This is a genomic window from Mycobacterium sp. 852013-51886_SCH5428379 (assembly GCF_001665575.1).
In the GTDB taxonomy this organism is placed as follows: domain Bacteria; phylum Actinomycetota; class Actinomycetes; order Mycobacteriales; family Mycobacteriaceae; genus Mycobacterium.
Genome location: NZ_LZSU01000018.1, coordinates 56074 through 160661, shown reverse-complemented (window position 1 = coordinate 160661; position 104588 = coordinate 56074). Strand labels below are relative to the sequence as shown.

119 protein-coding genes and 1 pseudogene (1 of these 120 running past the window's edge) are annotated in these 104588 nt (G+C 69.1%); 85 read left to right on the top strand and 35 right to left on the bottom strand.

The annotated features are described in order from the left end of the window. Positions 1 to 130: 130 nt before the first annotated feature. Positions 131 to 2125, bottom strand: a complete 1995-nt coding sequence (locus A5757_RS07435; protein WP_066830849.1) for a prolyl oligopeptidase family protein — start codon at positions 2123 to 2125, stop codon at positions 131 to 133. Positions 2126 to 2149: 24 nt separating this feature from the next. Continuing rightward, positions 2150 to 3964: an NAD(P)/FAD-dependent oxidoreductase gene (locus tag A5757_RS07430; RefSeq protein ID WP_066830848.1), complete on the bottom strand. Its 1815-nt coding sequence runs from the start codon at positions 3962 to 3964 to the stop codon at positions 2150 to 2152. Between the two features lie 112 nt (positions 3965 to 4076). Here A5757_RS07430 and A5757_RS07425 point away from each other — a divergent pair, with 112 nt between their 5' ends. The 9 genes from A5757_RS07425 to A5757_RS07385 are packed head-to-tail and all read left to right on the top strand — an operon-like array spanning position 4077 to position 11836. After that, positions 4077 to 5129, top strand: a complete 1053-nt coding sequence (locus A5757_RS07425; protein ID WP_066830847.1) for a 2,3-butanediol dehydrogenase — start codon at positions 4077 to 4079, stop codon at positions 5127 to 5129. Continuing rightward, complete coding sequence (locus A5757_RS07420; RefSeq protein ID WP_066830846.1) at positions 5129 to 5926, top strand: acetoin reductase; 798 nt, start codon at positions 5129 to 5131, stop codon at positions 5924 to 5926. Before A5757_RS07425 ends, A5757_RS07420 begins: the two co-directional genes overlap by 1 nt. 43 nt (positions 5927 to 5969) lie before the next feature. After that, positions 5970 to 7286 (top strand): GAF domain-containing protein, encoded by a 1317-nt coding sequence (locus A5757_RS07415; protein ID WP_066830844.1) that lies wholly within the window; start codon positions 5970 to 5972, stop codon positions 7284 to 7286. Further along, positions 7283 to 8806 carry an aldehyde dehydrogenase gene (gene adh / locus A5757_RS07410; RefSeq protein WP_066830842.1) on the top strand — a complete coding sequence of 508 codons (1524 nt, stop codon included), beginning with the start codon at positions 7283 to 7285 and terminating at the stop codon, positions 8804 to 8806. Before A5757_RS07415 ends, adh begins: the two co-directional genes overlap by 4 nt. Further along, a complete protein-coding gene (locus A5757_RS07405; RefSeq protein ID WP_066830840.1) occupies positions 8807 to 9298 on the top strand; it encodes a DUF779 domain-containing protein in 492 nt (163 codons plus the stop codon). It abuts the gene before it with no gap. Positions 9299 to 9327: 29 nt separating this feature from the next. After that, on the top strand, positions 9328 to 9606 hold the full coding sequence (locus A5757_RS07400; RefSeq protein WP_066830838.1) for a putative holin: 279 nt from the start codon (positions 9328 to 9330) through the stop codon (positions 9604 to 9606). Continuing rightward, entirely contained in the window at positions 9599 to 10144 is a 546-nt protein-coding gene (locus A5757_RS07395) for a hypothetical protein (protein WP_066830836.1), read from the top strand. Before A5757_RS07400 ends, A5757_RS07395 begins: the two co-directional genes overlap by 8 nt. A gap of 31 nt (positions 10145 to 10175) precedes the next feature. Beyond that, the gene (gene lpdA, locus A5757_RS07390) at positions 10176 to 11570 is read left to right on the top strand and encodes a dihydrolipoyl dehydrogenase (RefSeq protein ID WP_066830879.1); all 1395 of its coding nucleotides are present in this window, start codon (positions 10176 to 10178) and stop codon (positions 11568 to 11570) included. Next, positions 11567 to 11836, top strand: coding sequence for a hypothetical protein (locus A5757_RS07385; RefSeq protein ID WP_066830834.1), 270 nt, complete (start codon positions 11567 to 11569; stop codon positions 11834 to 11836). Before lpdA ends, A5757_RS07385 begins: the two co-directional genes overlap by 4 nt. 51 nt (positions 11837 to 11887) lie before the next feature. Here the strand turns inward: A5757_RS07385 and A5757_RS07380 are convergent, their stop codons facing one another. After that, the gene (locus A5757_RS07380; RefSeq protein ID WP_066830832.1) at positions 11888 to 12439 is read right to left on the bottom strand and encodes a carboxymuconolactone decarboxylase family protein; all 552 of its coding nucleotides are present in this window, start codon (positions 12437 to 12439) and stop codon (positions 11888 to 11890) included. Positions 12440 to 12465: 26 nt separating this feature from the next. After that, a complete protein-coding gene (gene ramB / locus A5757_RS07375; protein WP_066830830.1) occupies positions 12466 to 13902 on the bottom strand; it encodes an acetate metabolism transcriptional regulator RamB in 1437 nt (478 codons plus the stop codon). A gap of 175 nt (positions 13903 to 14077) precedes the next feature. Here ramB and A5757_RS07370 point away from each other — a divergent pair, with 175 nt between their 5' ends. The 3 genes from A5757_RS07370 (at position 14078) to A5757_RS07360 (ending at position 17353) form a co-directional block, all read left to right on the top strand. Next, positions 14078 to 14854: an acyl-[acyl-carrier-protein] thioesterase gene (locus tag A5757_RS07370; protein ID WP_197497289.1), complete on the top strand. Its 777-nt coding sequence runs from the start codon at positions 14078 to 14080 to the stop codon at positions 14852 to 14854. Between the two features lie 272 nt (positions 14855 to 15126). Next, positions 15127 to 16413 (top strand): isocitrate lyase, encoded by a 1287-nt coding sequence (gene aceA / locus A5757_RS07365; RefSeq protein WP_066830826.1) that lies wholly within the window; start codon positions 15127 to 15129, stop codon positions 16411 to 16413. Positions 16414 to 16492: 79 nt separating this feature from the next. Continuing rightward, positions 16493 to 17353 (top strand): 3-hydroxybutyryl-CoA dehydrogenase, encoded by an 861-nt coding sequence (locus tag A5757_RS07360; protein WP_066830824.1) that lies wholly within the window; start codon positions 16493 to 16495, stop codon positions 17351 to 17353. Here A5757_RS07360 and A5757_RS07355 read toward each other — a convergent pair. The 3 genes from A5757_RS07355 to A5757_RS07345 all read right to left on the bottom strand — a co-directional run bounded on the left by A5757_RS07355 (position 17256) and on the right by A5757_RS07345 (position 19870). Beyond that, positions 17256 to 18164 (bottom strand): endonuclease domain-containing protein, encoded by a 909-nt coding sequence (locus tag A5757_RS07355; RefSeq protein WP_066830822.1) that lies wholly within the window; start codon positions 18162 to 18164, stop codon positions 17256 to 17258. The genes A5757_RS07360 and A5757_RS07355 overlap by 98 nt on opposite strands. 98 nt (positions 18165 to 18262) lie before the next feature. Further along, positions 18263 to 19126, bottom strand: a complete 864-nt coding sequence (locus A5757_RS07350) for a polyphosphate kinase 2 family protein (RefSeq protein ID WP_066830820.1) — start codon at positions 19124 to 19126, stop codon at positions 18263 to 18265. 9 nt (positions 19127 to 19135) lie between these two features. Then, complete coding sequence (locus A5757_RS07345) at positions 19136 to 19870, bottom strand: TetR/AcrR family transcriptional regulator (protein WP_281498553.1); 735 nt, start codon at positions 19868 to 19870, stop codon at positions 19136 to 19138. A gap of 64 nt (positions 19871 to 19934) precedes the next feature. On the opposite strand from A5757_RS07345, the gene A5757_RS07340 reads away from it, so the two are divergent. The 6 genes from A5757_RS07340 (at position 19935) to deoC (ending at position 23894) form a co-directional block, all read left to right on the top strand. Continuing rightward, entirely contained in the window at positions 19935 to 21263 is a 1329-nt protein-coding gene (locus A5757_RS07340) for a DUF445 domain-containing protein (RefSeq protein ID WP_066830877.1), read from the top strand. Between the two features lie 91 nt (positions 21264 to 21354). Then, positions 21355 to 21843, top strand: coding sequence for a helix-turn-helix domain-containing protein (locus A5757_RS07335; RefSeq protein ID WP_066830816.1), 489 nt, complete (start codon positions 21355 to 21357; stop codon positions 21841 to 21843). Continuing rightward, positions 21836 to 22474 carry a heparin-binding hemagglutinin gene (locus A5757_RS07330; protein WP_066830814.1) on the top strand — a complete coding sequence of 213 codons (639 nt, stop codon included), beginning with the start codon at positions 21836 to 21838 and terminating at the stop codon, positions 22472 to 22474. Before A5757_RS07335 ends, A5757_RS07330 begins: the two co-directional genes overlap by 8 nt. Positions 22475 to 22511: 37 nt before the next feature. Next, positions 22512 to 22796, top strand: a complete 285-nt coding sequence (locus tag A5757_RS07325; protein WP_066830812.1) for a DUF2516 family protein — start codon at positions 22512 to 22514, stop codon at positions 22794 to 22796. 46 nt (positions 22797 to 22842) lie between these two features. Then, positions 22843 to 23202, top strand: a complete 360-nt coding sequence (locus A5757_RS07320; RefSeq protein WP_281498597.1) for a DUF2599 domain-containing protein — start codon at positions 22843 to 22845, stop codon at positions 23200 to 23202. Beyond that, complete coding sequence (gene deoC / locus A5757_RS07315) at positions 23202 to 23894, top strand: deoxyribose-phosphate aldolase (RefSeq protein ID WP_066830807.1); 693 nt, start codon at positions 23202 to 23204, stop codon at positions 23892 to 23894. Before A5757_RS07320 ends, deoC begins: the two co-directional genes overlap by 1 nt. Positions 23895 to 23908: 14 nt before the next feature. Here deoC and A5757_RS07310 read toward each other — a convergent pair whose 3' ends face one another. Together A5757_RS07310 and A5757_RS07305 are read right to left on the bottom strand one after the other, a co-directional pair. Beyond that, a complete protein-coding gene (locus tag A5757_RS07310) occupies positions 23909 to 24808 on the bottom strand; it encodes a DUF2993 domain-containing protein (RefSeq protein WP_066830806.1) in 900 nt (299 codons plus the stop codon). Then, the gene (locus A5757_RS07305; protein WP_066830804.1) at positions 24805 to 25620 is read right to left on the bottom strand and encodes a carbon-nitrogen hydrolase family protein; all 816 of its coding nucleotides are present in this window, start codon (positions 25618 to 25620) and stop codon (positions 24805 to 24807) included. Before A5757_RS07305 ends, A5757_RS07310 begins: the two co-directional genes overlap by 4 nt. Positions 25621 to 25733: 113 nt before the next feature. Here A5757_RS07305 and A5757_RS07300 point away from each other — a divergent pair. Further along, positions 25734 to 26955 (top strand): annotated as a pseudogene (locus A5757_RS07300) (sodium:solute symporter). Here A5757_RS07300 and A5757_RS07295 read toward each other — a convergent pair. From A5757_RS07295 to A5757_RS07285, 3 genes are read right to left on the bottom strand one after another with little or no spacing between them, the layout of a single operon-like run. After that, positions 26930 to 27715: a methylase gene (locus A5757_RS07295; RefSeq protein ID WP_066830802.1), complete on the bottom strand. Its 786-nt coding sequence runs from the start codon at positions 27713 to 27715 to the stop codon at positions 26930 to 26932. The pseudogene A5757_RS07300 and the gene A5757_RS07295 sit on opposite strands and share 26 nt — an antisense overlap. Positions 27716 to 27717: 2 nt before the next feature. Continuing rightward, complete coding sequence (locus tag A5757_RS07290; RefSeq protein WP_231983909.1) at positions 27718 to 28233, bottom strand: DUF2505 domain-containing protein; 516 nt, start codon at positions 28231 to 28233, stop codon at positions 27718 to 27720. Then, positions 28230 to 28733 carry a DUF2505 domain-containing protein gene (locus A5757_RS07285; RefSeq protein ID WP_066830798.1) on the bottom strand — a complete coding sequence of 168 codons (504 nt, stop codon included), beginning with the start codon at positions 28731 to 28733 and terminating at the stop codon, positions 28230 to 28232. The genes A5757_RS07290 and A5757_RS07285 overlap by 4 nt, the downstream gene beginning before the upstream one ends. 62 nt (positions 28734 to 28795) lie before the next feature. On the opposite strand from A5757_RS07285, the gene A5757_RS07280 reads away from it, so the two are divergent. Together A5757_RS07280 and A5757_RS07275 are read left to right on the top strand one after the other, a co-directional pair. Next, the gene (locus tag A5757_RS07280) at positions 28796 to 29890 is read left to right on the top strand and encodes a UDP-N-acetylmuramate dehydrogenase (RefSeq protein WP_066830796.1); all 1095 of its coding nucleotides are present in this window, start codon (positions 28796 to 28798) and stop codon (positions 29888 to 29890) included. A 58-nt stretch (positions 29891 to 29948) separates the two neighbouring features. Then, positions 29949 to 31247: an Ig-like domain-containing protein gene (locus A5757_RS07275; RefSeq protein ID WP_066830794.1), complete on the top strand. Its 1299-nt coding sequence runs from the start codon at positions 29949 to 29951 to the stop codon at positions 31245 to 31247. A 5-nt stretch (positions 31248 to 31252) separates the two neighbouring features. On the opposite strand, the gene A5757_RS07270 is transcribed toward A5757_RS07275, so the two are convergent. Together A5757_RS07270 and A5757_RS07265 are read right to left on the bottom strand one after the other, a co-directional pair. Beyond that, complete coding sequence (locus A5757_RS07270; RefSeq protein WP_066830792.1) at positions 31253 to 31501, bottom strand: hypothetical protein; 249 nt, start codon at positions 31499 to 31501, stop codon at positions 31253 to 31255. 88 nt (positions 31502 to 31589) lie between these two features. Further along, the gene (locus tag A5757_RS07265) at positions 31590 to 32348 is read right to left on the bottom strand and encodes an SDR family oxidoreductase (protein ID WP_066830790.1); all 759 of its coding nucleotides are present in this window, start codon (positions 32346 to 32348) and stop codon (positions 31590 to 31592) included. A gap of 260 nt (positions 32349 to 32608) precedes the next feature. Between A5757_RS07265 and A5757_RS07260 the strand changes: the two genes are divergently transcribed. The 6 genes from A5757_RS07260 to regX all read left to right on the top strand — a co-directional run bounded on the left by A5757_RS07260 (position 32609) and on the right by regX (position 38537). Continuing rightward, complete coding sequence (locus A5757_RS07260) at positions 32609 to 33856, top strand: ROK family protein (RefSeq protein ID WP_197497288.1); 1248 nt, start codon at positions 32609 to 32611, stop codon at positions 33854 to 33856. Next, a complete protein-coding gene (gene mshA / locus A5757_RS07255) occupies positions 33792 to 35186 on the top strand; it encodes a D-inositol-3-phosphate glycosyltransferase (protein WP_369815920.1) in 1395 nt (464 codons plus the stop codon). Before A5757_RS07260 ends, mshA begins: the two co-directional genes overlap by 65 nt. After that, a complete protein-coding gene (locus tag A5757_RS07250) occupies positions 35183 to 35725 on the top strand; it encodes a YbjN domain-containing protein (protein ID WP_066830783.1) in 543 nt (180 codons plus the stop codon). Before mshA ends, A5757_RS07250 begins: the two co-directional genes overlap by 4 nt. Before the next feature lie 41 nt (positions 35726 to 35766). Next, a complete protein-coding gene (locus tag A5757_RS07245; RefSeq protein ID WP_066830780.1) occupies positions 35767 to 36513 on the top strand; it encodes a phosphoglyceromutase in 747 nt (248 codons plus the stop codon). Positions 36514 to 36645: 132 nt separating this feature from the next. Then, on the top strand, positions 36646 to 37854 hold the full coding sequence (locus A5757_RS07240) for a cell wall metabolism sensor histidine kinase WalK (protein ID WP_066830778.1): 1209 nt from the start codon (positions 36646 to 36648) through the stop codon (positions 37852 to 37854). Then, positions 37851 to 38537 carry a two-component sensory transduction protein RegX gene (gene regX, locus A5757_RS07235; RefSeq protein WP_066830776.1) on the top strand — a complete coding sequence of 229 codons (687 nt, stop codon included), beginning with the start codon at positions 37851 to 37853 and terminating at the stop codon, positions 38535 to 38537. Before A5757_RS07240 ends, regX begins: the two co-directional genes overlap by 4 nt. Positions 38538 to 38539: 2 nt before the next feature. Here the strand turns inward: regX and A5757_RS07230 are convergent, their stop codons facing one another. Together A5757_RS07230 and A5757_RS07225 are read right to left on the bottom strand one after the other, a co-directional pair. Next, positions 38540 to 38827 carry a YciI family protein gene (locus A5757_RS07230; RefSeq protein ID WP_066830875.1) on the bottom strand — a complete coding sequence of 96 codons (288 nt, stop codon included), beginning with the start codon at positions 38825 to 38827 and terminating at the stop codon, positions 38540 to 38542. A 23-nt stretch (positions 38828 to 38850) separates the two neighbouring features. Continuing rightward, positions 38851 to 39627 (bottom strand): hypothetical protein, encoded by a 777-nt coding sequence (locus A5757_RS07225; RefSeq protein ID WP_066830873.1) that lies wholly within the window; start codon positions 39625 to 39627, stop codon positions 38851 to 38853. 95 nt (positions 39628 to 39722) lie between these two features. Here A5757_RS07225 and A5757_RS07220 point away from each other — a divergent pair, with 95 nt between their 5' ends. From A5757_RS07220 to A5757_RS07185, 9 genes are all read left to right on the top strand, one after another. Beyond that, a complete protein-coding gene (locus tag A5757_RS07220; protein WP_066830775.1) occupies positions 39723 to 40754 on the top strand; it encodes a Ppx/GppA phosphatase family protein in 1032 nt (343 codons plus the stop codon). Further along, complete coding sequence (locus A5757_RS07215; RefSeq protein WP_066830773.1) at positions 40751 to 41989, top strand: hypothetical protein; 1239 nt, start codon at positions 40751 to 40753, stop codon at positions 41987 to 41989. The genes A5757_RS07220 and A5757_RS07215 overlap by 4 nt, the downstream gene beginning before the upstream one ends. A 7-nt stretch (positions 41990 to 41996) precedes the next feature. Continuing rightward, positions 41997 to 42842, top strand: coding sequence for a sugar phosphate isomerase/epimerase (locus tag A5757_RS07210; protein ID WP_066830771.1), 846 nt, complete (start codon positions 41997 to 41999; stop codon positions 42840 to 42842). A gap of 30 nt (positions 42843 to 42872) precedes the next feature. Further along, positions 42873 to 43697 (top strand): thioesterase family protein, encoded by an 825-nt coding sequence (locus A5757_RS07205; RefSeq protein WP_066830768.1) that lies wholly within the window; start codon positions 42873 to 42875, stop codon positions 43695 to 43697. Between the two features lie 25 nt (positions 43698 to 43722). Beyond that, positions 43723 to 44613 carry a pyrroline-5-carboxylate reductase gene (gene proC, locus A5757_RS07200; protein ID WP_156618223.1) on the top strand — a complete coding sequence of 297 codons (891 nt, stop codon included), beginning with the start codon at positions 43723 to 43725 and terminating at the stop codon, positions 44611 to 44613. Between the two features lie 137 nt (positions 44614 to 44750). Beyond that, complete coding sequence (locus A5757_RS07195; RefSeq protein WP_066830872.1) at positions 44751 to 45005, top strand: cell division/environmental response transcriptional regulator; 255 nt, start codon at positions 44751 to 44753, stop codon at positions 45003 to 45005. A gap of 149 nt (positions 45006 to 45154) precedes the next feature. Then, the gene (locus A5757_RS22695; RefSeq protein WP_003402602.1) at positions 45155 to 45256 is read left to right on the top strand and encodes a 30S ribosomal protein bS22; all 102 of its coding nucleotides are present in this window, start codon (positions 45155 to 45157) and stop codon (positions 45254 to 45256) included. 51 nt (positions 45257 to 45307) lie between these two features. Beyond that, positions 45308 to 46375, top strand: a complete 1068-nt coding sequence (locus A5757_RS07190) for an SDR family oxidoreductase (protein WP_066830762.1) — start codon at positions 45308 to 45310, stop codon at positions 46373 to 46375. A 31-nt stretch (positions 46376 to 46406) separates the two neighbouring features. After that, positions 46407 to 47471, top strand: a complete 1065-nt coding sequence (locus A5757_RS07185) for a lysophospholipid acyltransferase family protein (RefSeq protein ID WP_066830755.1) — start codon at positions 46407 to 46409, stop codon at positions 47469 to 47471. 9 nt (positions 47472 to 47480) lie between these two features. Here A5757_RS07185 and A5757_RS07180 read toward each other — a convergent pair whose 3' ends face one another. After that, the gene (locus A5757_RS07180; protein WP_066830753.1) at positions 47481 to 48014 is read right to left on the bottom strand and encodes a MaoC family dehydratase N-terminal domain-containing protein; all 534 of its coding nucleotides are present in this window, start codon (positions 48012 to 48014) and stop codon (positions 47481 to 47483) included. A gap of 22 nt (positions 48015 to 48036) precedes the next feature. Beyond that, positions 48037 to 48918 carry an HAD family phosphatase gene (locus tag A5757_RS07175; protein ID WP_066830752.1) on the bottom strand — a complete coding sequence of 294 codons (882 nt, stop codon included), beginning with the start codon at positions 48916 to 48918 and terminating at the stop codon, positions 48037 to 48039. Positions 48919 to 49013: 95 nt separating this feature from the next. Between A5757_RS07175 and A5757_RS07170 the strand changes: the two genes are divergently transcribed. From A5757_RS07170 to A5757_RS07075, 20 genes are all read left to right on the top strand, one after another. Beyond that, positions 49014 to 49256 (top strand): glutaredoxin family protein, encoded by a 243-nt coding sequence (locus tag A5757_RS07170; protein WP_066830870.1) that lies wholly within the window; start codon positions 49014 to 49016, stop codon positions 49254 to 49256. A gap of 97 nt (positions 49257 to 49353) precedes the next feature. After that, a complete protein-coding gene (locus tag A5757_RS07165) occupies positions 49354 to 50724 on the top strand; it encodes a glutamyl-tRNA reductase (protein WP_066830748.1) in 1371 nt (456 codons plus the stop codon). Between the two features lie 57 nt (positions 50725 to 50781). Beyond that, positions 50782 to 51705, top strand: coding sequence for a hydroxymethylbilane synthase (hemC, locus tag A5757_RS07160; protein ID WP_197497286.1), 924 nt, complete (start codon positions 50782 to 50784; stop codon positions 51703 to 51705). A 23-nt stretch (positions 51706 to 51728) separates the two neighbouring features. Further along, on the top strand, positions 51729 to 53384 hold the full coding sequence (locus tag A5757_RS07155; RefSeq protein WP_066830747.1) for a bifunctional uroporphyrinogen-III C-methyltransferase/uroporphyrinogen-III synthase: 1656 nt from the start codon (positions 51729 to 51731) through the stop codon (positions 53382 to 53384). A gap of 16 nt (positions 53385 to 53400) precedes the next feature. Then, positions 53401 to 54372 (top strand): porphobilinogen synthase, encoded by a 972-nt coding sequence (gene hemB / locus A5757_RS07150; RefSeq protein ID WP_082929358.1) that lies wholly within the window; start codon positions 53401 to 53403, stop codon positions 54370 to 54372. Continuing rightward, positions 54369 to 54803 (top strand): hypothetical protein, encoded by a 435-nt coding sequence (locus A5757_RS07145; RefSeq protein WP_066830743.1) that lies wholly within the window; start codon positions 54369 to 54371, stop codon positions 54801 to 54803. Before hemB ends, A5757_RS07145 begins: the two co-directional genes overlap by 4 nt. A gap of 20 nt (positions 54804 to 54823) precedes the next feature. Beyond that, a complete protein-coding gene (locus A5757_RS07140; protein WP_066830740.1) occupies positions 54824 to 55270 on the top strand; it encodes a hypothetical protein in 447 nt (148 codons plus the stop codon). After that, on the top strand, positions 55267 to 55734 hold the full coding sequence (locus A5757_RS07135) for a DUF3093 domain-containing protein (protein ID WP_066830737.1): 468 nt from the start codon (positions 55267 to 55269) through the stop codon (positions 55732 to 55734). The genes A5757_RS07140 and A5757_RS07135 overlap by 4 nt, the downstream gene beginning before the upstream one ends. Beyond that, the gene (locus A5757_RS07130) at positions 55731 to 55961 is read left to right on the top strand and encodes a hypothetical protein (protein ID WP_066830734.1); all 231 of its coding nucleotides are present in this window, start codon (positions 55731 to 55733) and stop codon (positions 55959 to 55961) included. The genes A5757_RS07135 and A5757_RS07130 overlap by 4 nt, the downstream gene beginning before the upstream one ends. 61 nt (positions 55962 to 56022) lie before the next feature. Further along, on the top strand, positions 56023 to 56919 hold the full coding sequence (locus tag A5757_RS07125; protein ID WP_066830729.1) for an oxygenase MpaB family protein: 897 nt from the start codon (positions 56023 to 56025) through the stop codon (positions 56917 to 56919). Then, on the top strand, positions 56906 to 57508 hold the full coding sequence (locus A5757_RS07120) for a TetR/AcrR family transcriptional regulator (protein ID WP_066830727.1): 603 nt from the start codon (positions 56906 to 56908) through the stop codon (positions 57506 to 57508). Before A5757_RS07125 ends, A5757_RS07120 begins: the two co-directional genes overlap by 14 nt. A gap of 46 nt (positions 57509 to 57554) precedes the next feature. Beyond that, positions 57555 to 57878, top strand: a complete 324-nt coding sequence (locus A5757_RS07115) for a hypothetical protein (RefSeq protein ID WP_066830724.1) — start codon at positions 57555 to 57557, stop codon at positions 57876 to 57878. A 50-nt stretch (positions 57879 to 57928) separates the two neighbouring features. Continuing rightward, positions 57929 to 58381 carry a pyridoxamine 5'-phosphate oxidase family protein gene (locus A5757_RS07110; RefSeq protein WP_369815919.1) on the top strand — a complete coding sequence of 151 codons (453 nt, stop codon included), beginning with the start codon at positions 57929 to 57931 and terminating at the stop codon, positions 58379 to 58381. A gap of 51 nt (positions 58382 to 58432) precedes the next feature. Continuing rightward, on the top strand, positions 58433 to 59749 hold the full coding sequence (hemL, locus tag A5757_RS07105; RefSeq protein ID WP_066830718.1) for a glutamate-1-semialdehyde 2,1-aminomutase: 1317 nt from the start codon (positions 58433 to 58435) through the stop codon (positions 59747 to 59749). Beyond that, positions 59746 to 60354, top strand: coding sequence for a histidine phosphatase family protein (locus A5757_RS07100; RefSeq protein WP_066830715.1), 609 nt, complete (start codon positions 59746 to 59748; stop codon positions 60352 to 60354). Before hemL ends, A5757_RS07100 begins: the two co-directional genes overlap by 4 nt. Beyond that, positions 60351 to 60968 (top strand): TlpA disulfide reductase family protein, encoded by a 618-nt coding sequence (locus tag A5757_RS07095; RefSeq protein WP_066830712.1) that lies wholly within the window; start codon positions 60351 to 60353, stop codon positions 60966 to 60968. Before A5757_RS07100 ends, A5757_RS07095 begins: the two co-directional genes overlap by 4 nt. Next, positions 60965 to 61798, top strand: a complete 834-nt coding sequence (locus tag A5757_RS07090) for a cytochrome c biogenesis CcdA family protein (protein ID WP_066830709.1) — start codon at positions 60965 to 60967, stop codon at positions 61796 to 61798. The genes A5757_RS07095 and A5757_RS07090 overlap by 4 nt, the downstream gene beginning before the upstream one ends. Further along, positions 61798 to 63417: a cytochrome c biogenesis protein ResB gene (locus A5757_RS07085; protein ID WP_066830708.1), complete on the top strand. Its 1620-nt coding sequence runs from the start codon at positions 61798 to 61800 to the stop codon at positions 63415 to 63417. The genes A5757_RS07090 and A5757_RS07085 overlap by 1 nt, the downstream gene beginning before the upstream one ends. Next, entirely contained in the window at positions 63414 to 64421 is a 1008-nt protein-coding gene (gene ccsB, locus A5757_RS07080; protein WP_066830706.1) for a c-type cytochrome biogenesis protein CcsB, read from the top strand. Before A5757_RS07085 ends, ccsB begins: the two co-directional genes overlap by 4 nt. After that, positions 64421 to 65488 (top strand): MinD/ParA family protein, encoded by a 1068-nt coding sequence (locus A5757_RS07075; RefSeq protein WP_066830702.1) that lies wholly within the window; start codon positions 64421 to 64423, stop codon positions 65486 to 65488. The genes ccsB and A5757_RS07075 overlap by 1 nt, the downstream gene beginning before the upstream one ends. An 8-nt stretch (positions 65489 to 65496) precedes the next feature. On the opposite strand, the gene A5757_RS23405 is transcribed toward A5757_RS07075, so the two are convergent. Beyond that, complete coding sequence (locus tag A5757_RS23405; protein WP_197497283.1) at positions 65497 to 65661, bottom strand: hypothetical protein; 165 nt, start codon at positions 65659 to 65661, stop codon at positions 65497 to 65499. 47 nt (positions 65662 to 65708) lie between these two features. Here A5757_RS23405 and A5757_RS07070 point away from each other — a divergent pair, with 47 nt between their 5' ends. Further along, positions 65709 to 66029: a DUF4229 domain-containing protein gene (locus A5757_RS07070; RefSeq protein ID WP_156618221.1), complete on the top strand. Its 321-nt coding sequence runs from the start codon at positions 65709 to 65711 to the stop codon at positions 66027 to 66029. Positions 66030 to 66035: 6 nt separating this feature from the next. After that, a complete protein-coding gene (locus A5757_RS07065; RefSeq protein ID WP_066830697.1) occupies positions 66036 to 67073 on the top strand; it encodes an aminotransferase class V-fold PLP-dependent enzyme in 1038 nt (345 codons plus the stop codon). 3 nt (positions 67074 to 67076) lie between these two features. On the opposite strand, the gene A5757_RS07060 is transcribed toward A5757_RS07065, so the two are convergent. After that, positions 67077 to 67949 (bottom strand): 1,4-dihydroxy-2-naphthoate polyprenyltransferase, encoded by an 873-nt coding sequence (locus tag A5757_RS07060; RefSeq protein ID WP_066830694.1) that lies wholly within the window; start codon positions 67947 to 67949, stop codon positions 67077 to 67079. 65 nt (positions 67950 to 68014) lie between these two features. Here A5757_RS07060 and A5757_RS07055 point away from each other — a divergent pair, with 65 nt between their 5' ends. The 4 genes from A5757_RS07055 (at position 68015) to A5757_RS07040 (ending at position 72380) form a co-directional block, all read left to right on the top strand. Beyond that, on the top strand, positions 68015 to 68791 hold the full coding sequence (locus A5757_RS07055; protein ID WP_066830866.1) for an S-methyl-5'-thioadenosine phosphorylase: 777 nt from the start codon (positions 68015 to 68017) through the stop codon (positions 68789 to 68791). Continuing rightward, positions 68788 to 69819 (top strand): NAD(P)-dependent oxidoreductase, encoded by a 1032-nt coding sequence (locus tag A5757_RS07050; protein ID WP_066830691.1) that lies wholly within the window; start codon positions 68788 to 68790, stop codon positions 69817 to 69819. Before A5757_RS07055 ends, A5757_RS07050 begins: the two co-directional genes overlap by 4 nt. Positions 69820 to 69880: 61 nt before the next feature. Then, on the top strand, positions 69881 to 71275 hold the full coding sequence (locus A5757_RS07045) for a cytochrome P450 (protein ID WP_066830861.1): 1395 nt from the start codon (positions 69881 to 69883) through the stop codon (positions 71273 to 71275). Next, positions 71256 to 72380 carry a nitronate monooxygenase family protein gene (locus A5757_RS07040; protein ID WP_066830688.1) on the top strand — a complete coding sequence of 375 codons (1125 nt, stop codon included), beginning with the start codon at positions 71256 to 71258 and terminating at the stop codon, positions 72378 to 72380. Before A5757_RS07045 ends, A5757_RS07040 begins: the two co-directional genes overlap by 20 nt. 72 nt (positions 72381 to 72452) lie before the next feature. Here the strand turns inward: A5757_RS07040 and A5757_RS07035 are convergent, their stop codons facing one another. Continuing rightward, on the bottom strand, positions 72453 to 73481 hold the full coding sequence (locus A5757_RS07035; RefSeq protein ID WP_066830686.1) for a cell wall metabolism sensor histidine kinase WalK: 1029 nt from the start codon (positions 73479 to 73481) through the stop codon (positions 72453 to 72455). Beyond that, entirely contained in the window at positions 73468 to 74184 is a 717-nt protein-coding gene (locus A5757_RS07030; protein WP_066830684.1) for a response regulator transcription factor, read from the bottom strand. Before A5757_RS07030 ends, A5757_RS07035 begins: the two co-directional genes overlap by 14 nt. Before the next feature lie 100 nt (positions 74185 to 74284). Here A5757_RS07030 and A5757_RS07025 point away from each other — a divergent pair, with 100 nt between their 5' ends. Genes A5757_RS07025 through A5757_RS07015 form a run of 3 tightly spaced genes read left to right on the top strand, consistent with a single transcriptional unit; the run spans position 74285 to position 76245 of the window. Further along, complete coding sequence (locus A5757_RS07025; protein WP_066830682.1) at positions 74285 to 74941, top strand: glycosyltransferase family 2 protein; 657 nt, start codon at positions 74285 to 74287, stop codon at positions 74939 to 74941. Continuing rightward, entirely contained in the window at positions 74938 to 75609 is a 672-nt protein-coding gene (locus A5757_RS07020) for a DUF2064 domain-containing protein (protein WP_066830679.1), read from the top strand. The genes A5757_RS07025 and A5757_RS07020 overlap by 4 nt, the downstream gene beginning before the upstream one ends. A 6-nt stretch (positions 75610 to 75615) precedes the next feature. Then, positions 75616 to 76245, top strand: coding sequence for a methyltransferase domain-containing protein (locus tag A5757_RS07015; RefSeq protein ID WP_066830676.1), 630 nt, complete (start codon positions 75616 to 75618; stop codon positions 76243 to 76245). Here A5757_RS07015 and A5757_RS07010 read toward each other — a convergent pair. From A5757_RS07010 to A5757_RS06985, 6 genes are read right to left on the bottom strand one after another with little or no spacing between them, the layout of a single operon-like run. Further along, positions 76226 to 76711: a hypothetical protein gene (locus A5757_RS07010; protein WP_066830674.1), complete on the bottom strand. Its 486-nt coding sequence runs from the start codon at positions 76709 to 76711 to the stop codon at positions 76226 to 76228. The genes A5757_RS07015 and A5757_RS07010 overlap by 20 nt on opposite strands. Next, on the bottom strand, positions 76708 to 77964 hold the full coding sequence (locus A5757_RS07005) for a molybdopterin-dependent oxidoreductase (RefSeq protein ID WP_066830672.1): 1257 nt from the start codon (positions 77962 to 77964) through the stop codon (positions 76708 to 76710). Before A5757_RS07005 ends, A5757_RS07010 begins: the two co-directional genes overlap by 4 nt. Positions 77965 to 77968: 4 nt before the next feature. After that, the gene (locus A5757_RS07000) at positions 77969 to 79324 is read right to left on the bottom strand and encodes a hypothetical protein (protein ID WP_066830670.1); all 1356 of its coding nucleotides are present in this window, start codon (positions 79322 to 79324) and stop codon (positions 77969 to 77971) included. A 56-nt stretch (positions 79325 to 79380) separates the two neighbouring features. Further along, on the bottom strand, positions 79381 to 79995 hold the full coding sequence (locus A5757_RS06995; RefSeq protein ID WP_066830668.1) for an MSMEG_1061 family FMN-dependent PPOX-type flavoprotein: 615 nt from the start codon (positions 79993 to 79995) through the stop codon (positions 79381 to 79383). A 20-nt stretch (positions 79996 to 80015) separates the two neighbouring features. After that, on the bottom strand, positions 80016 to 81137 hold the full coding sequence (menE, locus tag A5757_RS06990; RefSeq protein ID WP_231983908.1) for an o-succinylbenzoate--CoA ligase: 1122 nt from the start codon (positions 81135 to 81137) through the stop codon (positions 80016 to 80018). Positions 81138 to 81151: 14 nt separating this feature from the next. Continuing rightward, the gene (locus A5757_RS06985) at positions 81152 to 81454 is read right to left on the bottom strand and encodes a DUF3349 domain-containing protein (RefSeq protein WP_066830665.1); all 303 of its coding nucleotides are present in this window, start codon (positions 81452 to 81454) and stop codon (positions 81152 to 81154) included. 260 nt (positions 81455 to 81714) lie between these two features. Here A5757_RS06985 and A5757_RS06980 point away from each other — a divergent pair, with 260 nt between their 5' ends. The 3 genes from A5757_RS06980 to A5757_RS06970 are packed head-to-tail and all read left to right on the top strand — an operon-like array spanning position 81715 to position 83587. Further along, positions 81715 to 82965, top strand: coding sequence for an inorganic phosphate transporter (locus A5757_RS06980; RefSeq protein WP_066830663.1), 1251 nt, complete (start codon positions 81715 to 81717; stop codon positions 82963 to 82965). A 27-nt stretch (positions 82966 to 82992) separates the two neighbouring features. Further along, positions 82993 to 83274, top strand: coding sequence for a hypothetical protein (locus A5757_RS06975; protein WP_066830661.1), 282 nt, complete (start codon positions 82993 to 82995; stop codon positions 83272 to 83274). A gap of 10 nt (positions 83275 to 83284) precedes the next feature. Next, positions 83285 to 83587, top strand: a complete 303-nt coding sequence (locus A5757_RS06970; RefSeq protein WP_066830659.1) for a DUF3349 domain-containing protein — start codon at positions 83285 to 83287, stop codon at positions 83585 to 83587. On the opposite strand, the gene A5757_RS06965 is transcribed toward A5757_RS06970, so the two are convergent. Genes A5757_RS06965 through A5757_RS06955 form a run of 3 tightly spaced genes read right to left on the bottom strand, consistent with a single transcriptional unit; the run spans position 83584 to position 85461 of the window. Beyond that, positions 83584 to 83955 carry a VOC family protein gene (locus tag A5757_RS06965; RefSeq protein WP_066830657.1) on the bottom strand — a complete coding sequence of 124 codons (372 nt, stop codon included), beginning with the start codon at positions 83953 to 83955 and terminating at the stop codon, positions 83584 to 83586. The genes A5757_RS06970 and A5757_RS06965 overlap by 4 nt on opposite strands. 20 nt (positions 83956 to 83975) lie before the next feature. Then, positions 83976 to 84851 (bottom strand): SDR family oxidoreductase, encoded by an 876-nt coding sequence (locus A5757_RS06960; RefSeq protein ID WP_066830655.1) that lies wholly within the window; start codon positions 84849 to 84851, stop codon positions 83976 to 83978. Positions 84852 to 84867: 16 nt separating this feature from the next. After that, positions 84868 to 85461, bottom strand: coding sequence for a TetR/AcrR family transcriptional regulator (locus tag A5757_RS06955; protein ID WP_066830653.1), 594 nt, complete (start codon positions 85459 to 85461; stop codon positions 84868 to 84870). 81 nt (positions 85462 to 85542) lie between these two features. Here A5757_RS06955 and A5757_RS06950 point away from each other — a divergent pair, with 81 nt between their 5' ends. Continuing rightward, entirely contained in the window at positions 85543 to 86388 is an 846-nt protein-coding gene (locus A5757_RS06950) for an SDR family oxidoreductase (protein WP_066830859.1), read from the top strand. On the opposite strand, the gene A5757_RS06945 is transcribed toward A5757_RS06950, so the two are convergent. The 3 genes from A5757_RS06945 to A5757_RS06935 are packed head-to-tail and all read right to left on the bottom strand — an operon-like array spanning position 86385 to position 88496. Next, positions 86385 to 87329, bottom strand: coding sequence for a 1,4-dihydroxy-2-naphthoyl-CoA synthase (locus tag A5757_RS06945; protein ID WP_066830650.1), 945 nt, complete (start codon positions 87327 to 87329; stop codon positions 86385 to 86387). The two genes, A5757_RS06950 and A5757_RS06945, sit on opposite strands and share 4 nt — an antisense overlap. 11 nt (positions 87330 to 87340) lie before the next feature. Next, positions 87341 to 87799 (bottom strand): nitroreductase family deazaflavin-dependent oxidoreductase, encoded by a 459-nt coding sequence (locus A5757_RS06940; protein ID WP_066830647.1) that lies wholly within the window; start codon positions 87797 to 87799, stop codon positions 87341 to 87343. Between the two features lie 13 nt (positions 87800 to 87812). Then, a complete protein-coding gene (locus A5757_RS06935) occupies positions 87813 to 88496 on the bottom strand; it encodes an HAD family hydrolase (protein WP_066830644.1) in 684 nt (227 codons plus the stop codon). Between the two features lie 72 nt (positions 88497 to 88568). Here A5757_RS06935 and A5757_RS06930 point away from each other — a divergent pair, with 72 nt between their 5' ends. Genes A5757_RS06930 through A5757_RS06915 form a run of 4 tightly spaced genes read left to right on the top strand, consistent with a single transcriptional unit; the run spans position 88569 to position 91631 of the window. Continuing rightward, positions 88569 to 89294, top strand: a complete 726-nt coding sequence (locus A5757_RS06930) for a glycosyltransferase family 2 protein (RefSeq protein WP_066830639.1) — start codon at positions 88569 to 88571, stop codon at positions 89292 to 89294. Beyond that, the gene (locus A5757_RS06925; protein WP_066830637.1) at positions 89291 to 90235 is read left to right on the top strand and encodes an acyl-CoA dehydrogenase; all 945 of its coding nucleotides are present in this window, start codon (positions 89291 to 89293) and stop codon (positions 90233 to 90235) included. The genes A5757_RS06930 and A5757_RS06925 overlap by 4 nt, the downstream gene beginning before the upstream one ends. 5 nt (positions 90236 to 90240) lie before the next feature. Then, positions 90241 to 91008: a PIG-L deacetylase family protein gene (locus tag A5757_RS06920; RefSeq protein WP_066830857.1), complete on the top strand. Its 768-nt coding sequence runs from the start codon at positions 90241 to 90243 to the stop codon at positions 91006 to 91008. After that, positions 91005 to 91631, top strand: coding sequence for an SAM-dependent methyltransferase (locus tag A5757_RS06915; protein WP_066830635.1), 627 nt, complete (start codon positions 91005 to 91007; stop codon positions 91629 to 91631). Before A5757_RS06920 ends, A5757_RS06915 begins: the two co-directional genes overlap by 4 nt. Before the next feature lie 16 nt (positions 91632 to 91647). On the opposite strand, the gene fadD8 is transcribed toward A5757_RS06915, so the two are convergent. Beyond that, positions 91648 to 93279, bottom strand: a complete 1632-nt coding sequence (gene fadD8, locus A5757_RS06910) for a fatty-acid--CoA ligase FadD8 (RefSeq protein ID WP_066830633.1) — start codon at positions 93277 to 93279, stop codon at positions 91648 to 91650. Positions 93280 to 93345: 66 nt separating this feature from the next. Between fadD8 and A5757_RS06905 the strand changes: the two genes are divergently transcribed. From A5757_RS06905 to A5757_RS06850, 12 genes are all read left to right on the top strand, one after another. Beyond that, entirely contained in the window at positions 93346 to 93594 is a 249-nt protein-coding gene (locus tag A5757_RS06905) for a DUF3253 domain-containing protein (RefSeq protein WP_066830630.1), read from the top strand. A gap of 269 nt (positions 93595 to 93863) precedes the next feature. Beyond that, positions 93864 to 94724 (top strand): ABC transporter permease, encoded by an 861-nt coding sequence (locus A5757_RS06900; protein WP_066830855.1) that lies wholly within the window; start codon positions 93864 to 93866, stop codon positions 94722 to 94724. Between the two features lie 95 nt (positions 94725 to 94819). Further along, the gene (locus tag A5757_RS06895) at positions 94820 to 95587 is read left to right on the top strand and encodes an ABC transporter permease (protein WP_231983913.1); all 768 of its coding nucleotides are present in this window, start codon (positions 94820 to 94822) and stop codon (positions 95585 to 95587) included. Between the two features lies 1 nt (position 95588). Then, positions 95589 to 97190, top strand: coding sequence for an MlaD family protein (locus A5757_RS06890; protein ID WP_066830627.1), 1602 nt, complete (start codon positions 95589 to 95591; stop codon positions 97188 to 97190). Continuing rightward, positions 97187 to 98242 carry an MCE family protein gene (locus A5757_RS06885; protein ID WP_066830625.1) on the top strand — a complete coding sequence of 352 codons (1056 nt, stop codon included), beginning with the start codon at positions 97187 to 97189 and terminating at the stop codon, positions 98240 to 98242. Before A5757_RS06890 ends, A5757_RS06885 begins: the two co-directional genes overlap by 4 nt. A gap of 7 nt (positions 98243 to 98249) precedes the next feature. Further along, complete coding sequence (locus tag A5757_RS06880; RefSeq protein ID WP_066830623.1) at positions 98250 to 99293, top strand: MCE family protein; 1044 nt, start codon at positions 98250 to 98252, stop codon at positions 99291 to 99293. Continuing rightward, on the top strand, positions 99290 to 100405 hold the full coding sequence (locus tag A5757_RS06875) for an MCE family protein (RefSeq protein ID WP_066830620.1): 1116 nt from the start codon (positions 99290 to 99292) through the stop codon (positions 100403 to 100405). Before A5757_RS06880 ends, A5757_RS06875 begins: the two co-directional genes overlap by 4 nt. Before the next feature lie 11 nt (positions 100406 to 100416). Next, a complete protein-coding gene (locus A5757_RS06870; RefSeq protein WP_066830617.1) occupies positions 100417 to 101778 on the top strand; it encodes an MlaD family protein in 1362 nt (453 codons plus the stop codon). Beyond that, positions 101778 to 103028 (top strand): MlaD family protein, encoded by a 1251-nt coding sequence (locus A5757_RS06865; protein ID WP_066830614.1) that lies wholly within the window; start codon positions 101778 to 101780, stop codon positions 103026 to 103028. The genes A5757_RS06870 and A5757_RS06865 overlap by 1 nt, the downstream gene beginning before the upstream one ends. 43 nt (positions 103029 to 103071) lie before the next feature. Continuing rightward, complete coding sequence (locus A5757_RS06860; protein ID WP_369815918.1) at positions 103072 to 103701, top strand: DUF3329 domain-containing protein; 630 nt, start codon at positions 103072 to 103074, stop codon at positions 103699 to 103701. 13 nt (positions 103702 to 103714) lie between these two features. Continuing rightward, positions 103715 to 104497 carry a mannan-binding family protein gene (locus A5757_RS06855; protein WP_066830606.1) on the top strand — a complete coding sequence of 261 codons (783 nt, stop codon included), beginning with the start codon at positions 103715 to 103717 and terminating at the stop codon, positions 104495 to 104497. Between the two features lie 2 nt (positions 104498 to 104499). Then, positions 104500 to 104588: the beginning of a hypothetical protein gene (locus A5757_RS06850; RefSeq protein ID WP_066830602.1), read on the top strand. It continues 505 nt past the right edge of the window; the window shows 89 of its 594 coding nt (coding positions 1-89); it begins with the start codon at positions 104500 to 104502; its stop codon lies off the right edge, out of view.

Below are 104588 nucleotides of genomic sequence, written 5' to 3'. Positions count from 1 at the left end.
GCGGGCGGACTGGTCGATGACAGCGATCAGCGCGGCGTCGTCTCGCCCCGCGAACACCGTATCGAACATAGTTTCGAGTGTAGTCGAAACCGCTGACACGCCAACGAGTTATCCACAACCCCTGGGGAGTTCAGCGACCCAGCTTCCGCCAGAGGAACTCGTAGATCAGCGCCGCGCGGAACGCCGCCTGCGAATTGTCCGCCGCGCCACCGTGGCCACCCTCGATGTTCTCGTAATACTGCACCGGCTGTCCGGCGTCCTCGAGCGCTGCCGTCATCTTCCGCGCATGGCCGGGATGCACCCGGTCGTCACGCGTCGAGGTGGTGATCAGAACCGGGGGATAGCGGCGGTCGGAAGCCGTCGAGATGTTTTGATAGGGAGAGTATTTCGAGATGAACTCCCAGTCGTCCGGCTCGTCCGGGTTGCCGTATTCGGCCACCCACGACGCCCCGGCCAGCAGCAGGTGGAACCGCCGCATGTCGAGCAGAGGCACGCTGCACACCAGCGCTCCGAACCGCTCCGGATACTGCGTGAGCATGACGCCCATCAGCAGACCGCCGTTGCTGCCGCCCTGCGCACCCAGCTGCTCGACCGTCGTGATTCCGCGTTCCACGAGATCTGCGGCCACCGCGGCGAAGTCCTCGCCGACGAGGTGACGGCCCTCCCGCATCGCCTGGGTGTGCCACGTCGGTCCGTACTCGCCGCCGCCACGGATGTTCGCCAGCACGTACGTTCCGCCGCGCGACAGCCACAACCGACCCAGCACGCCGTCGTAGCCCGGTGTCCGCGACACCTCGAATCCGCCATATCCGCCCAGCAGCGTCGGCCCGGGCGTCTGCTGATGACGGTGCCCCACCACGAAGTAGGGGATCCTGGTGCCGTCGGCCGACGTCGCGAAGTGCTGATCGACCGTCAGATCAGCGGCATCGAAGAACGACGGCGCCCGCTTGATCTCGGTCAACGTACCGCCGGCGGAGCCGTGTAGCAGTCGTGACGGCGTGTCGAATCCGCTTGAGTCCAGGAAGATCTCGTCACCGAGATCATCGGCAGCGACGATCACGGTGTTGGTGTTCTCCGGCAGTCCGGGAACCGGTTGGGCCGTCCACTCCCCGGGCGTGTACACCTCGACGCGGCTCGCGACGTCCGCGAGCGTGACGACGACGAGCCGGTCACGGGTCCATGCGTAGTGGTGCAGGCAGGTGTGCGCATCGGGCTCGAACACCGTCACCATATCCGCTGCGCCGGAGAGGAATTTGTCGTAATTGGCAGCCAGAAGCGAACCTGCCCGGTGGGCGCCCCAGTCGGTGCGCAACTCGATCAGCAACCACTCCCGGTGCACCGACACCGTGGCGTCGGTCGGTGCCTCGATGCGCAGGAGCTCACCGCCGCGCAGTTCGTAGACCTCGTCGTTGAAGAAGTCGATCGCGCGACTCACCATGGTCCGCGAGAATCCTGGTGTGCGATCGACCGACGCGGCGACGATGACGTCGGTTGCGTTGCCGGAGAACACCGTCTCGGCCTCGACGAGTGGCGTACCGCGCCGCCACCGCTTGACCAGTCGCGGATACCCGGATTCGGTCAGCGAGCCCTCGCCGAAGTCGGTGCCCAGAAGTACGGTGTCGGCGTCCTCCCAGTCGATCTGGGTCTTCGCTTCGGGCAGTTCGAAGCCTCCGTCGACGAATTCGCCTGTCAGCATGTCGAATTCGCGGACAATCGCGGCATCCGCGCCACCGCGCGACAGACTGACCAGTGCCCGCGTGTGCTCCGGCTCCAGCACCCCCGCACCCGCCCACACCCAGTTCTCGTCGTCGGCGCGGGCGAGGGCGTCGACATCGATCACGACCTCCCAGTCCGGCTCCTCGGTCCGGTAGCTGTCCAGGGTGGTGCGCCGCCACAGCCCGCGCGGGTTGGCCGCATCGCGCCAGAAGTTGTACAGGTACTCACCGCGGCGCCGGACATACGGGATCCGCGCGTCGGTGTCGAGTACCTCGAGCGCCTCGGTGCGCAGTTGCTCGAAGCGGTCCCCACCGAGGTCGGCCAAGGTCGGGTCGTTGTGCTGTCGCACCCAGTCCAGGGCGTCGTCGCCGGTTACGTCCTCGAGCCACAGGTATGCGTCGTCAGCCACCTACCCATTGTCGCCTGCGTGAGCTCAGCTCAGGTGATGCACCTCCTGCATCCCGTACACCGGCGTCGGCAACCCCTCGAACCGCGCCTTGAGCTGCAGCGCCAGATACAGCGAGTAGTGCCGCGACTGATGCAGGTTCCCGCCGTGGAACCAGAGGTTCTCCTGACGCGTGGGCTTCCACATGTTCCGCTGTTCGCCCTCCCACGGGCCCGGATCCTTGGTGGTCGCCGAACCCAGACCCCACACCTTGCCGACCTTGTCGGCCACCTCCTGGCCGATCAGATCGGCGGCCCAGCCGTTCATCGAGCCGTAGCCCGTCGCGTAGACCACGACATCGGCGGGCAGAACCGTGCCGTCGGCCAGCACCACCGAATCCTCCGTCAGATGCGACACCTGACCCTGCCTGAGCTTGATCGTCCCGTCGGCCACCAGATCGCAGGCCCCGACGTCGATGTAGTAGCCCGAACCGCGGCGCAGGTACTTCATGAACAACCCGGAATCGTCATCCCCCCAATCCAATTCGAAACCAGCAGCGGCCAGCCGGTCGTAGAAGTCGCGGTCCCGCTCGCGGATCGCGTCGTAGATCGGCTTCTGGAACTCGTGCATGATCCGGTACGGCAGGGAGGCGAACGTCAGATCCGCCTTCTCCGTCGTCATCCCCGCGGCCAGCGCCCGCTCTGAATAGAGGTCGCCGAGACCGAGGTCCATCAGCGAATCCGATTTGACGATGTGCGTCGAGGACCGCTGCACCATCGTCGTGTCGACGCCGTTCTCGACGAGCGCCTTGCAGATGTCGTGCGCGGAGTTGTTCGACCCGATCACTACCGCGCGCTTGCCGAGGTAGCGGTCCGGTCCGGGGTGTGCGCTGGAGTGGTGCTGTTCGCCGCGGAACACGTCCTCGCCCGGCAGGACCGGCACGTTCGGCTTCCCCGACATTCCCGTGGCCAGGATCAACTGCGTCGGACGCAGCGTCAGCCGCTCGCCGTCCCGGTCGACCTCGACGGTCCACGTGTGGGTGCCGGAGTCGAAGGAGGCCGACAGGCACGTCGTCTTCGACCAGTACGGCACTTCCATCACCCGGGTGTAGAACTCCAGCCAGTCGCCGATCTTGTCCTTCGGCGCGAACACCGGCCAGTTCGACGGGAACGGCAGATACGGCAGGTGGTCGTACCAGACCGGATCGTGCAGGCACAGCGACTTGTAGCGGTTGCGCCACTGATCTCCCGGCCGCTCGTGGCGGTCGACGACGATGGCCGGCACCCCGAGTTGCCGCAGCCGGGCGCCCAGCGCGATGCCACCCTGGCCGCCGCCGATGACGAGCGCGTAGGGCTGGACAGTCCGCCCCAGCGCCGCCTCCTCGTCGGCTCGTTTCTCCGCCCACGACCGGGGGTCCGGATCCGAGCCGTGCACCGCGCCGAGCACCCGCGACGGGCCCTTGCGCTCCTCATGGCCCTTGATCTCCTGCAGGGTGGTCAGCAGAGTCCACGCCTGGTCCCCGCGTAGTCGCAGATGCCCCACGCCGCGGCCGACCGCCGTCTCGAACTCGATGAACGCGCTGGTCACGTTGCCGTCGAGCACCGGGGCCTCCCGGGTGCGGAACCGCGCGGGCGCGGTCTCGGCCAGCCGTGCGGACAGCATGTCGGCGATGCCGTCGCGGCCCTCGAGCGTCTTCAGATTCCAGGTGAAGGCCACCAGGTCCCGCCAGAAACTGTCGGTCGCGAACTTAGCCACCACGCGCTCGATGTCGCGCACCGCCAGCGCGGCCTCGAAGTCGGCGAGCCAGGCGTCGACGCGCTGCTGCGGCGTCAGATCGGTGGTGGGTTCCAGAGTCTGTGTCATGTGAGCCAGCCCACACGCCGGTGCGATGCCCGCACAAGGGTTGCACGCCGTTGCACGTGCAACGCCATGCAACTCTTTCGGGGTGTGGCCGCGGTCACATAGAACTGGGGCCATGAAAGCCGCCGTCTACCACGGACCCAACAAGCTCGAGATCGCCGACGTCCCCGAACCCGACACGCGTCCGGGCACCGTCAAGGTGCAGGTGGGTTTCAACGGGATCTGCGGGACCGATCTACACGAGTACTACGCCGGCCCGATCTTCATCCCCACCGAACCGCACCCGCTGACCGGGCGCGAACTGCCGCTGGTCATGGGCCACGAATTCTCCGGCGTCATCACCGAGGTGGGCGCCGGCGTCTCCGGCTGGAGCGAGGGCGACCGGGTCGCGGTCGAACCGCTCTACACATGTGGACACTGCACGCCATGTCAGGCGGGCAATTACAACATCTGCGCTCAGATCGGCTTCCACGGGTTGATGTCCGACGGCGGCATGGCCGAGTGCACCGTGGTGCCGACACCGATGCTGCACCGCCTGCCCGACAACGTGAGTCTCGAGCTCGGGGCGCTGGTCGAGCCGATGTCGGTGGCCTATCACGCCGCCACCCTCGGGGACGTGCGGGCAGGGGACACCGCCGTCGTGTTCGGCGCCGGACCTATCGGCATCGGACTCTGGTTCGCGCTGCGCGGCAAGGGCGTCGAGGACGTCTTCGTGGTCGAACCGTCGGCCACCAGGCGCGCGTCGATCGAAGCACTCGGCGCGCACACCCTCGATTCCGGCGGCGTGGACGTGCCCGGCTTCATCGCCGAACACACGCGCGGACGCGGCGCCGACGCCGTCTTCGACGCCGCGGGGGTGACGCCCGCTGTGGAGACCGCCCTGTCCTGCGTCGGTGCGCGAAACCCCATGGTGAGTGTCGCGATCTACGAGAAGCCGCTGACCACCCCGCTGCTGAACCTCGTGATGAACGAGTCCCGCATCCAGGGCTCGCTGTGCTACACGGCGGCCGACTTCGAAGCTGTCATTGCGCTGATGGCCCGGGGCGCGTACGACACCACCGGATGGGTCAGCGCCATCGCCATCGACGACGTCGTCGACGAAGGATTCGAAGCCCTGCACGCCGGCGAGAAGATGAAGGTCCTCGTCGACCCGACGAAGGAGCACTGATGGCAACGCAGATTCCCGCGCCGCTCGCGGGCAAGGTCGCTCTGGTCACCGGCGCCGGACGCGGCATCGGCCGCGGCATCGCCGTCGAATTGGCCCGTCAGGGCGCGGACGTGGCGCTGGTTGACGTCTCCGAAGGCGGCCTGAGCCGGGTGGCCGACGAGCTCGCCGAGTCCGGCGCCAAGACAACGACATTCGTTGCCGACGTCAGTGACCGGGACGCGGTGTTCGCCGCCGTCGACCATGCGGCGTCCGCGCTCGGCGGGTTCGACGTCATGGTCAACAACGCCGGCATAGCGATGGTCGGGCCGATCGCCGAGGTGACGCCCGACGACCTCGCGCGACTCTGGGCCATCAACGTCGACGGCGTCCTGTGGGGTATCCAGGCGGCGGTGGCGAAGTTCAAGGCGCTGGGCCGGAGCGGCAAGGTGATCAACGCGTCGTCCATCGCGGGACACGAGGGGTTCGCGATGCTCGGTCCCTACAGCGCCACCAAGTTCGCGGTGCGCGCGCTGACCCAGGCCGCCGCCAAGGAGCACGCCGCCGACGGCATCACCGTCAACGCGTACTGCCCCGGCGTGGTGGGCACCGACATGTGGGTGGAGATCGATCGGCGCTTTGCCGAACTGACCGGTGCCGCCGAGGGCGAGACGTTCGAGAAGTTCTCCGCGACCATCGCGCTCGGCAGGCCGGAGACGCCCGAGGACGTGGCCGGATTCGTCGCCTACCTCGCCGGACCCGGTGCCGACTACATGACCGGGCAGGCCGGGCTCATCGACGGCGGCATGGTCTACCGGTGACCGCGTTGGCGCGCCGCTGTGACGGGGAGCACAATCGGCTGTGATGCCCCGCCCGCCCGTCCCTGAACCCGCTGTCGCAGCGGGGGAGGATCCGCGTCAGTACGCCCGCCTCATGTCGGCGGTCTACGACGCCACCATGGCCGGTGACCGGGCGCCCGCCCGCCCTCGCCGCATCATCGAGGAGTCCTGGCGCAGGCTGATGGCCCGCGGCATCGAGCCGGACACGCTGCCCGACCCGGAGGTCGAGGGCGCGACGCTGGAGGAGTTGCGCCAGTCGTCGGGTCTGATGTCCGTGCTCGACGACCTCGCCCGCGGCCTGGAATCGCTGATCGTCGAGGGCGACAACATCCTCGTGGTCGCCGACGCGCGGGGCCGGGTGCTGTGGCGCGCCGGCTCGCGTGCGGTGCTGAGCTCGGCGGACCGGTTGGGCTTCGTCGAGGGCGCGCACTGGGGTGAGAACGCGGTGGGCACCAATGCAATCGGCACCGCGCTGATGTCCAACGCGGCGGTGCAGGTGTTCTCCGCAGAGCACTTCGCGCGCAGCCACCACGCGTGGACGTGCGCGGGCGCGCCCATCAAGGATCCCCGCACCGGGCACGTGATCGGCGTCGTCGATGTCTCCGGTCCCGCCGCCACGGTGCATCCCACGACGGTCGCGCTGGTCGACGCCGTCGCCCGTCTGGCCGAATCGCATCTGCGCGAACAGCACAACCGCACGTTGAACAGCTTGTGCATGGTTGCCGCACCGATCCTCGCCCGCATCGGCAGCCCCGCGCTCGCGGTCGACCCTGACGGCTGGGTCGCCGCGGTCGACTCACTGCCACCGCACCACCGCATCGCGCTACCCCGCGACGTCACCCCCGGCCGGCTGCTCGTCCCGGCACTGGGACCGTGCGACGTCGACCCGTTGCCCGGGGGCTGGCTGGTCCGGTTGGCCGACGACCCGGAGACGGCGGCGGCAGGGACGCAGGCCGCGCTGGATCTGAGCAATCCCGACACCCCGACGCTGAAGATGATCGGCCCGGCCGGCGGCTGGCGTCACGACCTCAGCCTGCGGCACGCGGAAATCCTTCTCGCCCTGTCGATCCGGCCGAGCGGACGCACCGCGCCCGAGCTGGCAGGCGACCTTTACGGCGACGCGTCGCGGGTGGTGACGGTGCGAGCCGAGGTGTCGCGGATGCGGAAGCAGTTCGTGGGTCTGCTCGCCGCCCAGCCGTACCGGATCGCGAACTCCGTACGCCTCGACGTGCGCTACCCCGCCGATAGGATGCGACTCCTACCGGCATCCACCGCTCCGGTCGTCCGCGCCGCGCGCATCGACCCACCGGATCATCCACCCCATCAAGGAGGAAACGCATGACCCTGTACGCACGCCCCGGTGCCGCCGACGCACTGATGACCTTCGAGTCCCGCTACAGCAATTTCATCGGGGGAGAATGGGTTCCGCCGGCCGGCGGGGAGTACTTCGAGAATCCGACGCCCGTCACCGGACAGGCGTTCTGTGAGATCCCGCGCTCCACCGAGGCCGACATCGACAAAGCACTCGACGCCGCCCACGGCGCGGCCACCGCCTGGGGGAAGACGCCCGCCGGTGAGCGCGCCGGGATCCTGCTCAAGATCGCCGACCGCATCGAGCAGAACCTCGAGTCGCTGGCACTGGCCGAGTCCTGGGACAACGGCAAACCCATCCGCGAGACGCTCAACGCCGACATCCCGCTGGCCGTCGATCACTTCCGCTACTTCGCGGGTGCCCTTCGCGCGCAAGAGGGTTCACTGAGCCAGATCGACGACGACACCGTCGCCTACCACTTCCACGAACCGCTCGGGGTCGTCGGCCAGATCATCCCGTGGAACTTCCCGATCCTGATGGCCACCTGGAAGCTGGCACCCGCGCTGGCCGCGGGCAACGCCGTGGTCCTCAAACCGGCCGAGCAGACTCCGGCGTCGATCCTCTACCTGATGAACCTGATCGGGGATCTGCTGCCCGCCGGAGTCCTCAACGTGGTCAACGGATTCGGCGTCGAAGCCGGTAAGCCGCTGGCGTCGAGCAACCGGATCGCCAAGATCGCGTTCACCGGGGAGACCACCACGGGCCGGCTCATCATGCAGTACGCGTCGCAGAACCTGATCCCGGTGACGCTCGAGCTCGGCGGCAAGAGCCCGAACATCTTCTTCTCCGACGTGATGGCCGCCAACGACGACTACCAGGACAAGGCGCTCGAGGGCTTCACCATGTTCGCCCTGAACCAGGGTGAGGTGTGCACGTGCCCGTCGCGCAGCCTGGTGCAGGCCGATATCTACGACGAGTTCCTGGAACTCGCGGCCATCCGCACCAAGGCTGTGCGCCAGGGCGATCCGCTGGACACCGAGACGATGATCGGTTCGCAGGCGTCGAATGATCAGCTCGAGAAGGTGCTGTCCTACATCGAGATCGGCAAGGACGAGGGTGCGCGGGTGGTCACCGGCGGTGAGCGCGCCGAACTCGGTGGCGACCTCAACGGCGGGTTCTACGTCCAGCCCACGATCTTCGAGGGCCACAACAAGATGCGGATCTTCCAGGAGGAGATCTTCGGCCCGGTCGTGGCCGTCGGGAAGTTCAGCGACTACGACGACGCCATCGCCCAGGCCAACGACACCCTCTACGGTCTGGGCGCCGGGGTGTGGTCCCGCGACGGCAACACCGCATACCGGGCCGGGCGCGACATCAAAGCCGGCCGGGTGTGGACGAACTGCTATCACATGTACCCCGCACACGCGGCGTTCGGCGGCTACAAGCAGTCCGGCATCGGGCGCGAGACGCACAAGATGATGCTCGACCACTACCAGCAGACCAAGAACCTGCTGGTGAGCTACGGCGACAAGGCGCAGGGCTTCTTCTAGATGACACTGCACCGGGCGCTCGTCACGCGGGCCGCGGCGGACCTGCTGGAGAAGCTGCAGGCCCGCCACGGCGCGCTGATGTTCCACCAGTCCGGCGGGTGCTGTGACGGGTCGTCGCCGATGTGTTACCCCGACGGCGACTTCATCGTCGGGGACCGCGACGTGTTGCTCGCGGTCCTCGACGTCGGCGCTGACGGCGTGCCGGTGTGGATCTCCGGACCGCAGTTCGACACCTGGAAGCACACCCAATTGGTGATCGACGTGGTGCCCGGCCGTGGCGGCGGGTTCAGCCTCGAGGCGCCGGAGGGAATGCGGTTCCTGTCCCGTGGCCGCGCCTTCACCGACGCCGAGAACGCGGCGCTGACCGCGGATCCGCCGGTCACCGGCGCCCAGTACGCCGAGGGTCGGCGCCCGGCGGGACGCGCCGACGTGGTGGCCGAGGCAATCGATGCCTGTCCGATACCTGGGCGCGCCGCGCGCGTGCAGGGTTAGCGGCGCATCCCGGCGTTATCGTCGGGAGCGTGATACCGCTTCCGCGCACCTGGGTACTGGCCGGCGCCATGCTGGTCGGCGCCGCGGTCGGGTTGCTCGCCGCGGTCACGGCCACCATGCTCATCACCGCAAGCGTCCGTCCGGATGCGGTGATCGCACTGGTGGTGGGCGTGCCCGGTGCTCTCGGCCTGTTGTTGATCCTGGTCTCCGGACGTCGCTGGATGACGGCGCTGGGGGCGTTCGTCCTGGCCATCGGACCGGGGTGGCTGGGAACGCTGGCCCTGATCGAGGTGGTCCGCGGTGGCTGATGGATCGAACGGCCGCGCCGAGACATCGACTTCCGGTGAGCCCACCTCGCCGTACCTGCCGACGTTCGACACCGGCGCCTTCAGCGCGCCCATGCCCGCCGCTGCGCCTGCCGCCCCACCGTCCTCGACCCTGACCCTCGAGCCGGAGCCGTTCGTCTATCCGGTGTTCGACCCCGAGACCGGGTCGTCGAAGGCGATCCCCCCGGTGCCGCCGCTCGCCGTGCCGAGCACCTACCAGTTTCTCAAGCGGTGGGTGTTCGCGCTGATCGTCGCCGCGGTCTGGGTGATCGCTGTCCCGATCGGGGCCGGGCTCTACCACCTGTGGGTGGCCGACACGAATCTCGACAAGACCTGGTCGGTGTTCGGCGTGCTGGTCTACCTGGTGGTCTGCACCGTCGCCGGCCTGCTCGTGGCGATGGTGCAGAACCGACCGCGACTCGCCGCGCTGGCCGTGGCGCTGATGTCGGCGCCGCTGGCGTCGATGGTTGGCGCGGCCGTGCTGTACGGCGCCTACGTTTTCGGTTGGATCGCACGCTGAGTCGGTCGCCAGGACCACTAGGGTGGAGTACGTGACCCACTATGACGTCGTCGTTCTCGGCGCGGGCCCCGGCGGGTACGTCGCTGCCATCCGCGCCGCCCAACTCGGTCTGAACACCGCAGTCGTCGAACCCAAATATTGGGGCGGCGTGTGCCTCAACGTCGGGTGCATCCCGAGTAAGGCGCTGCTGCGCAACGCCGAACTGGCGCACATCTTCACCAAGGAGGCCAAGACCTTCGGCATCAGCGGTGAGGCGACGTTCGACTACGGCGCGGCGTTCGACCGCAGCCGCAAGGTCGCCGACGGCCGCGTCACCGGTGTGCACTTCCTGATGAAGAAGAACAAGATCACCGAGATCCACGGTTACGGCAAGTTCTCCGACGACCACACGCTCGAGGTCGACCTGAACGAGGGCGATACCGAGACCGTCACGTTCGACAACGTCATCATCGCCACCGGGGCGCACACCAAGCTGGTGCCCGGGACGAAACTGTCGAAGAACGTCATCACCTACGAAGAGCAGATCATGCAGCGCGAGCTGCCCTCCTCGATCATCATCGCCGGCGCGGGCGCGATCGGTATGGAGTTCGCGTACGTCATGAAGAACTACGGCGTCGACGTCACCATCGTGGAGTTCCTGCCCCGCGCGCTGCCCAACGAGGACGCCGAGGTCTCGAAGGAGATCGAGAAGCAGTACAAGAAGCTGGGCGTCAAGATCCTCACCGGCACCAAGGTCGAGTCGATCGAAGATGACGGCGAATCGGTGACCGTCACCGTCAGCAAGGACGGCAAATCCCAGGAGCTCAAGGCCGACAAGGTGCTGCAGGCGATCGGGTTCGTGCCCAACGTCGACGGCTACGACCTCAAGAAGACCGGGGTGGAGCTGACCGACCGCGGCGGTATCGCGATCGACGACTACATGCGCACCAACGTCAAGGGCGTCTACGCGATCGGCGACGTCACCGGCAAGCTGCAGCTGGCCCACGTCGCCGAGGCGATGGGTGTGGTGGCCGCCGAGACCATCGCCGGCGCCGAGACGCTGCCGCTGGGCGATTACCGCATGATGCCGCGCGCGACGTTCTGTCAGCCGCAGGTCGCCAGCTTCGGGCTCACCGAGGAGCAGGCGCGCGACGAGGGTTACGACGTGGTGGTCGCGAAATTCCCGTTCACCGCGAACGCCAAGGCGCACGGGATGGGGGATCCCAGCGGCTTCGTCAAGCTCATCGCCGACAAGAAGTACGGTGAGCTGATCGGTGGGCACCTGATCGGGCACGACGTCTCCGAGCTGCTGCCGGAGCTGACGCTGGCTCAGAAGTGGGATCTGACCGCGAGCGAACTCGCCCGCAACGTGCACACCCACCCGACCATGTCGGAAGCGCTGCAGGAGTGCTTCCACGGTCTGGTCGGCCACATGATCAACTTTTGAGAAACGAGATCGTCGCCGGTGTCGGCGGACTGGTGGTCGGCCACATCCTGTGGCTGATCGCCATCACACTGGCCACAAACGCGTCCGACGTCAGCACCTGGGTGCTGGTGGTGGCGGCCGTGTCGCTGGTGCTCGCCGCCGGGGCCGGATGGCTCGGGTGGCGGCTGTACCAGCGCAAGTCGCGCCCGGCGGCCGCGTTCCTGTGGGGGCTGCCGGTGTCGCCGGTACTGCTCTCCCTCGTGGTCCTGTGCGTGACGTACCTATGACCCCGGGTCGCTTCGCTCCTGCCCGCCGGATCCTCTGACCCCGGGTCGCCGCTAGTCGGGGAAGTCGAGCGGCACCTGCAGCGTGGTGATGGTAGCGGCCAGCCCGTCGTACTGGCTTGCCAGCATGCAGAACTCGATCAGTTGCTGCTTGGTCAGGTGACGCGCCAACGCCGACCACGTCTCCGGTGACACCCCGCGCGTCACGACGAATTCGTCGGTCGCGGTGATGAGCGTCCGCTGCCGGTCGGTCAGGCCCTCGGCGTCGGGGCCGGCGAAGATCTTCTCCTGCGTCTCGGCGTCCAGACCGCGGCTGCGGGCCAGCCGACGGTGCTGCTGAAGCTCGTATTCGCAGCCGCGGAGATGGCCGACCCGCAGGATCACCGTCTCCGCGTCCTGGCGGGAGAGTTTGCCCATCGGGCCGAGGAGCACCCCGCTGTAGGGCAGCCACGCCAGGAACAGCAGCCGATGCTGAGCCAGCACATCGAAGAGGTGAAACCGCGGCGCCCGGATTGCACGGGCGCCCGCCCTGGCCGCGATCCAGCCGATCGGACCGAGTTCACGCAGGCTGCGGGTGGGCGGGATACGTGCCTGGGAGGGGCTCACGTATTCGAGTCTGGCACACACCCGCGTCAGGGCTTTTTGACCAGGTAGGGCGAGACCGTCGACCGGTGCTCGTCGAGATCCAACGCCCGGCCGAGCGCCGGAAACGCGCGCTGCGGGCAGTTGTCGCGCTCGCACACCCGGCAGCCGGCGCCGATCGGGGTGGCTCGAATATCGGGGTCGCCGGTCAAGTCGAGCCCTTCGGAGTAGACCAGCCGGTGCGCGTGGCGCAGTTCGCAACCGAGGCCGATCGCGAATGTCTTTCCGGGTTGTCCGTAACGCGAGGCCCGCCGTTCCACCGTCCGTGCCACCCACAGGTAGTTTCGGCCGTCGGGCATCTGGGCGATCTGGACAGAGATCTTCGCGGGGTTGGCGAACGTCTCGTAAACGTTCCACAGCGGGCAGGTGCCGCCGCTGGACGAGAAGTGAAAACCCGTGGCGGACTGGCGTTTCGACATGTTGCCCGCGCGGTCCACCCGGACGAACGAGAACGGCACCCCGCGCATCGACGGCCGCTGCAGCGTCGACAACCGGTGGCCGATGGTCTCGTAGCTGACCGAGTAGAACGCCGACAGGCGTTCGACGTCGTAGCGGAAGTTCTCGGCCATGTCGTGGAACTGCCGGTAGGGCAGCACCGTGGCGGCGGCGAAGTAGTTGGCCAGGCCGAGACGGGCCAGTGTGCGGGATTCCTCGCTGGTGAACATGCCCTCGTCGACCATCTTGTCGATGAGGTCGCCGAATTCGAGATACGCCAGCTCCGTGGCCATCTTGAAGATCTGCTGACCGGCCGACAGATGGCTGCTGATCTCGAGGGTCTTGGTGTCGGGCAGATAGCGGTGCAGCACGGTGTCGCCAAGGTCGATGCGCCGCACGATGTGCACACCGTGCACGGTGGTCAGCCGGTTGGACAGCTCGCCGGCCAGATCGCCGCGGTGCATCCGCATCCGGACGGTGAGATCCTCGGCGGCGCTGTCGAGTTCGTGCAGATAGTTCTGCCGCTGATAGAAGTAGTCGCGCACCTCCTCGTGCGGCATCGTGATCGAACCGCTTCCGCTGGCTCCCATCCCGACACCGCTGTAGCGGTCCTCGGTGGCGGCGGCGAGCTGCATGGTGGTCAGCCGGTAGCGCCGGTGCAGGTTGACCATCGCCCGCGCCAGCGTCGGGTGGGCCGCGACCACCTCGGCGACCTCGGACGGTTCCACGTCGACGGCGAGATCGCGGTCCATCACGACCTCGCGCAGCTCGGCGATCAGGCGGGTGTCGTCCTGGGAGGCGAAGAAGGTGGCATCCACCCCGAAAACCTCGGTGATGCGCAGCAGCACCGCCACCGTCAGCGGCCGGACGTCGTGCTCGATCTGGTTGAGGTAACTGGGGGAGATGTCGAGCATCTGTGCCAGCGCGGCCTGACTGTATCCGCGCTCTCCACGCAGCTGCCGGACGCGCGCGCCGACGAACGTTTTCGCCACGGTGAACCAGGCTACCGGCGGACTAGCACCGCTGCGAAGAATCTGCTTCGCAGACTTGGCAGCGCAGCTGCTGTGGCAGGATCGGGGCCGCCTGGCAAAGTCACGCGAGGCGGTTCGAGGAGGTTCTCAAGTGAGTGGTGCGACGTCGACAGGGACGACGGGTCTGGCCAAGGTCATGATGCCCGTCCCGGATCCGCATCCCGACGTGTTCGACACCGGCTGGCCGTTGCGGGTCGCCGACGTCGACCGCACGGGGCGGCTGAAATTCGACGCAGCCACCCGGCACATCCAGGACATCGGATCCGATCATCTGCGGGAGCTCGGCTTCGAGGAGACGCATCCGCTGTGGATCGTGCGCCGCACGATGATCGACCTGATCCGCCCGATCGAGTTCCAGGACATGTTGCGGTTGCGCCGCTGGTGCTCGGGGACGTCGAACCGGTGGTGCGAGATGCGGGTGCGCATCGATGGACGCAAGGGCGGGCTGATGGAATCTGAGGCGTTTTGGATCAACATCAACCGTGAGACCCAGGGCCCGGCCCGCATCGCCGACGACTTCATCGCCGGCCTGCAGCGCACGACCGACGTCAATCGGTTGCGCTGGAAGGCCTACCTGACCGCCGGCAGCCGGGACGACGCCCAGGAGATTCGCGAGTATCCGGTGCGGGTGAGCGACATCGACATCTTCGACCACATGAACAACTCGGTGTACTGGTCGGTGGTCGAGGACTACCTGCATCACCACCCCGAGATGCTCGCGGGGCCACTTCGGGTGACCATCGAACACGACCTTCCGGTGGCTCTCGGCGACAAGCTCGAGATCATCAGCCACGTCCACCCGCCGGGTTCGACCGACACGTTCGGCCCGGATCTCGTCGACAAGACTGTTACAACGCTCACATATGTGGTCGGCGAGGAGACCAAAGCGGTCGCCTGTCTCTTCTCCCTGTGAGCTTCCCAGGTTTAACAGTACGGGCGTACTGACCTGCGGAAACTCGTTACCGATGGGTAACTACTGAACCGGTAAAGCTCTCGGTGATCTTCGCAACCTTCGCAAGTTACTGCGAATGGTTGGCGAAAATTGGCAACATAAACGGGTGGACCTGCGGTTATGCCATGAGGCATCCTCGTTGTAGCGAACCAGTGCAACGTTGAGGTGTTAACAAACCGGGCAGTCGGTCCGGTAACACCGCGGCGATGTCCAGAAAACCGAAGGAGCAGTCAATGTCGACCGTTGGCCAGCCGAAGACACCCGAAGAGATCCAGAAGGACTGGGACACCAACCCCCGGTGGAAGGGCATCACCCGCGAGTACTCCGCCGAGGACGTCGTCGCCCTGCAGGGCACCGTCGTCGAGGAGAACACCCTCGCCCGCCGCGGTGCCGAGGTGCTCTGGAACCAGTTGCACGACCTCGAGTACGTCAACGCCCTGGGCGCGCTGACCGGCAACATGGCCGTCCAGCAGGTCCGCGCGGGTCTCAAGGCCATCTACCTGTCCGGGTGGCAGGTTGCCGGCGACGCCAACCTGTCCGGCCACACCTACCCCGACCAGAGCCTGTACCCGGCCAACTCGGTGCCGCAGGTCGTCCGCCGTATCAACAACGCGCTGATGCGTGCAGACCAGATCGCCAAGGTCGAGGGCGACACCTCGGTCGAGAACTGGCTCGCCCCGATCGTCGCCGACGGTGAGGCCGGCTTCGGTGGCGCGCTGAACGTCTACGAACTGCAGAAGGCGATGATCGCCGCCGGCGTCGCCGGTTCGCACTGGGAGGACCAGCTGGCCTCGGAGAAGAAGTGCGGCCACCTCGGTGGCAAGGTGCTGATCCCGACCCAGCAGCACATCCGCACCCTGACCTCCGCCCGCCTCGCGGCCGACGTCGCCGACGTGCCGACCCTGGTGATCGCCCGCACCGACGCCGAGGCCGCCACCCTGATCACCTCCGACGTCGACGAGCGCGATCAGCCGTTCATCACCGGTGAGCGGACCAGGGAAGGGTTCTACCGGGTCAAGAACGGCCTCGAGCCGTGCATCGCCCGCGCCAAGGCCTACGCGCCGTACTCCGACCTGATCTGGATGGAGACCGGCACGCCGGACCTGGAGCTGGCCCGCAAGTTCGCCGAGGGCGTCAAGGCCGAGTTCCCGGATCAGATGCTGAGCTACAACTGCTCGCCGTCGTTCAACTGGCGCAAGCACCTGGACGACGCGACGATCGCGAAGTTCCAGAAGGAGCTCGGCGCCATGGGCTTCAAGTTCCAGTTCATCACGCTGGCCGGCTTCCACGCGCTCAACTACTCGATGTTCGATCTGGCCTACGGCTACGCCCGCAACCAGATGACCGCCTACGTCGAACTGCAGGAGCGCGAGTTCGCCGCCGAGGAGCGCGGTTACACCGCCACGAAGCACCAGCGCGAGGTCGGCGCCGGCTACTTCGACCGGATCGCCACCACCGTCGACCCGAACAGCTCGACCACCGCGCTGACCGGTTCGACCGAGAGCAGCCAGTTCCACTAAACCCGTTCGCCGAGCGCACGGTCGCCGCACGTTCCGACGTGTCGGTGACCGTGCGTTCGTTGTCTGTTAGGAAGTATCAGTGAGCGATTCCATTGAACGAGTTGGCGTGATCGGTGCCGGTCAGATGGGCGCCGGTATCGCCGAGGTGTCCGCCCGCGCAGGCGTCGACGTGCTGGTCTTCGAGACGACCGACGCGCTCGTCACCGCGGGCCGCAACCGCATCACCAAATCGCTGGAGCGCGGTGTGAGTGCGGGCAAGGTGACCGATCGGGAGAAGTCGGCGGCGCTGGGGAAGCTGCAGTTCACCACGTCGCTGGCGGATATGGCCGACCGGCAGCTGGTCATCGAGGCGATCATCGAGGACGTTGCGGTCAAAGCGAAGGTGTTCGCCGAACTCGACTCGGTCATCAACGACCCCGACGCGGTGCTGGCGTCGAACACCTCGAGCATCCCGATCATGAAACTCGGTGCGGCAACACAGAATCCGGGACGGGTGCTGGGGCTGCACTTCTTCAACCCGGTGCCGGTGCTCCCGCTGGTCGAGCTCGTCAGCACGCTGGTGACGTCGGATTCGGCGATCGCGCGCACGGAGCGGTTCGCCAGCGACGTGCTCGGCAAGCAGGTGGTGCGCTGCAGCGACCGGTCCGGTTTTGTGGTCAACGCGCTGCTGGTGCCGTACCTGCTGTCGGCGATCCGGATGGTCGAGGCGGGCTTCGCCACGATCGAGGACGTCGACAAGGCCGTCGTGGCCGGGTTGTCGCATCCGATGGGACCGCTGCGGCTGTCCGACCTCATCGGGCTCGACACCATGAAGCTGATCGCCGACGCGATGTTCGACGAGCTCAAGGATTCGCACTACGCCCCGCCGCCGCTGCTGCTGCGCATGGTCGAAGCGGGTCAGCTGGGCAAGAAGTCGGGCCAGGGCTTCTACAAGTACTGACCACCTCGTCGGTGTCGTAGCGCAGCTGCCGCGCGCTGACTCTGACGATGCGCCATCCTTTCTCGGCGAGGAATTCGAGCCGCTCGATGTCCCTGGCGTAGTCATCCGGATTCGTGAAGTGCTGCTCGCCGTCGTATTCGACGCCGACCATCGCGTCGGGCCAGCCCATGTCGATACGGCGGACGACGCGCCCCCAGGCGTTGGTGACGGGGATCTGCGTGACGGGTCTCGGCAAACCGCCCCGGATCAGGACCAGGCGCAGCCGCGTCTCCTGGGGCGATTCCGCTCCGGGGTCGACGAGGTCGAGTGTGGTGCGCAGCCGCCGGATGCCGCGGGCGCCGGGGTAGCGCGCGGCGACCCTCCATACGTCGTCGACGGTGCATCGCGTCGCGTTGCAGAGTGCGTCGAGACGGATCACGGCAGTGTCACCGCGAAGCCGGCGGCCCAGGTCGAATGCGGTGCGGGCCGCAGTGGTGCAGTGCATCCGGCCCGTGCGGCGGACCTCATCGCCGGCGATCGCGCCGCAGTGGATGAGAATGCCGGGAGGCGCAGGCTTTCGGGCCCGCGCGATCTCGGCGGGCGCGTCCGCGGGCATCCAGCGGGTGCCCAACAGCGCCGCGGCGGAGTGGCCGACCAGCATCGCCCGTCGGCCCGACCACAACCATGCGGCTTCGGCGCGGGTCAGCGCGTCGAGTGCCATACCGGCAGGCGCGTAGACGTTGTGGTGGACCTTCACGAACCTGGTGCGCAGCATCTGCCTCGTCACGGCCCCGGACGCCAGTGCCTCACTGCCGACGATGAGCTTCCCCATGTCTTGTTAGGCGCACCGGGGGGCCGATCGGTTCCCGAGACTACGGAATATGACGTAAATCAGCCGAAATCCATCAGAAAGCGTAGTCTCGGCGCGACTTACGCCGAGGCCAACCGCTTCTTCTCCACCTCGACGTCGAAAGTCGCGGGCGGCCAGGACAACTCGAGACCCTTCAGCGCTTCGATGAGCAGCTCGATCACCGCGAGCCGGCTGTACCACTTCTTGTTGCAGGGCACGATGTGCCACGGCGCATGGTCGGTCGACGTGCGGTCGAGCATGACCTGGTAGGCCTCCTGATACTTCGGCCACACCAGCCGCTCGTCGACGTCGGCGGGGTTGTACTTCCAGTACTTGTCCGGTCGGTCGAGGCGTTCGGCGAGTCGCTTGCGCTGCTCGTCGAGCGAGACGAACATCGCGACCTTCACCAGAGTCGTTCCCTCGTCGACGAGTTCGCGCTCGAAGGCGTTGATCTCGTCGTAGCGCGGCTCCCACACATCCGGCGGCACCAGATTGTGCACCCGCACGATCAACACGTCCTCGTAGTGCGACCGGTCGAAGACGCCGATGTGCCCGGCCGGCGGCAGCGCCTTGCGGATGCGCCACAGGTAGTGGTGCGACAGTTCCTCCGGCGTCGGCTTACCGAAGCTCGTGTACCGGACACCCTGCGGATTGGCCGCACCCACAACATGTTTGACGATCCCACCCTTGCCGGCGGTGTCCATGCCCTGCAGCACCAGCAGCACCGAACGGCGGTCACCGGCGGTCTGACTGTTGGCGTAGAGCATCTCCTGCAGCCCCGCGAGGCGCTTGCCGCGTTCGGCCAGCAGTGCGGGCGCGTCGACCTTGGTGCCGCGGAATCCCGGTGTCGCCTCCGCGTCGATGTCGGCGACGCGATCACCGGGCCGGAACGCCAGATGACTACTCGGTCGATGGGTCCACAGGTCGGGCAGGTCGTCGGTCACGCGGTCCAGTCAAGCAGTTCGGGGCGGCAGAATCGGGGACGGATGAGCCATCGAGCGGAACTTGTCCAGCTCGCCGCCCACCTCGACGATGCCGCAGAGCGCACTCCAGGACAGCATCGTCAAATAATCGATCAGCTCGTCGGCGCTCATCCGCGGGTTCGACATCCACGAGTGCGTGGCCAGTTGGACGCCGCCGACGATGTGATATGCCCACGGTTCGACGCCCTTGGTGTCCATTCCGGCCTCGTTCATGCGGCGGCGCAGCATCACTGCGAGCATCCGGGCGATGATCCGCTCGGAGTCCGCGACGGCCTTGCTCTTGCTTGCGGAGTTGTTGGCCATCACGAACTGGTAGGGCTCCGGCTCGTTGGCGACGGTCTCGACGTAGACCTTGATGATTTCGCGGGTCAGGTCGAACCCGTCGAGGTTGGACATCAGCGCGGCGGCCATGTTCGGGATCAGCGTGGTCTGCGCGAAGCGCATCATCACCGCGGTGGTCAGGTCGTTCTTGTCGACGAAGTAGCGGTAGAGAACCGTCTTGGAGACGCCGATCTCGGCGGCGATCTCGTCCATGCTGACGTTGCTGCCGCGGCGCCGAATGGCCTCGAGGGTGCCGTCGACCAACTCGTTGCGGCGATCGACCTTGTGCTGATGCCAGCGCCGCTTGCGTCCGTCGGTCTTCACCGCCACCGACTCGGTCTGCTGTGCCACTATCCCCGTCAGTCCGTTCTTCGAGTCCCCCATGATAGTAGGGCCGATCTTGTGGAGCGGCCTCGTCGGATCGGGCGCCCCGGAAACGTGCTGGATGATGGACGACGTGGCTCATAGAACCGACATCGGCGCCGCCCCCGCCCGAACCAGTTTCGCGGACGCGCTCGCCGGCGCCGACTCGGCCGCCGACGCCGAACGCCGGCGCGCCCTGCGGCGAATGAAGGCGGTCGCGCTGAGCTTCCTGCTCGGTGCGACGGCGATATTCCTGATCTGCACCTGGTGGCAGTCCCACGGCGCCCCCGGTTGGGTGGGATACGTGCGGGCGGCCGCCGAGGCCGGCATGGTCGGCGCGCTGGCCGACTGGTTCGCCGTGACCGCGCTGTTCCGCCATCCCCTCGGCATCCCGATCCCGCACACCGCGATCATCAAACGCAAGAAAGACCAGCTCGGTGAGGGGCTCGGCGAATTCATCCGGGAGAACTTCCTGTCCCCGGCCAACGTCGAGACCAAATTGCGCGACGCCGACGTCGCCGGCCGGGTGGGCCGGTGGCTCGCCGAGCGCGACCACGCCGAGCGGGTCGCCACCGAGGCCTCGACGGTGCTGCGCGTCCTGGTGGAGATGCTGCGTGACGACGACGTCCAGCAGGTCCTCGACCGGATGATCATCAAGCGCATCGCCGAACCGCAGTGGGGACCACCGGTGGGCAGGGTGCTGTCCCAACTGCTCGCCGAAGGCCGCCAGGAGGCGCTGATCCAGCTGCTGGCCGACCGAGCCTTCGAATGGTCCCTGAACGCCGGCGAGGTGATCGAGCGGGTGATCGAACGCGATTCTCCGCAGTGGTCGCCGCGCTGGATGGACCACCTCGTCGGCGACCGCATCCACCGGGAGCTGATGGACTTCACCGACAAGGTGCGCCGTAACCCCGACCACGAACTGCGCCGCTCGGCCACCCGCTTCCTGTTCGAGTTCGCCGACGACCTCCAGAACGACGACGCCACCATCCAGCGCGCGGAGAACGTCAAGGAGCAGATCATGGCGCGCGACGAGGTGGCCCGCGCTGCCGAGACCGCGTGGACGGCCGCCAAGCGCATCATCCTCGAATCGGTCGACGATCCGTCCTCGACGTTGCGCGCGCGCATCGCCGACACCGTCATCCGCATCGGCGAGAGTTTGCGCGACGACGCCGATCTGCGCACCAAGGTGGACAACTGGATCATCCGCGGCGCCCAGCACATCGTGTCCGGATACGGCGCCGAGATCACCACGATCGTCACCGACACCGTGCAGCGCTGGGACGCCGAGGAGGCCAGCGACCGCATCGAGCTCCACGTCGGCCGCGACCTGCAATTCATCCGGATCAATGGCACGGTGGTGGGGTCGCTGGCCGGCCTCGTCATCTACTCGATAGCCCAGCTACTCTTTTGACCTGCGCTAACTACTGCTTGCAATAGTTAGCACCCCCGCGTACCGTGGTTTGTGTCGCTATCGGACACCAGCGTTCGGAAAGGGGTCACGGATGTCGCAGGACGAGAAGCTTGCCGCCGTCGTGACCAACGCGGCGCAGGACATCGGCAGTTTCATCCGGAGTCAGCGCGAAGCGGCGCAGGTGTCTGTGCGTCAACTGGCCGAGAAGGCCGGCGTGAGCAATCCCTATCTCAGCCAGATCGAGCGAGGGTTGCGGAAGCCGTCCGCCGACGTTCTCAGTCAGATCGCCAAGGCGTTGCGGGTATCGGCCGAAGTGCTCTATGTGCGGGCCGGGATCCTCGAACCCAGCGAGCCCAATGAGGTGCGCGACGCCATCGTCAACGATGCGGCGATCACCGAGCGGCAGAAGCATGTGCTGCTCGACATCTACACGTCGTTCTGCCAGCAGAACGAGGCGCTCGCCGAAGCCGGGCTGCTCGCAGACGTGAGCGAGGTACCGGCGACCGCCGCCGATCAGATCAGCGGCGGCGACGCACTCATCAACCCAGAAGATCTTGGAAAGGACATCCGACATGGCTGACAACACCGACCGCAATCAACTCGACGTCGAAGACCTCAAGGCCCCGCTGCTCGCCGCGGTCGGCGCTGCCGACCTGGCGCTGGCCACCGTCAACGAGATCGTCGCCGCACTGCGCGACCGGGCCGAAGAGGCCCGCACCGACGCCAACAGCCGTGTCGAGGAGAGCCGGGCCCGGATCAACAAGCTGCAGGAAGAGCTGCCCACGCAGGTCACCGAACTCCGCGACCGGCTGACCGCCGATGAGCTGCGCAAGGCCGCCGAGGGCTACGCCGACGCCGCGCAGAGCACCTACGCCAAGCTGGTCGAGCGTGGCGAGGCCGCCCTCGAGCGCCTCCGCAGCCAGCCGGCGCTGGGCGATGCCGCCAGCCGCGTCGAGACCTACACCGACCAGGCCGTCGAGCTGACCGAGCAGGCCCTGGGCACCGTCGCCTCGCAGACCCGCGCCGTCGGTGAGCGTGCCGCCAAGCTGGTCGGCGTCGAGCTGCCCAAGCGCACCGAAGAGGCCGCCGAGCCGGTCAAGGAGACCGCCGCGAAGGCGCCCGCCCCGGCTCCGGCCAAGAAGGCCCCGGCTGCCAAGAAGGCTCCGGCTGCCAAGAAGGCGCCCGCGGCCAAGAAGGTCACGCAGAAGTAATTCGACGTACCCGATGACGCCCGCATAGGCTGGTGAGGTGATACTTGCCGACCTTGCGGGCGTCATTCTCTTCACCCTGGGCATCGTCGTCGCCCTGGTGGGACTGTACGCATTCATTCATGCCGCAATGCAACGACCCGACGCGTACACGGCGGCCGGCAAGCTGACCAAGCCGGTCTGGTTGCTGATCCTCGGTGCCGGCGTGGCGTTGAGCTTCTTGTTCAGCGGCGGTTTCGGCGCTGCGATCTGCGCCTGCGCCGCCGGCGTGTACCTGGTCGACGTCCGCCCCAAGATCCTGGAGATCCAGGGGAAGTCCCGTTAGGCCGGTGCTCAGGACCCTTAGCATCGCAACCCTTTTCGCGGCGTCGCTGACGCTCGTCGGCGCGCCGGCCGCATCGGCCCAGCCCGCCTACGTCGACCACGTGGTGTGGGCCAAATGGGGTGACCTGTCGAGCCTGCGCGTGTACCCGACGGCCGCCGCGCGTGAGGCCTCGAAACTCGCCGGCACCGTCGCGCAGGCCGATCAGGCCTGGAGTGAGGTGCTCGCCGCGGCGCCCGACGCCGACATCCCCGGCATGCGCGAACAGTTCGTCTGTCACTGGCAGTACGCCGAACTCGCGCAGCCGGGTAAGACGAGCTGGAACCTCGAGCCGTGGCGGCCCGAGGTCGACGCCGCCACGATGCTGGCCACGGGATGCAACCCCGGCGGCACGGAAGAGCCGTTCTGATGGGGCGTTGGAGTCGCCGCGCAATTGCTGATCTCGTCGACCACACCCTGCTCAAACCCGAGGCCACCGACGCGGACGTCGCCGCGCTGATGGCCGAGGCCGGCGAGCTGGGCGTCTACGCGGCCTGCGTATCGCCCCCGATGGTGCCCATCGCCAAACAGGAGCGGCCCGCTGACGTCGCGATCGCCGCCGTCGTCGGATTCCCCTCCGGGAAACACTTCTCGGCGGTCAAGGCCCACGAGGCCGCCTACGCCGTGGCCGCGGGCGCGGACGAGATCGACATGGTGATCGACGTGGGTGCCGCGCTGGCCGGGGATTTCGACGCCGTTCGCGCCGACATCGAAGCGGTGCGGACCGCGATCGGGGAACGCACCGTGCTGAAGGTGATCGTCGAATCCGCGGCGCTGCTGCAGTTCGGCGGTGAGCAGGTGCTGGTCGGCGCATGCCGTGCGGCAGCCGACGCCGACGCCGAATTCGTCAAGACCTCGACCGGTTTCCACCCGTGCGGCGGCGCCTCGGTGGCCGCCGTCGAGCTGATGGCCGCCACCGTCTCGCCGCACCTCGAGGTCAAGGCCAGCGGGGGCATCCGGTCGGCCGCCGACGCGGTGGCCATGCTCGACGCGGGCGCCACCCGGCTGGGACTGTCCGGCACCCGCGCCGTGCTCGACGGCCTGGACGTTCTGACGGCCTGAGCCTCAGCTCCCGCTCAAATACCGTTGAAGCAGGGATCCTCGCCGCTTCTGGGCATCTTCGCGTTCTGCGTCGAGAACAGGGCGGTGACGCCGGTGTCGGTCACTGCGACGCGCTCGGCCTTGATGTCCATCGGGTAGTTCTGGGTCAGTTCAGCGGTGAAGGCGTCGAGCGCGGGCTGGACGGCCTCGCGGGGCAGCGTGAAACCCAGTCCGGTCAGACTGGTGACCTGCAGGGCGATACCCCCGTTGTTGACCTGGGGTTTGGCGGTGATGGTGCCCAGCGCGCCCTCGAGTTCGATGGTGCCGGCGGAGGGGTTGGTGGTCACGCCGGACAGGAAGCTGCCGAACAGCGGGATCGCGTCCTGCACGGTCTGCTTGATGCCGTCGGCCGACCAGGTGATGTTGGCGGCGAGCGAGCCGACCGAACCGCTGGAGTCGGCGGTGTCCTCGAGGCGGACGTCCTTGATGTCGATCGCCACCTTCATGCCCTTGGCGTCGCGGACCTGGTTTCCGGCCGTCTCGATGTTGATGTTCGTGTAGTGGCCGGTCATGTGCTGCAGCAGGAAGGGTGGCAGCGCGCCGAACGACGCCGTGGCGTCGTCCTGGACCACACACGACACGATGCGCGACACCACGTCGTCGGCCCGGTTGCGGGCGTACAGCTCACCGCCGAGCAGCCCGGCCGCGGTCAGCGCCACCACGATGACGACGGCCAGCACGATCGACAGCGGATCGCTGAAGATGTCCTTGATCTTGGCGCCGAGTCCACCTTCCGGTGGCGGGCCTCCCGGGCCACCGGTGGGGGGACCACTCGCCGGGCCACTCGGGGGGCCGGTCGGCGCGCCGCCGGGGGCGTAGGCCGGGGGCTGCGGGACTGGGGGCTGGTCGGCCGGGCGGGCCCAGGGATCAGTCATCCCCGCGATTCTGCCTTACCGGACACCGCGTCAACCGAGCGGTTGTCCAGCACCGCGATGGTGTCGCGCACCTTCCGGGCGGCATCGAAGTCCAGGTCGGCCACGAGCAGATCGGGTTCGGCGCCCAAGCTGACCAGCACATCGCCCACCGCCGAGGCGACCAGACTGCCGCCCACCCCGGTCGGTCCGGACGCGGCGATCTCGTCACCCGGATAGGCCTGGTCGACGGCGGCGACGTAGCCGGTGGTGTCCAGCGCCCTGGCGCGGGCCAGCAGCGTCCACTGCTCGAGCTTGCCCGGGCCGGCCCCCCACGACGCGTGCACCGTGATCAACTGCGCGCCGCGGCGCGCGAGCTCGACGTACAGCTCGGGGAAGCGGATGTCGTAGCAGGTGGTCAGTCCCACCGAGACGCCGTCGACGTCGATCAGCGCGGGTGCGGAACCCGGTGCGACCGTGCGGGATTCGAGGAAACCGAAGGCGTCGTAGAGGTGGATCTTGTGATAGTGGCTGTCCACGCCGCCGCCCGTGGCCAGCAGGGTGTTGGTGACCCGGCCGTCGCCGCTGGGGGTGTACATACCGGCGACGACGGTCAGCCCGGACCGGTCGGCGATCGAGCGCACCCGGTCGGCCCACGGCCCGTCGAGCGGTTCGGCGATCGGGGCCAGGGGCACCCCGAAGCGGCACATGGTCGCCTCGGGGAACAGCACCAGCCGGGCGCCGGCGTCCGCGGCCCGGCGGGTGGCGTCCTCGACCAGGTCGAGATTGCGCGCCGGGTCGGTGGTGCTGGCGATTTGTGCGAGTGCGATCCGCATGTCATCGAGACTACGGGCGCTCCGGATCGCAACGACGCTGTTACACGGGCGGCGAATGGCCGTAACGCACCGGCGTTTGTCTGTGTCTTCATGTCGCGCAGGGAGGCCGTCCGATGATTCTGCTGGGAGTGGGCATCAGCATCGCCGTCGTGGTGCTGGTCGGATTCGCCGTCTCGCGCCGCATCGCCGGCGACAGCGCGAACTTCCTGGTGGGCGGACGCGTCCTGCCGCTGGTGCTGGTCGGTGGCGCCCTGATGGGTTCGGCCGTCGATACCAACGCCACGCTCGGCAACACCGACCTCGCCTCGGAATTCGGGTTCTGGGCCGGTGCGTGCCTACCGCTGGGGCTGGCGCTCTGCCTGTTCTTCACCGGCCTCTTCTTCGCGAAGCCGATGAACCGGATGGGGCTGACATCGTTCCCGGACTACTACCGCCTGCGGTTCGGCAGGCAGGTCGCAGGGCGCGACGATCAACTGGGCGACGCTGGTCGCACTCGGTATCGGCGACATCGTCGCCATCGACTTCATGCAGCGGGTGTTCGCCGCCAAGTCACCGGAGACCGCGCGCCGCGCCTGCTTCGGCGCCGCGGCGGGGGTGGTGGCGATCTGTGTGCCGTTCGGCATCGTGGTGCTCTCCGCGAAGGCGTTCCTGCCCGAGGATCTCGACGGGCCGATCCTGCTCGTGCTGCTGGATCAGTACGCGCCGGCGTTCCTGACGATCATCGTGCTCGCCGGGTTGGTGGGTGCGTCGATGAGTACGGCCAACGGCGCGGTGCTCGCCATCTCCAACGCCGCGGTGCGCAACCTGCTCGGCGTGCGGCGGGTCCATGCGCCCGGGCGGACGGATCCGCTGCTGCGGGCCACGCGTATCGCGATGGTCCCGACGACGCTGCTGGCGATCCTGATCGCGATCTACGTCAAGCAGACCGGCATCCTGCTGACCCTCGCGTTTGATCTCCTGCTGGCCTGCCTGGTGGTGCCGTTCGTCCTCGGCCTGGTGTGGCGCAAGGGTTCGGCCACAGCGGCGCTGGTGTCGATGGCGGTGGGTCTGACGGTGCGGCTGGTGCTGTTCGCGATGACGCCGACGATGTACGGCCTCGACAACACCATCCTCTACATCCCCAACGGCGTCCTCGACGCGTCGTTCGACGGCTGGCCGACGTTCATCGCCTTCGGGGCGTCGCTGGTGACCTATGTCGTGGTCGCGATGCTGACGCCGGCGAGTCCCGTCCGCGGACTGGACATCCGGATCGCCCAGGACGTCGACGATGCGCTCGACACGACACCGCAGGACGACGACCGGGCGCTCGTCACAGCGGCAGCGGCGCAACCGTAGGCCACGGCACCGTCAGCACCCCGTCGCGCATCCGGCGCCGCGGCGGTTCGACGGGATATCCGGCGGCGCGCAGCCCATCGAGCATCGCGCGCCAGCGGATCCGCGGACCGAAGACGCCGTGCCCGGCGGCGACGGCCCAGGCCCGGTCCGCAGCGGCGAGCAGCGCGTACACGGGTTGCCCGGGAACGTTGTGGTGGATCAGCACCTTCGGGAGCCGTTCGGCCAGATCGGACGGTCGGTCGATCGCGAACGGATCGCAGGCCAGCGTCAGGCTCACCGGCCCCGCCCGGTCGAGCAACGCCCAGGCGCAGCGCCGGCCCAGCTCGTCGCAGGTGCCGTCGACGATCAACCCGTCGGGCGCCAGCCGGGATTGCATCACGGCCCACGCGTCGGCCACCGCCTCGAGCGGATACTGCCGCAGCACGTTGAACGCGCGCACCAGCACCGGCCGCAGCCCGGCCAGCTCGAACCCACCGAGGGCGAACTCACCCTCCGGGGCCGCCGCGCGTGCGGCCGCGACGCGTTCGGGGTGGATCTCCAGGCCGACGACGCGGACGTCGGCCCGCACCGTGCGCAGTCGCGCGGCGAGTTCCAGGGTGGTGACGGGCAGCGCGCCGTAGCCGAGGTCGACGACCAGCGGGTCGGCGGCGGCCTGCAGCGCCGACCGCACGGGCCGGGCGTGCACGAGCCAGCGATCGCTGCGGCGCAGACGGTTGTGGCCGGTGGTGCCGCGGGTGGGTTGTCCGACGGGGGCACCCATGCTCAGCCCCGGGCGGACAGCCGGCCGGCGGTGAAGTCGCGCTCCGCGTTGAACATGATGCGCATGTTGGTCAGGACGAGGTCTTCGAGCGTTCCGCCGATCAGGGGGATCGACACCTTGCACGAACTGCGCACCCGGAACGAGCATCCGGTCCCGGTGTCGGACAGTTCGTAGTCGCCGCGCAGCCGTCCGGGTGCCCGGGGCATGGTGGCCTCGAAAGTGCCAGTGGCCCAGTGCTTTTCGGCGTCGTACGCAGCGAAGTGCTGTCGGCGGGTGATGACCATGTCGACGGGGATCACCTTGCGCGCGATCTGGGGCAGATCGGCGCGGGGCAGCACCTGGCGCAGCGCGACGTCCGCGCCGCCGCCCGCTGCGCGGAACTCAGTCAGTTCGGTGCCGGGATCGAGGCGGCGGTAGAACCCGGCCAGCGACCGCCAGTAGTCCTCGGATACGAAGAGGGCGTGGATCTGCGCGGCCGGGGCGGCGAAGGCGAGCGTGTGCTCCATCCGCCGCGTCACGAATCGATCCACATGGTGGTGAAGCGCTGCTCGGCGATGATCAGCTCGACCAGGCCGTTGCCGATGAAGTTCTCGATCTTGCCGCCGACGAGGGGGACCCGCACCTCGACCGTCACCTTGAGCTGAAGCCGGGCGCCACCGTCGTCGCGCGGGGTGAGCACCGCGGATCCGGTGAGCCCGACCGGGGCGCCGGGGATCGAGCCGGTGACCGTCGCGGTCGCCCGGCCGTCGTCGATCCCGCTCCAGACCTCCTCGCGCTTGATCTCCAGGTCCCCACGATGGAACTGGGTGACCACCGCGGGCAACCGATCGGCGCGCAGCACCTGCGTGGTGGTGATGTCGATACCGCCGCCCGGACCGCGCGTCAGCGTGTCGAGAGTGGCGGTGTCGGCGCCCGAATCGGAGAGCCGGGCCAGCCAGTAGGCCTTGTCGCCGAAGGCCGCATGCACCTGTTCGACAGAACCGTCGTACTCGGCGGCCAAGTCGAATGAGCGAGGCATAGAAGGCCAGGTTACCGTTACGGGCCGTGGGTACCGGCGGGCAGGAGCGAAGCGACCGGGGGATGGGTACCGGCGGGCAGGAGCGAAGCGACCGGGGGATAGGTACCGGCGGGCAGGAGTTCGCGGGCGCGGCGATCGAGCACGACGTCCCGCTCGCGCCGCTGACGACGCTGCGGGTCGGCCCGGTTGCCGCGACACTGGTCACGGCCACCAGCACCGAACAGCTCGTCGCCGCCCTGCGCGCCCCGGCCACCCGCAATGCGCTCGTCCTGGCGGGCGGATCCAACGTATTGCTCTCCGACGACCTCACCGATCTGACCGTTATCCGCGTCCTCAACACCGAGATCAGCGTCCACGACGGCCTTGTGCGCGCCGAGGCGGGCGCCTCGTGGGACGACGTCGTGGTGACCGCGCAGGCGCACGGACTCGGCGGGCTCGAATGCCTGTCCGGCATCCCGGGTTCGGCGGGTGCGACGCCGGTGCAGAACGTGGGCGCCTACGGGGCCGAGGTCGCCGACACCATCCGTCGGGTCCGGTTGTTCGACCGCCGCACCGGCGCCGACGAATGGGTGGGCCCGGAGCACCTCGGCTTCGGTTACCGCACCAGCGTGCTCAAACGGTCGTCGCACGCCGTCGTGCTCGAGGTGGAGTTCGCGCTGGACACCGAGGGTCGCAGCGCCCCGATGCGCTACGGCGAACTGGCCCGCGCGCTGGACGCAGCACCCGGATCCCGCGTCGACCCGGTCCGGGTGCGGGAGGCGGTGCTGGCGCTGCGGGCCGGTAAGGGCATGGTGCTCGACGACAACGACCGCGACACCTGGAGCGTCGGCTCGTTCTTCACCAATCCGGTTGTCCCCGAAGCGGAATTCGAGCGCATCCAGCGCACGTCGGACGGTCCGGTGCCCAGCTTCGACGCACCCGGCGGGGTCAAGCTGGCCGCAGGCTGGCTGGTCGAACACGCCGGCTTCGGCAAAGGCTTCCCGGGAGACGGCGCCCCAGCGCGACTGTCCACCAAACACGCACTGGCGCTGACCAACCGCGGCGGCGCGACGTCGGCCGACGTCCTCGACCTCGCCAGGACGGTCCGTGCCGGTGTGCGGGACGTCTTCGGCGTCGATCTGGTGCCGGAGCCGGTGCTGATCGGCTGTGCGCTCTGACCGACGTCACACCTGCGCTGACGTTGATCGACGTGCGGTCTGGGTATGTTGGACCAACGTGAGTGCCGCCGACAAGCTACCGCCGATCAACCGGCGACGTGCCCTGACCGCACTGGCGGTCGGACTGGTCGCGCCCGGCGCACTGGCCGCCTGTAGCAAGGTGACCACCGGCGGCGGGGCGATCAACGCCTCTACCGCCCCCGCATCCGCGTCACTGGCGTTCGAACCCGCGACCTCGGCCACCGATGTGGCGCCGAGGGCGCCGGTCAGCGTGAAGGTCACCGGCGGCCGGTTCGAGCGCGTTGCGCTGACGAACACCGGCGGCAAGGTCGTCGCGGGCTCGCTCAACGAGGACAAAACCACCTTCACCACCTCCGAACCGCTGGGCTACGGCGCCACCTACACCTGGTCGGGATCGGCCGTCGGGGAGGACGGCAAGGCCGTGCCGGTGCTGGGCGAATTCCGTACTCTCGACCCTGCCACGCAGGTCAGCGGGCGATTCCAGCTCGCCGACGGACAGACCGTCGGCGTCGCCGCGCCGGTCATCCTGCAGTTCGACGCGGCCATCGACGACGCCGACCGGGCCACCGTCGAACGGGCGCTGTCGGTGACCACCACCCCCGAGACCGAAGGCAGCTGGGCTTGGCTGCCCGACGAGGCGGGCGGTTCGCGGGTGCACTGGCGCAGCAGGGAGTACTTCGAACCTGGAACCACGGTGCGGGTCGACGCCAAGCTCTACGGCGTGAAATTCGGGGAGGACGCCTACGGCGCCGCCGACTCGTCGCTGGACTTCACGATCGGGCGGCGACAGGTCGTCAAGGCCGAGGCGTCCAGCCACCGCATCCAGGTCATCGACCAGGCCGGTGCGGTGATCATGGACTTCCCGTGCAGTTACGGCGAGGGCGACCTGGACCGCAACGTCACCCGCAGCGGCATCCACGTGGTCACCGAGAAGTACGAGGACTTCTACATGACCAATCCGGCCGCCGGCTACGCCAACGTGCGCGAACGTTTCGCGGTGCGGATCTCCAACAACGGCGAGTTCATCCACGCCAACCCGGCCAGCTCGGGCGCGCAGGGCAACAGCAACGTCACCAACGGCTGCATCAACCTGTCACTGTCCGACGCAGAGCAGTACTTCAACACCGCGGTGTACGGCGATCCCGTCGAGGTGACGGGCACCCGTATCGACCTGTCCTACGCCGACGGCGACATCTGGGACTGGGCGGTGTCGTGGGACGAGTGGAAATCCATGTCCGCGCTGTCGGACAAGGCTTCGCCGGCGGGAATACCGGATACCGCCCCGGCGACGCCGAGCGGCGCACCGCAACCGGCCGGCGGCCGCCCGGGCGGGTGACCTGCCTACTGGCCGTCGGTGCTGAAGAGGTACCAGCCGCCGTCGCCCGGACCGCAGAACCAGTACGGGTAGGCCCGGTCGAAGTTCGGATCGTTCCAGACGAGGGGCGCGTCCGACTGGCACTGGGCCTCGGTGGCCCAGAACCAGGGCGTCCCGTCGGTGTCGACCTCCAGGTAATCGGTGGCATGTGCCGTTCCCGCTGCGCCCATCAAGCCCGCAAACGCCAGTCCAGCGGCCGCGATCGCCTTCTTCATGTCATCCCACCGTCCATCGAATTGTTTTGTCGGATGGACGATAACGTCCCGCGGCCGGTTGATTCACGCGAACGTAAAACGAAGATTCTCAAACGTTGCGATTGAAGCGGGAGCCGCTGGCGCCGCTGACCTGGTCGCGCGGCCGGACCACGATCAGGTCCAGATCGACATGCGGCGGGCGGCTGGCCACGAAGCCGATGACGTCGGCGATGTCTTCGGCCACCAGCGGTGTGACGCCGCGGTAGACGGCGTCGGCGCGTTCTTCGTCGCCCTCGAAGCGGTTCAGGGAGAAGTTGGTCTTGACCATGCCCGGCGCCACCTCGGTCAGCCGCACCGGTTGACCGAGCAACTCGCTGCGCAGCGTGCGGTGCAGGACACCCTGGGCGTGTTTGGCCGACGTGTAACCGCCGCCGTTGTCGTAGATCTCGACCGCCGCGATCGACGTCACCGTGACGATCAACCCGTCCCCCGAGGCGATGAGCTTGGGCAGCAGCGCGCGCGTGACCCGCAGCGTGCCGAGCACATTGGCCTCCCACATCCACCGCCAGTGCTCGATGTCAGCCTCGGCCACCGGCGCCAAACCGCGGGCCCCGCCGGCGTTGTTGACCAGGACGTCGACCCGGTCCAGGGCGTCGGCCAGCGCGGCGACATCCCCGGCTGATGTGACGTCCACCACGATCGGGGTGCCGCCCAGCTCGGCGGCCACCGCTTCGACGCGATCTTTCCGCCGAGCCGCGCACACCACGTGGAAGCCCTGTGCGGCAAGGGTTCTGGCGGTTGCCTCACCGATTCCGGAGCTCGCACCGGTGACCACTGCGACGCGCTGACCAGGCTGTGGAGTCGTCATCTGCCCAACTCTAGCCAGCGTGCTAAATTCGCTCTGTGTTCCGGAACGGTCAGGCCTTCGACGCGCAGCACTGTTGTCGCTGTTGTCGTCGCGCATCGCGCCGCGCCTGACCCAGCCGAGGGAGCCGTCCCAGTCCCGTTGAGTCGCAGGTGTGGCCGAGTGCAGAAGGCCACCTCACCCGCCACTTCCGACAGGACACTCCCGTGCCATCAACCCTCGCTTCACTTCCCGTTCGTACCGGTCCGACCGCCCCCACCGTTCTGCGCCGCGTCCCGTCGGTCACCCGGGTCTCCGCGCCATCTCTGAAGGTCGCCGACGCCGCCGCCGCCTCGGTGTTCGCCGCCGCGCGGCTGCGCGGACCGATCGCCCGAGACGCCGTCGCCCGCCTCACCGGGCTGAGTATCGCCACCGTGAACCGTCAGGTCAGCGCGTTGCTGGACGCCGGTCTCCTGCGCGAACGTGCCGATCTGGCCGTCTCGGGCGCCATCGGCCGGCCCCGCGTGCCGGTCGAGGTCAACCACGAGCCGTTCCTGACCCTGGGGATCCACATCGGCGCCAAGACCACCAGCATCGTCGCGACGGATCTGTTCGGGCGCACCCTCGACGTGGTCGAGACGCCGACGCCGCGCGGCCCGCAGAACGCGGCGCTGGCCACGCTGTCTGCCAGTGCCGCCCGGTATCTGAGCCGGTGGCACCGGCGCCGTCCCCTGTGGGCTGGCGTGGCCGCCGGCGGTGTCGTCGACAGCAGCACCGGCCACCTCGACCATCCACGGCTGGGCTGGTCGCAGGCGCCGGTCGGTCCGGTGCTCGCCGACGCGCTCAACCTGCCCGTTTCGGTGGCGTCGCACGTCGACGCGATGGCCGGCGCCGAACTCCTGCTCGGTGCGCAGCGCCCGGCCGGCGGTCCGGCGGGCAACCCATCGGCGACCAGTCTGTACGTGTACGCCCGTGAGACCGTGGGCTTCGCCCTGTCGATCGGTGGACGGGTGCACTCGCCGGCCAGCGGCCCCGGCACCATCGCCGCGCTGCCCGCGCACTCCGAATTGCTCGGCGGCTCAGGGCAATTGGAGTCCACCGTGAGCGACGAGGCGGTGCTCACCGCGGCGCGCCGACAGCGCATCGTGCCCGCCGAGGGGCCGGCATCGACGCTGGCCGCAGTGCTGCGCGCGGCGCGACAGGGCGACGATGCCGCCCGCGCGCTGCTGGCCGAACGGGCGCGGGTGCTCGGCGAGGCCGTCGCGCTGCTGCGCGACATGCTCAACCCCGACGACCTCGTGGTCGGCGGACAGGCGTTCACCGAGTACCCCGAGGCGATGCCCGCGGTCGAAACCGCTTTCGCCGCCCGATCGGTGCTGCCGGCCCGCGACCTCCGGCTGACCACGTTCGGCAATCGGGTCCAGGAGGCCGGCGCCGGCGTGGTGTCGCTCAGCGGCCTGTTCGCCGATCCGATCGCGGCGATGCGCCGTGCACTGCCCCGCCGTCAGGGGGCGGCCGCAGCGGGGGTGTAGACATGACTGTGTGCGTCCTGCAACGGATCCGCCCGGTCGGCCGCCCCAGCGCGTAGCCGTGTTGTCGGTGCACACGTCACCGCTCGCCCAGCCGGGTACCGGTGATGCCGGCGGAATGAACGTCTACGTGCTGCAGACCGCACTGCACCTGGCGCGCCGCGGCGTCGAGGTCGAGATCTTCACGCGCGCCACCTCCTCGGCCGATCCGCCCGTGGTCAGGGTGGCCCCTGGGGTCTTGGTGCGCAACGTCGTCGCCGGACCGTTCGAGGGCCTCGACAAATACGATCTGCCCACCCAGTTGTGCGCGTTCACCGCTGGAGTGCTGCGGGCCGAGGCCACCCACGAACCCGGCTACTACGACATCGTGCACTCCCACTACTGGCTGTCCGGACAGGTCGGCTGGCTGGCCCGCGACCGCTGGGCGGTGCCGCTGGTGCACACCGCCCATACTCTCGCTGCGGTGAAGAACGCCGCGCTGGCCGAGGGCGACGCACCCGAACCGCCGCTGCGTGCGGTCGGGGAGCAGCAGGTCGTCGACGAGGCGGACCGGTTGATCGTCAACACCGAACTCGAGGCCCAGCAACTCGTCGAACTGCACCGCGCCGACCGCTCCCGCATCGACGTCGTCCATCCCGGCGTCGACCTCGACACCTTCACCCCCGGCGACCGGCGCGCCGCGCGGGCCGCCCTCGGACTGCCGCTCGACGGACCCGTCGTGACGTTCGTGGGCCGCATCCAGCCGCTGAAGGCGCCGGACGTCCTGCTCCGGGCGGCGGCGAAACTGCCCGGAGTGCGGGTGGTGATCGCCGGCGGCCCCTCGGGCAGCGGACTGGCCGCACCGCAGGCCCTGATCGCCCTGGCCGACGAACTGGGTATCGCCGACCGCGTGACGTTCCTGCCGCCGCAGCCCCGCGAGCAACTGGTGCAGGTGTACCGGGCCGCCGACCTCGTCGCCGTCCCGAGCTACTCGGAGTCGTTCGGCCTCGTCGCGGTCGAGGCGCAGGCCTGCGGCACGCCCGTGGTGGCCGCCGCGGTGGGCGGTCTGCCGGTGGCCGTGCGTGACGGCGTCACCGGCGCGCTCGTCGCCGGCCACGACGTCGGCGACTGGGCGCACACCGTCGACCAGATGCTGCAAGGCGGCCCGGCTGCCATGGGCCGCGCCGCGGTCGAGCACGCCGCCACCTTCTCCTGGGCGCACACCGTCGACGCGTTGCTGGCCGGCTATGGCCGCGCCATCGACGACTACCGGGACCGGCATCCCCGGGAGGATCAGGCGCCCGCGCGCCGGACCGGTCGCAGGTTCACCCGGCGCCGCGGAGTGCGCGCATGAGCCAGGACGGCGCCGCGGACTGGGTCGCCGGACGCTCCGACACGACCGTCCAGCAGACGATCGTCGACACCCTCACCGAACACGAGCTCGAGTACGCCTTCCACGAGGGCACCCATGGCGGGTTGCCGGGCATCGTCGTCGCGCTGCCGGGGGAGCGGCGGCTCAAGACCAACACGATCCTCTCGATCGGCGAGCACTCGGTGCGTATCGAGGCGTTCGTCTGCCGCCAACCCGACGAGAACCACGAGGGCGTCTACCGCTTCCTGCTCAAACGCAACCGCCGGCTCTACGGCGTGGCCTACACCCTCGACAACGTCGGCGACATCTACCTGGTGGGCCGGATGGCACTGCACTCGGTGACCCCGGACGAGGTCGACCGGGTCCTCGGGCAGGTGCTCGAAGCCGTCGACACGGACTTCAACACCCTGCTCGAACTCGGCTTCCGCACGTCCATCCAGAAGGAATGGGAGTGGCGGGTGTCGCGGGGCGAGTCGCTGAAGAACCTGCGGGCGTTCCGCCACCTGATCGACGACGACTGACGGCCCGGGTACGACCACGCCTGCCGTGAGAAGATTCAGCCATGGGAGATTCCACGCTGATCCTGCTTCGTCACGGCGAAAGTGATTGGAACGCGAAGAACCTGTTCACCGGGTGGGTCGACGTCGACCTCACCGACAAGGGCCGGGCGGAGGCGGCGCGCGCCGGGGAGTTGATGGCCGAACTCGACCGGCTGCCCGACGTCCTCTACACCTCGCTGCTGCGCCGGGCCATCACCACCGCGAACATCGCCCTGGACAAGGCCGACCGGCACTGGATCCCGGTGCACCGTGACTGGCGGCTCAACGAGCGGCACTACGGCGCGCTACAGGGCCTGAACAAAGCCGAGACCAAAGAGAAGTACGGCGAAGAGCAGTTCATGGCGTGGCGGCGCAGCTACGACACCCCGCCGCCGCCCATCGAGGCCGGCAGCGAGTTCAGCCAGGACACCGATCCCCGCTACGCCGACATCGGCGGCGGTCCGCTGACCGAGTGCCTGGCCGACGTGGTCGCCCGGTTCGTGCCCTACTTCGAAGAGTCGATCGTGCCGGACCTGCGCGCGGGTAAGACGGTGCTGATCGCCGCGCACGGCAACTCGCTGCGGGCGCTGGTGAAGTACCTCGACGGAATGTCCGACGAGGACGTGGTCGGGCTGAACATCCCTACCGGCATCCCGCTGCGCTACGACCTCGACTCCGATCTCAAGCCGAAGGTCGTCGGCGGCACCTACCTCGACCCCGAGGCCGCGCAGGCCGGTGCGGCTGCGGTCGCCTCTCAGGGCGCCAAGTGAACCGCGGCGTGCGGCGGCCCTGAGCAAACGCCCGGTGAACGGCGGCAGAACACCTGCATTTCGCAGTGTGACTTGTCGCGGTTTGGCCGCACGCTGCTGGGATGACGTTCATCCTCTGCGTACGATTTTCGCGTGAGTGTGGGATCCGCGCTGCTGTTGACGGCAGGCGTGGCACTACTCACGCTGGCTATCGGCGTGGGTGTCGGGGTGGTGCTCACCCCGCGCGTGCTGGAGCGACGCCGGCGCCGAGCCGTCGACCAGGCCGGGATCACCGTCTCGCAGATGCTGGCGCACATCCTGTCCGCGTCGCCGGTCGGCATCGCGGTGGTCGACGGCTTTCGTGACGTGGTCTACAGCAACCAGCGGGCCGTCGAGCTCGGCCTGGTGAAAGACCGGCTGCTCGACGAGCGCGCCTGGGCGGCCGCCGAACGGACCCTGGCCACGGGGCAGGGCGTCTCGGTCGACCTGTCGCCGCGCAAGCTGTCGCGGCCGGGCCGCTCGGGGATCTCGGTGCGCGGAACGGTGCGTCTGCTCACCGAAGAGGACCGCCGCTTCGCCGTCGTCTACGTCGACGACCAGTCCGAACACGCCCGGATGGAAGCCACCCGCCGCGACTTCGTGGCCAACGTCAGCCACGAACTCAAGACGCCCGTCGGGGCCATGGGGCTGCTGGCCGAAGCGCTGCAGGCTTCCGCCGACGAGCCCGACACGGTGCGCCACTTCGCCGACAAGATGGTCGCCGAATCGCGGCGGCTCGCGGACATGGTCGGCGAGCTGATCGAGCTGTCCCGACTCCAGGGTGCCGAACGGCTGCCCGATCTCGAGGCCGTCGAGGTCGACTCCGTCGTCAACGAGGCACTCACCCGGCACAAGGTCGCCGCCGACAACGCCGACATCGCGATCACCACCGACGCCCCGACCGGCTTCCGCGTCTACGGCGACGAATCGCTGTTGGTGACCGCTCTGGCCAACCTCATCTCCAACGCCATCGCGTATTCCCCGAAGGGCACCCCGGTCTCGGTGAGCCGCCGCCGCAGGGGCGACAACATCGAGATCTCGGTGACCGACCGCGGCATCGGCATCGAAAAGGCCGACCAGGAGCGGGTGTTCGAACGGTTCTTCCGCGTGGACAAGGCACGGTCGCGGGCCACCGGCGGAACCGGTCTGGGGCTGGCGATCGTCAAACACGTCGCCGCCAACCACAACGGATCCATCCGACTGTGGAGTCAGCCGGGCACCGGTTCCACGTTCACCCTGTCCATCCCGGCCTACCCCGATGACGAGCCGGCTCCCGACGTTTCCAGTGATATCGCCGACCGAGAGGACCAACGAGACCAATGACCAGTGTGTTGATCGTGGAGGACGAGGAGTCCTTGGCTGATCCCCTGGCCTTTCTGCTGCGGAAGGAGGGGTTCGAGGCCACCGTCGTCGGCGACGGCCCGTCCGCCCTGGCCGAATTCGAACGTTCCGGCGCCGACATCGTGCTGCTGGACCTGATGCTGCCCGGCATGAGCGGCACCGACGTGTGCAAGCAGCTGCGGGCTCGCTCGAGTGTCCCGGTGATCATGGTGACCGCGCGGGACAGCGAGATCGACAAGGTGGTCGGTTTGGAACTCGGCGCCGACGACTACGTCACCAAACCGTACTCGGCGCGTGAACTCATCGCCCGGATCCGCGCGGTGCTACGGCGGGGTGCGGAGGCCGAGGACGCCGGTCTCGCCGACGGGGTGCTCGAGGCCGGTCCGGTCCGGATGGACGTCGAACGCCACGTCGTCAGCGTGAACGGACAACCAATCACGTTGCCGCTCAAGGAGTTCGACCTGCTCGAATACCTGATGCGCAACAGCGGCCGGGTGCTCACCCGCGGTCAGCTGATCGACCGGGTGTGGGGTGCGGACTACGTCGGCGACACCAAGACCCTCGACGTCCACGTCAAGCGGCTGCGTTCCAAGATCGAAGCCGACCCTGCCAACCCGGTGCACCTGGTGACCGTCCGGGGCCTCGGCTACAAACTCGAGGGCTGAGTTCAGCCCGTGACGCCGTCCAGGATCTCGAACACCTGAAAGGTGTTGACCCCGGCCAACACCGACGGATCCCGGTTGCCGATCTCGAGGACCTCCGCGCGGTCGGGAGCCCGCAGCACGCCCAGACCCCACACCCCCTCCGGATCGGCGACCGGACCGTAGACCACCACCCGGCCGGCGGCGAGCAGCTCGCGCCAGTAGTCCTGGTGGCCGGCCATGGCCTGCTGTTCGTCGGCCGTCATGGTCTGGGCGAAGTCGGCGCGCGGCGGGATGAGCTGGAACAGGAACAGGCCGCTGCCCGGCGGTGTCGAACTCACTGTGCGGCTCGCGTCGCCGGATGCACTGCGATCAGCCCAAGGCCGTTGCGCCGCTTGCACATCGCGGCCAGCTCGGCGTAGGCCTTCTCGCCCAGGATCTCGGTGAGTTCCGGACCGTACGACTCGTAGACCTGACGGGCGCCGACGTGCGCCGCCGGATCTCCGGTGCAGTACCAGTGCAGATCGGCGCCGCCCTCACCCCAGCCGCGGCGGTCGTACTCCGTGATCCAGGTCTTGAGGATCTCCGACCCGTCGGGCCGCTCCACCCACTCCTGGCTGCGCCGGATCGGCAGCTGCCAGCACACGTCGGGCTTCATGGTCAGCGGCTCCACACCCAGGGCCAGTGCCTTGGTGTGCAGCGCGCAACCGATGCCGCCGGGAAAACCGGGACGATTGAGGAAGATGCAGGCGCCTTTGTACTTTCGCGTACGCAGGTTGGGCTTGTCGTCGTACTCGTCCATCTCGAGGTAGCCCTTTTTGCCCAGCCCTTTGTCCCGGAACTGCCAGTCCTCGGCGGTCAGGTGCGTGACCGCGTCGTCGAGCCGCGCCCGGTCGTCGTCGTCGGACAGGAACGCGCCGTGCGAACAGCAGCCGTCGTCGGGGCGGTTCTCCACGGTGCCCCGGCACGCCGGGGTGCCGAAAACGCAGGTCCACCGCGACAACAGCCATGTCAGGTCCGCCGCGATCAGGTGCGCGGGATCATCAGGGTCGTAGAACTCGACCCATTCGCGGGCGAAGTCCAGTTCGACCTCGCCGGGATGGCAGTCGGTCACGATCGTCAACGCTACTACCACCTTCCAGGGGCTGCCCCGTATAGACAAGGGTGTCGGCGCGAGGACCGCAGGTGGGGACGGTCTAGGTTGGATACGTGCGATTGGGCGTCTTGGACGTGGGCAGCAACACGGTTCACCTGCTGGTGGTGGACGCGCGCCGTGGTGGCCACCCCACGCCGATGAGTTCGACCAAGGCCCCGTTGCGGTTGGCCGAGGCGATCGACGGTTCGGGCAAGCTGACCCGCAAAGGCGCCGACCGGCTGGTCGACACCGTCGACGAGTTCGCCAAGATCGCGGCGAGCTCCGGATGTGCGGAGCTGATGGCCTTCGCGACGTCGGCGGTCCGCGACGCGACCAACTCCGAGGATGTCCTCGCCCGGGTACTCGCCGAGACCGGGGTGCAGCTGCAGGTGCTCAGCGGGGTCGACGAGTCCCGGCTGACCTTCCTGGCGGTGCGCCGCTGGTACGGCTGGAGCGCGGGCCGGATCATCAACATCGACATCGGCGGCGGCTCGCTGGAGCTGTCCAACGGAGTCGACGAGGTGCCGGAGGTCGCGCTGTCGCTGCCGCTGGGCGCGGGCCGGCTCACCCGGGAATGGCTGTCGGACGATCCGCCGGGCCGCCGGCGGGTGGCGATGCTGCGGGACTGGCTGGCCACCGAGCTGGCCGATGCCGGCGCCGAGGTGCTCAAGGCGGGCAGCCCGGATCTGACGGTCGCCAGCTCGAAGACGTTCCGCAGCCTGGCCCGGCTCACCGGCGCGGCCCCGTCCGCGGCCGGTCCACGGGTGAAACGGACGCTGACGGCAGCCGGGCTGCGGCAGGTCATAGCCTTCATCTCTAGGATGACCGCGGCTGATCGAGCGGAATTGGAAGGGGTGAGTGCCGACCGGGCGCCACAGATCGTGGCGGGAGCCCTGGTGGCTGAGGCGAGTATGAAAGCGCTCTCGATCGAGTCCGTCGACATCTGCCCCTGGGCGCTCAGAGAGGGATTGATCTTGCGGAAACTCGACAGCGAGGCCGACGGCACCGCGTTCGTCGGCGGTGCCGACAATCTGGCCGCGATGGAGCTCCCGGTGCGAGATGCTGGACGAGAGACGCTCAGGCCCAGAGGCGGCAACACACGATGACAGGACCAGACAACAGCAACACCCGGCCGATCTCGGTCGCTGAATTGCTGGCCAAGAACGGCACGATCGGCGCACCCCCCGCGGGCGGGCGGCGGCGACGGCGCCGGGGTAACGCCGATGCGGTCACCGTGGCCGAACTGACCGGCGAGATCCCCATCATCACCGACCGCACGGGTTCGATCCCGGTGGTGACGCCCGAGCCCGAGACGCCCGAACCAGAGCCGGAACCGCCCGTCGAGGAGGTCGCACCGGCCGAACCCGAGGCGCCCGAGGTTCCGCCGGAGGAGCCCGACGAGGCCGAGGTCCCCGAAGAGGCGGTCGCGGAATCCCCCGCAGAGGAGCCGGCGGAAGAGCCTGCCGCAGAAGAGCCTGCAGCGGTCACCGAGGACGCTGACGTCGTCGAGGACGCCGAAGACATCGACGAGGCCGAAGACATCGACGAGGCCGAAGACCTCGAAGACGCCGAGGACCTCGAAGACACGATCGTCGAGGACGCCGCCGAAGCCGATTACGCGGCACATCTGAAGGCCCGCGAGGCCATGGACGAGCCGGTCGACTTCAAACCCCAGCGCCGTCGCCCGTGGTCGTTCGGCTCGCGCTCCTCGGCCCCGGTCGGCGCCGAGGAGATGAGCCCCGATCCGGTCGTCGAGATCGACGAGGACGAGGACCTGCTCGACAACGGTGATCTCCTCGAGCCGCCGATCGCCCTGGACGAGCCGGCGCTGCACGAGGTCGATGACGACTTCGATGCCGACCTCAGAGAGGACCTGGAAGACGATCTCGTCGACGAGGACCTCGCCGACGATCTCGACGACGAAGACCTCGATGCCGACCGCAAAGCCGGCGACAAGGCACCGTCCTTCTTCGGCTCCACGGCCGGCGCGCTGTTCGGCGGCCAGTCGACCGCCGACGACACGGCGCCCCGGGCTGACGACACCGAGGCCGAGCCCGAGGCCGAGCGCACGGGCCGGATGGCGGGGTTCCTGCGCGGAGCGTGGGTGGTCGGGCAGTGCATCCTCGCGGTCGCGTTCGGCGCCGGCCTTTTCATCGCGTTCGACCAACTCTGGAAGTGGAACAACATCGTGGCGCTCGTGCTGTCGGTGCTGGTGATCCTCGGCCTCGTGGTGGGCGTGCGCGTCGTGCGCAAGACCGAGGACATCGGTAGCACGCTGATCGCCGTCGCCGTCGGTGCGCTGGTCACCCTGGGGCCACTGGCGTTGTTGCAGTCGGGCTAGCAGCCAGGTGCGCCCCGCGATCAAGGTCGGTCTGTCCACGGCCTCGGTCTATCCGCTGAGGACCGAGGCTGCTTTCGAGTACGCCGCGCGCCTGGGCTACGACGGTGTCGAGCTGATGGTGTGGGCCGAAGCGGTCAGCCAGGACGTGGAGGCCGTGGCGGAGATGTCGGCCAGATACGGCGTACCGGTGCTGTCCGTGCACGCGCCCTGCCTGCTGATCTCCCAGCGGGTGTGGGGGGCCAACCCGATCACCAAACTGGACCGCAGCGTGCGCGCCGCCGAACAACTGGGCGCCCAGACCGTCGTCGTGCACCCGCCGTTCCGGTGGCAGCGCCGCTACGCCGAGGGCTTCGCCGAACAGGTCGCCGAACTCGAGGCGGGCAGCGAGGTGATGGTCGCCGTGGAGAACATGTTCCCGTTCCGCGCGGACCGCTTCTTCGGCGCCGGCCAGACCTCGATCGAGCGGATGCGCAAACGCGGCGGCCGGCCCGGTCCGGGGATCTCGGCGTTCGCGCCGTCCTTTGATCCGCTGGACGGCAAACACGCCCACTACACGCTGGACCTGTCGCACACCGCGACGGCCGGGACCGACGCCATCGACATGGCCCGTCGGATGGGCGAGGGGCTCGTGCATCTGCATCTGGCCGACGGCAGCGGTGCGTCGACCGACGAACACCTGGTCCCGGGCCGCGGCACCCAGCCGACCGTCGAGATCTGCGAGATGCTCGCGGCCGGTGACTTCGGTGGTCACGTCATCCTGGAGGTGACGACGTCGGGGGCACGCACCGCGACCGAACGCGAGACGCTGCTGCGCGAGTCGTTGGAGTTCGCCCGCACCCACCTGCTGCGCTGAGGGGACGGAGAACCCGTGTCTGAATCAAATGTGGCTGCATCCACGCTGTTTTCCGATGCCATGAACCTGAGCGCGCTCGGGGACGGCCGCTACGCCGGCGAGCTCAACGAACACTGGACGATCGGCCCGAAGGTGCACGGCGGCACCATGCTGGCGCTGTGCGCGAAGGCGGCCCGCACCGAGTCCGGTGGCGACGGCACGACGGGCCCGGAACCGATCGCGGTGTCCGGCAATTTCCTGTGGGCGCCCGATCCGGGCGCCATGGAGGTCGTGACCACGGTCCGCAAACGCGGCCGCCGGGTGTCGCTGGTCGACGTGGAGCTCAACCAGGGAGACAGGACTGCCGTGCGGGTGGCGGTCACCCTCGCCGAGCCCGAACACGACGGCACGCCGCTGCTGTCGGTCAATCCGGTAGTGCCCTTGATGACGCCGGACCCGCCGCCGGGGCTGGAGCCGATCGGACCCGGTCACTCGATGGCCGACATCGTCCACCTCGCGCACGGCTGCGACATCCGTCCCTCGCTGACGACCATGCAGCCGCGCTCCGACGGCGGGCCGCCGGTGATCGAGTACTGGGTGCGGCCTCGTGAGGGCGCACCCGACGTCCTGTTCGCGCTGCTGTGCGGCGACGTGTCGGCACCCGTCACGTACGGCGTCGGTCGGTACGGGTGGGCGCCCACCGTGCAGCTGACCGCCTACCTCCGTGCCCGGCCCGCCGACGGCTGGCTGCGGGTCATCTGCACCACCACCCAGATCGGTCAGGAATGGTTCGACGAGGACCACGTCGTCGTCGACTGCTCCGGCCGCATCATCGTGCAGACGCGGCAGCTGGCCATGGTGCCCGCACCGGCCTGATCCGCCGCGTGCAATGCTTTGCGCCATGGCCAGAATCGCGATCATCGGTGGCGGAAGTATGGGAGAGGCGCTGCTCGCTGGGCTGCTGCGCGCCGGTCGACAGGTCAAGGATCTGGTCGTCGCGGAGAAGAACCCGCAGCGCGCCAAGTTCCTCGCCGAGAAGTACTCCGTGCTGGTCACCTCGACCGTCGAGGCCACCGACAACGCCCACTACGTGATCGTCGCGGTGAAACCGGACGACGTGGAGCGCGTCATCGACGACATCGCCGCGGCGGCGGCCAACGCCGAGACCGACACCGCGGAGCAGGTCTTCGTCAGCGTCGCCGCCGGGGTGACCACGGCCTACTACGAGAACAAGCTGCCGGCGGGGGCGCCGGTCGTGCGTGCGATGCCCAACGCGCCCGTCGTCGTCGGCGGCGGCGTCAGCGCGCTCGCGGCCGGCCGCTTCGCCACCGCCGAGCACCTCAAGGAGGTCTCGGCGCTGTTCGACGCGGTGGGCGGCGTCATCCCCGTACCGGAGTCGAAGCTGGACGCGGTCACCGCGGTCTCGGGCTCCGGACCCGCCTACTTCTTCCTGATGGTCGAGGCGCTGGTCGACGCGGGCGTCGCCGTGGGCCTGTCCCGGTCGGTGGCGACGGATCTGGTCGTGCAGACGATGGCCGGTTCGGCGGCGATGCTGCTGGAGCGTCTCGACGAGGCCCAGCCGTCGGGGGACGCGGCCGGGCAGGCCGGGCTGTCGGCGGGGACCGGCTTCGACACCACCGCCGCCCAATTGCGCGCGACGGTTACCTCGCCGGCCGGCACCACCGCCGCTGGGCTGCGGGAACTCGAGCGCGGGGGTTTGCGGTCAGCCGTCGCCAACGCCGTCGAAGCCGCGAAAACACGCTCTGAGCAGCTAGGAATTACATCCGAGTAGTTCACTGAATTGCGATCGAATAACCCACACCCGTCGCAGTAACCCCATCCGCCACGCTATTCTCCTCGTGTATGCACGGGTGGGTCCAGCGGTGGGGAAGCCGCTGGAACTGCCCGGGCCTGATGGATTGGGTTGCGATGACGTCTACGAACGGGCCATCGGCACGTGACTCGGCCGGGGGGAAGCGCGATGGGGCTTCCGATGGTCAACAGCCACGAGCTCAATTCCTCACGGTCGCCGAGGTGGCGAACCTGATGAGGGTCAGCAAGATGACGGTCTACCGCCTGGTGCACAACGGGGAACTCCCGGCGGTGCGGGTGGGCCGGTCGTTCCGCGTGCACGCCAAAGCGGTCCACGACATGTTGGAGAGTTCCTACTTCGACGCCGGCTAGGCATCCGGGCCGCTCGGGCGTTTTCGCGTCACGATCCCGGCTTGGGTAAGGTGTCCGGGTTGGACGTCAGAGTCCGATGTGGCGACGGCATGGGTCGAGATTCCGTGCCGGCCCAGCGTCGGACACAGGAAACGTAGGTAGCGGAGTTCATGGGTTCAGTCATCAAGAAGCGTCGTAAGCGCATGTCGAAGAAGAAGCACCGCAAGCTGCTTCGGCGCACGCGGGTCCAGCGCAGAAAACTCGGCAAGTAGCGCTCAGCCGCTCGCCAGGTGGCTTACAGCGGCAACGGTTAGGCTGGCGTCGTGGAATCGACCGTGACGGGGGACGGTCAGTACCCGAAAGTGGTACTGGTCACCGGAGCGTGCCGATTCCTCGGCGGCTACCTGACCGCCCGGCTGGCGCAGAATCCGCTCATCGACCACGTCATCGCCGTCGACGCGGTGACGCCGAGCAAGGACATGCTGCGCCGCATGGGCCGCGCCGAGTTCGTGCGCGCCGACATCCGTAACCCGTTCATCGCCAAGGTGATTCGCAACGGCGAGGTGGACACGGTGGTGCACGCGGCGGCGGCGTCGTACGCGCCGCGGGCCGGCGGCCGTGCCGCACTCAAAGAACTCAACGTGATGGGTGCGATCCAGCTGTTCGCGGCCTGCCAGAAGGCGCCGACGGTGCGCCGGGTGGTGCTCAAGTCCACGTCCGAGGTCTACGGCTCGAGTCCGCACGATCCGGTGCTGTTCACCGAGGACAGCAGCGCCCGCAGGCCGCCGGCCGAGGGCTTCGCCCGCGACAGCATGGACATCGAGGGTTACGTTCGCGGTCTGGGGCGGCGCCGGTCGGACATCGCGGTGACGATCCTGCGGCTGGCGAACATGATCGGCCCGGCGATGGACACCGCGCTGTCGCGATACCTGGCCGGTCCGGTGGTGCCGACGGTGCTCGGGCAGGATGCGCGGCTGCAGCTGCTGCACGAGCAGGACGCGCTCGGTGCGCTCGAGCGGGCCACCATCGCGGGCAAGGCGGGCACTTTCAACATCGGAGCGTCCGGGATCATCATGATGAGCCAGGCGATTCGTCGGTCCGGGCGCATCGCACTGCCGGTCCCGCGATCGGCCCTCTGGGCAGTGGATTCGCTGATGCGCGCGACTAAGTACACTGAGCTGGACCGTGAGCAGATGAACTATCTGAGCTACGGCAGGGTGATGGACACGACGCGGATGCGCGAAGTGCTGCGCTTTAGTCCAAAATGGACGACGGCGGAGGCTTTTGACGATTACGTCCGTGGGCGTGGACTGACGCCGATCGTTGACCCACGATGGATACGGTCGGTCGAGGGGCGCGCGGTTGCGGTTGCGCAGCGCTGGGGAAACTAGGCAGAGCTGAATTCGGGGAGAAGGTACTGACGTGGCGGGCGAGTCCAAAGCCAAAGTGATTCCGCTGCACGGGAATTCAGGCCGAGGGGCGGCCGCTCGACGCTCGGCGAGCCGGTCCGACGCCGCCCGTCGGCACCCGTCGCTGCTCGCTGACTCGGGCGGTCCGGCCTCCGCCGAGCAGATCGCGGCGGTGGTGCGCGAGATCGACGCCCATCGTGGCGGCGCCGGCGCCGCTGCGCCGGAAGCAGAACCCACCGAACTGGCGCTGCGCATCTCCGCGGTCGCGGACTTCGTCCGCAAGCGGATGACCGGCGATTACGAGGTCGACGAGTTCGGCTTCGACTCCCACCTCAACAACGCCGTCTTCCTGCCTTTGCTGCGTGGACTGTTCAACTCGTGGTTCCGGGTCGAGGTCAGCGGTGTGGAGAATCTGCCCGACGAAGGCGCCGCGCTGGTGGTGGCCAACCACGCCGGCGTGCTGCCCTTCGACGGTCTGATGACGTCGGTGGCCGTCAAGGACAAGCACCCCGCCCACCGGGATCTGCGACTGCTGGCCGCCGATCTGGTCTTCGACCTGCCGATGGTCGGCCAGGCCGCCCGCAAGGCCGGCCACACCATGGCGTGCACGTCCGACGCCCACCGCCTGCTCGCCGCCGGCCACCTCACCGCGGTGTTCCCCGAGGGCTACAAGGGGCTGGGCAAGCAGTTCAAGGACCGCTACAAGCTGCAGCGATTCGGCCGGGGCGGCTTCGTGTCGGCCGCGCTGCGCACCGGTGCACCCATCGTGCCGTGCTCGATCGTCGGCTCCGAGGAGATCTACCCGATGGTCGCCGACGTGAAGTTGCTCGCGCGGCTCCTGGGTCTGCCGTACTTCCCGATCACGCCGCTGTTCCCGCTCGCCGGGCCGCTCGGGGTGGTGCCGTTGCCGTCGAAGTGGCACATCCAGTTCGGTGAGCCGATCCCCACCGCCGACTACGAGGACGGCGCCGCCGACGATCCGATGATCACCTTCGAGCTGACCGACCAGGTCCGCGAGACCATCCAGCAGACGCTCTACCAGCTGCTCGCCGGCCGCCGGAACATGTTCTTCGGCTGACGTCCCTGGCTACTGGGCGTTCTGCCCGGCGACCATCTTCGCGATCGCCGCGTCCCGGCGCGCCTTGATGTTGGCGGTCACCTCATCGGCCTCGTCGTCGTGCGCGGCCTCGCCGATCACGGTGACCACGCTGGTCAGCACCGGTTCGCCGTTCTCGTCGCTGACCTCGCCGCGGACCTCCGTGACGACGGTGCCGTGCGCCTCGATCACCGAGTCGAGGTACGAGTCGAAGAACAGCTTGTCGCCGGCGAGGACGGGCCGGTGGAACGTGATCTTCTGGTCGCGGTGCAACACCCGCTCCATGTTGATCGGGATGTCGAACTGGTTGAAGATCTCGGCCTGCACTCGGCGACCGGCGACGGCCAGGAACGTCAGCGACGCGATGAGCTGGTCGTAGCCCGATTCCTTGGCGGCGGCCTCGTCGTAGTGGGCCGGGTGGTCGTCCTTGACCGCCTTGGCGAACTCGCGGATCTTCTCCCGGCCGACCTCGAAGTAGTCGGGGTACCGGTAGTGGGTTCCGATGATGTCTTCAGCGATGGCCATGACTGCGCGAGCCTATCAGCGCCTACTGACGGCGCGACACCACCGCGGCCAGCGCCCCGCCCAGCGCACCGAGCGCCACCGCGGACGGCACCCCGACGCGGGCGGCCTTGCGCGCGGTGCGGAAGTCGCGGATCTCCCAGCCGCGTTCACGGGCCACGCTGCGCAGCGCCGCGTCCGGGTTGATCGCGACCGCCGTGCCGACCAGCGACAGCATCGGCACGTCGTTGAAGCTGTCCGAGTAGGCCGTGCAGCGGCGCAGGTTGAGGCCCTCGCGGATCGCCAGCGAGCGGACGGCGTGCGCCTTGCCGGTGCCGTGCAGGATGTCGCCGACGAGTCGGCCGGTGAACACGCCGTCGACGGATTCGGCGACGGTGCCCAGCGCGCCGGTCAGTCCGAGCCGCCGGGCGATGGTCGCGGCCAGCTCGTACGGCGTCGCCGTGACGAGCCACACCTGCTGGCCGGCGTCGAGATGCATCTGGGCGAGCGCGCGGGTGCCCGGCCAGATCTTGTCGGCGATGATCTCGTCGTAGATCTCCTCGCCGACGGCGGCGAGTTCGGCGGTCGACCGGCCTTCGATGAACGCGAGCGCCTTGGTGCGTCCGGCCGCGACGTCGTCGCTGTTCTCCCGGCCCGTGAGCTGGAACTTGGCCTGCGCGTAGACGAAGCCGAGGACGTCGGTGTAGGTGAAGAACTTGCGGGACGCCAGACCGCGGGCGAAGTGCACCAGCGAGGAACCGTGGACGAGCGTGTTGTCGACGTCGAAGAACGCCGCGGCCGTCAGATCCGGCGGCGGCGCCGGAGTGACGGGTGCGGGCTCGGCGGCCAGTTCGGTGACGGCGGCCTCGGCGCTGGCGTCACCGGCGATCTGCTGACGTTCGGCGTGTGTACCCCCGGTTTCGGACACAGGCCAACATTAGGACACCGGGGGCGGATACTGACGTGGTGGATCAGGAGGCGAACACCGAATCGGCAGGCGCACGTTCGGGTGCGCCGCACCAGGTGGTGCTGTTGACGCGGGGTACCTGCACCATCTGCGCGCGGGTCGCAGCCCGGCTCGCCGAGCTGGCCGGGCAGTACGACTTCACGCTGACCGTGACCGACGTCGACAACGCCGCCGCCGACGGCGACCCCGCCCTGCGCGCCGAATACGGCGACCGGCTGCCGGTGGTCATGCTCGACGGCCGCGAGCACAGCTACTGGGAGATCGACGAAGAACGGCTGGTCGCCGACCTCGCCCGCTGACCGGTCGAAGCGTGACGAAGGGAACTGGATGGGAACCGGGCGAAATTTGGTAGGCACGCTCATAAACCATTAACGTGGATGACGTGGTGATGAGGCCATGAGCGTTCTGCTGTTCGGGGTTTCGCACCGCAGTGCCCCGGTGTCTGTGCTCGAACAATTGAGCACGGACGAATCCGACCAGGCCAAAATCGTCGACCAGCTTCTGCAGTCGGCACTGGTCACCGAGGCGATGGTGCTGTCCACCTGCAACCGCGTCGAGATCTACGCCGTCGTCGACGCGTTCCACGGCGGTCTGTCGGTGATCGGGCAGGTACTGGCCGAGCACTGCGGCATGACGCTCAACGATCTGACGAAGTACGCCTACGTGCGCTACGCCGAGGCCGCCGTCGAACACCTCTTCGCCGTCGCCAGCGGACTGGACTCCGCCGTGATCGGAGAACAGCAGGTCCTGGGCCAGGTTCGCCGCGCCTACGCGGCCGCCGAGGCCAACCAGACCGTCGGCCGCACCCTGCACGAGCTGTCGCAGCGCGCGCTGTCGGTCGGCAAGCGGGTGCACTCCGAGACCGGGATCGACGCCGCAGGCGCGTCGGTGGTGTCGGTGGCGCTCGGCATGGCCGAGGCCCGGCTCGGCGCGCTGGCCGGCCGCACCGCGGTCGTCATCGGCGCCGGCAGCATGGGCGCGCTGTCGGCCAAGCACCTCGTCCGCGCCGGTATCGACCGTGTGCACGTGGTCAACCGCTCTCTGCCGCGCGCCCGCCGGCTGGCCGAGAACCTGCGCGAACAGGGCGTGACCGCCGACTCCCACAGCTTCGACGACATCGCGCACGCACTCGCCGACGCCGACGTCGTGATCTCCTCGACCGGCGCCGTACGCCCGGTGGTCTCGCTCGCCGACGCCCACCGCGCGCTGACCGGCCGACCCGAACAGCGTGAGCTGGTGATCTGCGACCTCGGCATGCCCCGCGATGTCGATCCGGCGATCGCGGGCCTGCCCGGCGTCTACGTCATCGACATGGACCGCATCCAGCGCGAGCCGTCGGCGCGCGCCGCGGCATCCGACGCCGAGGCTGCGCGCACCATCGTCGCGACCGAGGTCGCCGCCTACCTGACCGGTCAGCGGATGGCCGAGGTGACCCCCACGGTGACCGCGCTACGGCAGCGGGCCGCCGATGTGGTCGAGGCGGAGCTGCTGCGGCTGGACCACCGGCTGCCCGGCCTCGAGGCCGCCCACCGCGACGAGGTCGCCAAGACGGTGCGCCGGGTCGTGGACAAGCTGCTGCACGCTCCCACGGTCCGGGTCAAGCAACTGGCCAGCGCTCCGGGTGGCGACAGCTACGCCGAGGCGCTGCGGGAGCTCTTCGAGCTCGATCAACAGGCTGTCGATGCCGTCGCCGGCGGCGAACTGCCGCTCGTCCCAGGGCTCGATCCGTTCAGCGCCGCGGTGACCGACATCGACAAGTCCGAGTAGCACTTGACCAAGTCTCAGCCTGCCTCCCCCGGGTCGCTGCGCTCCGGCCCGCCGACGATTCGCATCGGGACCCGAGCCAGCCTGCTGGCGACCACCCAGGCCGGCACCATCCGCGACGCGCTGATCGCCAACGGCCACCAGGCCGAGCTCGTGCTCATCTCCACCGAGGGCGACCGCAACCAGGGACCGATCGCCGACATCGGGGTGGGCGTGTTCACCGCCGCGCTGCGGGAGGCGATCGCAGACGGGCGTGTCGACGCCGCGGTGCACTCATACAAGGATCTGCCCACGGCCAAGGATCCGCGGTTCGTCATCGCCGCCGTGCCGCCGCGGGAGGACCCCCGTGATGCGCTGGTCGCCCGCGACGGACTCGTGTTGGGGGAGTTGCCGGCGGGTTCGATCATCGGCACGTCCAGCCCGCGACGGGCGGCGCAGCTTAGAGCACTGGGTCTCGGTTTGGAAATCCGCCCCCTAAGAGGCAACCTAGATACCAGGTTGAACAGGGTTGGCAACGGTGATCTCGACGGCATCGTGGTCGCACGCGCGGGGTTGGCCCGCATCGGGCGACTGGCGTATGTCACCGAGACCCTCGAGCCGGTGCAGATGTTGCCAGCGCCGGCTCAGGGCGCCCTCGCGGTCGAGTGCCGCGCGGACGACACCGGACTCGTCGCACTGCTGTCGGAGCTCGACGACACCGACACGCGTGCGGCGGTCACCGCCGAGCGCGTCCTGCTCGCCGAACTGGAGGCGGGTTGCTCCGCACCGGTGGGCGCGATCGCCGAGGTGGTCGAGTCTATCGATGAGGATGGCCGCGTCTTCGAAGAGGTGTCGCTACGCAGCTGCGTGGCGGCGCTGGACGGATCCGACGTGATCCGCGCGTCCGGTGTCGGAACTCCCGACGGGGCCGCAGACCTGGGGGTCTCGGTGGCCGCGGAGTTGTTCGAACTCGGGGCGCGCGAGCTGATGGCGGATCACCACTAGCTGTAGAGCGGAGTGAGCGACAGATGACTCGGCAGGAGAGCGGGCGCGGGCGCAAGATGAAGCCGGGCCGCATCACGTTCGTGGGCGCGGGCCCGGGTGACCCGGGTCTGCTGACCACCCGGGCGCACAGCGTGCTCGCCAATGCCGCGCTGGTCTTCACCGACCCCGACGTCCCCGAAGCGGTGCTGACGCTCGTCGGCGCGCACCTGCCCCCGCCGTCGGGGCCGGAGCCGGCCGAGGCGGCCGACGGTGACGCGGCGGCGACGATCCCCGGCGGGCCGGATGTGCGGCCCGCACTCGGTGATCCGGCGGAGGTGGCCAAGACGCTGGCCGGTGAGGCCAAGCACGGCGTCGACGTCGTGCGCCTGGTCGCCGGTGACCCGTTGTCGGTCGACGCGGTGATCGCCGAGATCAACGCCCTGGCGAAGAGCCACGCGAACTTCGAGATCGTGCCGGGCCTGCCGGACACCACTGCGGTGCCGACGTACGCCGGTCTGCCGCTCGGCTCCACCCACACCGTCGCCGACGTGCGCGATCCCAATGTCGACTGGGCCGCTCTCGCTGCGGCGCCGGGTCCGCTGATCCTGCACGCGACCGCCTCGCATCTGCCCGATGCGGCCCGCACCCTGATCGAGTACGGCCTGGCCGACTCCACCCCCGCCGTCGTCACGGCGCAGGGCACCACCTGCCAGCAGCGCTCGGTGGAGTCGACGCTGTTCGGGCTGGTCGACAAGGCCGTCCTGGTCAGCCCCGAACCGACCGGCGCCGCTGCGAGCCCGCTGACCGGGCCGCTGGTCGTCACGATCGGCCGCACGGTGGCGCACCGGGCGAAGCTGAACTGGTGGGAGAGCCGCGCGCTGTACGGCTGGACCGTGCTGGTGCCGCGCACCAAGGATCAGGCCGGCGAGATGAGCGAGAAGCTGGTCGGCCACGGCGCGCTGCCGATCGAGGTCCCGACCATCGCCGTCGAGCCGCCGCGCAGCCCTGCGCAGATGGAGCGTGCGGTCAAGGGTCTGGTGGACGGCCGCTTCCAGTGGGTCGTGTTCACCTCCACCAACGCGGTGCGCGCGGTGTGGGAGAAGTTCAACGAGTTCGGTCTCGACGCCCGCGCGTTCGCCGGGGTGAAGATCGCATGCGTCGGTCAGGCCACCGCGGACCGTGTCCGCGCATTCGGGATCAACCCGGAGTTGGTGCCGACCGGCGAGCAGTCCTCGCTGGGACTGCTCGATGAGTTCCCGCCGTACGACGACATCTTCGACCCGGTCAACCGGGTGCTGCTGCCCCGTGCGGACATCGCCACCGAGACCCTGGCCGAAGGGCTGCGCGAGCGCGGCTGGGAGATCGAGGACGTCACCGCCTACCGGACCGTGCGCGCGGCACCGCCGCCGGCGTCGACCCGCGAGATGATCAAAACCGGTGGCTTCGACGCCGTGTGCTTCACGTCGAGTTCGACGGTGCGCAACCTGGTCGGGATCGCGGGTAAGCCGCATGCGCGCACGATCGTCGCGTGCATCGGGCCCAAGACCGCCGAGACCGCCGCCGAGTTCGGCCTGCGCGTCGACGTGCAGCCCGAGGTGGCCGCCGTCGGTCCGCTCGTCGAGGCGCTCGCCGAGCACGCCGCGCGGCTGCGCGCCGAGGGTGCGCTGCCCCCGCCGCGCAAGAAGAGCCGTCGCCGGTGAGGATCAGCCGCTGATCATGCGTCAGCGTCCGCGCAGGTTGCGCTCCACCCCGGCCATGCGCCGGTTGGTCGCCGAAACCTCCCTGGAGCCAAGGCATCTGGTGCTGCCGATGTTCGTCGCCGACGGGATCGACGCACCGCGGGAGATCTCCTCGATGCCGGGCGTCGTGCAGCACACCCGGGATTCGCTGCGCCGTGCGGCCGCCGACGCGGTGGCCGCAGGCGTGGGCGGGCTGATGCTCTTCGGCGTGCCCCGCGACGAGGACAAGGATCCGCGCGGTTCGGTCGGCATCGACGCGGACGGCATCCTCAACGTCGCGCTGCGTGATCTGGCCAAGGACCTCGGCGACGACACCGTGATCATGGCCGACACCTGCCTGGACGAGTTCACCGATCACGGCCACTGCGGCGTGCTGGACGACCGCGGACGCGTCGATAACGACGCCACCAATCAGCAGTACGTGAAACTGGCTGTCGCGCAAGCACAGTCGGGGGCGCACGTGGTCGCCCCGAGCGGGATGATGGACGGTCAGGTGGCCGCGATCCGCGACGGCCTCGACGGCGCCGGGCACACCGATGTGGCGATCCTCGCGTATGCGGCGAAATTCGCCTCGGCGTTCTACGGCCCGTTCCGCGAAGCCGTCGGATCCAGCCTGCAGGGGGACCGCCGGACCTATCAGCAGGACAGCGGCAACGCCCGCGAAGCGCTGCGCGAGATCGAACTCGACATCGCCGAGGGCGCCGACATGGTGATGGTCAAGCCGGCCATGTCGTATCTGGACGTGGTGCGCGCATGCGCCGACATCTCGCCGGTGCCGGTCGCGGCGTATCAGATCTCCGGTGAGTACGCGATGATCAGCGCCGCCGCCGCCAACGGGTGGATCGACCTGCAGGCCTCGGCACTCGAAGCGCTCATCGGCATCCGGCGTGCGGGCGCGGACATCGTGCTGACCTACTGGGCCGCCGAGGTGGCCGGCTGGCTGGCATGACCGCGCCGTCCACCCGCCCGGCCGAACCGTCACCCACCCGGCCTCCCGATGTCGACACCGGGTTCTGGCTGTGGGTCGCCGCGCTGCCACTGCTGGCGACCGCCTACCTGCTCGACAACTTCACCTCACCGGTCGGCGGCTCGTCGCTGTTCCTGCGCGGCATGTCGGTCCTGGTGCTGGTCGTCGTCAGCGCGCTCGTCGTGACGTTCCTGCTGCTGATGCGGCAGGGCTACCGCTGGTCGCGCACCGTGCTCAGCGCCGGTGGCTTCGGGTCGATCGTCTACACCGTGACCAACCTGTTCACCGTGCAACGGGAGTCGGCGGTGACCGCGGTCGGTTACGCGGGCGCGGCGATCGTGGGTTCGGTGCTGGTCGCCGGGGGGCTGTTCCTGTTGCACCGCAAGGACGCCGACGCCTTCTTCACGCGGTGAGCAGCTAGGCTGACCCGACCATGAGCGCTTCGCCCACCCCGTCGCGGCCGCGCGTCGTCGACATCGCGTTTTGGCTCCTGGTCGGCGGCGCGGTCCTGCTGCTGCTCGGTGGTCTGCTCTCGGCGACGGTGACGTTCGAGACTCTCCGCAGCCAGTTCCGCGCCGATGTCACGAATGAGTCGGTCGAGTCCTTCTTGCTGATCCAACGGGGTATGGGAATCGGTTCCGTCCTAGCCGGTGGAGCGCTGGCCTTTGTCGCCGGCCGGGCGCGCCAGGGGGACGCCAGGTTTCGGCGCGCGACGATCGCGCTGGCGCTGGCCGTTGCGGTCGTGTTGGTGATCTTGGCAGCGGGCGGTGGGATCGCGAACACCATCGCCCTGCTGTCGCTGGTGCCGATCGCTGCGGGCACGGTCCTGCTCACCCGGCGCGGTGCGTCCGAGTGGTTCGACCGGAAGGATCCCGCGTGACGGCGCCCGACGAGCGACTGTTCTACGAACCGGGCGCGAGCTGGTGGTGGTTGCTGGCCGGCCCGGCGGCGGGCGGGGCGATGCTGGCGATCCAGCTGTCGGCCGGCTACGGCATGCAACCGCTGGTGCCGGGACTGTTCCTGGTGCTGGTGTCGGGGTTCCTCTCCGTGCAGGTCCACGCCGCCCGCGTCCACACCTCGGTGGAACTGACGACGCTGACGCTGCGGCAGGGCGCCGAGATCATCAAGGTCGCCGACATCGTCAAGGTCCTCCCACCGGCAGGTGGTTCCGAGGTGCAGAAGTGGGAGTCGGCGCGGGCGCTCGGCGAATTGACCGGGGTGCCCCGCGGCCGGAAGGGGATCGGTCTGACCCTGACGGGGAAACGGACCGCCCAGGCATGGGCGCGGCGGCACGCCACGCTGCGCGAACATCTGGAGCGGCTGGTCGAGGAGCGCGTCGCGTGAGAACACGCGCGATCGTCGAGTTGGTGTTGGCCGCGGCGGCGGGCGCCGGCTGCGTGGCGGCCTGGCTGGCGGCGCGCCGCCCGTCGGTGGCGCCGCCGATCATGCCCGGGCAGCCCGAGACCCCGGTGCTGACGTATTCCGCGCCGCTGTTGGTCCTGGCCCTGATGCTGGCCACGCTCGCCGGCGTGCTGATCGTGGTCGGCGTCGCGCACCTGCGCCGCCGCTGACCGAGGTGAGCCTGCTCACAAGCCCTACGGTACAAAGTACGGAATCTGTAACACTGTTCCCATGACGGAACTCGCGGAGAACAAACTCGCCGAGAACAAGGCCCTCTCGCGGCAACCCGACGTCGACGCGTTGCCGCTCGGTCCTCAGTCCCTGGTGTGGAAGTACTTCGGCGACAACCGGATGTATCTCATCGGACCTCGACCCGCAGTGCTGCAGAACATGCTCGCCGAGCTCGGGCAGGGCGTGCTCGACCACTCGGTGTTCTTCGACGACACCGCCGCCCGCGTGAAGCGGTCCATCCCGCCGATCATGATGACCGTCTACGGCGCCGAAGACAGCGCCGAAGGACGCAAGGTCCGCGACTTCCACACGGACATCAAGGGCACCATTGCCCGCCCGGATGGCACTGTGGCCCGCTACAGCGCGCTCAATCCGGAGACCTACTTCTGGGCGCACGCCACGTTCGTCGAGCAGGTGCTGTACTTCGCCGACACGTTCGTCAAGAAGCTGTCGGATGCGGAGAAAGAACAGATCTACCTCGAGTCCAAGACGTGGTACCGCCGCTACGGGGTCAGCGATCGGGTGATGCCGGCGACCTACGCGGAGTTCGAGGCCTACTGGCAGCGCATGCTCGACCACATCGTCGTCGCGCATCCCACCGCGAAGTACGGCGTCGGTTACGTCACCAAAGGCTTCCCCTGCCCGAAGGGGGTGCACCCGGCGGTATGGCGGGTGGTGTCGGTGGCGTTCAACCCGCTCGCGGCGTTCCTCACCACCGGCGGTCTGCCCCCGCAGGCCCGCCGCCTGCTCAACCTGCCGTGGAGTGACCGTCAGGAGCGCAGGTACCAGCGGTTCGCGGCGCTGTGGCGGACCCGGCCGGTCAACTGGGTGTGGGACCGGTTGCCGATGACGGTGCGCTACAACAAGTACGCCCAGGAGGGTTATGGCCGCGGTTGACCGGGGGAATTCCGGGACGGAGCGCATCCTCGACGCCGCGGTCGCCGAGTTCGAACGGCACGGCTTCCGCCGGGTCGCGCTCGACGACGTGGCGCGCCGGGCCGGGGTCAGCCGCACCACGATCTACCGCCGCTTCGCCAACCGCGACGAGCTGGTCGCCGCGGTGGTGGAGCGGGAGAACGCCGCACTGTTCGCCGACATCGCGCGGGAGCTCAGCGGGTCCGGGCCGCAACAGAACTATTACGTCGAGGCGTTCACCCTCTCGATCGTGAAGTTCCGACAGCACCGAGTGCTCAACGCGATGCTGGCCGAGGATCCCGGTTATGTGCTGGAGCTGGCGCATCGACACTGGTCGGCCGCCGTCGAACGAATGGCCGAGGCGCTGCGGATCATCTTCCCGGCCGGCTTCGCCGAACGCATCGGGGTGCGCGTGGTCAACGAGCTCGCCGACACGATTCTGCGCTACGCGGCGATGGTGTTGCTCCTGCCGAGCGTGTCGCCGCTCGACACGGCCGATGAGATCCGCGAGTTCGCGCGCCGGCATTTCCTGCCGAGCCTGCCGACCGAACTGAGACCTGTCCCGGCGTAACTTCTCTTTTGTTTTGCCGATCACACTTTCGGTTAGTCGTTAGCCCATGAGCAGCGACGACCAAGAACAATCCGGGGCCGAGCGCAACGCGTCGACGAACGTTGCTGACGACCCCGACGCCAAGATCACCGAAAAGCCCGAGGTGACCGACGAGCACCGCGAGGCCGCCAAGGAGATGCGCAAGGAGTACGAGGAGGAACGGCCGACGATCGTCATGCCCGGGACCGGCGGCACGGTCGCCGGGACCGCCGTCAACGAATGGGTCGACGAGAACGGGGACCCGAAGTTCGGCAAGGACGGCGAAGAGGCGGATCCGGATTCCTCGGACTCTTCGGCCAACGACGCGCAGGCGGCGCAAGCCCAGAATTAAGGTGGGCGGGTGTGAGCACCCTCAACCGCGTGGCTCCCGCCTTTGTCGACATGGCCCATTCGATCGTTTGGGCGTCCTGTGCAACGGTCGACGCCGACGGCCGGCCGCGTTCGCGCGTCCTGCATCCGATCTGGCAGTGGGACGGTATCGACCTGTTCGGCTGGATCGCCACGGTGCCGAGCCCGGTGAAACGGGCACACCTCGCGGTGCACCCGCAGATGTCGGTGAACTACTGGGCGCCGAGCCACGACACCTGCAGCGCAGACTGTCTCGTCGAGTGGTACACCGACGACGAGACGCGTTCGGCGGTGTGGGACATGTTCGCGACGGGCCCGGAACCCGTCGGCTACGACCCGCGGATCATCCCGCAGTGGCGTGACGGCCCGACCTCGCCGGAGTTCGCCGCGCTGCGGTTGGCGCCCTACCGTTTGCGGGTGATGCCCGGCACCGCGATGACGCAGGGCACCGGCGAAATATTGGGCTGGACCTCGGAGACGAGCTGACGACTACACCCTGTAGTTGACGCGCCGCGGGCGGCTGGGACACTGGGGAGCATGGGTTCTGACGCTGCCGTGACCGAGCAGTCGGCGCGGTTGTTCGCCGATGCGTGCGCGCTGATCCCCGGCGGCGTCAACTCGCCCGTCCGGGCCTTCAACTCCGTCGGCGGCACGCCCCGGTTCATCACCTCGGCCAAGGGCTACTGGCTGACCGACGCCGACGGCAACCGCTATGTCGATCTGGTCTCGTCGTGGGGGCCGATGATCCTCGGGCACGCCCACCCGGCCGTCGTCGAGGCGGTGCAGCGGGTGGCCGTCGACGGTCTGTCGTTCGGTGCGCCGACGCCCTCCGAATCCGAACTGGCCCGCGAGATCATCGACCGGGTCGCCCCGGTCGAGCGGCTGCGGATGGTCAACTCCGGCACCGAAGCCACCATGAGCGCCATCCGCCTGGCCCGCGGTTTCACCGGCCGCCCCAAGATCGTCAAATTCTCCGGCTGCTATCACGGCCACAGCGATGCGCTGCTGGCCGACGCCGGCTCCGGGGTCGCGACGCTGAGTCTGCCGTCCTCGCCGGGCGTGACGGGGGCCGCTGCGGCCGACACCATCGTGCTGCCCTACAACAACGTCGCCGCAGTGGAAGAGATCTTCGGGCGGTTCGGCGGTGACATCGCGGCCGTCATCACCGAGGCCAGTCCGGGCAACATGGGCGCGGTCCCGCCCGTGGAAGGGTTCAACGCCGCGCTGCGGCGCATCACGGCCGACCACGGCGCACTGCTGATCGTCGACGAGGTGATGACGGGATTCCGGGTCAGCCGATCGGGCTGGTACGGCATCGACCCCGTCGACGCCGACCTGTTCACGTTCGGCAAGGTGATGAGCGGCGGCCTCCCGGCGGCGGCGTTCGGCGGCCGCGTCGAGGTGATGGAGCGGCTCGCCCCGCTCGGGCCGGTGTATCAGGCCGGCACGCTGTCCGGGAACCCCGTCGCGATGGCCGCCGGGCTGGCGACGCTGCGCGCGGCCGACGACGCGGTGTACGCCGCGCTCGACGCCAATGCCGACCGACTCGATCAGCTGCTCACCGACGCCCTCACCGAAGCCGGCGTCACCCATCGGGTGCAGCGCGGCGGCAACATGCTCTCGGTGTTCTTCACCGCCGAACCGGTCACCGACTTCGCGACCGCCCGCGCCAGCGAGACCTGGCGTTTCCCGGCGTTCTTCCACGCGCTGCTCGAGGCGGGCATCTATCCGCCGCCCAGCGCCTTCGAGGCGTGGTTCGTCTCGGCGGCGCTCGACGACGAGGCGTTCGACCGGATTGCGGCGGCGCTGCCCGCCGCCGCCCGGGCCGCGGCGGAAGCGACGAAGCCGGCATGACCGAGAAGACAACAGTGCACGTCATGCGCCACGGTGAGGTGCACAATCCCGAGGGCATCCTCTACGGCCGCCTGCCCGACTACCACCTGTCCGACCGCGGCCGGGCGCAGGCCGAACGGGTCGCCGACTGGCTCGCCGACCGCGACATCGTCTACGTCGTCGCGTCCCCGTTGGAACGGGCGCAAGAGACGGCCACTCCGATCGCCGCGCGACACGGTCTGGACATCGCCACCGACGACGAGCTCATCGAATCGCTCAACGTCTTCCAGGGCGAGCGCGTCTCGCCCGGGGACGGGGCGCTGCGCGATCCCCGCAACTGGCGGCATCTGCGCAATCCGCGTACCCCGTCGTGGGGGGAGCCCTACACCGAGATCGCGGCGCGGATGACCGCGGCGCTGCACCGCGCCCGCGTCCAGGGCGCCGGACACGAGGCGGTGTGCGTCAGCCACCAGCTGCCCGTCGAGACGCTGCGCCGGGCGATGACCGACCGGCCCCTCCACCATTTCCCGACGAAGCGGATGTGCAATCTGGCGTCGCTGACGTCGTTCTACTTCCACGGCGACACCTGCGTCGGCTGGGGTTACGCGGAGCTGGCCGGACAGTGAGATGGCTGGCGGTGCTGCTGGCGAGCGCGGGGATCCTCGCGCTGGCCGGTTGCTCCACCGGTAACGACGCCGTCGCCCAGGGCGGCACCTTCGAATTCGTCGCCCCGGGCGGCAAGACCGACATCTTCTACGATCCGCCCGCCGACCGCGGTAGGCCCGGCCCGCTGTCCGGACCCGACCTGCTCGACCCGGCCAAGACGCTGTCGCTCGACGACTTCGCGGGCAAGGTCGTCGTCGTCAACGTCTGGGGTCAGTGGTGCGGACCGTGCCGCACCGAGATCACCCAGCTCCAGCAGGTCTACGACGCCACCCGCGCCGACGGCGTCGCTTTCCTCGGGATCGACGTGCGGGACAACAATCGCGACGCCGCCGTCGACTTCATCCGCGACCGCGGCATCACGTTCCCGTCGATCTACGACCCGCCGATGCGCACGATGATCGCGTTCGGCGGCCGGTATCCGACGACGGTCATCCCGTCGACCGTGGTGCTCGACCGCGACCACCGGGTGGCCGCGGTGTTCCTGCGCGAACTGCTCGCCGAAGATCTGCAGCCGGTGGTGGAGCGCCTCGCATCCGAGAACGGCCCGGCACCCGCAGCGGAGCAACAGCCGTGACCGGATTCGCCGAGATCGCCTCGGCCGGACCCGTACTGCTGGCCCTGGCCGTCTGCGTGCTGGCCGGGCTGGTGTCGTTCGCGTCGCCGTGTGTGGTGCCGCTGGTGCCGGGCTACCTGTCGTATCTGGCCGCGGTGGTCGGCGTGGACGAATCGCGCCCCGACGAATCCCGCCGAAATGAACACACGGGCGGGAAAGTGCGAGAAAGCTCCGCCGTTTCGTCGATCTCGGCGCCGCGCACCGCCCGCCTACGCGTCGCGGGCGCGGCCGCGCTCTTCGTCGCCGGGTTCACCGCGGTCTTCCTGCTCGGCACCGTCGCGGTGCTCGGCATGACCACCACGCTGATCACCAACCAGGTGCTGCTGCAGCGCATCGGCGGGGTGCTGACGATCGTGATGGGTCTCGTCTTCGTCGGCCTCATCCCGGCTCTGCAGCGGCAGGCGCGGTTCACCCCGCGGCAGCTGTCGACGGTCGCCGGGGCGCCGCTGCTCGGGGCGGTGTTCGGCCTCGGCTGGACCCCGTGCCTCGGGCCCACGCTGACCGGGGTGATCACGGTCGCGTCGGCCACCGACGGCGCCAGCGTCGCCCGCGGTGTCGCACTCGTCGTGGCCTACTGCCTGGGTCTCGGCATCCCGTTCGTTCTGCTCGCCTTCGGGTCGGCCCGCGCCGTCCAGACCATGGGCTGGCTGCGACGGCACACCCGCACCATCCAGATCTTCGGCGGCGTGCTGCTGTTGGTGGTCGGCACGGCGCTGGTCACCGGGCTGTGGAACGACTTCGTGTCGTGGGTCCGCGACGCGTTCGTCAGTGACGTCAGGCTGCCGATCTGATGAGGCGCGTCTTCGCGTACGCCCGCAACACGTGGCGCACGCTGACCTCGATGGGCACCGCGTTGGTGCTGCTGTTCCTGCTGGCGCTCGCCGCGGTCCCCGGCGCTCTGCTGCCGCAGCGCAGCCTCAACGAATCGAAGGTCGACGAGTACCTCGTCGAGCACCCCACGCTCGGCCCGATTCTGGACCGGCTGCAGGCGTTCGACGTGTTCTCCAGCTTCTGGTTCACCGCGATCTACGCGCTGCTGTTCATCTCCCTGGTGGGCTGCCTGACGCCGCGCCTGGTCGAACACGTCCGCAGCCTGCGCGCGGTGCCGGTGCCCGCTCCCCGCAACCTCGCCCGGCTGCCCAAACACCATGAGGCGCAGGTAGAGGGCACCGTTCCCGTCGTCACCGAGCGGGTGACCTCGAGTCTGCGGGGCTGGCGCAAGACGGTGCGCACCGAAGGGGAGGTGGCGGCCGGAGCCGCCCCGGCGGCGACATCGATCGAGGTGTCGGCCGAGAAGGGATACCTGCGGGAGTTCGGCAACATCGTCTTCCACTTCTCACTGCTGGGCCTGCTCGTCGCGATTGCCGCAGGAAAGCTCTTCGGCTATGAGGGCAACGTCATCGTCGTCGCCAACGGCGGCCCGGGCTTCTGCTCGGCCACACCCGCCGCGTTCGACTCCTTCCGCGCCGGCAACACCGTCGACGGCACCTCGCTGTATCCGATCTGCCTGAAGGTCAACGACTTCCAGGCCGACTACCTCGACACCGGCCAGGCCACCTCGTACGCCGCCGACATCGAATACCAGGCCGGCGACGATCTGGCGTCGAACACCTGGCGGTCCTACCGGCTGAAGGTCAACGAACCGCTGCGTGTCGGCGGGGACCGGGTGTACCTGCAGGGCCACGGGTACGCGCCGACGTTCACGGTGACGTTCCCCGACGGCCAGACCCGCACCCAGACGCTGCAGTGGCGTCCCGACGACCAGTTCACGTTCCTGTCGTCGGGCGTCATGCGGTTCGATCCGCCCGCGGGCACCTATCCCGACGCCGACGAGCGCCGCGAGAACCAGCTCGCCATCCAGGGGTTGTTCGCCCCGACCCAGCAGCTCGACGGCACCCTGCTGTCGTCGCGCTTCCCCGCGCTGCAGGACCCCGCCGTCGCCGTCGACATCTACCGCGGCGACACCGGGCTCGACACGGGCCGCCCGCAGAACCTGTTCTCCCTCGACGAGCGGCTCATCGGCCAGGGCCGGCTGACCCGCGAGGCCCGCGTGAACCTCAGCGCCGGTGCCGAGACCCGGCTCGACGACGGCACCGTCGTGCGTTTCGACGGCGCCGTGCCCTTCGTGAATGTGCAGGTGTCGCACGATCCCGCGCAGATCTGGGTGCTGATCTTCGCGATGACGATGATGGGTGGTCTGATGGTCTCGCTCGTGGTCCGCCGACGCCGGGTCTGGGCGCGGATCACCCCGCGGGGCCCGGGTACCGTTGGCGTCGAGCTGGGCGGGCTGGCGCGCACCGACAACTCCGGCTGGGGCGACGAGTTCGAGCGGCTGGTGACGCGGTTGCTGGCCGACCATCCCGACGCGGCGGCGACGGCGGCCGCGCCGTCAGAAGAGAGAGTCACATGAACGGAACCGAGATAGACCTCGGTCTGGCCCGGTACTCCGACTGGGCGTTCACCTCGTCGGTTCTCGTCCTGGTGGTGGCGCTGCTGCTGCTCGCGATCGAGCTGGCCTACAGCAGAAGCCGCAAGGTCGAGCGCCGGGACCTGGTCGGAGCCGCTCCGGCGGCGACATTCGGCCGGGTCGCCACGGTGGGCGCGGACAGCGCGACCCCCGGCGTCGTCGTCGCCGACGAGCCGCGGCGCCCGTTCGACGAACGCATCGGCTCGGCCGGGCTGGCGCTGATCTACGTCGGCATCGGGCTGCTGCTGGCGTGCATCGTGCTACGCGGCCTGTCCACCTCACGGGCGCCGTGGGGCAACATGTACGAGTTCATCAACCTGACCAGCTTCTGCGGGCTGGTGGCCGCGGCCGTTGTGCTGCGCCGCCCGCAGTACCGCGCGCTGTGGGTGTTCGTGCTCGTCCCCGTGCTGATCCTGCTGACGGTGTCGGGCAAGTGGCTGTACTCGCACGCGGCGCCGGTGATGCCGGCCCTGCAGTCCTACTGGCTGCCGATCCACGTGTCCGTGGTCAGCCTCGGCTCGGGCGTGTTCCTCGTCGCCGGTGTGGCCAGCATCCTGTTCCTGCTCAAGATGTCGCGCTTCGGCACGCCGACCTCCGACGGCGCGTTCGCCCGGGTGGTCAACCGGCTGCCCGACGCCCAGACGCTGGACCGCATCGCCTACCGCACCACCATCTTCGCGTTCCCGGTGTTCGGGTTCGGCGTCATCTTCGGTGCGATCTGGGCCGAGGAGGCGTGGGGCCGGTACTGGGGCTGGGATCCCAAGGAGACGGTGTCGTTCATCGCGTGGGTGATCTATGCGGCCTATCTGCACGCCCGCTCGACCGCAGGCTGGCGCGACCGCAAGGCCGCCTGGATCAACATCGCCGGATTCGTGGCGATGGTCTTCAACCTGTTCTTCATCAACCTCGTCACCGTCGGCCTGCACTCCTACGCCGGCGTGGGCTGATGGTCGATCAGCCGGCGGACTTCCGGTCGCAGCAGCGGTTCAGCGATCCCGCAGCCGCCGACCCGCTGGCAGCGCCGGAGTGGACAGCGCCCACCCCACCCACCGGCTTTCCCGCCGTCATACCGCCGGTGCCACCCGCCCAGGCGGCCGTGCCACCCCCTGCACCGCGGCCCGCGGCTTCCCGCGGCTGGCGCCGGTGGCTGCACCTCGGCGACAGCTCGAAGGCGCTCCACCGCGAACAGCTCGCCGCCCGCATCGCCCAGCCGCTGACCGGGTGCTACCGCATCGCGGTCGTATCCCTGAAGGGCGGCGTGGGCAAGACGACCGTCACCGCGACACTCGGCGCCACCCTGGCCGCCGCGCGGTCGGACCGGGTGGTCGCCGTCGACGCGAACCCGAATCGGGGCACCCTCAGCCAGCGGGTGCCGGTGGAGACCCCGGCCACGGTGCGGCACCTGCTGCGCGACGCCGAGGGCATCGACAGCTACAGCGCCGTGCGCGGCTACACGTCGCAGGATCCCAGTGGGCTGGAGGTGCTCGCCTCGGAGAGCGATCCTGCGGTGTCGGAGGCGTTCAGCGCCGACGACTTCCAGCAGACGCTGTCGGTGCTGAGGCGGTTCTACAGCGTGGTGGTCACCGACTGCGGAACGGGTCTGATGCACTCGGCGATGTCCGCGGTGCTCGACAGCGCGGATCTGCTCATCATCGTCAGCACCGGGTCGGTCGACGCGTCACGCAGCGCCGCCGCGACGCTTGACTGGCTCGACGCCCACGGCCGACATGCACTGGTGGCCGACGCGGTCGCGGTCGTCAACGCCGTGCGGCCTCGGTCGGGGAAGGTCGATCTGCAGAAGGTGCAGGATCATTTCTCGCGGCGCTGCCGGGCGGTGCAGGTGCTGCCGTTCGATCCGCATCTCGACGAGGGCGGCGAGATCGACCTGCAGCGTCTCAAGCCGGCGACCCGGGATGCGCTGATGGAGCTGGCAGCGGTCGTCGCCGACGGCTTCGCGCGTTCAGCGCCAGAGGGCGGCGCGCGGACAGCGTACAGCGGCGACGCACGCGAATAGCGCGGCCGCTACTGCCGCGGGTTGTTGTCGTCCTGGCCGAGCCGGCGCAGGAAATCGGGGTCGTCATCGGGACCGATCACCCGCCGTGCCGGACGGCTCGCATCGGCCCGCATGAGCCGCCAGCCGAGGTACACCACACCGGCCACGACGAGTATCAGGAGCAAATACGCCACACAAACCTCCTGTCACGAATATACGCGCCGTCGGTACCCTCATGAGCGTGTCAGACAGTCGCTCGAGTTCTCGTCTGGTCGTCGATGTGCTGCTCTACGTCGCGGCCAGGTTGGCGTTGGTGGCGGCCATCGCGGCGGTGATCGTCGGAGTGGCGCATCTGCTCGGGCTGCGGGAGTTCCCGATCGTCGTCGCCGTGCTGTTCGCGATCGTGATCGCCCTGCCGCTGGGCATGTGGCTTCTCGCGCCGCTGCGCAACCGGGCCACGGCGAGCATCGCGGCGGTGGACGAACGGCGCCGGCGCGACCGCGAGCAGCTGCAGGCCCGGCTGCGCGGTGAAGAGCCGCCGCCGTCCAGCGACGGAACCTGACAGTCCGTGCCCGTCCGGGCGGCGTTCGGCGCCGAATTCGCAGGTGCCGCTGGGTTTCTCAATTCGCCCACGTACGGCCTGCCGCCGCAGTTCGTCATGCGGGCGCTGCAGGATCGGATGGCGGATTGGCAGGCCGGCACGATGGACGCCACGTCCTTCGACGAACCCGTGCGGGCCGCGCGGTCGGGGTACGCCGCGCTGGTCGACGTGTCCCCGGCATCGGTGGCGCTGGCCGGGAGCACATCGGCGGCCCTGGGCATGGTGGCGGCCGCGATTCCCGACGGCAGCAGAGGCGCCACCCTGGCTGGCGAGTTCACCAGCACCACGTTCCCGTTCGCCGCTCAGGCCGCGCGCGGCGTCTCCCTCGTCGAGCTGAGTCCCGACGAGCTGCTCGCCACCGCCACTGATTACGACTTCGTGACGTTCAGTCTGGTGCAGTCCGCCTCCGGCGCGACGCTGGACGTCGAGGCCCTCCGGACGGGCCTCGCCGGCACCTCGACCACGACGATCGTCGACGTCACCCAGGCCGTCGGGTGGAAGGCGCTGAACCTCGGCTGGGCCGACGTCACCGTGGCGTCCGTCTACAAGTGGCTGCTTGCGCCGCGGGGCGCGGCGTTCATGTCGGTCAGCGACCGAACGGCCGCGGCGATGATCCCGCACGCCGCCAACTGGTACGCCGGGGAGCGGCCGTGGGAGTCGATCTACGGCCTACCCCTGCGGTTGGCGCACGACGCGCGCCGCTTCGACACCTCACCGGCATGGTTCAGCGTCCTGGGGGCCGGTATGTCATTGCCGTGGCTGGCGTCGCTGGACGCGGCCGAGGTCGAGGCGCACACCGTAGGCCTGGCCGGACGGTTGCGCGCCGAACTGGGCTTGCCGCCGCATCCGTCGGCGATCGTGTCGCTGCCGTCCACGGGTGCGGCCGAGTCGCTGCCGGCGGCGGGGATCCGCGCGTCGGTCCGCGCCGGCGCCGTCCGGGTGGGCTTTCACCTGTACAACACCGAGGACGATCTGGATCGCCTGCTCGACGCGCTGTCCCGGTAGCGGTCAGCTCGCGAACGTCAGCGCCAGCGCGACGGCGACGGCCAACACCAGCATCGTCAGCCCGGTGTCGCGCAGCACCGGGATCAACTCACGCCCACCCGCGCCGCGGCGCACCGGCTGCGCGGCGCGCACGGCCAGCGGCAGCGCCACCAGACCGGCCGCACACCAGGGTGTGGCGAGCGTCAACACCAGCGTCAACACGAATGCCGCCGCGACCAGCGCCTGGAACAGCACCCGGGTTTGGGCGTCGCCGAGCCGGACGGCCAGCGTGATCTTGCCGGACTCGCGGTCGGTGGGGATATCGCGCAGGTTGTTGGCCACCAGCACGGCCGACGACAGGGCGCCCATCGCGACCGCCGCGGCCAGCCCCACCCAGTCGACACGGCCGGCCTGGGTGAACTGGGTGCCCAGCACCGCGACCAGACCGAAGAACACGAACACCGCGATCTCGCCGAACCCCAGATACCCGTAGGGCTTGGCGCCACCGGTGTAGAGCCAGGCGCCCGCGATGCAGACGGCGCCGACTGCGATCAGCCACGGGGCACTGACCACCGCGAGCGCCAGCCCGGCCACCGCGCCGACCGCCAGGCTGATGACGGCGGCGGTGAGCACCGCCCGCGGGGAGGCCGACTTCGACCCCACCAGTCGCAGCGGTCCGGCGCGCACGTCGTCGGTGCCGCGGATGCCGTCGGAGTAGTCGTTGGCGAAGTTCACGCCGATGATCAGCGCGACGGCGACGATCAGCGCCAGCAGCGCCTTCCACCACACCGCGCCGTCCAGCCACGCCGCCGCGCCGGTCCCGGCGATGACGGGGGACACGGCGTTGGGCAGCGTCCGGGGACGGGCGCCCTCGACCCACTGCGCGAAACTGGCCACGTGCGCAATCGTCGCACGACCCCTCCGTCGGTTCCCCGCGCTGCCCGATGGTCGACAATGGACCGATGCTCGGAGTCATCGGCGGTAGCGGCTTCTATTCGTTCTTCGGCGACGACGCCCGCCCCGTCAGTTTGGACACCCCCTACGGCCCGCCGAGCGCACCGATCACGGTGGGCACCGTCGGACAGCACGAGGTGGCGTTCCTGCCGCGGCACGGCGTGAACCACGAGTTCTCGCCGCACACCGTGCCGTACCGGGCCAACATGTGGGCGCTGCGAGCCTTGGGTGTGCGGCGGATCTTCGGGCCGTGCGCGGTCGGCAGCCTGAAACCCGAACTCGGCCCGGGTGCGATGGTGGTCCCGGATCAGCTGGTGGACCGCACCACCGGGCGGGCCGACACCTACTTCGACTCCGGCGGCATCCACGTCGGATTCGCCGATCCGTACTGCCCGACGCTGCGGGCCGCGGCGGCCGATCTGCCCGGTGTGTTCGACGGCGGCACCATGGTGGTGATCCAGGGGCCACGGTTCTCCACGCGCGCGGAGAGCAAATGGTTCGCCGGGCAGGGCTTCACGCTGATCAACATGACCGGCTACCCGGAGGCGGTGCTGGCTCGGGAGCTCGAGATGTGTTACGCCGCAATCGCGTTGGTCACGGATCTAGACGCGGGCATCACCACCGGTGAGGGCGTGCGCGCGGTGGATGTCTTCGCCGAGTTCGAGCGGAATCTGGTGCCGTTCAAGCAGGTCGTGCACGAGGCGATCGCCGGGGTCGACCTCGAACGCACCTGCCGCCACTGCCAACCGCACGACGGCATCACCCTGCCCATCGAGTTGCCGTGAGAGTGCTGCTGACGGGCGCCGCCGGATTCATCGGATCCCGGGTCCGGGCGGCGCTGTCGGCGGCCGGACACGACGTCATCGCCGTGGACGCCATGCTGCCCGCCGCGCACGGCCGCAGCGCCCCGACCCCCGAAGGCGTGCACGACGTCGACATCCGCGACGCGGCGGCGCTGGCGCCCCTGCTCGAGGGCATCGACGTGGTGTGCCATCAGGCCGCTGTGGTGGGCGCCGGGGTCAACGCCGCCGACGCCCCCTCCTACGGCAGTCACAACGACTACGGCACAACGGTTCTGCTGGCGGAGATGTTCGCGGCCGGAATCGACCGGCTGGTGCTGGCGTCGTCGATGGTGGTCTACGGGCAGGGCCGGTACGACTGCCCCGAACACGGGCCGGTGCAACCCGCGCCGCGGCGCCGCGACGACCTCGACGCCGGTCGCTTCGAGCACCGCTGCCCGCTCGGTGGTGAGCCGCTGCGGTGGTCGCTGGTCGACGAGGACGAACCGCTGCGGCCCCGCAGTCTCTACGCCGCCAGCAAGGTCGCCCAGGAGCACTACGCGCTGGCGTGGGCCGAAGCCACCGGCGGTGCGGTGGTGGCGCTGCGCTACCACAACGTCTACGGCCCGCACATGCCGCGTGACACCCCCTACAGCGGGGTCGCCGCGATCTTCCGCTCCCAACTGGAGAACGGCGACGTGCCAAGGGTTTTCGAGGATGGTGGGCAGATGCGGGACTTCGTCCACGTCGACGACGTGGCGGCGGCGAACCTGGCCGCCGTGGAGTCCGGCCTCAGCGGATTCGACGCGTTCAACGTCTGCTCCGGACGTCCCATCTCGATCATGGAGGTCGCCGGCGAGCTGTGCGACAGCCGGGGCGCCGAACGCCCGGTCGTGACGGGGCAGTACCGCAGCGGCGACGTCCGCCACATCGTCGCCTCTCCGGCCCGGGCCGCCGAGCGTCTCGGCTTCCGGGCGGTCGTCGACCCGCGGGACGGCTTGGCGGAATTCGCATTTGCGCCGTTACGGGATTGACGCGCCGATCTCATCCGTTCGGATGACGCGGTGCGAGCCCGCGCGGTGGTTGATTTCCCGCATGACCGATGCACATGTCGCCGCTCTTCCGCTGGCTCCGAAGAATCCGCTGTCCTACTGGCAGCGCGCGCGAGCGCTGCGGGAATATCACACCGGCATGGCCACCTTGCGTGATGCCGGCGGGCCGGTCAGCCGTTTCACCATGGCGCCGCGCCGGCTGATGCCGCCGATCGTCGTCGCCGCGTCTCCGCGTGCGCTGCGTGACGTGCTGGGGCGACACGACGGCGCCGTCGACAAGGCGACGATCCATCAGGAGATGCGGATCATATTGGGCGACAACCTGTTCGACCTACCCCATGACGAATGGCTGCCACGCCGGCGGGCGCTGCAGCCGGTGTTCACCAAGCAGCATGTCCGTCAGTTCGGCGGCGATATGGCCGAGGCGGCGGAGACAGTGGTCGCCGGCTGGACCGAGGGAGGCGACGTCGACCTCGACGCGGAGTGCCGCCGGCTGACGCTGCGCGCCCTGGGGCGGTCGGTGCTCGGGCTGGATCTGGACGCGCGGGCCGACTGCATCGCCGAGCCGCTCAGGACCGCACTGGGATACATCGCCGGGCGCGCGACCCGGCCGGTCCGTGCGCCGCGGTGGCTGCCGACGCCGGCGCGGCGACGGGCACTGGCCGCCCGCGCGACGATGACCGCCCTCGCCCGCGAGGTGCTGGTGGGCTGCCGCGCGGATTCGTCTCGACGCGCGCCGCTGGTGCGGGCATTGATGGCCGCGACTGATCCGGCGACCGGGCAGGGGCTGTCCGACGACGCCATCTGCGACGAGCTCCTCGTGTTCATGCTGGCCGGACACGACACCACCGCCACCACCCTGACCTACGCGCTGTGGCAACTGGGCCGTCATCCCGATGTCCAGGACCGGGTCGCCGCCGAGGTGGCCCGGCTCGGTGACCGGGAGATCACCCCCGAGGACGTCGCCGGCCTCGGCTTCACCCGTCAGGTTCTGCACGAGGCGCTGCGCCTGTGTCCACCCGGCCCCACCGGGACACGAATGACGCAGCGCGACATCGAGGTCGACGGCTACCGGGTACCGGCGGGGACGCTGGTGCTCTTCGCGATCATGGCGGTACAGCACGACCCTCGGCTGTGGGAACGTCCGCTGGAGTTCGACCCCGACCGGTTCAGCCCGGAGAACTCAAAGGGGCGGGACCGCTGGCAATACCTACCGTTCGGCGCAGGCCCGCGGTCGTGCATCGGCGACCACTTCGCGATGTTGGAGGCGACACTGGCGCTGGCCACCATCGTCCGCCGGGTACAGCTCGATGCCGTGGACGCGGACTTCCCGCTCGCCCTGCCGTTCACCATGGTCGCCGGCGGCCCGATCAGGGCGCGTGTCCGGGCCCGCAGGGTGACGCCCGATAATGGGCGTTATGAAGTCCTCGCTTGGTGAACAGTTCGGCATCGATTTCCCGCTCTTCGCATTCAGTCACTGTCGCGACGTCGTCGCCGCGGTGACCAACGCCGGCGGTTTCGGAGTGCTCGGTGCGACGGCCTACTCGCCGGAACAGTTGGACCGGGAGCTGACCTGGATCGACGAGCACGTCGGCGGTAAGCCCTACGGCGCGGACATCATCGTGCCGGCGAAATTCGAGGGCAAGGGGGAGAACCTCTCGCGGGGGCAGCTCGTCGACCGCATCCCCGCCGAATACCGCGAGTATGTCGCGAAACTGCTCACCGACCACGACATCGAACTCGAGTCCCAGCCGCGGTTCGGCGCCTCGATGCTCTCCGGCGACACCGGCCGGGAGCTGCTCGACGTGGCGATGAGTCATCCCATCAAGCTGATCGCCAACGCGCTCGGCGTACCGCCGGACTACATGATCGAGGCCGGCCGTGAACACGGGGTGCCGGTCGCCGCGCTGGTCGGTGCGCGTGAGCACGCCCTGAAGCAGGTCGACGCGGGAGTGGACCTGATCATCGCGCAGGGCACGGAGGCGGGCGGACATTGCGGTGAGGTCAGCACGCTGGTCCTCGTGCCGGAGGTGCTCGAGGCGCTCGAGCAGGCGGGCGTACAGGTGCCCGTGCTGGCCGCGGGTGGCATCGTGACCGGCAGGCAGATGGCGGCGGCGGTCGCGATGGGCGCCGACGGCGCCTGGACCGGATCGGTGTGGCTCACCACCGAGGAGGCCGAGACGGCGCCGCACACCGTGCAGAAGATGCTCGCCGCCACCTCGCGCGATACGGTGCGGTCCGCGGGTCGGACGGGAAAGCCCGCGCGACAACTGGTTTCGGACTGGACGCAGGCGTGGGCGCCGCGGGGCGAGCGGTCGCCGCTGCCGTTGCCGCTGCAGAACATGCTCGCCGAACCGGTGCTGCGCCGTATCGACGTGCTCGCCGCGCAGGGACATGAAGGCGCGCAGGAGTTGTCGACCTACTTCGTCGGGCAGGGCGTCGGGTTGATGAACAAGGTCAAACCCGCCCGTGAGGTGGTCCGGGAGTTCATCGAGGACTACGTCGCGGCCACCGAGCGGCTGGGGAACTCGCTACCGGACTGACCCCGCGAGCGCACGGTTGTTGTACGTAACGCCCGAGTGGCGGCGTCAACAACCGTGCCGTCGGCGTCGGGATCAGTCGAGGCTGGCGAGAGGCAGCCGCACCTCGAAGCGGGCGCCGTTGTCGAGGTTGTGCGCCGACAGCGTGCCCCGGTGGGCCTGCACCAGACCCGCGGCGATCGCGAGTCCCAGGCCCGATCCGCTGGGCAGCGACGAATCAGCGCGCGGCACACGGTGATTGGAGCCCCGGTAGGCGACGTCGAACACCCGCGGCAAGTCTGCCTCGTCGATCCCGACGCCGGTGTCGTCGACCCGCGCCCACGCGCCGTACTCGTCGGACCCGAGCGTCAGCTGCACGCGGCCGCCCTCGGGGGTGTGAGCGATCGCGTTGGCCACCAGATTCGACAGCACCCGCACCAGAGCGCGGTCGCTGCCCAGCACCCGCACCGGTTCGTCGGGCAGCTCGGCGGCCAGCTGCACTCCCGCACGCTCGGCGGCGATACGGTGGGCGGCCAGCACGTCGTCGACGACCTCGTCGAGGGCCACCCGATCGAAGACGGGTTGCACGGCGCCCGCATTGATCTTCGACATCTCGAACAGATCGTCGACCATCTCCGACAGCCGGATCGTCTCCTGCTCGATGTGCTTGGCGTGCGCACGGACCTCGTCGTCGCCGACCAGGCCGTCGGCGATGGCCTCCGAGACGGCGCGGATCCCGGCCAGCGGAGTGCGCAGGTCGTGGCTGACGAACGCCACCAGCTGCCGCCGCGACACCTCCGCGGCCCGCTCCGAATCGCGGATCTCCTGCTCCCACACCGTGCGTCGCGCCTGATAGCGCCCGAGCATGACCGCACCGGGGATCGTCACCACCGCGACCACCAGTAGCACCACGGCGATCGGGTCGTAGATCTCGGTGATCATGAAGCCGCTGGCGCCGAGCACCCCGCTGAACGTGGCCAGGGTCGGGATCAGCACCAGCACGACCATGCTCACCGCGAGCGACCACTGCCGGGCCAGCCGGATGATCAGCGCACCGATCACCACCACGGGTATCGAGCAGGCCAGCGCGGTGCCCGCGATCTCCCAGAGGTCAGTCGTCGGCACGGGCGGGCAGGCCTTCGCGCGCCGGGGTCTGCGCCGAGCTCCACATGTATCCGCGGCCCCATACGGTCTGCACCCGGTGCTGGTCGCCCAGCTTCGAGCGCAGCCGCTTGACGTGCACGGTGACCGTGGACAGGTCGCCGAAATCCCAGCGCCAGACGTGCTTGAGCAACTCTTCGCGGCTGAACACCGTGTCGGCGTGGGTGATGAAGAACAACAGCAGGTCGAATTCGCGGTTGGTGAGGCTGATCGGCACGCCGCCGACCGTGGCCGACCGGGCGGCCGTCGACACGGTGATGTCGCCGACGCGCAGATCCACCGGTGCCACCCCGGCCGGGGCGGGGGACCGGCGCAGCACCGACCGCACCCGCAGCGCGAGTTCGCGCGGGCTGAACGGTTTGGTCAGGTAGTCGTCCGCGCCGGCCTCCAGACCCGCGATCCGGTCATCCTCCTCGCCCAGCGCGGTCAGCAGGATCACCGGGACCGTGTAGTCGCCGCGCTGGCGCAGCGTGCGACACAGCGTCAGACCGTCGGGCCCGGGCATCATCACGTCGAGGACGGCCACGTCGATCCGCTCGGTGCCGAGCAGGCGCAGCGCTTCGTTGCCGTTCTGCGCGATCGACACGTCCAGACCGTCCCGCTCCAGATAGCGACGCACGACGTCGCGGACGACGGTGTCGTCGTCGGCGATCAATACGCGCGTCATGTGTCGAGGTTAGCTGTGGAATCCCCTCGCCCGGTCCCGCGTCATGGAATCGTCACCGTTCCCGCAGGTCGGCCTCCGGTGCGGTCGTTAGCCTCGGACCATGCCTGCCAGCCCGGTGACGGTCGTCCTGCCGTGCCTCGACGAGGCGGCGTCGCTGCCCGGGGTCCTGGCCGCGATGCCGCCGGGGTACCGAGCGCTGGTCGTCGACAACAACAGCACCGACGGCACGGGTGAGGTGGCCAGGCGCCACGGTGCCGATGTCGTCCACGAGGCGCGGCCCGGATACGGCTCAGCTGTGCACGCCGGAGTGGTGGCCGCGGCGACGCCGGTGGTGGCGGTGCTGGACGCGGACGGTTCGTTGGACCCGCGCGAGCTGCCGGCGCTGGTCGCCGAACTGGACCGCGGTGCGCAGATGGCGGTGGGACGACGCCGGCCGACGCCGGGCCTGCGGTGGCCGTGGCATGCGCGGCTGGGCACGGCTGCGGTGTGCTGGCGGCTGCGGCGCAGGCACGGCCTGCCGGTGCACGACATTGCGCCGATGCGGGTGGTGCGCCGGGACGACCTGCTCGCGCTCGGTGTGACGGACCGCCGCTCCGGGTATCCGCTGGAACTGCTTGTCCGTGCTGCTGCCGCGGGCTGGCGCGTGGTGGAGCGTGACGTCACCTACGGCCCGCGAACCGGGGGTAGGTCGAAGGTCAGCGGCTCGCTGCGTGGCAGCGTCGTGGCGGCCTTCGACTTCTGGCGGGTGATCGAGTGACCGAACTGCCGGTGACGGCACTGGTGGTGGCCAAGGCCCCGGTGCCGGGCCAGGCCAAGACCCGGCTGGCTGCGACGGTGGGGGATCAGATGGCCGCGGTGATCGCCGCCGCGGCGCTGCTCGACACGTTGGACGCGGTGCTGGCCACGCCGGTCGCGGGGCGGGCCGTCGCGCTGACCGGCGACCTGGACGAGGCGCGCCACGGCGCGGTGATCCGGAAACGGCTCGACGAGTTCACCGTGGTGACGCAGCGCGGCGACACCTTCGCCGATCGGCTGGTCCATGCCCACGCCGATGCGGCTGCAGCCACCGGCGATCGGCCGATCCTCCAGATCGGGATGGACACCCCGCAGGTCACCGACGAACTGCTGACCCGGTGCGCCGACGCGCTGCTGGCCACCGATGCGGTACTCGGACCGGCGATCGACGGCGGCTGGTGGCTGCTCGGCGTCCGGGACGCGCGAATGGCCGGCTGTCTGCGCGGCGTGCCGATGTCGCGCGCCGACACCGGCGAGCTGACCGTCAAGGCACTGCGTAACAACAGCCTGGAGGTGTCCGTGCTGGACGAACTGTCCGACGTGGACACCGCCGACGACGTCGAGCACGTCCGCCGGGAATGCGCACCCGGCACCAGATTCCCGTTCGCGACCGCCGCGGCCGGGTTGTAGCGCTCGATGCTGGGCAACCTCTACGACCGCGCGCTCGACGGCGAACGCTGCTGGATCCGCCAGGACGACGGTGCGGTCAGGACGCTGCCCGTGCGCAGCTGGCTGGGCGGCAGACACGCCGACCGCCGGTTCGACCGCGCGATCGTGCGGCTGTGCAGCGGTCCGACCATCGATCTCGGTTGCGGCCCAGGTCGTTTGGTGGTCGATCTGATCAAGAGCGGTATCCCCGCCCTCGGCGTCGACCAGTCCGCGACCGCGGTCGAACTCGCCCGCCGCAACGGGGCTCCGGCGCTGCGCCGGGACGTGTTCGGCGCCCTGCCCGGGCTCGGACGCTGGCAGACCGCGCTCCTCGCCGACGGCAACATCGGTCTCGGGGGTGACCCGCAGCGGGTGTTGCGCCGCGCCGCGGAGCTGCTGCGCCCGGGCGGGCGGTGCGTGGTCGAGTTCGACGCCAGAGCCGAGGGGATCCGGTACCAGCTGGTGCGGCTGGAGTCGTCGACGACCGTCGGGCCGTGGTTTCGCTGGGCATCGGTCGGAATCGGCAGTGCCGCAGCGCTTGCCGACGAGTCGGGGCTGAGGCTGGTGCAGATCCATCCGGTGGGTGGACGGACACTGGCTACGCTGGCGGCGGCGTGACGTCGCGACGCGAGGTCAACAGCCGAACGGCGTAGAGCGCCGCGCTGAGGCCGAACATCGCCGCGGTCAGCAGCAGCCAGCGGCCGAGGAAGGGCTCCTGTGTCAGACCCGTGGCCGCGCGGTATGCCGGTGCTCCCTGTTCGATGATCCCCGGCAGGAACACCACCAGCAGCAAGATCGATGCCAACAGCGGAATCCGGACGTGATTCACCACCGGGATACGCGACGGCACGAGGCGACTGCCTGCGCCCAGGGCCCGGTCGGCGAGCGCGTACAGCGGGAACACCACGAGATCGTGTCCGATCACCGCCGCGGCGAACCACACCGCGATCGACTGCCACCAGATGTGCGGATTCCACAGCCGCTCCGGACCCAGGGTGAGAACGGCGTAGCCGAACAGTGCGAAGCCGGCGAGCAGAGTCAGCAGATGAAAGGCGCTCGCTCCGTAGAGCTTCCGGAAGCTCATCGCCGCTCCACGAAGTCGATGGCCGCGACCCACTTGGTGTTGTGCACGCCGGGCAGCGCGGGCACGATCACCCGGGCCGGATAGCCGTGGTCCAGGGAGAGGTCGGCCTCGTTGACGCGCAACGCCAGCAGCGAATCGGGATGCCTGACCTGATTGCCCTGCAGCGTCGCCCGATTGAATCCGCCCCGTCGCTCCAATGACGACACCTGCGCCAGCGCGGGTTCGGCGACCCCGGCCAGGCGCGCGAGATCCCGCAGTCGCACACCGGTCCACGTCTGCGTGGTCGACCAGCCCTCCACGCATGCGATCGGCAGGAGCGCGGTGTGCTGTGGCATCGCCGCCAGGGCGGCGCGGTCGAGTGTCACCGGCGCGGCTCCGCCACGCAGTGTCAGCCGCCACCCCGCACCCGTCGCCTCGGGTCGGATGCCCGCGGCGACCGCAGTGCGATTGATCTGGAAATCGTTGGGGCCGTCGCCGTAACTGCGGCCGCGGGGCAGGAGCAGCGCCGCGTGGCGGGTGATTCCGCCCAGGGTCTGGCCGGCGGTCAACACGGCCATCAGCAGTGCACCGCCGCCGACCACCGCCAGCGCGCCGCGGCGGCTCACCGTGGGTGGTGCGGGATCGGCCGCGACCAACCCGTTCGGCTCGTAGGGTTCGGGCCGGGTGTCGGCAAGCGGGGTGCGCAGCACCGACCGCAGCGACATCGACCGCAGACCGCGCCACATGTGCGGGAGCTTGATGGCGACGTGGACGACGAAACCGGCGATGAACACCCAGGCGCCGAAGTAGTGCGCGGTGTAGAAGCTGAAGCCGAAGATGTAGTCGTACTGGATGTTGAGTACACCCGTGACGATCTCGAAGAGGACGCCGCCGACCAGCATCAGCAGCGAAAGACGTTCGAGCAGCTGGGCGATCGAGCGCGACGGCGGCCAGATGAACAACCGCGGGATCACTGACCACAGTTTGGCGAGCACCACCGGGATGAGCACCAACCCGAGACCCACGTGCAGACCCTGGTTGAGTCGGTACAGCCAGGACGGGTCGGTCGGCCAGTCGAAGGTCGGCAGCTTGAGCCAGCCCACATCGGCGGGGATGGCCTGGCCGAATTGCGGTCCGTATGCGATGTAGGACAGCAGTCCCGTGATGGTCACGATCGGCAGCGTGACCAGCAGCACCGCCCCGAGTGTCGACGTCAGCCACAGCCCACGGATCGGGCTGCGCCACCGTGGTTTCCGCTCGGTTTCGTCACCCACGGGGTCACCAGTTCGTCAGGATCAGATGGTTCAGCAGCAACGCTCCGGTGACGTTCACCGCGAGCCACCAGCGCTGCGTGCGGGCGGGCAGCAGCGCCCCGGCCGCCACCAGCCACATGGTGAACGGCAGCCAGATGCGTTCGGTCTCCGCTTTGCTCAGCATGCTCAGATCGGCCAGGACGATGGCGGCGAGTGCACCCAGTACGACGATGTGCAGTCCCGACCGGGCACGGATCGCCGCGACGTCGAACACGCGGCCCAATGCCGCGACGGTGCCGAGCCCGATCGCGCAGATGGTCGAGGCGAAATTCGCCCAGCCCCAGTACTGGAAGGGCCGCTCGGTCGCGATGCCCTGCCAATACCGCTCCTGCACCAGGTGATAACCGTCGAACCACCAGAACCCGGCCGCCGCGAACACCAGCACCACCGCCAGCGCACCGGCCACCGCGGGAACGAACGCCCGCACCGCCGAGCGACGATCGGCCGCGCAGATCAGCACCGCCAGCGCGGGTAGTGCCATGAGTCCCAGCCCGTAGTTGAGGAAGATGCCCCATCCGAGCAGCAATCCCGCTGCCGCGGCGGCCCACTCGGGAAAGCGGACCGTCCGCCGGACCGCCAACGCCAGCAGCGCGATGCCCCACGCCGCGACGCCGGCGAAGTAGCCGTCGGCCGACACCGCAACCCAGATGGCCGTCGGTGCCACCGCGAGGAACGGCGCTGCGCGGCGTGCAGTCTGCTCGTCAGTCAGGGCGCGGACCGCGACGAGGATGGCGGCGGCCACGCTCGAGCCGATCAGCAGACAGAACAGGCCGGCCCAGGCGCCGCCGCCGAGCCCCAGGCGATCCAGCCAGACGAACGTCAGCAGGGCACCCGGCGGGTGACCGGAGACGTGGGTGATCCAGGAGTCGGGCTGGAAGTCGAGGATGCGGTCGGCGAACGTGCGGACCGCGAGTGGGATGTCGGTGACGGTCGGCACCTGCCGCAGGTATTCGTGCTTCGCTGTCAGCCGCCCGGCGAAGCCGCGCTGCCAGCCGTCGATCATCGCCAGCGAGAACGCCCACGCGCACGACGTCGCCCAAGCGCCCAGCACCAGCGCCCGCCACGTCAGGCGCTGCGCGAGCGTCTGACCCCACAGCACTGCGGCGACACCGATCGCGATCGCCGGAACCGTGCCCCACCCGACGTGCGCGTTCCACCAGCCGAACACCGGCGAGGTGGCAGCGAAGGTGCGGAACCGTTCGGGTGTCGCGTTGAGCAGCGGGGTGACCACGTCCAAGTGCAGATGCGGGACGACGAACGCGGCGATCAGCACCGTCAGTCCGATGGCGACGGCGATGGTCTCCCTGCGATGGGCCCGCACGCCGCCAGCCTAGGGGCCGTACCTGACTGACCCGGCTGACGTTTCGGTGACGCCGATCAGTACAGCTGTTCTCGCAGCGTGTTCTCGGAGAAGTACTCGTCGCGTTGCGCGTCGGTCAGATCGGGGGTGAACGCCTTGGCCAGCTGGGCGACGCTGGGCACCGCCGTCGGATCCCAGCGCTCCGGCTGCCACGCGTTCGACCGCAGGAATGCCTTGGAGCAGTGGAAGAACACCTCGTCGACGCTGATCTCCAGCGCGAGGATCGGCCGCTTGCCCTTGACCGCCATCGCGTCGAAGTAGTCGGCGTCGGCGAGCACACGGGCGCTGCCGTTGATCCGCAGGGTATCGCCACGGCCGGGAATCACGAACACGGTGCCGACGCGCGGGCGTTCCAACACGTTGAGATAGCCGTCGACGCGTTTGTTGCCCGGCCGCTCCGGGATTGCGATCGTGGCGTCGTCGACGATGTGGACGAACCCTGGCGGATCGCCCTTCGGTGACACGTCGAGTCGGCCCTGCGCATCGGTGGTCCCGACGAAGGCGAGAGCCGCTGCACCCAACCATTCCCGGTGCACGTCCGACAGTCGCGGGCTGACCTTGTTGGCGACGTAATGGTTGGGGTGACCGACGATGTCGCGCAGTTCCTCGACGGATGTCACTTCGCGGCGCATACCCCCATCATGGCGCGTGTTCATCCGAAGCGGGTCGCCAGCGCGCGGCGATCGACCTTACCGATGCCGCGGCGCGGCAGCGCGTCGAGCACATGGACCTCGCGGGGCGCGGCCGTCGGGTCGAGATCGGCCGCGACGTGGCTGCGCAGGTCCGCAACGGTCGGCCCCGCCGCGCCCTCCGCCAGCACGATCGCCGCCACCACGCGCTGCCCGAGTCGCTTGTCGGCCACGCCGAACACTGCGCACTCGATGATCGCGGGATGGCGGCTGAGCACAGCCTCCACCAGTTGCGGCAGCACCGTCAGCCCACCGGTGCTGATCGCGTCGTCGGCCCGCCCGAGCACCCGCAGCACGCCGCCCTCCACGGCGCCGAGGTCATCGGTGCGGAACCAGCCCGGTTCCGCGAACGGATCGGGTTGCACCGGGTTGCGGTACCCCTTGGCGACGGTCGGGCCGCCCAGCAGAATGCGCCCATCCTCGATCCGCACCTGCACCCCGTCCAGCGGCACCCCGTCGTAGACGCACCCGCCCGCGGTCTCGCTCATCCCGTAGGTGCGCACCACCGAGACCCCGGCCGCTGCGGCTCGGTCGGCCAGCCCCGGCGGCATGGGACCGCCTCCGATGAGCACCGCGTCGAGTCCGGCCAGCGCATCGCGCGCGGCAGGGTCGCCCAGCGCCCGGTCCAGTTGTACGGCCACCAGCGAGGCATAGCGCCGGCCGGGGCCCATCCCGGCGATCGCCGAGACCAGCTCGTCCGTGGTGAACCGTGCCGACAGGGCGACCGGCGAAGTGCCGGCCACCACGGCGCGCACCACCACCTGCAATCCGGCGATGTGATGGGCGGGCAGGGCGAGCAGCCAGCGGCCCGGCCCGCCGAGTCGGTGGTGCGTCGCGTGCGCGCCTGCGGTCAGGGCGCCGGCGGTGAGCATGGCGCCCTTGGGGGTGCCCGTGGTGCCGGAGGTGGAGACCACCACCGCGACGTCGTCGTCGATCGGCTCGCCGGCGCGCAGGGCGGCGGCCAGGCCGTCCGCGGCGGCGGGATCGTCGGCGGCTGTCGGCAGGATCGCCGGGCCGCGGCCACCGAGCGCGTCCTCGACGGTCGGCAGTATCGACAGCGCCTCGGCGCCCGGCGGTACGGGCACGGCGCGCAGGACGGCTATGCGTCCCCCTCGGCGTCGCGCGGATCGTCCAGCGGCCAGCCCTGTGTCGCCAGTCGGGCGCGGACGCGTTCGAGATCCTCCGGGGTGGGTAGTTCGTCGGTCAGATGGGTGATCAACACCCCGATGTCGATGTGGTCGACCTCGTCCGCGTCGCGCAGTCCCGCCACCACGGTGCGGACCTCGTCGTCGGTGAGCCGTCGCTGCAACAGCGCCAGCAGCGGCACCCGGTCTGCCCCGGGCACACCCTCGGGGTACCCCGACGTGATCCAGGCGACGATCCGGGCGAGGAAATTGGTCACGGCTTCACTTCCATGGTGAGGGCTGCATCGAGAATCAGAGGCCGCCGCAGAGCACTCGATGATATCGCCGCGCCCTGAGATGACCGCTGTCCGAGGCGGCGCGCGGTCCGCGAATCCCCCGGCGAGGGCCAACGCCGCGCGGACGCCGGATGAACAGTGGATGAACAACCCTGCAGGTTCGCCGAAACCGCAGAACACGCCGGAAATCAGGGCCGCATAAGTTTGGTTGTGAGAGTCGTGGCGCAGCAGAATGAGGACTCGTGAGCGCAGAGCTGATCGTTCTGGTGCTGTTGATCGCAACGGCGCTGGCCTTCGACTTCACCAACGGCTTCCACGACACGGGCAATGCGATGGCGACGTCGATCGCGACCGGTGCGCTCAAGCCGAAGACGGCGGTCCTGCTGGCGGGCATCCTCAATCTGGTCGGCGCGTTCCTGTCCGTCGAGGTGGCCATCACGGTCACCACCTCGGTGCTCCGGATCCAGGACGGCGGTACCGGGTCACTGATCCAGGGCATCGATGCCTCGACGGGTCTGACGATCATCTTCGCCGGCCTGGTCGGCGGCATCCTGTGGAATCTGCTCACCTGGCTGTTCGGTATCCCGTCCAGTTCCTCGCATGCACTGTTCGGCGGTCTGATCGGCGCTGGGCTCGCCGCGCTCGGCACGGTAGGAGTCAACTGGCCGGGCGTGATGAGCAAGGTCGTGCTGCCCGCGCTGGCCGCGCCGTTCATCGCCGGCCTGGTCGCCGCCTGCGGCACCTGGATCGTCTACCGGATCACCCGCAGGGTCCGGAAGAACCGCCGCGAGGAGGGTTTCCGCTGGGGCCAGATCGCCACCGCCTCGCTGGTGGCGCTGTCGCACGGCACCAACGACGCGCAGAAGACGATGGGCGTCATCGCGCTCGCGCTGATCACCACCGGCCACCTGACCGGTGACGTCAAAGAGGACGGGCTGCCGTTCTGGATCATCGCCTCCTGCGCGTTGGCCATCGGCCTGGGCACCTACATCGGTGGCTGGCGCGTCATCCGCACGCTCGGCAAGGGTCTCGTGGAGATCGAGTCACCCCAGGGGCTGGCCGCCGAAGCGTCGTCCGCGGCGATCATCCTGTCCTCGAGCGCGGCCGGTATGGCGCTGTCCACCACCCACGTCGCGACGGGCTCCATCCTTGGCTCCGGGGTCGGCAAGCCCGGTGCGCAGGTCCGCTGGGCGGTCGCCGGCCGCATGGCCACCGCATGGCTGATCACGCTTCCGGCCGCGGGCATCGTCGGCGCGCTGTCGTTCTGGCTGTCCCACCTCATCGAGACGGCGACGGGCTCCGCGCTGGCCGGCGACGGCTTCATCTTCGCCGTGCTGGTGGTGGCGTCCGGCTACATGTACCGGCGGGCCCAGCAGAAGAAGGTCAACCACCGCAACGTCAACGCCGACTGGGACGACGCAACAAACTCCGTGGTGCCCGCCGATCTGCGCGATGTGGCCGGCGCCGACCCGAAGCCCGCGGCCACGGTCTGACCGGTTGTCCCAGACAGGAATTCACCCATGACCTATCTCGAATCGATCCTCAAGGTGCTGGCGGTGGGACTGGCGCTCGGCGCCGGTCTGCCCGCGATCTTCGCCGTCGGGCTGGTCGCGTTCTCCCGCGGCGCCGGCGGCGTCGAGGCCGACGGCACGGTGCAACGGCCCAACCCCGCGCTGAAGTTCGTCGGGCTGCTGCTCTTCGTCTTCGTCGCTGCCGTGGTCCTGATCGCCATCCTGTACATCACGAAGGGGACGATCGAGCACCACTTCGGCGTCAACCCCGTCCCGTTCATTCCGGAGTGAGGTCCCGACCATGGTGACGAGCACCTTTCAGAACGTCCTGAGCTGGCTGCACGACGGATATCCCGAAGGGGTTCCGCAGACCGACTACTTCGCACTGCTGGCGCTGCTGAAGCGCTCCCTGTCCGAGGACGAGGTCGTACAGGCCGCGAAGTCCGTCCTCAAGGGCGTCGAGGACGACACCGTCACCGAGGACGAGATCCGGACGGCAGTGCAGGCGCTCATCGACAAGGAGCCCACCGCCGAGGAGATCCAGCAGGTCGCCGCCCGGCTCGCCTCCGTCGGTTGGCCGCTGGCGGAGGCGCCGCTGCGCTAGTCGCGGATGTCGCGGCGCAGCGGATGGTCGTCGGGCACCTGCACCACGATCAGGGTGACGCCATCCGGATCGGTCACGTGCATCTCGAACAGCCCCCACGGTTCCCGCTGCGCGGCCCGGGCGATCTCGACGCCGTTGCGCTGGAGTTCCTCCTGAGCGGCGTGGATGTCGCGGACCTGCAGCCACAGGGTGCCGCCGGCGTCGGGTCCGCCATGGGCGGCCAGTTCGATCAGTGACTGGCCGGCGTAGAAGACCGTGCCGCCGGGATACTCACGGGCGATCGCCAGCCCGAGTCCGTCGCGGTAGAACCGCAACGACCGCTGATAGTCCGCGGGCCGCAGCAGCGTCCGACTGGCCAGGATCTCCATGGTTGATCTCTATCACGCGGTCATTTGGTCGGTTGGAAGCGTTGCCGCCGCACCACTGCGTTGACCCAGGTGGGGGCGAACGCATCGGCGACGCGGGCGCTGACCGCCATCCGCGGCGCGATGCGCACGGGACGGTTGCGGGCCGCGTCGATCATCCAGTCCGCCGCCTCGGCGGCGCTGAGCCCCGGCACCCCGTCGTAGGCCCGCGTCGGGGCGATCATCGGGGTCTTCACCAGCGGGTAGTAGAGCGTGGTGGAATGCACGCCCTGGTCGGCCCATTCGGTCTCGATGACACGGCTGACCGCGGACAGTGCCGCTTTGGAGGCGTTGTAGACGGCGAACAACGGGGAGGCCTCACTGAAGACGCCCCACGTGGCCACGTTGATGATGTGGCCGTCGCCGCGCTCGATCATGCCCGGCGCGAGACCGCGGATGAGCCGCAGCGGCGACATGTAGTTCAGCGTCATGGTGCGCTCGACGTCGTGCCACCGGTCGAGCGATTCGGCCAGCGGGCGGCGGATCGACTTGCCCGCGTTGTTGATCAGGATGTCGACGCCGCCGAACCGGGCCTCCGCCTCGGCCACCAGTTCGTCGACCGCGTCGAGATCTGACAGATCGCAGGCCCGGGCGTGGGCGGTGCCACCGGCCGCGGTGATCCTCTCGGCCAGGGCGTCGAGCAGATCCTGACGGCGCGCGACCGCGATGACGGTGGCGCCGCGGCGGGCGAACTTCTCCGCGGCCGCCTCGCCGATACCCGACGACGCACCCGTCAGCAGAATCCGCTTGCCCTCGAGAGCGACGCCCTCGCGAGGCTGCAGGATGTGCTCGGCCAACGAGGGCCGCATGCTGGTCAGCATCACGCTGTCGGACAGGCGACGTAGCGGGTTCTTGCTCACCGGGGGAGTCTAGGCGTCACCCCGAGCGGGCGGCTTCGGCGAGGGTTCGGGTGATCGATGCGGCCTGCGCGGCGGCCCGGTCGACCTTCGGGTATCTGCGTTCGAACATGCCCGATATGAACAGGTCCGCGTATCCGTGTGCGGCGGCGATCTCATGCTCGACGAGGCGGAGTGCGGCGCGGGCATCGCCCCCCGTCACCGCGAGTGCCGGCTCGAGGAACGCGTCGTTGAGCGAGCGCATCGCATCCTGCTGGTCGGGATCCAGCACGTCGCTCATGTCGTGGCCGTAGATCACGTCCCACCCGATCCGGCGCCGCGCGACGAACCTGACGTAGCTCCGCGCGGTCGCCTCCATCTGCTCGACCGCGTCCCCTGTTCCAGCGGCCGTCCGCACTTCCGCGTCGAATTCCCGTACGGCGGCAGTGACCACCGCGGCGCGGAACGCCCTGCGGTTCGGAAAATGCCGGTAGGGCGCCGCAGCGCTCACGCCGGCACGCTTGGCCGCCTCCGCGACGGACAACGCGTCGATTCCCCGCTCGGCGACCATGTCCAGCCCGACCTCGACCAGAGCGGACCGCAGGTCGCCGTGGTGATAGCTGCTTCGCGGCACCCTCTAGTAGTAGCACTGAGTTGACGCAAAGTTAGTGGTCTCTTACATTGAAAGTGAGAGACCACTAACATGGGAGGCGTCATGACCACCTGGTTCGTCACCGGAACATCGAAGGGGCTGGGCGCGGCAATCGCGCGCTACGCGCTGGCGCAGGGCGACGCGGTGGTCGCGACGGCCCGGAACCCGCAGACCGTCGTGGATGCGCTCGGCGAGAACGAGAAGCTGCTGACGGTGGCGCTCGATGTCACCGATTCCGTCGCGGTCCGCGCCGCCGTCACGGCCGCTCTCGGCCGGTTCGGCCGCATCGACGTCGTCGTCAACAATGCGGGCCGGGCCCTGACCGGAGCATTGGAGGAGATGAGCGACAGGCAGATTCGCGACCACTTCGAACTGAACGTGTTCGCTGCCATCGACGTCATCCGGGCAACGCTGCCGACGCTGCGCGCGCAGCGGTCGGGGACGATCGTCAACCTCAGCTCCACCGCTGGTGTCATCGGCTTCCCCGCATCGTCGATGTACAACGCGACGAAATTCGCCGTCGAGGGGCTGACCGCCGGCCTCCGCCACGACCTCGCCCCGCTGGGCATCTCGGTGCTGGCCGTCGAACCTGGAATGTTCCGGACCGGCTTCCTGTCATCGTCGACGGTGGAGGTTGCCGCAGGGCACGGGACCATCGACGACTACGCGGGCACGCCCGCACACGAGCAGGTCGCGCAGTTCGGCGAGATGGACCAGACGCAGGACGGTGACCCGGACAAGCTCGCCGCGCTTCTGTACGACGTGGTGGCCGCGGGGGCTCGGCTGACCCGACTTCCGGTCGGACCTGACGCGGTCGCGGCAACCGAGACCCGCGTCGCCACCGACGCGGCCGAGCTAGCGCCGTGGCGGGAGCGGGCGATGGCGACGAATCTCGCGGTGCCTCGCTAGAAGTAGCGGGGGAACGCCGACCAGTCGGGGTCGCGCTTCTCCAGGAACGCGTCGCGGCCCTCGACGGCCTCGTCGGTCATGTACGCCAACCGGGTGGCCTCTCCGGCGAACACCTGCTGACCGACCAGCCCGTCGTCGATGAGGTTGAACGAGAACTTCAGCATCCGCACGGCTTGCGGTGACTTGCCGTTGATCTCGGCGGCCCACTGCAGTGCCTCGGACTCCAGCTCGGCGTGGTCGACGACGGCGTTCACCGCGCCCATCGCATACATCTGCTCGGCGTCGTAGGCGCGGCCGAGGAAGAAGATCTCGCGGGCGAACTTCTGGCCGGTCTGCCGCGCGAGGTACGCGCTGCCGAATCCGCCGTCGAAGCTGCCGACATCGGCGTCGGTCTGCTTGAACCGGGCATGCTGGCGACTGGCCAGCGTGAGGTCGCACGTCACGTGCAAGCTGTGCCCGCCGCCGGCCGCCCAGCCGTTGACCAGGCAGATCACCACCTTCGGCATGAACCGGATCAACCGCTGCACCTCGAGGATGTGCAACCGGCCGGCCCGGGCGGGATCGACGGTCTCGGCGGTTTCCCCATCGGCGTACTGGTAGCCGGTGCGCCCGCGGATGCGCTGGTCACCGCCCGAGCAGAACGCCCAGCCACCGTCCTTGGGGCTGGGGCCGTTTCCGGTAAGCAGCACGACACCGACGTCGGGGGACATCCGGGCGTGGTCGAGGACGCGGTAGAGCTCGTCGACGGTGTGCGGGCGGAAGGCGTTGCGCACCTCCGGCCGATCGAACGCCACCCGCACGGTCGGCTGGGGCCTGCCGTCGACCACGTGGCGGTGGTAGGTGATGTCGGTCAGATCGAATCCGGGCACCGGCTGCCAGACCGACGGGTCGAACGGTGTGGCCGACGAGCCGCTGGCGTGAAGAGAATTGTCGGAGCTCATGGCACGAGAACCTACGTGATGGGGTCGAATCGGAAGACGGCGCAGCGGCCGGCCAGCGCCTCGAATTCATCGGGTGTCGCGTCGGTGACCAGTCCGGCGTTCTTCATGAAGTCGACGCCGGTCGGCACCAGCGTGGGGAACTGCCGCAGCAGCGGACGGGCCTCGTCGGCTGACATCTCCACCATGCGCACCCGTTCGACGCGGCGGTTCTGGGTCAGCGTCACCTCGGGATTCGCGCGGGCGTTGCGCACCCAGTCCGCGCCCGGAAATCCGCCCACCACATAGCGTTTCCCGTCGACGTACATCGGGGTGATCGGCGTGGTCCGCGCCCGACCGGTCTTGCGGCCGGTGACGGTCAGGATCATCGGCCCCTCCTTGCCGAAGATCGGAAGACCCAGTTTCGCCGAGGCGATCACGACCTTGTTGAACGGTTTGAGCCACCACGGCGGGCGCACACGTTCGGTGGACAATCGGAGGTCCTCCTCAGCTCTCGATCCCGATCGCGGCCAGTCCGTCGCGCAGACCGGTGCGTCGCTCTTCGGTGGGCAGCGGATCGACCAGGACGAATCCGCAGCCCAGCGCGCGTGCTCCGCCGTCGGCCTCGTCGCTGTCGCCGACCATCACCGCATCCTCGGCGGCCACCCCGAGCCGCTGCAGCGCGGTCTCGAAGATTCGCGCATCCGGTTTCATCGCACCGACTTCGAACGACAGCACGAACTCGTCGACGTCGTCGTGGGCACCGATCCCCGCGAAGGCGGGCCGGACGTCGAACGCGATGTTCGAGACCACCGCGGTCTTGATGCCGCGTCGCTGTAGACCGCCGAGCACATCCGCGGTGTCGGGGTAGGGGGTCCAGGAGTCCGGGTCGATGACGCGCCCGTAGAGCGATTCGGCGTGGGCATCGCCGAGTCCCGATTTCCGCAGCACGTGCAGATAGGCCTCGCGGTGCAGATAGGGCGCCAGGTCGCGGTTCTCCCAGGCGTGCTCGGCCTCGGGCGTCATGTCGACGGAGCGCCCGGTGGGCTGGGTCAGCCGGCGCAGCAATTCGGTCTGGACGTGTGCGTCGACCTCTTGGTCGTCGACGACGATGCCCTCGAACCAGCGTTCGTCCCCTTCGAGGCGGAAGAGGGTTCCGGAGAAGTCGAAGAGCACCGCACGTACCGCCACACAGCCATGGTGCCACCTGTGGTGCCCAGCTCGCGAAGTGTGAATCCTTCGCGGATCGGATATCCCCCCAGCATGTCGAACGTGGCGCAGGTCGCCGTCGTGGTTCCGGCCCACAACGAGGTCGAGGCGCTCCCGCGGACGCTCCGCGCGCTGGGCACCGCAGTGCTGTGCTCGCCGGTGCCGACGCTGATCGTCGTGGTGCTCGATTCGTGCACCGACGGCAGCGAACGGTTGATCGGGCAGTTCGGTCCCGAGGTGCACTTCGTCTCCGTCGACGCCGGAAACGTGGGCGCGGCGCGTGCGGCGGGTTTCGATCACGCGCGCTCGGTCTGCGCCGACGTACCGGCCGAGCAGACCTGGTACGCGACCACCGACGCAGATACGACGGTGAACGCGAACTGGGTGCTGCGGATGATCGACGCGGAGGTCGACATGGTCCTCGGGACGGTGCGGGTGACCGACTGGCGGCGCTACCCGGCCGACGTGGTCCGGCGGTACCTGCGGGCGTACTACTCACGGTTCACGCGGACGGGCCACGGCCACATCCATGGCGCGAACATGGGGTTCCGCGCCGACGCGTACTGGCGTATGGGCGGATTCCGCGCGCTGGCGTCGGGTGAGGACGTCGATCTGGTGCGACGGTTCGAGACGGCTGGGATGCGCATCCGCCGGGACCCGGAACTGTCGGTGGCGACGTCGGCCCGCCGCGATGCCCGAGCGCCCGGCGGCTTCGGGGCGCATCTGCGCAAGCTTTCCGAAACGGGCCGAGGGCGGCGTTCCCCCGGCGACGCCGCGTGAGCATCGACCTGGTCCGGCAGTGGGCACGCAGCACCGCGCCCCACCTGCCGCTGCCCGGTGCGGGAGACACGCTGACCCGATGGCAGGCCCTGGCCGATCTGGCGGAGACCGATCTTGTCGCAGGCCGTCTGGGCGAGGCTCACGCCGACGCATGCGCCATCCTGGCCGAACTCGGCGGGCCGGCGGTGCGGCCGGGCGAGTTGTGGGGCGTGTGGGCGGCCGAGGCCCCTGGTGCTGTCCTCCAGGCGCGCCGCGTCGAGGACGCTGTGGTGCTCGACGGTGCGCGAGCCTGGTGCTCTGGCGCCGGGGTGTGCACGCATGCTCTGGTCACCGCGCGCACTGCCGGAGATCCCGAGGGGCCGCGTGGCCTGTTCGCCGTCGCTCTCGGCGACCGGGGCGTGGTGCGCGGGGATAACACCTGGTACAACGCGGGGATGGCCGCGGCCGACACCCGCGCGGTGGACTTCGTCGCGACGCCGGGAATTCCGGTCGGCGCACCCGGCGCCTATCTGGACCGGCCCGGCTTCTGGCACGGGGCGATCGCGGTCAGCGCGTGCTGGTGGGGCGGCGCCCGCGCGGTCGCCGAGCCCCTGTACGCGGCGGGCCGGTCGGGGGACCCGCACAACCTGGCCCACCTCGGGGCTGTGGACGCCGCCTTGAGCGCAGCCGCCGCAACGCTGGCCTGGGCGGCGACCGAGGTCGATGCCGATCCGCAAAATCGTTCGGGTACCGCCGAATTGATCGCCCGCCGCGCTCGGGCGGTGGTCGAACACGCGGTGGACGAAGCGATCAGGCGCACCGGTCGGGCGCTGGGTCCCGCACCCCTGGTGCATGACGCCCGGCACGCGCGTTACGTCGCCGATCTCGAGATCTATGTCCGGCAGAGTCATGCCGAACGCGATCTCTGCGTGCTGGGCCGACTCGCGGCGGAACGGAGGTGAGCGCGCTGGGAGGCCCGCCGCTCGACAACGGATCCCGGTTCGCCGAGCGCCCGCTTGCCGGTGGGGGCACCCCGGTCGACACGTGGCTCACCGCCGACAGGGGCGTCCCGGCCCTGGACCTGTCGGGCTGCGGTGGCCTCGTCCTGGTCGGCGCACACCCCGATGACGAAACGCTGGGGTTCGGCGCCGGCGCGTCGCTGCTCGCCCGCAGGGGGATTCGGGTGCAAGTCGTCTCGGCCACCGACGGCGGCCGCTCGCATCCGGATCTGGATGCGCAGCGGCAACGCCGGCTGGAGGCCACGCGCCGCGACGAGCTTCGGCGAGCGGTCGGTGTTCTGGGGCTGCCGCCGCCGATCAGCCTCGGCTTGCCCGACGGTGATGTCGCCGCCCACGAGCACCGCCTGACCGACCTGCTGACCGACGTGCTGGCGGACGGGGCGCCCGGCATCTGGTGCGCCGCGACCTGGCGGGGTGACGGACATCCGGACCACGAGGCGGTGGGTCGCGCCGCGGCGGCTGCGGCGGCAGCGACCGGCGCGAACCTGCTCGAGTATCCGGTGTGGATGTGGCACTGGGCAGTCCCGGACGATCCGGCCGTGCCCTGGCACCGCGCTCGCGCAGTCGTTTCCGACGGCGCGGACCAGGAACGCAAAAGCGCTGCAGCGCAATGCTTCACCAGTCAGTTCGAACCTCTGGATGTCGGTGCAGAGCCCGCGTTGCCGCCATTCGTACTGCACCGGCTGCTGCAGGTGGGGGAGGTGGCGTTCCGGTGACCGGTCGACTGTCCGACGGGTACTTCGAGCGCGTCTACGCCGATGCCGCGGACCCCTGGAGTCTGCAGAGCAGATGGTACGAACAGCGCAAGTACGCGCTCACCACGGCCATGCTGCCGCATCCGCGCTACCGGCACGCCTTCGAACCCGGCTGTTCGGTCGGGGTGCTGACCGAACTGCTGTTGCAGCGCTGCGACCGGGTGACTGCCACCGACGTGGCGGTGCCGGCGCTGGACGCGACCCGTCGGCGACTGGTGCGGGCCGGGGTCGGGGAGCGTGCGCACTTACTGCGCAGATCACTCGATGAGCCCTGGCCCGCAGACGAATTCGATCTTGTCGTGCTGTCGGAGGTGTGCTATTACCTGACGCCGGCGACACTGCGCGCGGTGGTCGACCGAGAGGTGCCGCGCCTGGTGACCCTCGGCGCGACGGTGCTCGTCGCGCACTGGCGCCACCCGGTGGCCGACTATCCGATGACCGGCGACGACGTCCGCGACCTGTTCGCGTCGACCGCAGGCCTGCACCACCTCGGCGGCTACCGGGACGCCGACGTCGTGATCGATGTGTTCGACACCGCGTCGGCCGAGTCGGTGGCGAGTCGCACGGCGGTGCCGGGCGCGTAGCCACACCGGGGCGCGGTCAGCCCACGCGGCGGTCGGAGCCTTCCCAGAACTGCGCCCGCACCGCCTTCTTGTCGGGTTTGCCCAGCGCCGTCACCGGGACCGAATCCACCACGACGAGCTGCTTGGGGGACTGCACCGACCCCTTGCGCTCCTTGACCGCGGCCTGGATCTCCGCGGTCATCTTCGCCACCGCGGCCTCGTCGGTCGGGGCGTCGGGCCGCAGCACCACCACCGCCGTCACCGCCTCACCCCACTTCTCGTCCGGCGTGCCGATCACGCACACCTGTGCGATCGAAGGATGTTCTGCCACGACGTCTTCCACCTCGCGCGGGAACACGTTGAAGCCGCCGGTGACGATCATGTCCTTGGTGCGGTCGACGATGTACCAGAAGCCGTCCTCGTCCTCGCGGGCGACGTCTCCAGTGTGCATCCAACCGTCCCGAAACGTTTCCGCGGTGGCCTCGGGCTTGTTCCAGTAGCCGCCGGACACCAGCGGACCCGACACGCAGATCTCGCCGACCTCGCCCCGGGGCACCTCGTTGCCGTCCTCGTCGAGCAGCGCCGTGCGCGCGAAGACCGTCGGACGTCCGCACGAGGTGAGCCGCTTCTCATCGTGGTCGCCCTTGGCCAGATAGGTGATCACCATCGGCGCCTCGGACTGCCCGTAGTACTGCGCGAAGATCGGGCCGAACCGGCGGATCGCCTCCGCCAGGCGCACCGGGTTCATCGCCGAGGCGCCGTAGTACACGGTCTCCAGCGACGACAGGTCCCGGGTGTGGGAGTCGGGGTGGTCCATCAGGGCGTAGATCATCGACGGCACCAGCATCGTGGCGGTGATCTTCTGCTCTTCGATCGTGCGCAGCACCTCGGCCGGGTCGAACTTGGTCAGCACGACCAGTTCGCCGCCCTTGATGATCGTCGGTACGAAGAACGCCGCACCCGCATGCGACAGCGGCGTGCACATCAGGAACTTCGGATGCTCCGGCCACTCCCACTCGGCGAGCTGAATCGTCGTCATCGTGGTGATCGATTGCACCGTGCCGATCACGCCCTTGGGCTTACCGGTCGTCCCGCCCGTGTAGGCCATGCCGCCGATGTGGTCCGGAGGCAGATCGGCTGCCTTGAGCGGTTTGGGTTCGTACTTCGCGGCTTCGGCGTTCAGATCGACCGCGACGTCTTTCAACGCGTCGGGGACCGGCCCGATCGTCAGGATCTGCTTGAGCCCCGGCACCTTCTCGAGCAGACCCAGCGCCCGCTCGGTGAACATCGGGTTGGGATCGATGATCAGCGAGGTGACACCCGCATCGTCGAGAACGTAGGCGTGGTCGTCCAGCGAACCCAGAGGGTGTAGCGCCGTGCGCCGGTAACCCTGCGTCTGGCCGGCGCCGATGATCATCAGCACCTCGGGCCGGTTGAGGGAGAGCAGACCGGTGGCCGCACCCGTCCCCGCGCCGAGCGCCTCGAACGCCTGCACGTACTGGCTGATGCGTTCTGCCAGCTCGCCGCCGGTCATCGTGGTGTCCCCGAGGAACAGCACGGGCTTGTCCCTGTTGCGCTTCAGCGCGCCGACGGTCAGGTGCCCGGAGTGGATCGGATGCCGCAAAAGGTCTGACGAGCGCTCGCGCGAGGAAGCATCAACCGAAGTCATGGCATCAGATTAGAACGTGTTACAGAAACGCTGGCAAGGACCGCTCGATCCGGCTTCACTGGACGCATGCGGCAGCAGCTCCGGGCGGCGATCCTCGACCTCGCCGGCCGGCGGGGTCCGGACAAGACCATTTGTCCGTCCGACGCGGCCCGCGCGGTCGGCGGTGCCGACTGGCGCGATCTCATGGACGACGCCCGCGACGTCGCGCGCGAACTGGCCCGCGTGGACGAGGTCGAGATCACCCAGAAGGGCGAGCGCGTCGACCCGGAGGCGGACTGGCGCGGGCCGATCCGTATCCGGATCACGAAGCGCTGAACGGCGGCCCCACGCAGCCGTCATCACCGAGTAAGTTAACGGCGCGCGCGGCCCAACCATGCTAGGGCAGCCACTCCGAATTCGGAGCGAAATGGTCAGAACCAGGCGCGGAAGTGTGCGGCGGCGTCTCCTGCGTCCGTACCGGAACCATAAGTTAATGAAAATTCCGCAAACGCTTGACGGGTCGGAGGCCCGACCATAGCGTGACGGCCCATACAGGACCGTCCAGCCGGTTCTGGTACCGGAACTCATGGGGGAGGGACGTGACCGTGACCGCACCGGTTGAACCCGACCCGCGTCGCGGAGACGGCGTCGAGGCCATCACCGACTGGAGCACCGGCTACGTCAAGCGACATCCCCTGGCATCGCTGGCAACGGTCGGCGACCAGTTCGTGCTTGCCGTCCGCACGCTGCAGTACTTGTTCATCGACCTGTTCACCGGCCGGTTCCAATGGCAGGAGTTCATCCGGCAGGGCGCGTTCATGGCCGGTACGGCGGTACTACCGACCGTGCTGGTGGCGCTCCCGATCGGCGTCACACTGTCGATCCAGTTCGCCCTGCTGGCCGGTCAGGTCGGTGCCACGTCGATGGCGGGCGCGGCCAGCGGACTGGCGGTGATCCGGCAGGCGGCATCGCTGACGGCGGCCATCCTCATGGCTGCCGCGGTCGGCTCGGCGATCACCGCCGATCTCGGCTCCCGCAAGATGCGCGAAGAGACCGACGCCATGGAGGTGATGGGCGTTTCGGTGATCCGGCGCCTGGTCGTCCCGCGCTTCGCCGCCGCCATCATGATCGGTGTCGCGCTGACCGGAGTCGTCTGCTTCGTCGGCTTCCTCGCCAGTTATTTGTTCAACGTCTACTTCCAAAACGGCGCACCCGGCAGCTTCGTGGCCACCTTCGCATCGTTCGCCACCACCGGTGACCTCATCGTGGCTCTGGTCAAGGCCGTGATCTTCGGCGCGATTGTCGCCGTCGTGGCGTGCCAGAAGGGGCTGTCGACCCAGGGCGGTCCGACAGGGGTCGCGAACTCGGTGAACGCGGCGGTGGTCGAGTCGATCCTGGTGCTGATGGTCGTCAACGTCGCGATCAGCCAGCTCTACATCATGCTGTTCCCACGGGTCGGACTCTGACCGTGGCGACCACCTCGACGTACGCACCGGCATTCCTGCGGGGGCTGCGACGGCTGTACCGCGGTGCGACGGCACCGGTGGTGCGGCTCGGCCACATGCTCGTGTTCTTCGGCCGCGCCCTGGCCGGGATCCCGGTCGCGTTGCGCCACTATCGCTCCGAGTTCGTCCGGCTGCTGTCCGACATCGCCTGGGGCAACGGCTCTCTGGTCGTTGGCGGCGGGACCGTCGGGGTTGCGGTGGTGCTCGGCATCACCGTCGGCGCGCTGGTCGGGATCGAGGGCTACAACTTCCTCGACTTGCTCGGCCTCGGCCCGGCCACCGGGATCATCTCGTCCCTGGTCAACACCCGGGAACTCGCGCCCATTGCGGCGTCGCTGGCGTTCGCCACCCAGGCGGGGTGCCGGTTCACCGCGCAGCTCGGGTCGATGCGTATCGCCGAGGAGGTCGACGCACTCGAATCGTTGGGGATCCGGCCGATCCCTTACCTGGTGACGACGCGGCTGATGGCGTCGGTGATCGCGGTCATCCCGCTCTACGTGCTGTGCCTGGCGGTCAGCTATCTGACCACCCAGGTCGTGGTGCAGATCATCAGCGGTGGTTCGACGGGCTCGTACCTGCACTACTTCACGCTGATGCTGGCCGGCCAGGACATTCTGTACTCGGTGTTCAAGACGGTCATCTTCGTCTGGATCGCCTCGACGGTGCAGTGCTACTACGGCTTCTACGCCACCGGCGGTCCCGTGGGGGTCGGGGTCGCCGCGGGTCACGCCATGCGGGCCAGCATCACCGTCGTGATCATGGTGAACATGCTCCTGACCATGGCGCTGTGGTCGGTCGACTCAGGCGCCAGGTTCGGGGGTTGATGTGGCCAACTCCTTCGAACTCGACGGCCGCGGCCCCACCGACCGGCAACTGCTCGGCTGCGGCGTCGCGCTGCTGGCCGTCGTCACGGTCGTGACCGCCCTGCTGCTGGTCAAATCGACCGGCCGCCTCGATCCCTACGTGCGGGTGGTCGCGGCCATGGTCAACGTCGGTGACGGGCTGCCGCAGCGCTCCGACGTGAAATACCACGGGGTGCTCGTCGGTCGGGTCGACAGCGTCACCCCCGCCGAACGCGGCGACCCCAACTTCGTCCACATCGACCTCGATCCGCATTACGCCCAGTCGATTCCGGGCAACGTGACCGCACGGGTGGTGCCCAGCAACGTGTTCGCGGTGTCGTCGGTGCAGCTGGTCGACCGCGGCCCAGGTCCGGCGATCCACGAGGGCGCGATCATCGCCGAGGACACCGAACTGCCGACGGTGCTGTTCCAGACCACGATCAGCAAGCTGCGCGACATCCTCGCCGCGACCGGTCGCGGCCGGGAGGACAAGACGGTCGGCATCCTTGCCGCGGTCCATGCCGCCACTGAGGACCGGCGCACCGAACTGCTCACCGCCGGCGCGCAATTGAACCGGATGCTCGACGAACTCAACAGCATCATCGCGACCGACCCCGGACCGACCACGGTCTCGGCGCTGGTCGACGCGACCCGCGGTCTGCAGCAGACCGCCCCCGAACTCGTCGACGCCCTGCACAAGGCCGTGCAACCGATGCGGACGCTCGTCGAACAGGACGCGCAGCTCACCGCGCTCGTCAACGGCGGCATCAACACCGTCGGCACCACCCACACCGCACTGGTCAATCACACCGACCGGCTGGTGAAGATCACCGGAGAGCTGACGCCCGTCCTGGGCAGCCTCGCCGACACGTCGCGGCACTGGGTTCCGGCGTTCGAGAAGCTGAATCAGTTGTCCGGCAAGTTCTTCGACGAGGTGTGGATCGCCGACAGCGACATCGGCAACATGCGGGTGAACCTGTCGTTCACCCCGACCTACAGCTACACCCGGGCCGACTGCCCCCAGTACGCAGGGCTCAAGGGGCCGAGTTGCTTCACCGCGCCGCTGGTACCGACGCGTCCGGAGCTGCCCGACGTGCTGCTGCCGCAGAACTACCAGCCGCCGAAGGATCTCGCGCCGCCGGCGGGCACCGAGGTCGGGCCGCACGGCAACCTGGTCGCGGTGGGCCCGCCGCTGGTGAATCCGTATCCCGATCTGCGCGACCCGAATCCGCCGTTGCCGCCGTGGATGCCGCCGTCGCCGCCCGTACCCGGCACCGCCAATCCCGATCTGGCGCCGACCATTCCGCCGCCGGTTCCGCTGTCGCCCGCCGCACCCGTCGCGCCGAAACCGTGGGATCAGCCGCCCGTCGTGGCGCCCGCACCGCCGCCGGCTCCGATGCCGGCCGAGGCGGCGCCCGCATCGTTCGGCGGGAACGTGGGTCCGGTCGGCAGCCGGCACGAACGCGACCAACTCGGTGTCATCACCGGTCAACCCGCGACGACGGCCACCCAGCTGCTGCTCGGCCCGCTGGCGCGCGGGATGACCGTGTCGACGGCCGCAGCCGTCAGTGAGGAGCACCGATGAGCTACCGCGGCGCCCTGGCAGGGCTGTCGATCTTCATGGTCGTGGCCATCACGCTCACGTGGCTGGTGTACGTGACGCTGCGTCGCGACGTTGCCGGGTCGACCCAGCCCTACGCGGCGATGTTCACCGACGTCTTCGGTCTGCGCGAAGGCGACGACGTCCGGATGGCCGGCGTGCGGGTCGGCCGGGTCGAGAGCATCGAGCTGCAGGGCGATGTGGCGAAGGTGTCGTTCGTGGTGCAGAGCGATCAGCAGGTGCTCGGCAACACGGTGGCCTCGGTGACCTACCAGAACATCGTCGGCCAGCGGTATCTCGGACTGTCCCTCGGCCAGACCGGGGAACCGGGCGTGCTGCCGCCGGGCAGCGTGATCCCCCTCGAGCGCTCCGATCCGTCGTTCGACGTGACGACACTGCTCAACGGATACGAGCCGCTGTTCAGCGTGTTGGATCCGCGGGCCGCCGACAACCTGACCAAGGGCGTCATCCAGTCGCTGCAGGGTGATCACGCGTCGATCACCGCGCTGGTCGACCAGACCTCGCAGCTGACCGAGTCCTTCGCCGGCCGCGACGAGGAGCTCGGCACCGTCATCACCGACCTGAACACGGTGATGGCCAACCTCGCCCGGCACAACGACAGCCTCGATCAGGTGCTCACCCAGGCGCAGGAGGCGGTGGTGACGCTCGACGGCAGACGCCCCCAGCTCGTGGAGTCGACCGGCTCGATGGCGCGGGTGGTGCGCCAGCTCGCCGCGATCACCGAGGAAGTGGACCCCGCACTCGACGAATTGGTCACGCGCCAGCCGGGATTCACCCGGCACATGGTCGGCATCGAACCGCAGATCGCATTCGCCGGCGCCAATCTGCCGTTGCTGCTCAAGGGTTTCGCCCGCCTCACCAACGAGGGTGCCTACGCCAACGCCTACGCGTGCGATCTCAACGCGACCGGATTCTTCCCGGGCCTCAACGACGTCACCCCGATCATCGTCGACGCGGCGACTCCCGGAAACGACGCCAGGTACACCCCGAAGTGCAGGAACATGGCCAATGGCTAGATCCAGGATGGCATCGGAGAAGAAATCGACGTCGCGTCGGCGTCCGCTGGAGGAGCGCAGCCAGATCTGGCTGGGCATCATCGCCGTCGGCGTAGTGGTGGTGCTCATTGGGGCACTGTTGCTGGTGAAGGTCGCCGACATCGGCTACCGCACGATCACCGCGCAGTTCGCGCAGGCCGCGGCGCTGCGCCCGGGGAATCCGGTGACGGTGGCCGGAATCCCGGTCGGCGAGGTGCTGAGCATGGAGCTCGCCGGCGATCACGTCGTGGCAGAACTGAAGGTGCAGAACGACGTCGCGCTCGGTGCGGACTCCCGGGCCGTCATCAAGGTCACCACGATCCTGGGCTCGCGCTATCTGGCCCTGGAGCCCCGCGGCGGCGGTTCCCTGCCCGACGACACCTTCGACCTGTCCCACACCGAAGTCCCCTACGACCTGCAGGAAGCGCTCACCGACGTCACCAACACCTACGAGCAGGTCGACTCCGACAAGTTCGCCGAGACGCTCAGCATCCTCGGCAGACAGATGGAGACGCTGCCACCGGTGGTGCCGAAGGCATTGGAGAACACCCGACTGCTGTCGGAGATCATCTCCACCCGCCGCGATCAGCTCGGCTCGCTGCTGGAGACCACCCAGATGATCAGCAACACGCTGCGCAGGCAGCAGGCCAACATCGCGAGCATGGTGCGGCAAGGCAACGACCTCGTCGGCGAGCTCGTGATGCGCCGGGCCTCCTTCCATTCGATGCTGGCCGCCATCACCGATCTCGTACAGCGACTCAGCGACACCGTCATCGACGATCGCCCCGAACTGGAGGCGCTGCTGGTCAACCTCCGCGAACTCACCGACATGGTCGCCCAGCACGACGATCTGCTCCGCAACAATCTGCAGGCCGGGCCGGTCGCGCTGCGCGGCCTGGCCAACGCCACCGGATCGGGCAACGCCGTCGACTTCAACGCCGCCAACGGCCTGCTGGTCGACTCGTGGATGTGTGCGATCAGTGGCCGCGCCAAGCAGTTCGGCATGATCGAGTACTTCCAGGACTGCAAATGAGTACGCGCGCGAAGCTGATCGCCGCGATCGGCACGGTCGCCGCCCTGGTCGCCGTGGTCGCGGTCGCCGGGTGGTACTTCATCGCCGACAATCTGAACCACATCTCGGTCACCGCGCAGTTCGACAGCGCCGCAGGCCTTTACGAGGGCAATACCGTTGCGGTGCTGGGCATGCCCGTGGGTGAGGTCACCAGGATCGTGCCCAAGGGCGGTTACGTGGAAGTCGAGTTCACCGTCGACAGCGACGTCCGGGTGCCGGCCGACGTGCAGGCGGTGACCATCTCGAACTCGATCCTGACCGACCGGCAGATCGAGCTCACCCCGGCCTACCAGGGTGGGCCGATGCTGCAGAACCACGACACCATCGGACTCAACCGCACCCGGACCCCGGTGGAGTTCGCCCGCGTGCTCGACGTCCTCGACAAGCTGTCCACCTCGCTGCGCGGGGACGGTCGGGGTGGCGGTCCGATCGCCGGCGTGGTGGACGCCAGCGCCGAGATCGTCGACGGTAACGGGCAGGCGATGAAAGATGCGCTCGGCGAACTGTCCGACGCGCTGCGGATGAGCTCCGACCGCGGCGAGGTGACCCGCGACCAGCTGACCGAGATCGTCCGCAACCTCAGCACCCTGTTCGAGGCGGCCGCCGACAACGACGCCACCCTCCGCGAATTCGGTTCCAACGTGCGGCAACTCAGTCAGATGCTGGCCGACGAGAACTTCGGTTCCGGAACCACGGGCCGCAAGATCAACGACGTGGTCGACCAACTCGGCCAGGTGCTCGACACCCACCGCGAGGCGGTCAAGCAGATCGTCGCCAACGGCGACACGGCGCTGACCACGACCGTCGACCACCGGCGCGATCTGGCCGAGGTTCTCGACCTGACGCCGATGACGCTGGACAACCTCTACAACGCGATCGACCGCAACAACGGATCGGTCCGTGTGCACGTGCTCACGGACAAGGTGCTGTTCGACACGCAGACCGTCAAAGAGATGTGCAACATGATGGGGCTGCGGCAACTGGGTTGCAGCACTGGGACATTGGAGGACTTCGGTCCCGACTTCGGCTTGAGCTACGTCTTGGACGGCCTTGCGGCGATGGGGCAGAAGTGAGGGCCTGGCGGATGAGGTCGGTGCTGGCGGCAGCACTGGTCAGCGTCGTGTCGGTGTCGGCCTGCGCGACGGAAGGGCTGGCCAGCCTGCCGCTTCCGGCGCCGGGCGGTGCCGGCGACGGGTACACGCTGAACGCGGTGTTCTCCAACGCCCTCAACCTGCCCGCGATGGCCAAGGTGAAGCTCGCGGGCGCCGACATCGGCCAGCTGGAGTCGATGCAGGCCCGCAACTACACCGCGGTGACCACGCTGCGGATCAGGGACGGTGTGCAACTGCCCGAAGGCAGTACGGCCGAACTGCGGTCGGCGACGCCGCTCGGCGACGTCTTCGTCGCGATCAAACCCCCGGCCCAGCCCGAACCCGGCGCCCGCATGCTCGGCGACGGGGACAGCATCGGCATCGAATCGACCACGGCGGCAGCGACTGTGGAATCCGTGCTGAGTTCGGCGGCGATTCTCGTCAACGGCGGCGCGGTACGGAACTTCACCAACATCATCAACGGCCTCGGCCGCGCGACAGGGGACCAGGGACAGGCGTTCGGCGACCTGGTCGGCAAGACCAACGACACGCTCGGCACCCTCAATCGGCGGTCCGAGGAGATCTCGACGGCGATGACTGAGATGTCGCGGCTGGCGGGTCAGATCGAGGCCAAGAACCAGTCGCTGGGGGAGGTGATGGACGCCGCCGCACCGGCGACCGACACCCTGGCCAAGCACACCGACCAGATCGCCGATCTGGTGCTGCAACTCGGCGACACGTCCGGTCAACTGCGCAAGTTCCCGTCCATCGCGGGCACCGACACCAGCGGGCGCAGCGTGATCGCCGACGCGAACGCCATCGCCGGCGCCTGGAACGATGTCGCGCTGACCCCGAACGCGACCCTGTACGCGCTGAACCGGTTGATGCCGCCGTTCATCAAATCGACCACCAGCAACGCGATCGCGGTGCGCGTCAGCATCGACCGGTTGGTCCTCGGGTCGATTCCGGACATCGGTTTCACCGGCGACCGCGGTCTGCACGGACCCAAGCGCTACAACTGGCATCAGCTCGTCGGCTCCCTCCAGTACACGCTGTTCCGGCTGCAGGAGCGGATCGTGGGCCGGGGCACCGGGGTGCCGCAGCTGCCGGTCATCCCGAGTCCCACCGAACCGGGTCAGACCGTGACGGTGCCCGGGACGGTGGGGCCGCCCGCGCCGCCTCCGCCGGGTGCGATCGGGCCTGCGCCTCCCGCATCGGTCTGGACACCGCCGCCGACGCCTGCTGTGCAATCGCCACCGGGCCCGGGTCTTCCGGCACCGCCGGGATCCGCGCCCGCCCCTCAGGCGCCGGCACCGCCGGCCCCCGGGCTGCCGCTGCCCGCGGAGGCGCGCTGATGATCCACGCAATCGCCGATCAGATCGTCCGGGTGGTCCGGGCCGGCCACCGCCGACGCGCGTGGCTGTCCGCGGGTGCGATGGTGCTCACTCTGGTGGTGGCCTCCGCGTATCTGTTTCTCGGTGCGCTGCAGGTCAATCCGGTGGCCTCGAGCTACCAGGTGACGGTCGCCCTGCCGGAGTCCGCCGGCCTCCTGCCGAACCAGAACGTCACCCAGCGCGGTGTGCCGATCGGCCGGATCGAACGCCTGGACCTCACCCCGGACGGGGTGAACGCCGTGCTGACCGTCGATTCGACGATCGCGGTCCCGGCCGCCAGCCAGGTCCGGGTGTCGGGTCTCTCCCCGGCCGGTGAGCAGTACCTCGACTTCGTCGCGGACAGCGAACAGGGTCCGTACCTGCAGGACGGCAGCGTGGTCGCACAGAGCGACACGACCGTTCCGGTCAGCCTGGCAGATTTGCTCGCCAACGCCGACGGGGCGTTGGCGCAGGTGGACACCGCCAAACTCGAGCTCATCAAGAAGGAGCTCAGCATGAGCGAGGCGGGCCCGCAAAAACTCGCCGACGTCATCGACGGCGGCACCTTCCTGCTGTCCACCCTGGATTCCGTGCTCCCCGAGACCTCCAGCGTGTTGCGCACCAGCCGGGTGGTGCTGCAGTTGGCGGCCGACAAGAACGAGGGGATCGGTGTCGCCTCGGAGAACCTGGACGCGACGTTCACCGGCGTGAACCGGATGCGCGAAGGCTTCCGCAGACTGACCGAGCGGACCCCGGGCACCCTGACATCGGTGGACAATCTGTTCGCCGACAACTCCGAGACGATGGTGCAGTTGCTCGGCAGCCTGACCACCACGTCGCAGCTGCTCTATCTGCGGGTGCCGGCCCTGCACGCCCTGTTCCCCGACTACCGCACCTCGGTGCTCGACGCCATCGGCAGCGTCATGCACGACAACGGGCTCTGGGCGACCGGTGACATCTACCCCCGGTACTCCTGCGACTACGGCACCCCGCGCCGGCCACCGTCGTCGGCCGACTACCCGGAGCCCTACATGTACACGTACTGTCGCGACGATCACCCCGGCGTCCTGGTGCGCGGGGCGAAGAACGCGCCGCGACCGGGCGGCGACGACGGCGCCGGACCACCGCTGGGCGCCGACCTCGGCCGCACCACCGATCCCACCCCGCGGGGCCGCTACACGATCCCGACCGAATACGGCGGTCCGACACTGCCGATCGAACCACCGCGATGACGCACCTCGACACGGAAGTCTGCATGAGATGGAATTGACCGCCATGACCGACAAGGACCTCACCGACGAGAAGCCCGAGCCCGGCCCAGAAGCGGATGCCGACGTCGACACCACCGACACCGACTCGACCGATACCGACACGAGCGGCGACGACACCGATGTCGCCGACACGAAATCCGAAGCGGCCGTACAGCCGCGGCGACGCCGTGCGCTGATGGTCGCGGCGGTGGTGCTGATCGTCGGGAGCCTGGGGACCGCGGCCGTCCTGGGCTGGCAGCTGTGGCAGGAGCGCCAGGTCGAGCAGGCCGCGGACGCCGCCCAGGCGGCGGCCGTCGGCTACGCGCAGATCCTGACCAGCATCGACTCGGCGAAGGTGGACGAGAATTTCGATCAGGTGCTCGACGGCGCCACCGGCGAGTTCAAGGACATGTACTCCCAGTCCAGCGTCGAACTGCGTCAGCTGCTCATCGACAACAAGGCCTCCGCCCGGGGCGTCGTCGTGGAGTCGGCCGTCCAGTCGGCGACGAAGGACAAGGTGGTGGTGCTGTTGTTCGTCGACCAGTCGGTGTCCAACACCGCGGTGCCCGATCCGCGCATCGACCGCAGCCGGATCAAGATGACGATGGAGGACGTCGACGGTCGTTGGCGCGCAAGCAAAGTCGAGTTGCCGTGAGGCGCGTGACGCCATGAGCCGTCTCGGTGTCCTCGTCGCCTGCGTCCTGGCCGCGGGTGCGCTGAGCGGGCTGCCGGTGGCAGCCGCGTCCCCGGACGGTTTCTGCGCCGAGCTCGGCGGCGCCTGGACCGGGCAGTACTGCCAGATCTCGGTGGCCTCCGAGCGCAATGCGGTGCGCGACATCAAGGTGGCCCTGCCCGCCGAATTCATCGACGATCCGGTGGCAGGCCCGGTCGTCCGCGACTATCTGGCCACACTCGTCGGCAATTGGCGGGAGGTGGGCCGGAAGATGGTCGCCGACAGCTTCGGCGAGGGAAATTATCAGATCTTCCGACACGGTCCGGCTTCGACGCTGGTGTACCGCGAGACGTATCACGCCGACGGACCCGACTTCAACAACGCCTACCGCACCTTCACCTTCGCCGACGGTCGACAGCTGCAGCTGGCCGATCTGATGAAGCCGGGTGTCGATCCGCTCGCCGCGATCCCGCCGCTTGCCGAACCGTACGTCCGGCAGGCCCTCGATGCCGCCATGCCGCAACACCATCCGGGCAGCTACCCGTTCGTGCCCGACCGCTGGACACCGGACAAGGTCTACTCGGGCGGATACAAGGCGTGGGCGCTGACTCCCGGCGAGCTGGTGCTGTACATGCCGGACTACCCGGTGGGGCGCGACTCCCCGACGAATTACACCCCCGGAGTGATGCAGTGGTCGATGGACGGCGGAACGGTGCAGGCCCGGATTCCGCTGACCGCGTTGGCTCCGATCCTGCGCCCCGAGTTCGGCGGAGCCTGAACATGATCCGGTTCGCGGGGTGGGTCGTGGCACTGATCGCCACGCTCATGCTCGCGGCGCCGGCCGCCCAGGCCGAACCCGATCAGCCACC

Excerpts from the sequence above, each read along its gene's own strand:
- A5757_RS07125 (WP_066830729.1), top strand. The coding sequence starts at position 56,023 with ATGACGGAACTCGCGGAGAACAAACTCGCCGAGAACAAGGCCCTCTCG.
- A5757_RS07245 (WP_066830780.1), top strand. The coding sequence starts at position 35,767 with ATGGGAGATTCCACGCTGATCCTGCTTCGTCACGGCGAAAGTGATTGG.
- A5757_RS07270 (WP_066830792.1), bottom strand. The coding sequence starts at position 31,501 with ATGAAGAAGGCGATCGCGGCCGCTGGACTGGCGTTTGCGGGCTTGATG.
- A5757_RS07415 (WP_066830844.1), top strand. The coding sequence starts at position 5,970 with ATGCCCCGCCCGCCCGTCCCTGAACCCGCTGTCGCAGCGGGGGAGGAT.
- hemB (WP_082929358.1), top strand. The coding sequence starts at position 53,401 with ATGCGTCAGCGTCCGCGCAGGTTGCGCTCCACCCCGGCCATGCGCCGG.
- A5757_RS06950 (WP_066830859.1), top strand. The coding sequence starts at position 85,543 with ATGACCACCTGGTTCGTCACCGGAACATCGAAGGGGCTGGGCGCGGCA.
- A5757_RS06970 (WP_066830659.1), top strand. The coding sequence starts at position 83,285 with ATGGTGACGAGCACCTTTCAGAACGTCCTGAGCTGGCTGCACGACGGA.
- A5757_RS07180 (WP_066830753.1), bottom strand. The coding sequence starts at position 48,014 with ATGGCCATCGCTGAAGACATCATCGGAACCCACTACCGGTACCCCGAC.
- A5757_RS07250 (WP_066830783.1), top strand. The coding sequence starts at position 35,183 with ATGAGCCAGGACGGCGCCGCGGACTGGGTCGCCGGACGCTCCGACACG.
- A5757_RS06885 (WP_066830625.1), top strand. The coding sequence starts at position 97,187 with ATGAGCTACCGCGGCGCCCTGGCAGGGCTGTCGATCTTCATGGTCGTG.
- A5757_RS07265 (WP_066830790.1), bottom strand. The coding sequence starts at position 32,348 with ATGACGACTCCACAGCCTGGTCAGCGCGTCGCAGTGGTCACCGGTGCG.
- A5757_RS06865 (WP_066830614.1), top strand. The coding sequence starts at position 101,778 with ATGATCCACGCAATCGCCGATCAGATCGTCCGGGTGGTCCGGGCCGGC.
- hemL (WP_066830718.1), top strand. The coding sequence starts at position 58,433 with ATGGGTTCTGACGCTGCCGTGACCGAGCAGTCGGCGCGGTTGTTCGCC.
- A5757_RS06905 (WP_066830630.1), top strand. The coding sequence starts at position 93,346 with ATGCGGCAGCAGCTCCGGGCGGCGATCCTCGACCTCGCCGGCCGGCGG.
- A5757_RS07075 (WP_066830702.1), top strand. The coding sequence starts at position 64,421 with ATGGTCGATCAGCCGGCGGACTTCCGGTCGCAGCAGCGGTTCAGCGAT.
- A5757_RS07100 (WP_066830715.1), top strand. The coding sequence starts at position 59,746 with ATGACCGAGAAGACAACAGTGCACGTCATGCGCCACGGTGAGGTGCAC.
- A5757_RS07430 (WP_066830848.1), bottom strand. The coding sequence starts at position 3,964 with ATGACACAGACTCTGGAACCCACCACCGATCTGACGCCGCAGCAGCGC.
- A5757_RS07195 (WP_066830872.1), top strand. The coding sequence starts at position 44,751 with ATGACGTCTACGAACGGGCCATCGGCACGTGACTCGGCCGGGGGGAAG.
- A5757_RS07015 (WP_066830676.1), top strand. The coding sequence starts at position 75,616 with ATGCTGGGCAACCTCTACGACCGCGCGCTCGACGGCGAACGCTGCTGG.
- A5757_RS06870 (WP_066830617.1), top strand. The coding sequence starts at position 100,417 with ATGAGGTCGGTGCTGGCGGCAGCACTGGTCAGCGTCGTGTCGGTGTCG.
- A5757_RS06895 (WP_231983913.1), top strand. The coding sequence starts at position 94,820 with ATGCTCGTGTTCTTCGGCCGCGCCCTGGCCGGGATCCCGGTCGCGTTG.
- ccsB (WP_066830706.1), top strand. The coding sequence starts at position 63,414 with ATGAACGGAACCGAGATAGACCTCGGTCTGGCCCGGTACTCCGACTGG.
- A5757_RS07340 (WP_066830877.1), top strand. The coding sequence starts at position 19,935 with ATGGACGACGTGGCTCATAGAACCGACATCGGCGCCGCCCCCGCCCGA.
- A5757_RS07330 (WP_066830814.1), top strand. The coding sequence starts at position 21,836 with ATGGCTGACAACACCGACCGCAATCAACTCGACGTCGAAGACCTCAAG.
- regX (WP_066830776.1), top strand. The coding sequence starts at position 37,851 with ATGACCAGTGTGTTGATCGTGGAGGACGAGGAGTCCTTGGCTGATCCC.
- A5757_RS06945 (WP_066830650.1), bottom strand. The coding sequence starts at position 87,329 with ATGAGCTCCGACAATTCTCTTCACGCCAGCGGCTCGTCGGCCACACCG.
- A5757_RS07285 (WP_066830798.1), bottom strand. The coding sequence starts at position 28,733 with ATGCCTCGCTCATTCGACTTGGCCGCCGAGTACGACGGTTCTGTCGAA.
- adh (WP_066830842.1), top strand. The coding sequence starts at position 7,283 with ATGACCCTGTACGCACGCCCCGGTGCCGCCGACGCACTGATGACCTTC.
- A5757_RS07085 (WP_066830708.1), top strand. The coding sequence starts at position 61,798 with ATGAGGCGCGTCTTCGCGTACGCCCGCAACACGTGGCGCACGCTGACC.
- A5757_RS06875 (WP_066830620.1), top strand. The coding sequence starts at position 99,290 with ATGAGTACGCGCGCGAAGCTGATCGCCGCGATCGGCACGGTCGCCGCC.
- A5757_RS07420 (WP_066830846.1), top strand. The coding sequence starts at position 5,129 with ATGGCAACGCAGATTCCCGCGCCGCTCGCGGGCAAGGTCGCTCTGGTC.
- A5757_RS07025 (WP_066830682.1), top strand. The coding sequence starts at position 74,285 with ATGCCTGCCAGCCCGGTGACGGTCGTCCTGCCGTGCCTCGACGAGGCG.
- A5757_RS22695 (WP_003402602.1), top strand. The coding sequence starts at position 45,155 with ATGGGTTCAGTCATCAAGAAGCGTCGTAAGCGCATGTCGAAGAAGAAG.
- A5757_RS07310 (WP_066830806.1), bottom strand. The coding sequence starts at position 24,808 with ATGACTGATCCCTGGGCCCGCCCGGCCGACCAGCCCCCAGTCCCGCAG.
- A5757_RS07335 (WP_066830816.1), top strand. The coding sequence starts at position 21,355 with ATGTCGCAGGACGAGAAGCTTGCCGCCGTCGTGACCAACGCGGCGCAG.
- A5757_RS07055 (WP_066830866.1), top strand. The coding sequence starts at position 68,015 with ATGCTCGGAGTCATCGGCGGTAGCGGCTTCTATTCGTTCTTCGGCGAC.
- A5757_RS06930 (WP_066830639.1), top strand. The coding sequence starts at position 88,569 with ATGTCGAACGTGGCGCAGGTCGCCGTCGTGGTTCCGGCCCACAACGAG.
- A5757_RS07145 (WP_066830743.1), top strand. The coding sequence starts at position 54,369 with ATGACCGCGCCGTCCACCCGCCCGGCCGAACCGTCACCCACCCGGCCT.
- A5757_RS07295 (WP_066830802.1), bottom strand. The coding sequence starts at position 27,715 with ATGGGTGCCCCCGTCGGACAACCCACCCGCGGCACCACCGGCCACAAC.
- A5757_RS07120 (WP_066830727.1), top strand. The coding sequence starts at position 56,906 with ATGGCCGCGGTTGACCGGGGGAATTCCGGGACGGAGCGCATCCTCGAC.
- A5757_RS07155 (WP_066830747.1), top strand. The coding sequence starts at position 51,729 with ATGACTCGGCAGGAGAGCGGGCGCGGGCGCAAGATGAAGCCGGGCCGC.
- A5757_RS07215 (WP_066830773.1), top strand. The coding sequence starts at position 40,751 with ATGACAGGACCAGACAACAGCAACACCCGGCCGATCTCGGTCGCTGAA.
- proC (WP_156618223.1), top strand. The coding sequence starts at position 43,723 with ATGGCCAGAATCGCGATCATCGGTGGCGGAAGTATGGGAGAGGCGCTG.
- A5757_RS07165 (WP_066830748.1), top strand. The coding sequence starts at position 49,354 with ATGAGCGTTCTGCTGTTCGGGGTTTCGCACCGCAGTGCCCCGGTGTCT.
- A5757_RS06855 (WP_066830606.1), top strand. The coding sequence starts at position 103,715 with ATGAGCCGTCTCGGTGTCCTCGTCGCCTGCGTCCTGGCCGCGGGTGCG.
- A5757_RS06880 (WP_066830623.1), top strand. The coding sequence starts at position 98,250 with ATGGCATCGGAGAAGAAATCGACGTCGCGTCGGCGTCCGCTGGAGGAG.
- A5757_RS07110 (WP_369815919.1), top strand. The coding sequence starts at position 57,929 with ATGGCCCATTCGATCGTTTGGGCGTCCTGTGCAACGGTCGACGCCGAC.
- fadD8 (WP_066830633.1), bottom strand. The coding sequence starts at position 93,279 with ATGACTTCGGTTGATGCTTCCTCGCGCGAGCGCTCGTCAGACCTTTTG.
- A5757_RS07305 (WP_066830804.1), bottom strand. The coding sequence starts at position 25,620 with ATGCGGATCGCACTCGCACAAATCGCCAGCACCACCGACCCGGCGCGC.
- A5757_RS07045 (WP_066830861.1), top strand. The coding sequence starts at position 69,881 with ATGACCGATGCACATGTCGCCGCTCTTCCGCTGGCTCCGAAGAATCCG.
- A5757_RS07010 (WP_066830674.1), bottom strand. The coding sequence starts at position 76,711 with ATGAGCTTCCGGAAGCTCTACGGAGCGAGCGCCTTTCATCTGCTGACT.
- deoC (WP_066830807.1), top strand. The coding sequence starts at position 23,202 with ATGGGGCGTTGGAGTCGCCGCGCAATTGCTGATCTCGTCGACCACACC.
- A5757_RS07425 (WP_066830847.1), top strand. The coding sequence starts at position 4,077 with ATGAAAGCCGCCGTCTACCACGGACCCAACAAGCTCGAGATCGCCGAC.
- A5757_RS07040 (WP_066830688.1), top strand. The coding sequence starts at position 71,256 with ATGAAGTCCTCGCTTGGTGAACAGTTCGGCATCGATTTCCCGCTCTTC.
- A5757_RS07345 (WP_281498553.1), bottom strand. The coding sequence starts at position 19,870 with ATGGGGGACTCGAAGAACGGACTGACGGGGATAGTGGCACAGCAGACC.
- aceA (WP_066830826.1), top strand. The coding sequence starts at position 15,127 with ATGTCGACCGTTGGCCAGCCGAAGACACCCGAAGAGATCCAGAAGGAC.
- A5757_RS07115 (WP_066830724.1), top strand. The coding sequence starts at position 57,555 with ATGAGCAGCGACGACCAAGAACAATCCGGGGCCGAGCGCAACGCGTCG.
- A5757_RS06860 (WP_369815918.1), top strand. The coding sequence starts at position 103,072 with ATGACCGACAAGGACCTCACCGACGAGAAGCCCGAGCCCGGCCCAGAA.
- A5757_RS07030 (WP_066830684.1), bottom strand. The coding sequence starts at position 74,184 with ATGACGCGCGTATTGATCGCCGACGACGACACCGTCGTCCGCGACGTC.
- A5757_RS06975 (WP_066830661.1), top strand. The coding sequence starts at position 82,993 with ATGACCTATCTCGAATCGATCCTCAAGGTGCTGGCGGTGGGACTGGCG.
- A5757_RS07405 (WP_066830840.1), top strand. The coding sequence starts at position 8,807 with ATGACACTGCACCGGGCGCTCGTCACGCGGGCCGCGGCGGACCTGCTG.
- A5757_RS07355 (WP_066830822.1), bottom strand. The coding sequence starts at position 18,164 with ATGGGGAAGCTCATCGTCGGCAGTGAGGCACTGGCGTCCGGGGCCGTG.
- A5757_RS06995 (WP_066830668.1), bottom strand. The coding sequence starts at position 79,995 with ATGCGCCGCGAAGTGACATCCGTCGAGGAACTGCGCGACATCGTCGGT.
- A5757_RS07370 (WP_197497289.1), top strand. The coding sequence starts at position 14,078 with ATGATGCCCGTCCCGGATCCGCATCCCGACGTGTTCGACACCGGCTGG.
- A5757_RS07280 (WP_066830796.1), top strand. The coding sequence starts at position 28,796 with ATGGGTACCGGCGGGCAGGAGCGAAGCGACCGGGGGATAGGTACCGGC.
- A5757_RS07140 (WP_066830740.1), top strand. The coding sequence starts at position 54,824 with ATGAGCGCTTCGCCCACCCCGTCGCGGCCGCGCGTCGTCGACATCGCG.
- A5757_RS06965 (WP_066830657.1), bottom strand. The coding sequence starts at position 83,955 with ATGGAGATCCTGGCCAGTCGGACGCTGCTGCGGCCCGCGGACTATCAG.